Origin of the sequence: Streptomyces sp. LHD-70 (genome assembly GCF_031157275.1) — a bacterium.
GTDB lineage: Bacteria > Actinomycetota > Actinomycetes > Streptomycetales > Streptomycetaceae > Streptomyces.
In genome coordinates, this window is sequence record NZ_JAVIFW010000001.1 from 173,015 (window position 1) to 287,587 (window position 114,573).

Annotated in this window: 99 protein-coding genes, 3 tRNA genes and 1 pseudogene (1 of these 103 running past the window's edge); 55 read left to right on the plus strand and 48 right to left on the minus strand. The window is 71.6% G+C overall.

The genetic code is table 11. The annotated features are described in order from the left end of the window. Window positions 1-158 precede the first annotated feature (158 nt). Together RCO28_RS00725 and hemW are read left to right on the plus strand one after the other, a co-directional pair. On the plus strand, window positions 159-2,276 hold the full coding sequence (locus RCO28_RS00725) for a SpoIIE family protein phosphatase (RefSeq protein WP_308938915.1): 2,118 nt from the start codon (window positions 159-161) through the stop codon (window positions 2,274-2,276). Window positions 2,277-2,340: 64 nt separating this feature from the next. After that, window positions 2,341-3,573 carry a radical SAM family heme chaperone HemW gene (hemW, locus tag RCO28_RS00730; protein WP_308938916.1) on the plus strand — a complete coding sequence of 411 codons (1,233 nt, stop codon included), beginning with the start codon at window positions 2,341-2,343 and terminating at the stop codon, window positions 3,571-3,573. Window positions 3,574-3,763: 190 nt separating this feature from the next. Here hemW and RCO28_RS00735 read toward each other — a convergent pair whose 3' ends face one another. Both RCO28_RS00735 and RCO28_RS00740 read right to left on the minus strand, forming a co-directional pair. After that, window positions 3,764-4,633: a DUF3097 domain-containing protein gene (locus tag RCO28_RS00735; protein ID WP_308938917.1), complete on the minus strand. Its 870-nt coding sequence runs from the start codon at window positions 4,631-4,633 to the stop codon at window positions 3,764-3,766. A gap of 34 nt (window positions 4,634-4,667) precedes the next feature. After that, on the minus strand, window positions 4,668-5,408 hold the full coding sequence (locus RCO28_RS00740) for an MBL fold metallo-hydrolase (protein WP_308938918.1): 741 nt from the start codon (window positions 5,406-5,408) through the stop codon (window positions 4,668-4,670). A gap of 177 nt (window positions 5,409-5,585) precedes the next feature. Between RCO28_RS00740 and hrcA the strand changes: the two genes are divergently transcribed. The 4 genes from hrcA to RCO28_RS00760 all read left to right on the plus strand — a co-directional run bounded on the left by hrcA (window position 5,586) and on the right by RCO28_RS00760 (window position 9,705). Beyond that, window positions 5,586-6,602, plus strand: a complete 1,017-nt coding sequence (gene hrcA / locus RCO28_RS00745; protein ID WP_308938919.1) for a heat-inducible transcriptional repressor HrcA — start codon at window positions 5,586-5,588, stop codon at window positions 6,600-6,602. Continuing rightward, a complete protein-coding gene (gene dnaJ, locus RCO28_RS00750) occupies window positions 6,603-7,739 on the plus strand; it encodes a molecular chaperone DnaJ (RefSeq protein WP_308938920.1) in 1,137 nt (378 codons plus the stop codon). 158 nt (window positions 7,740-7,897) lie between these two features. Further along, window positions 7,898-8,971 carry a nitronate monooxygenase gene (locus tag RCO28_RS00755; protein ID WP_308938921.1) on the plus strand — a complete coding sequence of 358 codons (1,074 nt, stop codon included), beginning with the start codon at window positions 7,898-7,900 and terminating at the stop codon, window positions 8,969-8,971. Further along, window positions 8,968-9,705, plus strand: a complete 738-nt coding sequence (locus RCO28_RS00760) for a 16S rRNA (uracil(1498)-N(3))-methyltransferase (protein ID WP_308938922.1) — start codon at window positions 8,968-8,970, stop codon at window positions 9,703-9,705. Before RCO28_RS00755 ends, RCO28_RS00760 begins: the two co-directional genes overlap by 4 nt. Before the next feature lie 140 nt (window positions 9,706-9,845). Here the strand turns inward: RCO28_RS00760 and RCO28_RS00765 are convergent, their stop codons facing one another. Further along, window positions 9,846-10,199, minus strand: a complete 354-nt coding sequence (locus tag RCO28_RS00765; RefSeq protein WP_308938923.1) for a hypothetical protein — start codon at window positions 10,197-10,199, stop codon at window positions 9,846-9,848. A 119-nt stretch (window positions 10,200-10,318) separates the two neighbouring features. On the opposite strand from RCO28_RS00765, the gene RCO28_RS00770 reads away from it, so the two are divergent. The 4 genes from RCO28_RS00770 (at window position 10,319) to RCO28_RS00785 (ending at window position 16,020) form a co-directional block, all read left to right on the plus strand. Further along, window positions 10,319-13,534, plus strand: a complete 3,216-nt coding sequence (locus tag RCO28_RS00770) for a S41 family peptidase (protein ID WP_308938924.1) — start codon at window positions 10,319-10,321, stop codon at window positions 13,532-13,534. A 144-nt stretch (window positions 13,535-13,678) separates the two neighbouring features. Beyond that, entirely contained in the window at window positions 13,679-14,032 is a 354-nt protein-coding gene (locus tag RCO28_RS00775; RefSeq protein WP_308938925.1) for a histidine triad nucleotide-binding protein, read from the plus strand. 65 nt (window positions 14,033-14,097) lie between these two features. Continuing rightward, complete coding sequence (locus RCO28_RS00780; RefSeq protein WP_308938926.1) at window positions 14,098-15,006, plus strand: ribonuclease Z; 909 nt, start codon at window positions 14,098-14,100, stop codon at window positions 15,004-15,006. A 21-nt stretch (window positions 15,007-15,027) separates the two neighbouring features. After that, on the plus strand, window positions 15,028-16,020 hold the full coding sequence (locus RCO28_RS00785) for an adenosine deaminase (protein WP_308938927.1): 993 nt from the start codon (window positions 15,028-15,030) through the stop codon (window positions 16,018-16,020). Between the two features lie 89 nt (window positions 16,021-16,109). On the opposite strand, the gene RCO28_RS00790 is transcribed toward RCO28_RS00785, so the two are convergent. Continuing rightward, the gene (locus tag RCO28_RS00790) at window positions 16,110-17,408 is read right to left on the minus strand and encodes a 6-phospho-beta-glucosidase (RefSeq protein WP_308938928.1); all 1,299 of its coding nucleotides are present in this window, start codon (window positions 17,406-17,408) and stop codon (window positions 16,110-16,112) included. A 249-nt stretch (window positions 17,409-17,657) separates the two neighbouring features. Between RCO28_RS00790 and RCO28_RS00795 the strand changes: the two genes are divergently transcribed. The 7 genes from RCO28_RS00795 to era all read left to right on the plus strand — a co-directional run bounded on the left by RCO28_RS00795 (window position 17,658) and on the right by era (window position 24,014). Beyond that, window positions 17,658-18,749: a PfkB family carbohydrate kinase gene (locus RCO28_RS00795; protein WP_308939648.1), complete on the plus strand. Its 1,092-nt coding sequence runs from the start codon at window positions 17,658-17,660 to the stop codon at window positions 18,747-18,749. 201 nt (window positions 18,750-18,950) lie between these two features. Continuing rightward, window positions 18,951-20,009, plus strand: coding sequence for a PhoH family protein (locus RCO28_RS00800; RefSeq protein ID WP_308938929.1), 1,059 nt, complete (start codon window positions 18,951-18,953; stop codon window positions 20,007-20,009). 15 nt (window positions 20,010-20,024) lie between these two features. Then, entirely contained in the window at window positions 20,025-20,528 is a 504-nt protein-coding gene (ybeY, locus tag RCO28_RS00805) for an rRNA maturation RNase YbeY (protein ID WP_308938930.1), read from the plus strand. Beyond that, window positions 20,525-21,811: a hemolysin family protein gene (locus RCO28_RS00810; RefSeq protein WP_308938931.1), complete on the plus strand. Its 1,287-nt coding sequence runs from the start codon at window positions 20,525-20,527 to the stop codon at window positions 21,809-21,811. The genes ybeY and RCO28_RS00810 overlap by 4 nt, the downstream gene beginning before the upstream one ends. 49 nt (window positions 21,812-21,860) lie before the next feature. Next, a complete protein-coding gene (locus tag RCO28_RS00815) occupies window positions 21,861-22,211 on the plus strand; it encodes a cytidine deaminase (protein WP_308938932.1) in 351 nt (116 codons plus the stop codon). Between the two features lie 225 nt (window positions 22,212-22,436). Then, window positions 22,437-22,910 carry a hypothetical protein gene (locus RCO28_RS00820; RefSeq protein WP_308939649.1) on the plus strand — a complete coding sequence of 158 codons (474 nt, stop codon included), beginning with the start codon at window positions 22,437-22,439 and terminating at the stop codon, window positions 22,908-22,910. A 141-nt stretch (window positions 22,911-23,051) separates the two neighbouring features. Continuing rightward, window positions 23,052-24,014, plus strand: a complete 963-nt coding sequence (gene era / locus RCO28_RS00825) for a GTPase Era (RefSeq protein WP_374991068.1) — start codon at window positions 23,052-23,054, stop codon at window positions 24,012-24,014. 29 nt (window positions 24,015-24,043) lie between these two features. Here the strand turns inward: era and RCO28_RS00830 are convergent. The 4 genes and pseudogenes from RCO28_RS00830 to RCO28_RS00845 form a co-directional block, all read right to left on the minus strand. Continuing rightward, window positions 24,044-25,272, minus strand: a pseudogene (locus tag RCO28_RS00830) (MFS transporter). After that, complete coding sequence (locus tag RCO28_RS00835; protein WP_308938934.1) at window positions 25,269-26,645, minus strand: GH1 family beta-glucosidase; 1,377 nt, start codon at window positions 26,643-26,645, stop codon at window positions 25,269-25,271. The pseudogene RCO28_RS00830 and the gene RCO28_RS00835 overlap by 4 nt, the downstream one beginning before the upstream one ends. Before the next feature lie 131 nt (window positions 26,646-26,776). Beyond that, window positions 26,777-27,043, minus strand: coding sequence for a protealysin inhibitor emfourin (locus RCO28_RS00840; protein ID WP_308938935.1), 267 nt, complete (start codon window positions 27,041-27,043; stop codon window positions 26,777-26,779). 50 nt (window positions 27,044-27,093) lie between these two features. Beyond that, window positions 27,094-28,161, minus strand: coding sequence for a M4 family metallopeptidase (locus RCO28_RS00845; RefSeq protein ID WP_308938936.1), 1,068 nt, complete (start codon window positions 28,159-28,161; stop codon window positions 27,094-27,096). 295 nt (window positions 28,162-28,456) lie between these two features. On the opposite strand from RCO28_RS00845, the gene leuA reads away from it, so the two are divergent. The 4 genes from leuA (at window position 28,457) to RCO28_RS00865 (ending at window position 35,613) form a co-directional block, all read left to right on the plus strand. Continuing rightward, complete coding sequence (gene leuA / locus RCO28_RS00850; RefSeq protein ID WP_308938937.1) at window positions 28,457-30,178, plus strand: 2-isopropylmalate synthase; 1,722 nt, start codon at window positions 28,457-28,459, stop codon at window positions 30,176-30,178. Between the two features lie 198 nt (window positions 30,179-30,376). Further along, entirely contained in the window at window positions 30,377-31,078 is a 702-nt protein-coding gene (locus RCO28_RS00855) for a TerB family tellurite resistance protein (protein WP_308938938.1), read from the plus strand. Window positions 31,079-31,200: 122 nt separating this feature from the next. Next, entirely contained in the window at window positions 31,201-34,314 is a 3,114-nt protein-coding gene (locus RCO28_RS00860) for an NACHT domain-containing protein (RefSeq protein WP_308938939.1), read from the plus strand. A gap of 96 nt (window positions 34,315-34,410) precedes the next feature. Beyond that, a complete protein-coding gene (locus RCO28_RS00865; RefSeq protein WP_308938940.1) occupies window positions 34,411-35,613 on the plus strand; it encodes a sialidase family protein in 1,203 nt (400 codons plus the stop codon). 13 nt (window positions 35,614-35,626) lie between these two features. Here the strand turns inward: RCO28_RS00865 and RCO28_RS00870 are convergent, their stop codons facing one another. The 5 genes from RCO28_RS00870 to RCO28_RS00890 form a co-directional block, all read right to left on the minus strand. Continuing rightward, window positions 35,627-36,571, minus strand: coding sequence for a dihydrodipicolinate synthase family protein (locus RCO28_RS00870; RefSeq protein WP_308938941.1), 945 nt, complete (start codon window positions 36,569-36,571; stop codon window positions 35,627-35,629). Continuing rightward, complete coding sequence (locus tag RCO28_RS00875; protein ID WP_308938942.1) at window positions 36,568-37,602, minus strand: ABC transporter ATP-binding protein; 1,035 nt, start codon at window positions 37,600-37,602, stop codon at window positions 36,568-36,570. The genes RCO28_RS00870 and RCO28_RS00875 overlap by 4 nt, the downstream gene beginning before the upstream one ends. 213 nt (window positions 37,603-37,815) lie before the next feature. After that, window positions 37,816-39,807, minus strand: coding sequence for a dipeptide/oligopeptide/nickel ABC transporter permease/ATP-binding protein (locus RCO28_RS00880; protein WP_308938943.1), 1,992 nt, complete (start codon window positions 39,805-39,807; stop codon window positions 37,816-37,818). 79 nt (window positions 39,808-39,886) lie between these two features. Further along, window positions 39,887-40,846: an ABC transporter permease gene (locus RCO28_RS00885; protein ID WP_308938944.1), complete on the minus strand. Its 960-nt coding sequence runs from the start codon at window positions 40,844-40,846 to the stop codon at window positions 39,887-39,889. A gap of 58 nt (window positions 40,847-40,904) precedes the next feature. Next, window positions 40,905-42,539 (minus strand): ABC transporter substrate-binding protein, encoded by a 1,635-nt coding sequence (locus RCO28_RS00890; protein ID WP_308938945.1) that lies wholly within the window; start codon window positions 42,537-42,539, stop codon window positions 40,905-40,907. Between the two features lie 235 nt (window positions 42,540-42,774). Here RCO28_RS00890 and RCO28_RS00895 point away from each other — a divergent pair, with 235 nt between their 5' ends. Further along, on the plus strand, window positions 42,775-43,554 hold the full coding sequence (locus RCO28_RS00895; RefSeq protein WP_308938946.1) for a FadR/GntR family transcriptional regulator: 780 nt from the start codon (window positions 42,775-42,777) through the stop codon (window positions 43,552-43,554). Beyond that, a complete protein-coding gene (locus RCO28_RS00900; protein ID WP_374991069.1) occupies window positions 43,551-45,545 on the plus strand; it encodes a beta-galactosidase in 1,995 nt (664 codons plus the stop codon). Before RCO28_RS00895 ends, RCO28_RS00900 begins: the two co-directional genes overlap by 4 nt. 6 nt (window positions 45,546-45,551) lie before the next feature. Here RCO28_RS00900 and RCO28_RS00905 read toward each other — a convergent pair whose 3' ends face one another. Then, entirely contained in the window at window positions 45,552-45,866 is a 315-nt protein-coding gene (locus tag RCO28_RS00905) for a hypothetical protein (RefSeq protein ID WP_308938947.1), read from the minus strand. Window positions 45,867-45,927: 61 nt separating this feature from the next. Here RCO28_RS00905 and RCO28_RS00910 point away from each other — a divergent pair, with 61 nt between their 5' ends. After that, complete coding sequence (locus tag RCO28_RS00910) at window positions 45,928-46,470, plus strand: hypothetical protein (protein ID WP_308938948.1); 543 nt, start codon at window positions 45,928-45,930, stop codon at window positions 46,468-46,470. 130 nt (window positions 46,471-46,600) lie between these two features. Here RCO28_RS00910 and RCO28_RS00915 read toward each other — a convergent pair whose 3' ends face one another. Continuing rightward, window positions 46,601-47,545: a winged helix-turn-helix domain-containing protein gene (locus tag RCO28_RS00915; protein ID WP_308938949.1), complete on the minus strand. Its 945-nt coding sequence runs from the start codon at window positions 47,543-47,545 to the stop codon at window positions 46,601-46,603. 177 nt (window positions 47,546-47,722) lie between these two features. Between RCO28_RS00915 and RCO28_RS00920 the strand changes: the two genes are divergently transcribed. Next, window positions 47,723-49,489 (plus strand): helix-turn-helix domain-containing protein, encoded by a 1,767-nt coding sequence (locus RCO28_RS00920; RefSeq protein ID WP_308938950.1) that lies wholly within the window; start codon window positions 47,723-47,725, stop codon window positions 49,487-49,489. Here the strand turns inward: RCO28_RS00920 and RCO28_RS00925 are convergent. Continuing rightward, window positions 49,486-49,836: a hypothetical protein gene (locus tag RCO28_RS00925; protein ID WP_308938951.1), complete on the minus strand. Its 351-nt coding sequence runs from the start codon at window positions 49,834-49,836 to the stop codon at window positions 49,486-49,488. The two genes, RCO28_RS00920 and RCO28_RS00925, sit on opposite strands and share 4 nt — an antisense overlap. A gap of 46 nt (window positions 49,837-49,882) precedes the next feature. Here RCO28_RS00925 and RCO28_RS00930 point away from each other — a divergent pair, with 46 nt between their 5' ends. The 3 genes from RCO28_RS00930 (at window position 49,883) to RCO28_RS00940 (ending at window position 52,241) form a co-directional block, all read left to right on the plus strand. Next, window positions 49,883-50,536, plus strand: coding sequence for a hypothetical protein (locus RCO28_RS00930; protein ID WP_308938952.1), 654 nt, complete (start codon window positions 49,883-49,885; stop codon window positions 50,534-50,536). Window positions 50,537-50,609: 73 nt separating this feature from the next. After that, a complete protein-coding gene (gene recO, locus RCO28_RS00935; RefSeq protein WP_308938953.1) occupies window positions 50,610-51,359 on the plus strand; it encodes a DNA repair protein RecO in 750 nt (249 codons plus the stop codon). A gap of 39 nt (window positions 51,360-51,398) precedes the next feature. Then, a complete protein-coding gene (locus RCO28_RS00940) occupies window positions 51,399-52,241 on the plus strand; it encodes an isoprenyl transferase (RefSeq protein ID WP_308938954.1) in 843 nt (280 codons plus the stop codon). 66 nt (window positions 52,242-52,307) lie between these two features. On the opposite strand, the gene RCO28_RS00945 is transcribed toward RCO28_RS00940, so the two are convergent. The 4 genes from RCO28_RS00945 to RCO28_RS00960 form a co-directional block, all read right to left on the minus strand. Next, window positions 52,308-52,718, minus strand: coding sequence for a Fur family transcriptional regulator (locus RCO28_RS00945; RefSeq protein WP_282536957.1), 411 nt, complete (start codon window positions 52,716-52,718; stop codon window positions 52,308-52,310). Window positions 52,719-52,839: 121 nt separating this feature from the next. Further along, a complete protein-coding gene (locus RCO28_RS00950) occupies window positions 52,840-53,748 on the minus strand; it encodes a metal ABC transporter permease (RefSeq protein ID WP_308939651.1) in 909 nt (302 codons plus the stop codon). 2 nt (window positions 53,749-53,750) lie between these two features. Beyond that, the gene (locus tag RCO28_RS00955; protein ID WP_308939652.1) at window positions 53,751-54,539 is read right to left on the minus strand and encodes a metal ABC transporter ATP-binding protein; all 789 of its coding nucleotides are present in this window, start codon (window positions 54,537-54,539) and stop codon (window positions 53,751-53,753) included. Between the two features lie 104 nt (window positions 54,540-54,643). Beyond that, complete coding sequence (locus tag RCO28_RS00960; RefSeq protein WP_308938955.1) at window positions 54,644-55,606, minus strand: metal ABC transporter solute-binding protein, Zn/Mn family; 963 nt, start codon at window positions 55,604-55,606, stop codon at window positions 54,644-54,646. Window positions 55,607-55,758: 152 nt separating this feature from the next. On the opposite strand from RCO28_RS00960, the gene RCO28_RS00965 reads away from it, so the two are divergent. Together RCO28_RS00965 and RCO28_RS00970 are read left to right on the plus strand one after the other, a co-directional pair. After that, on the plus strand, window positions 55,759-57,138 hold the full coding sequence (locus tag RCO28_RS00965) for a glycine--tRNA ligase (RefSeq protein WP_308938956.1): 1,380 nt from the start codon (window positions 55,759-55,761) through the stop codon (window positions 57,136-57,138). 183 nt (window positions 57,139-57,321) lie between these two features. After that, on the plus strand, window positions 57,322-57,546 hold the full coding sequence (locus tag RCO28_RS00970; protein WP_308938957.1) for a hypothetical protein: 225 nt from the start codon (window positions 57,322-57,324) through the stop codon (window positions 57,544-57,546). Window positions 57,547-57,555: 9 nt separating this feature from the next. Here the strand turns inward: RCO28_RS00970 and RCO28_RS00975 are convergent, their stop codons facing one another. Then, the gene (locus RCO28_RS00975; RefSeq protein ID WP_308938958.1) at window positions 57,556-58,143 is read right to left on the minus strand and encodes a TetR family transcriptional regulator; all 588 of its coding nucleotides are present in this window, start codon (window positions 58,141-58,143) and stop codon (window positions 57,556-57,558) included. Window positions 58,144-58,299: 156 nt separating this feature from the next. Between RCO28_RS00975 and RCO28_RS00980 the strand changes: the two genes are divergently transcribed. Together RCO28_RS00980 and RCO28_RS00985 are read left to right on the plus strand one after the other, a co-directional pair. Further along, window positions 58,300-59,304 carry an aldo/keto reductase gene (locus tag RCO28_RS00980; RefSeq protein WP_308939653.1) on the plus strand — a complete coding sequence of 335 codons (1,005 nt, stop codon included), beginning with the start codon at window positions 58,300-58,302 and terminating at the stop codon, window positions 59,302-59,304. A 165-nt stretch (window positions 59,305-59,469) separates the two neighbouring features. Further along, window positions 59,470-59,742, plus strand: coding sequence for a DUF6243 family protein (locus RCO28_RS00985; RefSeq protein ID WP_308938959.1), 273 nt, complete (start codon window positions 59,470-59,472; stop codon window positions 59,740-59,742). A 199-nt stretch (window positions 59,743-59,941) separates the two neighbouring features. Here RCO28_RS00985 and RCO28_RS00990 read toward each other — a convergent pair whose 3' ends face one another. Next, on the minus strand, window positions 59,942-61,384 hold the full coding sequence (locus RCO28_RS00990) for an MFS transporter (RefSeq protein WP_308938960.1): 1,443 nt from the start codon (window positions 61,382-61,384) through the stop codon (window positions 59,942-59,944). A 90-nt stretch (window positions 61,385-61,474) separates the two neighbouring features. On the opposite strand from RCO28_RS00990, the gene dusB reads away from it, so the two are divergent. Then, on the plus strand, window positions 61,475-62,692 hold the full coding sequence (dusB, locus tag RCO28_RS00995; RefSeq protein WP_308938961.1) for a tRNA dihydrouridine synthase DusB: 1,218 nt from the start codon (window positions 61,475-61,477) through the stop codon (window positions 62,690-62,692). An 18-nt stretch (window positions 62,693-62,710) separates the two neighbouring features. Here the strand turns inward: dusB and RCO28_RS01000 are convergent, their stop codons facing one another. Further along, window positions 62,711-63,364 carry a TetR/AcrR family transcriptional regulator gene (locus RCO28_RS01000; protein ID WP_308938962.1) on the minus strand — a complete coding sequence of 218 codons (654 nt, stop codon included), beginning with the start codon at window positions 63,362-63,364 and terminating at the stop codon, window positions 62,711-62,713. A gap of 117 nt (window positions 63,365-63,481) precedes the next feature. Between RCO28_RS01000 and RCO28_RS01005 the strand changes: the two genes are divergently transcribed. Further along, a complete protein-coding gene (locus tag RCO28_RS01005) occupies window positions 63,482-63,829 on the plus strand; it encodes a DoxX family protein (RefSeq protein ID WP_308938963.1) in 348 nt (115 codons plus the stop codon). 137 nt (window positions 63,830-63,966) lie between these two features. Here the strand turns inward: RCO28_RS01005 and RCO28_RS01010 are convergent, their stop codons facing one another. Continuing rightward, entirely contained in the window at window positions 63,967-65,064 is a 1,098-nt protein-coding gene (locus RCO28_RS01010; protein ID WP_308938964.1) for a TetR/AcrR family transcriptional regulator C-terminal domain-containing protein, read from the minus strand. 166 nt (window positions 65,065-65,230) lie between these two features. On the opposite strand from RCO28_RS01010, the gene RCO28_RS01015 reads away from it, so the two are divergent. Further along, window positions 65,231-66,343, plus strand: coding sequence for an FAD-dependent monooxygenase (locus RCO28_RS01015; protein WP_308938965.1), 1,113 nt, complete (start codon window positions 65,231-65,233; stop codon window positions 66,341-66,343). Window positions 66,344-66,749: 406 nt separating this feature from the next. Next, window positions 66,750-69,521: a pyruvate, phosphate dikinase gene (ppdK, locus tag RCO28_RS01020; RefSeq protein WP_374991070.1), complete on the plus strand. Its 2,772-nt coding sequence runs from the start codon at window positions 66,750-66,752 to the stop codon at window positions 69,519-69,521. Between the two features lie 936 nt (window positions 69,522-70,457). Here the strand turns inward: ppdK and RCO28_RS01025 are convergent. Together RCO28_RS01025 and RCO28_RS01030 are read right to left on the minus strand one after the other, a co-directional pair. After that, window positions 70,458-71,615, minus strand: coding sequence for an alkaline phosphatase PhoX (locus RCO28_RS01025; RefSeq protein ID WP_308938967.1), 1,158 nt, complete (start codon window positions 71,613-71,615; stop codon window positions 70,458-70,460). Window positions 71,616-71,905: 290 nt separating this feature from the next. Continuing rightward, window positions 71,906-72,478: a hypothetical protein gene (locus RCO28_RS01030; RefSeq protein ID WP_308938968.1), complete on the minus strand. Its 573-nt coding sequence runs from the start codon at window positions 72,476-72,478 to the stop codon at window positions 71,906-71,908. An 87-nt stretch (window positions 72,479-72,565) separates the two neighbouring features. On the opposite strand from RCO28_RS01030, the gene RCO28_RS01035 reads away from it, so the two are divergent. Further along, window positions 72,566-73,018 carry a group III truncated hemoglobin gene (locus tag RCO28_RS01035; RefSeq protein WP_308938969.1) on the plus strand — a complete coding sequence of 151 codons (453 nt, stop codon included), beginning with the start codon at window positions 72,566-72,568 and terminating at the stop codon, window positions 73,016-73,018. Between the two features lie 24 nt (window positions 73,019-73,042). Here RCO28_RS01035 and RCO28_RS01040 read toward each other — a convergent pair whose 3' ends face one another. The 3 genes from RCO28_RS01040 to RCO28_RS01050 all read right to left on the minus strand — a co-directional run bounded on the left by RCO28_RS01040 (window position 73,043) and on the right by RCO28_RS01050 (window position 75,110). Continuing rightward, entirely contained in the window at window positions 73,043-73,327 is a 285-nt protein-coding gene (locus tag RCO28_RS01040) for a hypothetical protein (protein WP_308938970.1), read from the minus strand. A 78-nt stretch (window positions 73,328-73,405) separates the two neighbouring features. Next, complete coding sequence (locus tag RCO28_RS01045; RefSeq protein ID WP_308938971.1) at window positions 73,406-74,773, minus strand: hypothetical protein; 1,368 nt, start codon at window positions 74,771-74,773, stop codon at window positions 73,406-73,408. A 4-nt stretch (window positions 74,774-74,777) separates the two neighbouring features. Continuing rightward, complete coding sequence (locus tag RCO28_RS01050; RefSeq protein ID WP_308938972.1) at window positions 74,778-75,110, minus strand: hypothetical protein; 333 nt, start codon at window positions 75,108-75,110, stop codon at window positions 74,778-74,780. Between the two features lie 147 nt (window positions 75,111-75,257). On the opposite strand from RCO28_RS01050, the gene RCO28_RS01055 reads away from it, so the two are divergent. From RCO28_RS01055 to RCO28_RS01065, 3 genes are all read left to right on the plus strand, one after another. Then, window positions 75,258-75,845, plus strand: coding sequence for a helix-turn-helix domain-containing protein (locus RCO28_RS01055; protein ID WP_308938973.1), 588 nt, complete (start codon window positions 75,258-75,260; stop codon window positions 75,843-75,845). A gap of 125 nt (window positions 75,846-75,970) precedes the next feature. Then, window positions 75,971-76,732 carry an SDR family oxidoreductase gene (locus RCO28_RS01060; protein ID WP_308938974.1) on the plus strand — a complete coding sequence of 254 codons (762 nt, stop codon included), beginning with the start codon at window positions 75,971-75,973 and terminating at the stop codon, window positions 76,730-76,732. Window positions 76,733-76,783: 51 nt separating this feature from the next. Further along, complete coding sequence (locus RCO28_RS01065) at window positions 76,784-77,704, plus strand: oxidoreductase (RefSeq protein WP_308938975.1); 921 nt, start codon at window positions 76,784-76,786, stop codon at window positions 77,702-77,704. A gap of 25 nt (window positions 77,705-77,729) precedes the next feature. Here the strand turns inward: RCO28_RS01065 and nirD are convergent, their stop codons facing one another. Genes nirD through RCO28_RS01080 form a run of 3 tightly spaced genes read right to left on the minus strand, consistent with a single transcriptional unit; the run spans window position 77,730 to window position 81,894 of the window. Beyond that, window positions 77,730-78,089, minus strand: a complete 360-nt coding sequence (nirD, locus tag RCO28_RS01070; protein ID WP_308938976.1) for a nitrite reductase small subunit NirD — start codon at window positions 78,087-78,089, stop codon at window positions 77,730-77,732. Next, the gene (gene nirB, locus RCO28_RS01075) at window positions 78,086-80,677 is read right to left on the minus strand and encodes a nitrite reductase large subunit NirB (protein ID WP_308938977.1); all 2,592 of its coding nucleotides are present in this window, start codon (window positions 80,675-80,677) and stop codon (window positions 78,086-78,088) included. Before nirB ends, nirD begins: the two co-directional genes overlap by 4 nt. Continuing rightward, window positions 80,677-81,894, minus strand: a complete 1,218-nt coding sequence (locus RCO28_RS01080; protein ID WP_308938978.1) for an FAD-dependent oxidoreductase — start codon at window positions 81,892-81,894, stop codon at window positions 80,677-80,679. The genes nirB and RCO28_RS01080 overlap by 1 nt, the downstream gene beginning before the upstream one ends. 315 nt (window positions 81,895-82,209) lie before the next feature. Between RCO28_RS01080 and RCO28_RS01085 the strand changes: the two genes are divergently transcribed. From RCO28_RS01085 to RCO28_RS01095, 3 genes are read left to right on the plus strand one after another with little or no spacing between them, the layout of a single operon-like run. Next, a complete protein-coding gene (locus RCO28_RS01085; RefSeq protein WP_308938979.1) occupies window positions 82,210-83,535 on the plus strand; it encodes a ferredoxin reductase family protein in 1,326 nt (441 codons plus the stop codon). 43 nt (window positions 83,536-83,578) lie between these two features. After that, entirely contained in the window at window positions 83,579-83,767 is a 189-nt protein-coding gene (locus tag RCO28_RS01090; RefSeq protein ID WP_308938980.1) for a hypothetical protein, read from the plus strand. A gap of 48 nt (window positions 83,768-83,815) precedes the next feature. Further along, window positions 83,816-84,595 (plus strand): TSUP family transporter, encoded by a 780-nt coding sequence (locus tag RCO28_RS01095; protein ID WP_308938981.1) that lies wholly within the window; start codon window positions 83,816-83,818, stop codon window positions 84,593-84,595. Window positions 84,596-84,695: 100 nt separating this feature from the next. Here RCO28_RS01095 and RCO28_RS01100 read toward each other — a convergent pair whose 3' ends face one another. The 3 genes from RCO28_RS01100 to soxR all read right to left on the minus strand — a co-directional run bounded on the left by RCO28_RS01100 (window position 84,696) and on the right by soxR (window position 86,900). Then, window positions 84,696-85,364 carry a class F sortase gene (locus RCO28_RS01100; protein WP_308938982.1) on the minus strand — a complete coding sequence of 223 codons (669 nt, stop codon included), beginning with the start codon at window positions 85,362-85,364 and terminating at the stop codon, window positions 84,696-84,698. A gap of 114 nt (window positions 85,365-85,478) precedes the next feature. Next, entirely contained in the window at window positions 85,479-86,111 is a 633-nt protein-coding gene (locus RCO28_RS01105) for a hypothetical protein (RefSeq protein WP_308938983.1), read from the minus strand. A gap of 333 nt (window positions 86,112-86,444) precedes the next feature. Then, window positions 86,445-86,900 (minus strand): redox-sensitive transcriptional activator SoxR, encoded by a 456-nt coding sequence (gene soxR, locus RCO28_RS01110; protein ID WP_308938984.1) that lies wholly within the window; start codon window positions 86,898-86,900, stop codon window positions 86,445-86,447. Window positions 86,901-86,964: 64 nt separating this feature from the next. On the opposite strand from soxR, the gene RCO28_RS01115 reads away from it, so the two are divergent. After that, window positions 86,965-87,627, plus strand: coding sequence for an NAD(P)H-dependent oxidoreductase (locus RCO28_RS01115; RefSeq protein ID WP_308938985.1), 663 nt, complete (start codon window positions 86,965-86,967; stop codon window positions 87,625-87,627). Window positions 87,628-87,652: 25 nt separating this feature from the next. Here the strand turns inward: RCO28_RS01115 and RCO28_RS01120 are convergent, their stop codons facing one another. Both RCO28_RS01120 and RCO28_RS01125 read right to left on the minus strand, forming a co-directional pair. Continuing rightward, on the minus strand, window positions 87,653-88,783 hold the full coding sequence (locus RCO28_RS01120) for a HAMP domain-containing sensor histidine kinase (protein WP_308938986.1): 1,131 nt from the start codon (window positions 88,781-88,783) through the stop codon (window positions 87,653-87,655). Between the two features lie 338 nt (window positions 88,784-89,121). Then, window positions 89,122-89,856, minus strand: a complete 735-nt coding sequence (locus RCO28_RS01125; protein ID WP_308938987.1) for a hypothetical protein — start codon at window positions 89,854-89,856, stop codon at window positions 89,122-89,124. Window positions 89,857-90,010: 154 nt separating this feature from the next. Here RCO28_RS01125 and cutA point away from each other — a divergent pair, with 154 nt between their 5' ends. Both cutA and RCO28_RS01135 read left to right on the plus strand, forming a co-directional pair. After that, window positions 90,011-90,355: a divalent-cation tolerance protein CutA gene (cutA, locus tag RCO28_RS01130; RefSeq protein WP_308938988.1), complete on the plus strand. Its 345-nt coding sequence runs from the start codon at window positions 90,011-90,013 to the stop codon at window positions 90,353-90,355. Further along, the gene (locus RCO28_RS01135; RefSeq protein WP_308938989.1) at window positions 90,352-90,816 is read left to right on the plus strand and encodes a gamma-glutamylcyclotransferase family protein; all 465 of its coding nucleotides are present in this window, start codon (window positions 90,352-90,354) and stop codon (window positions 90,814-90,816) included. Before cutA ends, RCO28_RS01135 begins: the two co-directional genes overlap by 4 nt. 201 nt (window positions 90,817-91,017) lie before the next feature. Here the strand turns inward: RCO28_RS01135 and RCO28_RS01140 are convergent, their stop codons facing one another. Next, window positions 91,018-93,303 (minus strand): molybdopterin oxidoreductase family protein, encoded by a 2,286-nt coding sequence (locus RCO28_RS01140; protein ID WP_308938990.1) that lies wholly within the window; start codon window positions 93,301-93,303, stop codon window positions 91,018-91,020. A gap of 108 nt (window positions 93,304-93,411) precedes the next feature. Beyond that, window positions 93,412-94,110 carry an ElyC/SanA/YdcF family protein gene (locus RCO28_RS01145; RefSeq protein ID WP_308939654.1) on the minus strand — a complete coding sequence of 233 codons (699 nt, stop codon included), beginning with the start codon at window positions 94,108-94,110 and terminating at the stop codon, window positions 93,412-93,414. Window positions 94,111-94,739: 629 nt separating this feature from the next. On the opposite strand from RCO28_RS01145, the gene RCO28_RS01150 reads away from it, so the two are divergent. The 5 genes from RCO28_RS01150 (at window position 94,740) to RCO28_RS01170 (ending at window position 101,912) form a co-directional block, all read left to right on the plus strand. Beyond that, window positions 94,740-95,669 carry a sirohydrochlorin chelatase gene (locus RCO28_RS01150; RefSeq protein ID WP_374991091.1) on the plus strand — a complete coding sequence of 310 codons (930 nt, stop codon included), beginning with the start codon at window positions 94,740-94,742 and terminating at the stop codon, window positions 95,667-95,669. An 89-nt stretch (window positions 95,670-95,758) separates the two neighbouring features. Then, on the plus strand, window positions 95,759-97,039 hold the full coding sequence (locus RCO28_RS01155) for a deoxyguanosinetriphosphate triphosphohydrolase (protein ID WP_308938991.1): 1,281 nt from the start codon (window positions 95,759-95,761) through the stop codon (window positions 97,037-97,039). Between the two features lie 161 nt (window positions 97,040-97,200). After that, window positions 97,201-98,466, plus strand: coding sequence for an FAD-dependent oxidoreductase (locus RCO28_RS01160; RefSeq protein ID WP_308938992.1), 1,266 nt, complete (start codon window positions 97,201-97,203; stop codon window positions 98,464-98,466). A gap of 47 nt (window positions 98,467-98,513) precedes the next feature. Continuing rightward, window positions 98,514-100,424, plus strand: coding sequence for a DNA primase (gene dnaG, locus RCO28_RS01165; protein WP_308938993.1), 1,911 nt, complete (start codon window positions 98,514-98,516; stop codon window positions 100,422-100,424). 177 nt (window positions 100,425-100,601) lie between these two features. Further along, complete coding sequence (locus RCO28_RS01170; protein WP_308938994.1) at window positions 100,602-101,912, plus strand: RNA polymerase sigma factor; 1,311 nt, start codon at window positions 100,602-100,604, stop codon at window positions 101,910-101,912. A gap of 15 nt (window positions 101,913-101,927) precedes the next feature. Here RCO28_RS01170 and RCO28_RS01175 read toward each other — a convergent pair whose 3' ends face one another. From RCO28_RS01175 to RCO28_RS01190, 4 genes are all read right to left on the minus strand, one after another. Next, window positions 101,928-103,856, minus strand: coding sequence for an ABC transporter ATP-binding protein (locus RCO28_RS01175; protein ID WP_308938995.1), 1,929 nt, complete (start codon window positions 103,854-103,856; stop codon window positions 101,928-101,930). Next, the gene (locus RCO28_RS01180; protein WP_308938996.1) at window positions 103,856-105,589 is read right to left on the minus strand and encodes an ABC transporter ATP-binding protein; all 1,734 of its coding nucleotides are present in this window, start codon (window positions 105,587-105,589) and stop codon (window positions 103,856-103,858) included. The genes RCO28_RS01175 and RCO28_RS01180 overlap by 1 nt, the downstream gene beginning before the upstream one ends. A 124-nt stretch (window positions 105,590-105,713) precedes the next feature. Further along, on the minus strand, window positions 105,714-107,150 hold the full coding sequence (locus tag RCO28_RS01185; RefSeq protein ID WP_308938997.1) for an FGGY family carbohydrate kinase: 1,437 nt from the start codon (window positions 107,148-107,150) through the stop codon (window positions 105,714-105,716). A gap of 192 nt (window positions 107,151-107,342) precedes the next feature. Beyond that, window positions 107,343-107,642 (minus strand): YtxH domain-containing protein, encoded by a 300-nt coding sequence (locus RCO28_RS01190; protein ID WP_282538552.1) that lies wholly within the window; start codon window positions 107,640-107,642, stop codon window positions 107,343-107,345. 148 nt (window positions 107,643-107,790) lie between these two features. Here RCO28_RS01190 and RCO28_RS01195 point away from each other — a divergent pair. The 3 genes from RCO28_RS01195 to RCO28_RS01205 all read left to right on the plus strand — a co-directional run bounded on the left by RCO28_RS01195 (window position 107,791) and on the right by RCO28_RS01205 (window position 108,182). Next, window positions 107,791-107,863, plus strand: a tRNA-Asn gene (locus tag RCO28_RS01195). Window positions 107,864-107,868: 5 nt separating this feature from the next. After that, window positions 107,869-107,941 (plus strand) — tRNA-Asn (locus RCO28_RS01200). Window positions 107,942-108,108: 167 nt separating this feature from the next. Continuing rightward, window positions 108,109-108,182: transfer RNA gene (locus RCO28_RS01205), tRNA-Ile, on the plus strand. Window positions 108,183-108,623: 441 nt separating this feature from the next. Here RCO28_RS01205 and RCO28_RS01210 read toward each other — a convergent pair. From RCO28_RS01210 to RCO28_RS01225, 3 genes are all read right to left on the minus strand, one after another. Continuing rightward, window positions 108,624-109,586 carry an electron transfer flavoprotein subunit alpha/FixB family protein gene (locus RCO28_RS01210; RefSeq protein ID WP_308938998.1) on the minus strand — a complete coding sequence of 321 codons (963 nt, stop codon included), beginning with the start codon at window positions 109,584-109,586 and terminating at the stop codon, window positions 108,624-108,626. Between the two features lie 93 nt (window positions 109,587-109,679). After that, window positions 109,680-110,477 (minus strand): electron transfer flavoprotein subunit beta/FixA family protein, encoded by a 798-nt coding sequence (locus RCO28_RS01215; RefSeq protein WP_308938999.1) that lies wholly within the window; start codon window positions 110,475-110,477, stop codon window positions 109,680-109,682. A gap of 424 nt (window positions 110,478-110,901) precedes the next feature. Further along, window positions 110,902-112,155 (minus strand): MFS transporter, encoded by a 1,254-nt coding sequence (locus RCO28_RS01225; RefSeq protein ID WP_308939000.1) that lies wholly within the window; start codon window positions 112,153-112,155, stop codon window positions 110,902-110,904. Window positions 112,156-112,355: 200 nt separating this feature from the next. Here RCO28_RS01225 and RCO28_RS01230 point away from each other — a divergent pair, with 200 nt between their 5' ends. Continuing rightward, on the plus strand, window positions 112,356-112,988 hold the full coding sequence (locus RCO28_RS01230) for a response regulator transcription factor (protein WP_308939001.1): 633 nt from the start codon (window positions 112,356-112,358) through the stop codon (window positions 112,986-112,988). Window positions 112,989-112,992: 4 nt separating this feature from the next. Here RCO28_RS01230 and RCO28_RS01235 read toward each other — a convergent pair whose 3' ends face one another. Both RCO28_RS01235 and RCO28_RS01240 read right to left on the minus strand, forming a co-directional pair. After that, window positions 112,993-114,075, minus strand: coding sequence for a PAS domain-containing sensor histidine kinase (locus RCO28_RS01235; RefSeq protein WP_308939002.1), 1,083 nt, complete (start codon window positions 114,073-114,075; stop codon window positions 112,993-112,995). Between the two features lie 61 nt (window positions 114,076-114,136). Beyond that, window positions 114,137-114,573, minus strand: partial view of a LysR substrate-binding domain-containing protein gene (locus RCO28_RS01240; RefSeq protein WP_308939003.1) — the final stretch only. Its footprint extends 469 nt past the window's final position; the window shows 437 of its 906 coding nt (coding positions 470-906); its start codon lies beyond the right edge, outside the window; it ends in the stop codon at window positions 114,137-114,139.

Consider the following 114,573-nt stretch of genomic DNA (forward strand, 5'->3'; position numbering starts at 1 on the left):
ACTCCGTCCGGAATTGATCGTTTCGGAGCGCGGGCATAGCACGGTTTGCGCTCTTGGCGGCCTAGTTCGGTAACTCGGTGCTTATGAGCGGGCTCTGTCTGTCACTCTGGCGTGGCCGCCTGAGGCAGCACACCGTCCGACCCGCTCAGGAGCTGCACGTGGGGTTCATTCCAATGCAGCGGGAGACCGGCTCGTCTGCGCCGGAGTCCCGCCCGTCGCCTCCGCATGTCCCACGGGAGGCCCATCCCTGCGCGCGCACCACCCTGACCGGCAACTCCCTCGCCCCCGCCGCCGCCCGCCGCTTCGTCCGCTCCGCCCTCGCCGACTGGGCGGAGCCCGCCGTACGCGCCGACCCGGCGGAACACGCCCCTCCGCCCGCCGTCGACGGGATCACCGAGCGCCTCGTCGACGACGCCGTGGTCCTCGTCAGCGAACTCGTCACCAACGCCGTGGTGCACGCCGGGACCGACGTCGAGGTGCTCTGCCGCCTGGAGTACGCGGAGGAGAACGACGAGGGTGAGGGCGCCTCCCTGCTCGTCGAGGTCACCGACCACCACCCGGCCCGCCCCGTGCACGGCGCGAGCACCGACCGCACCGCGGACGGGTCCGAGTACGGCCGCGGCCTCCACCTCGTCGCCTCCCTCTCCGAGTCCTGGGGCATCACGTACCGCACCGGCAGCAAGACCGTGTGGGCGCGGCTGCCCGTGGACGGCGTCGACGTGGCGAGGGAGCTGGAGGTGTACGCGGGGGAGCAGGCAACCGAGCGCGGGCTCCGCGCCGCCGAACTCCTCGCCCACGACCGCGCCCGCGACCTGGACCACACCCACGACCACGACCGTGACCCGGATCACCCCCGCGACCCTGGCGACCCCGACTCCGACCGCGCCCGCGACCCCGGCGCCTGGGGCCACCGCGACGCCGTCACCTTCCTCGCCGAGGCCTCCGACCTGCTCGCCGGGCAGCTCGACGAGGACCTGGTCGCCGCCCTCGCCGGGCAGCTGCTCGTCCCGCACATCGCCGACTGGTGCGCGGTCTGGCTCGACGACGAGGGCGACCGGCGCACCGCGCCCCCGGCCTCCGCACCCCGCCTCGCCCGCGTCTGGCACCGCAGCGAGAACCGCATCGAGGAGCTGCACCGCGTCCTGGAGAAGGAGCCGCCGCACCTGCACGGACCGCCGCACTCCGGCCCCGTCACCGTGCCCTGGCCCGCCGAAGGGCTCGTCGAGAGCACCGGCACGGCCCTCGCCCACCGCCTGGTCGCAGGCGGCCGTGCCCTCGGCACACTGCTCGTCGGCCGGGCCGGACAGCAGCGCTTCCCCGACGAAGTGACCGGTCTGCTGCAGGACTTCAGCCGCCGCGTCGCCCTCGCTGTGGGCGCCGCCCGGCAGTACACCCGGCAGGCCACCATCAGCCGCGTCCTGCAGCGCGGCCTGCTGCCCAGCTCCGTCGCCGAGGTCCCGGGGCTCCAGACCGCGCTCGTCTACGAACCCCGCGACAAGGGCCTCGCGGGCGGGGATTTCTACGACGTGTTCCCCGCGGGCGACGGCCGCTGGTGCTTCGCCCTCGGCGACGTCTGCGGCAACGGCCCCGAGGCCGCCGTCGTCACCGGCCTCGCCCGCCCCTGGCTGCGGCTGCTCGCCCGCGAGGGGTACAGCGTCGGGGACGTCCTCACCCGCCTCAACCAGGCCCTGCTCGACGACGCCATGGAAGCCGCCGAGGCCGCCGCCCGCGCCGTCGCCGCCGCCGGACTGCCCGGCATGGGCGGCCTGCCGGGCACCCCGCCCGCCTCCGGCGCGATCCACGGCACGCACGGCTCGCCGCACACTGCCCTGCCGCACACCGGCCACCCCGACACCGCCTCGCCCAGCCGCTTCCTCTCCGTCCTGTACGGCGAGCTCGTCCCCACCGGCGACGGCGTGCGCTGCACCGTGGCCTGCGCCGGCCACCCGCTCCCGCTGGTCCTCGACCCCGAGGGCCGCGTCCGTGCCGTCGCCGAACCGCAGGTGATCCTCGGCGTCCTTGACGACGCGACGTACACCGGCGAGACCTTCCTGCTGCGCCGCGGCGAGACGCTGCTCCTCGTCACCGACGGCGTCACCGAACGCCGGGACGGGCCCAGCCAGTTCGACGACGGCGACGGGCTCGCGGACGCCCTCGCCACCTGCACCGGCCTCAGCGCCCTGCACGTCGCGGAACGGATCCGGCACCTCGTGCACGAGTTCTCCGCCGAGCCGCCGGACGACGACCTCGCGCTGCTCGTCCTCCAGGCGCAGTGAGCCCCGGTCGGGAGTTATCCACAGGCGGACCGGCTTCCGGCGGCGGTACGGGACAATGGACCCCATGCCCTCCGTACTCCCCGATGGTGAGCCCGTGCCCTTCGACGGGGCGCTGCCCGCGCACGCCCTGGCCGAGGCGGCAGCCCGCCCCCTCGGGTTCTATCTGCACGTCCCGTACTGCGCGACCCGCTGCGGGTACTGCGACTTCAACACCTACACCGCGAGCGAGCTGCGCGGTCCCGAGGGCGCCCTGGCCTCGCGGGACAACTACGCGGACCACCTGATCGAGGAGATCCGCCTCGCCCGCAAGGTCCTCGGCGACGACCCGCGCGCGGTCCGCACGGTCTTCGTCGGCGGCGGCACGCCCACGCTCCTGCCCGCGGCCGATCTCGTCCGGGTCCTCGGCGCACTGCGCGCGGAGTTCGGTCTCGCCCCCGACGCCGAGGTCACGACCGAGGCCAACCCGGAATCCGTCGACCCGGCGTACCTCACGGAGCTGCGCGAGGGCGGGTTCAACCGGGTCTCGTTCGGCATGCAGAGCGCCCGGCAGCACGTCCTGAAGGTCCTCGACCGCACGCACACCCCGGGCCGCCCCGAGGCCTGCGTCGCCGAGGCCCGCGCGGCCGGCTTCGAGCACGTCAACCTCGACCTGATCTACGGCACGCCCGGCGAGTCCGACGACGACTGGCGGGCCTCCCTCGAAGCCGCGATCGGCGCCGGCCCCGACCATGTCTCGGCGTACGCCCTGATCGTCGAGGAGGGCACCCAGCTGGCCCGCCGCATCCGCCGCGGCGAGGTCCCGATGACCGACGACGACGTGCACGCCGACCGCTACCTGATCGCCGACTCACTGCTCGCCGAGGCGGGATTCTCCTGGTACGAGGTGTCCAACTGGGCCACCACGGACGCCGCCCGCTGCCTGCACAACGAGCTGTACTGGCGCGGCGCGGACTGGTGGGGCGCGGGACCGGGCGCGCACTCGCACGTCGGGGGCGTGCGGTGGTGGAACGTCAAGCATCCGGGCGCGTATGCGCAGGCGCTGGTGGCCGGGGGTTCGCCGGGGGCCGGTCGGGAGCTGCTGTCCTCGGAGGACCGGCGGGTCGAGCGGGTGCTGCTCGAACTCCGGCTGCGGGAGGGGGCTCCGCTGTCCCTGCTCCGTCCGGACGGTCTCGCTGCCTCGCGGCGGGCGCTGGGGGACGGGCTCCTGGAGCAGGCTCCGTACGGGGCGGGGCAGGCCGTGCTCACCCTGCGGGGGCGGCTGCTGGCGGACGGGGTGGTGCGGGACCTGGTCGACTGACGGCTGGATTCTTTCCCCTACCCGCCCCTTCCCGTACTGGGGCTCCGCCCCAGACCCCGCTCCTCAAACGCCGGAGGGGCTGAATTATCAGCCCTCCGGCGTTTGAGGAGCGGGGTCTGGGGGCTGGCCCCCGTGGCTGTCCGCAGGACTTTCGGGGAGGGGCGGGTAGGGGAGAAGAATGACTCCGCCCCTACTCCACCGGCACCGTCACGAAATCGATCAACTCCTCCACCCGCCCCAGGAGTTCAGGCTCCAGATCCCGGTACGACGAGACCCGCCCCAGAATCGCCTGCCACACCGCCCCGGTGTTGGACGACGGCCAGCCCAGGGCCTCGCAGACGCCCGTCTTCCAGTCCTGGCCCCGGGGCACGCGGGGCCACCCCGCGATGCCGAGCGCGGAGGGCTTCACGGCCTCCCAGATGTCGATGTACGGGTGGCCCACCACCAGCGCGTGCTCGCTGCTCACCGACGCCGCGATGCGGGACTCCTTCGAGCCGGGGACCAGGTGGTCGACCAGGACCCCCAGGCGTGCGTCCGCGTCCGGGGCGAACTCGGCGACGATGGCGGGGAGGTCGTCGACACCCTCCAGGTACTCCACGACCACGCCCTCGATCCGCAGGTCGTCGCCCCACACCTTCTCGACCAGCTCCGCGTCGTGCCGCCCCTCGACGTAGATCCGGCCGGCCCGCGCGACCCGGGCCCGAGCACCGGGGACGGCGACCGAACCGGAGGCGGTACGGGTGGGACGTACCGGAGTCGACGCGGCAGGGCGGACCAGGGTCACCACCCGGCCCTCCAGGAGGAAGCCGCGCGGTTCGAGCGGGAAGACGCGGTGCTTGCCGAAGCGGTCCTCCAGCGTGACCGTGCCCGCCTCGCAGCCGATCACCGCACCGCAGAACCCGGTGGTGACCTCCTCGACGACCAGATCGCGTTCCGCCGCCACCTCCGGCACCGGCTTCGGCTTCTTCCACGGGGGCGTGAGATCGGGGCTGTACAAACGGCGCTGCGGGCCCGAAGGGCCCTCGTTGGAGGGGCGGTGGCGGGAGACGGGTGGGAGCATTCGGCAGACGATAAGAGAAGCCGGGGTGGGGCGACTACGACACGCCGAACAGCGCGGCCAGCGTGGCCCGTTGCTCACGGACAAACGCCGCGTTCACCACCGAACCGTGCCCCGGCACGTACACCGCGCCCTCCCCGCCCAGGTCCAGCAGCCGGTCCAGGGCGTGCGGCCACTGGGCGGGCATCGCGTCCGGGCCCGCCTGCGGGTCGCCGGACTCCTCGACCAGATCGCCGCAGAACACGATCTCCGGGGAGCCGCCCGAACCCGACACCAGGACCGCCAGATCGTGACCTGTGTGACCGGGGCCGACATTGGCGAGCAGCACCTGCACCCCGCCCAGGTCGAGCGTCCACTCGCCGCACACCGGATGGTGCGGGCGGACCAGGAGATCGGCGGCCTCGCCCGCCGCGCGCGCGTCCAGGCCGTGCCGTACCGCGTCCGCGGCCAGCTCGTCGCGGCCGCGCGTCAGGACGCCGTCGACGCCGACCGCGCCGAACACCTCGACTCCGGAGAACGCGGCCGCGCCCAGGACATGGTCGAAGTGGGGGTGCGTGAGCGCGAGATGCGTCACACGCCTCCCGCCGAGGAGCGCCTCGGCCTGCCGGCGCAGCTCCGCGCCCTCCCGCAGCGACGACCCCGCGTCGACCAGGAGCGCCGCGTGCTCACCCGCGACCAGGCCCGCCGTGCAGTCCCAGCGGGGGAGGCGGCGGCGCGCCGCATACGGGGACAACCGCTCCCACTCGGACGCGTACGGCTCTTCCCAAGTCAACCGCATACGGAGACGCTAACCCCGCCCGCGCGGGGCTGCGCGGGCGCACCGCACCCACCCTTGCCGCGGGAGTACCCCACGGCCGTACACTGGGCCGGTGAAATGCTGGCACTCTGCTGTGTTGAGTGCCAAGCGGTCGGCGAGACGGACGCTGCGGGGACGAGGGCAGGGAGGTGTGTGCGCATGCTGAGTGAACGCAGACTTGAGGTGCTGCGCGCCATCGTCCAGGACTACGTCGGCACCGAGGAGCCCGTCGGCTCCAAGGCGCTCACCGAGCGGCACAGCCTCGGCGTCTCCCCGGCCACCGTGCGCAACGACATGGCGGCCCTGGAGGAAGAGGGCTTCATCGCCCAGCCGCACACCAGCGCCGGGCGCATCCCCACCGACAAGGGGTACCGCCTCTTCGTCGACAAGCTCGCGGGCGTCAAGCCGCTCTCCGGTGCCGAGCGCCGCGCGATCCAGAACTTCCTCGACGGCGCCGTCGACCTCGACGACGTCGTGGGCCGTACGGTCCGGCTGCTCGCGCAGCTGACCCGGCAGGTCGCCGTGGTGCAGTACCCGTCCCTGACGCGGTCCACGGTGCGCCATGTCGAGCTGCTCGCGCTCGCGCCCGCGCGGCTGATGCTGGTGGTGATCACCGACACCGGCCGGGTCGAGCAGCGGCACGTGGACTGCCCGGCACCGTTCGGCGAGACCGCGCTCGCGGATCTGCGGGCCCGGCTCAACAGCCGGGTCGCGGGGCGCCGTTTCTCCGACGTACCGCAGCTGGTGCAGGACCTGCCCGAGTCCTTCGAGACGGACGACCGCGGCACCGTCTCGACCGTTCTCGCGACCCTCCTCGAAACCCTCGTCGAGGAGACCGAGGAGCGGCTGATGATCGGCGGCACCGCCAATCTCACCCGCTTCGGGCACGATTTCCCGCTCGTGATCCGGCCGGTGCTCGAAGCCCTTGAGGAGCAGGTCGTGCTCCTCAAGCTGCTCGGCGAGGCCGAGGATTCGGGCATGACCGTACGCATCGGGCACGAGAACGCCCACGAGGGCCTCAACTCCACGTCCGTCGTCTCGGTCGGCTACGGTTCGGGCGGCGAAGCAGTCGCCAAGCTCGGCGTGGTCGGACCGACCCGCATGGACTACCCCGGAACGATGGGAGCAGTACGCGCAGTGGCACGTTACGTCGGACAGATCCTGGCGGAGTCGTAAGTGGCCACGGACTACTACGCCACTCTTGGCGTGCGCCGCGACGCTTCCCAGGACGAGATCAAGAAGGCCTTCCGGAGGCTCGCCCGCGAGCTGCACCCGGACGTCAATCCCGATCCGAAGACGCAAGAGCGCTTCAAGGAGATCAACGCCGCCTACGAGGTGTTGTCGGACCCGCAGAAGAAGCAGGTCTACGACCTCGGCGGTGACCCCCTGTCGCAGAGCGGCGGCGGAGGCGCCGGCGGCTTCGGCCAGGGCGGGTTCGGGAACTTCTCGGACATCATGGACGCGTTCTTCGGTACGGCGTCCCAGCGCGGCCCGCGCTCGCGCACCCGGCGCGGCCAGGACGCGATGATCCGGCTCGAGATCGAGCTGGACGAGGCGGCCTTCGGCACGACGAAGGACATCCAGGTCGACACGGCCGTCGTCTGTACGACGTGCTCAGGCGAGGGCGCCGCTCCCGGCACCTCGGCGCAGACCTGTGACATGTGCCGCGGCCGCGGTGAGGTCTCGCAGGTCACCCGGTCCTTCCTGGGCCAGGTCATGACCTCGCGCCCCTGCCCGCAGTGCCAGGGCTTCGGCACCGTCGTCCCGACCCCGTGCCCCGAGTGCGCGGGCGACGGCCGGATCCGCTCCCGTCGCACCCTCACGGTCAAGATTCCGGCCGGTGTGGACAACGGCACGCGGATCCAGCTCGCAGGCGAGGGCGAGGTCGGCCCCGGCGGCGGCCCCGCCGGTGACCTCTACGTCGAGATCCACGAACTCCCGCACCCGGTCTTCCAGCGCCGCGGCGACGACCTGCACTGCACGGTCACCATCCCGATGACGGCGGCGGCCCTCGGCACGAAGGTGCCGCTGGAGACGCTCGACGGCATGGAGGAGATCGACATCCGGCCGGGCACGCAGTCCGGCCAGTCGGTCCCGCTGCACGGCCGCGGCATCACGCACCTGCGCGGCGGCGGCCGAGGCGACCTCATCGTGCACGTCGAGGTCACCACGCCGACCAAGCTGGACCCGGAGCAGGAGCGGATCCTGCGCGAGCTCGCCAAGGCCCGCGGCGAGGAACGGCCCACGGGCCAGTTCCAGCCGGGGCAGCAGGGGCTGTTCCATCGGTTGAAGGACGCGTTCAACGGGCGGTGACGGCTGGGCCGGGGGTCCGGGGGTTGTCCCCCGGGCAGGCACAGTCAGCCGGGGCAGCAGGGGCTGTTCCATCGGTTGAAGGATGCGTTCAACGGGCGGTGACGGCTGGGGCCGGGCCTGAATTCTGCGGGGTGCGGTGGACGTGAAAGCATGCGCTCATGTCCACCGCACTGACCGATCTCAGCCCGTACCCGATCGTGCAGGCCCCCATGGCCGGTGGCGCATCCTGCCCTCCTCTCGCCGCGGCCGTCTCCGAAGCCGGCGGCCTCGGATTCCTGGCCGCCGGGTACAAGACCGCCGACGGCATGTACCAGGAGATCCAGCAGCTGCGCGGGCTCACCGACCGGCCCTTCGGCGTCAACCTGTTCATGCCGCAGCCCGACTACGCCGACCCGAGCGCGATCGCCGTCTACGCCCACCAGCTCACCGGCGAGTCCGCCTGGTACGACGCCCCGCTCGGCGACCCGGACTCCGGGCGTGACGACGGCTACGAGGCCAAGCTGGCCATCCTCTTCGACGACCCCGTACCCCTCGTCTCCTTCACCTTCGGCTGCCCCACGCGGGACGTGCTCGAGGCCTTCGCGCGGGTCGGCACCACCACCGTCGTCACCGTCACCAGCGCCGAAGAGGCCCAGGCCGCGCAGTGGGCCGGCGCCGACGCGGTGTGCGTGCAGGGCGTCGAGGCCGGCGGCCACCAGGGCACGCACCGCGACGACCCCGAGCGCGACGGCAGCGGCGTCGGCCTGCTCGCGCTGATCGCCCAGGTGCGCGAGACCGTGCAGCTGCCGATCGTCGCGGCCGGCGGCCTGATGCGCGGCAGCCAGATCGCGGCCGTGCTCGCGGCCGGGGCGGAGGCGGCGCAGTTCGGCACCGCGTTCCTGGTCTGCCCCGAGTCGGGCGCGAACCCCCTGCACAAGCAGGCCATGACGAACCCCTTGTTCGTACGCACGGAACTCACCCGCGCGTTCTCCGGTCGCCCGGCGCGTGGCCTCGTCAACCGCTTCCTGCGCGAGCACGGGCCGTACGCGCCCGCCGCGTACCCGCAGATCCACTACCTCACCGGCGGCATCCGCAAGGCCGCGGCCAAGGCCGGGGACGCGCAGGCCATGAGCCTGTGGGCGGGCCAGGGCCACCGGCTGAGCCGGGAGCTGCCGGCCGGACAGCTGGTCGAGGTGCTCGCCGCCGAGCTGGACGCGGCGCGGGCGGCACTCACGCAGCGGGGCGCGCGATGACCGCGCCGGTCTTCGTGGTGGACGAAGTCCCCTCCGGCGGCGGCGAGTTCGTACTCGACGGGCCCGAGGGGCGGCACGCCGTGTCGGTACGGCGGCTGCGCGCGGGGGAGCGGGTGGTCCTCACGGACGGGCTCGGCCGCGGCGCCTCCGGTGTTGTGCTCGCCGCGGAGGGCAAGGACCGGCTCACGGTCGAGCTGACCGGGTCGCTGGTGGACCCCGAGCCCGCGCCCCGCATCACCGTCGTACAGGCTCTGCCCAAGGGTGACCGGGGTGAGTTGGCCGTGGAGACCATGACGGAGACCGGCGTCGACGCGATCGTGCCGTGGGCGGCGTCGCGGTGCATCACGCAGTGGCGCGGGGAGCGGGGGGTCAAGTCCCTTGCCAAGTGGCGGGCGACGGCCCGTGAGGCGGGCAAGCAGGCCCGCCGGATGCGGTTCCCCGAGGTCGCCGACCTCGCCTCGACGAAGGACGTCGCGGGGCTGCTCGCCGGGGCGGCGTTCGCGGCGGTTCTGCACGAGGAGGGCAGCACGCCGCTGGCCTCGGCGCCTCTGCCCGCGACGGGCGACGTGGTCCTGGTCGTCGGGCCCGAAGGCGGCGTCTCCCCCGAGGAGTTGGACGCCTTCGCCGCGTCCGGCGCGCAGCCGTACCGTCTGGGGCCGTCGGTCCTGCGGACTTCCACGGCGGGGACTGCTGCGGGGGCGTTGTTGTTGGGGCGGAGCGGGCGTTGGGGCTAGGGCTTGCCTTTTCCCCTACCCGCCCCTTCCCGGAAGTCCTGCGGACAGCTTCGGGGCTCCGCCCCGGACCCCGCTCCTCAAACGCCGGAGGGGCTGAAAATTCAGCCCCTCCGGCGTTTGAGGAGCGGGGAGGGGAAAACTCAGCCCGCGCCCCGGAACGCCGCGTCGAACAGAACCCAGCCGTCCCGCTCGCCCACCCCCGGAAGCCACCCGGCCGCCCGTGCCGCATTCACCAACTGCCGTACGGCTCCCGGCTCCCGCAGGTTCAGAGCCTTGCTGTCGCTCTTCGCGACGCAGCCCGTGGCCATCAGGGCCTCGGACACGTACCGGCCCTCGCCCTCGCGGAACACCAGGCGCAACGGGACCTTCGAGCCCTCCGCGTACAGGCTGAGGACCTCCTCGCACGGGCCCGTGCGGGCGTGGCGGTGGCGGACCGACCAGAGGTGGACCGCGTCCTCCGTGGCCAGGCGGCGCAGGCGGTGGTTGTTCGGCATCGGGTCACCGTAGGCCGACAAGCAGCCGTCCCGCAGGGGTTAATCGGTCACGACCGCGGCCTCCGGCCAAGTGATCCAAACTCCCCACGGCCGGTACGTGACCTGCATAGGCTGACCGAGTGACGCAGCCTGCCTACCTCCGGTTCCCGCATATTCAGGGCGACTTGGTCGCCTTCATCGCTGAGGACGACGTCTGGGTCGCGCCGCTCGACGGCGGTCGCGCTTGGCGTGTCAGCGCGGACAACATGCCGGTCGACCATCCGCGTATCTCGCCCGACGGCACCCGGGTCGCCTGGACCTCCACCCGGGACGGCGCCCCCGAGGTGCACGTCGCGCCGGTCGACGGCGGGCCCGCCAAGCGGCTTACGTACTGGGGGAGTTGGAAGACCTCCGTGCGTGGCTGGACCCCGGACGGACACGTCCTCGCCGTCACCGCCGAGGGCCAGGCCTCGCTGCGCCGCAGCTGGGCGCGGGCCGTGCCGCTCGACGGCGGGCCCGCGCGCACGCTGCCGCACGGGCCGGTCGGTGACCTCGCCTTCGGTCCCGGCGGCGAAGTGCTGCTGCAGAGCGTGACGATGGGCCGCGAGGCCGCGTACTGGAAGCGGTACCGGGGCGGCACGGCGGGGAAGTTGTGGATCGACCGGGCGGGAGAGGGCCAGTTCGTCCGCGTACTCGACGAGCTCGACGGGAACGTCGAGTATCCGCTGTGGGTCGGGGAGCGGATCGGGTTCCTGTCCGATCACGAAGGGGTCGGGGCCGTCTACTCCGCCCTGCCCGACGGCAGCGATCTGCGCCGGCACACTCCGCTGGACGGCTTCTACGCGCGGCACGCCGCCACCGACGGGCACCGCGTCGTCTACTCCGCGGCCGGTGAACTCTGGCTCCTCGACAGTCTCGACGACCGCACGGCCGCCGCACCCCGCCGCCTCGACATCAGCCTCGGCGGGCAGCGCACCGACCTGCAGCCGCACCCCGTCCGCCCCGAGCGCCACCTCGGCTCCGCCGCCCCCGACCACACCGGCCGCGGCAGCGCCGTCTCCGTGCGCGGCGCCGTGCACTGGGTGACCCACCGCGACGGCCCCGCCCGCACCCTCACCGCCGAACCGGGCGTACGCGCACGCCTGCCCCGCACCTTCCGGGTGGAGGGCGAGGAGCATGTGGTCTGGGTGACGGACGCCGAGGGAGACGACGCCCTTGAGTTCTCGCCCGCCACCGGCGTCGCACCCGGCGGGTCCGTACGGCGGGTCGCCGCAGGGCAGTTGGGCCGGGTGCTCTCGCTCGCCATGGCGCCCGACGGCAGCCGCGCCGCCGTCGCCTCGCACGACGGACGGATCCTGCTCGTGGAGCGCGCCTCCGGGGAGGTCAGGGAGGTCGACCGCAGCGAGCACGGCGAGGCGTCCGGGCTCGTCTTCTCGCCCGACTCCGGCTGGCTCGCCTGGTCCCACGCCGGGCCCTCCCCGCTGCGCCAGCTCAAGCTGGCCAACACCGCCGACCTCACCGTCTCCGACGCGACCCCGCTGCGCTTCTGCGACTACGCGCCCGCGTTCACCCTCGACGGACGGCATCTCGCGTTCCTCTCCGAGCGCTCCTTCGACCCGGTCTACGACGTGCACGTCTTCGACCTGGCCTTCGTCGGCGCCTGCCGCCCGCACCTCATCACCCTCTCCGCGACGACGCCCTCGCCGTTCGGTCCGCAGCGGCACGGCCGGCCCTTCGAGAGCGCCGAGAAGTCCGGCGAGGTGCAGGGCGGCGACGACGCGCCCACCACGCGTATCGACCTCGACGGGCTCGCCGACCGGATCGTGCCCTTCCCCGTGGAGGCCGCCCGCTATTCCACGCTGCGCGCCGCCAAGGACGGCCTGCTCTGGCTGCGCCACCCGGTCCGCGGCGCGCTCGGCGCCAACCGCGCCGGGCTCGACGACCTGGGCCCGCAGACCGCGCTCGAACGGTACGACCTGGCCCAGCGCCGGATCGAGGAACTCCACCCCGACGCCGACCACTTCAGCGTCAGCGGCGACGGCAAGCGCGTCCTGCTGCGCAGCGGCGACCAGCTGAAGGTCGTCCCCAGCGACCGCCGCGCCCCCGCCGACGACGACGGCGACAGCCACATCACCGTCGACCTGTCCCGGATCCGCCAGAGCGTCGACCCCGTCGCCGAGTGGCGGCAGATGTTCGACGAGACCGGCCGCCTCATGCGCGACCACTTCTGGCGCGCGGACATGGGCGGCGTCGACTGGGAGGCCGTCCGCGCGCGCTACCGCCCCGTCGTCGACCGCCTCGCCACCCACGACGACCTCGTCGACCTGCTCTACGAACTCCACGGCGAGCTCGGCACCTCGCACGCCTACGTCAGCGGACCCGGCGGGTACGGCGGCTCCGACACCCGGCAGGGACTGCTCGGGGCGGACATCTCCCGGCACGAGGACGGCAGTTGGCGCGTCGACCGCGTCCTCGCCTCCGAGACGTCCGACCCGCACGCCCGCTCTCCGCTCGCCGCACCCGGCGTCGCGGTGCGCCCGGGGGACGCGCTGCTCGCCGTCGACGGGCGGCCCGTCGACCCCGTCACCGGTCCGGGTCCGCTGCTCGTGGGCGCCGCGGGCCGGCCCGTCGAGCTGACCATCTCCCCGTCCGGCGGCGGCGATCCGCGGCACGCGGTGGTCGTGCCGATCGACGACGAGGAGCCGCTGCGGTATCACGCGTGGGTCGCGGACCGGCGGGCGTACGTGCACGAGCAGTCGCAGGGGCGGCTCGGCTATCTGCACGTACCCGACATGCAGGCGCCCGGCTGGGCCCAGATCCACCGCGACCTGCGGGTGGAGGTGGCCAAGGAGGGGCTGATCGTCGACGTACGCGAGAACCGCGGCGGGCACACCTCGCAGCTCGTCGTGGAGAAGCTGGCCCGCCGCATCGTCGGCTGGGACCTGCCGCGCGGGCAGGCGGCCTCCAGCTACCCCCTTGACGCGCCGCGCGGGCCCGTCGTCGCCGTCGCCAACGAGTTCTCCGGCTCCGACGGGGACATCGTCAACGCCGCGATCAAGGCCCTCGGCATCGGACCTGTGGTGGGTACGCGGACCTGGGGCGGCGTCGTCGGCATCGACAGCCGCTACCGCCTGGTCGACGGGACGCTTGTCACGCAGCCCAAGTACGCGATCTGGCTGGAGGGTTACGGGTGGTCGGTGGAGAACCACGGCGTCGACCCGGACGTCGAGGTCGTCACGGCACCCCAGGACTACGCGTCCGGGCGCGACCCTCAGCTGGACGAGGCGGTGCGGATGGCGCTGGCCGCGCTGTCGGAGAACCCGGCGAAGCGGCCCCCGGAACTGCCGCCCCTGTAACCCCCGGGGGCTCCGCCCCCGGACCCCCATCCCGGGGCGGAGCCCCGAAGCGCCGCAGGCCTCGGGAAGGGGCGGGGTGGGGAAAAGATCGCCGGATACGATGCGCACGTACATGACCGAACGCGCACCGAGGAGGCCGACCCCATGGCCGGTGAGGCAAACGCCGACTGCCTGTTCTGCAAGATCATCGCAGGCGAGGTGCCCGCAACCGTCGTACGCGAGACCGACACCACGTACGCCTTCCGCGACATCAACCCCCAGGCACCCACCCACGTCCTGGTCATCCCCAAGGTCCACTACCCGGACGCCGCCACCCTCGCAGCCGCCGAACCGCAGATCACCGCCGACCTGCTGCGCGAGGCCGGAGAGGTCGCCGCGGAGGAGAAGCTGGAGAGCTACCGGCTGGTGTTCAACACCGGCAGCGGCGCCGGCCAGACCGTGTTCCACGCGCACGCCCACCTCCTCGGCGGCCGCGGCATGCAGTGGCCCCCCGGATAGCCGGAAGCCGGACAGCCGGAAGCCGGGCAGCCGGAAAGACCAGACCCAAGAACCGGTAACTCACCTTGTCCGTAAGAGAATTCGTCGTCCTCGGCACCGCCAGCCAGGTGCCGACGCGGCACCGCAACCACAACGGCTACCTGCTGCGCTGGGACGGCCAGGGCATCCTCTTCGACCCCGGTGAGGGCACCCAGCGGCAGATGCTGCGCGCCGGAGTCGCCGCGCACGACATCGACCGGATCTGCGTCACGCACTTCCACGGCGACCACTCGCTCGGCCTCGCCGGGGTGATCCAGCGCATCAACCTCGACCGCGTGCCGCACGAGGTCACCGCCCACTACCCGCGCTCAGGGCAGCACTTCTTCGACCGGCTCCGGTACGCCACCGCCTACCGCGAGACCGTCAAGCTGACCGAGGCCCCGGTCGCCGCCGACGGAGTGCTCGCCACCACGCCCGCGTACACCCTCGAAGCGCACCGGCTCTCGCACCCGGTGGAGTCCTTCGGGTACCGGCTCGTCGAGCCCGACGGGCGGCGGATGGTGCCCGCGCTGCTCGCCGAGCACGGCATCAAGGGGCCGGACGTGGGGCGGCTGCAGCGCGAGGGGGAGCTGCGCGGGGTGCGGATCGAGGACGTCAGCGAGGTGCGGCGCGGGCAGCGGTTCGCGTTCGTCATGGACACCCGCCTCTGCGACGGCGTGCACGCGCTCGCCGAGGGCTGCGACCTGCTCGTCATCGAGTCGACGTTCCTCGACGAGGACGAGCAACTCGCCCGCGATCACGGCCACTTGACGTCCGGGCAGGCCGCGGCGGCGGCCCGCGACGCGGGCGTACGGCACCTCGTCCTGACGCACTTCTCCCAGCGGTACGCGGACCCGCAGGAGTTCGCCCGGCAGGCCCGCGCCGCCGGGTTCACGGGGGAACTGACCGTGGCGGCCGACCTGTCGACCGTCCCCGTGCCCAAGCGGCACACCTGACCCGCTCGCGAAAGTACGCACATGCACCTTCCCAAGGCCGAACTCCACCTCCACATCGAAGGCACCCTCGAACCCGAGCTGGCCTTCGCGCTCGCCGCCCGCAACGGCGTCGAACTGCCCTACGCCGACACCGAGGAGCTGCGCCGCGCGTACCTCTTCGAGGACCTGCAGTCCTTCCTCGACCTGTACTACGGACTGATGGCGGTGCTGCACACCGAGGCCGACTTCGAGGAGCTCGCCGACGCCTATCTGGCGCGCGCCGCCGAACAGGGCGTACGGCACGCGGAGATCTTCTTCGACCCCCAGGCGCACACCGCGCGCGGCGTCGCCATCGGCACGGTGATCGAGGGCCTCGCCCGCGCCCTCGACCGCAGCCGGGAGCGGCACGGCATCTCCACTCGCCTGATCATGTGCTTCCTGCGCGACGAGTCCGCCGAGTCGGCCCTCGCGACCCTTGAGGCCGCGAAGCCGTATCTGCACCGGATCACCGGCGTCGGCCTCGACTCGGCGGAGGTCGGCCACCCGCCCGCCAAGTTCCGCGCGGTGTACGAGGAGGCCGCCGCGCTCGGCCTGCGCCGGGTCGCGCACGCGGGGGAGGAGGGGCCGGCGGCGTACATCACGGAGGCCCTGGACGTCCTCGGCGTCGAGCGGATCGACCACGGTCTGCGCTGCATGGAGGACCCTGCGCTGGTCGAGCGGCTCGTCCGGGACCGCATCCCGCTGACCCTGTGCCCGCTGTCGAACGTACGGCTCCGCGCGGTGGACGTCCTTGAGGACCACCCGCTGCCGCGGATGATGGCCGCGGGGCTGCTGTGCACGGTCAACTCGGATGACCCCTCGTACTTCGGGGGGTACGTGGGGGACACGTTCCACGCGGTCCGCGAGGCGTTGGGGGTGCAGCCTGAGCAGCTGCGGGAGCTTGCGCGGAACTCGTTCCTCGCCTCCTTCCTGGAGGACGACGAGGCCCTGCGGGAGCGGTACTTGGCGGAGGTCGCGGCGTACGAGTTCGACTGACCCTGCTGCTCCTCAATCGCCGGAGGGGCTGAAAATTCAGCCCCTCCGGCGATTGAGGAGATTCGGGAAGGGGCGGGTAGGGGAAAAACTCAGGCCCCCGACGCCACCGCCCCCAAGATCCGGGACGCCACCGAAGGTGAATCCACCAGCGGGTGCAACGCAAGCGCCCGCAGCGCCGCGTCGCGGTCCTTGAAGACCGCCGCCTCCACCGTCGCCCGCTCCACCGCCTTCAGCTGCAGCATCAACCCCAACTCCGCCTCCCCGAGCGGAGCACACGGCAGCGGGCGGGCCCCCCGCGCATCCACCTCGCACACCGTCTCCACGATCGCGTCCGCGGGAAGCGCAGGAACCGTCGACCCGTTCCTGACGTTCAGGATCAACCGCGTACCCGCGCCGGAGGCGATCGCGCGCATCAGGGCGAGCGCGACCCGGTCGTAGCCGCCGCCGTCCAGGTCGCAGGAGTCCCGCTGCCAGCCGCCGGTCGCGGCGCGGCTGTCCGCCATGTACGTCTCCTCGCGCTCCAGGCGGGTCGATTCCCACAACGCGTGCGCGCGGTCCGGGTGTTCGGCCGCCCGTGCGAAGAACTCGCCCTGCTGGTGGTCGAGGAACTCGCCGCGGGTCTCGTCGGCGGCGCGCACCGCGGCGAGGGTCTCGCGGCGGAAGTAGTAGTAGTGCAGGTACTCGTTGGGCAGCGAGCCGAGCGCGCGCAGCCACTCCGCGCCGAACAGCTTGCCCTCCTCGAAGGAACCGAGGGCCGTGGAGTCCGCGAGCAGGCCGGGCAGCAGGTCGCGGCCGTCCGGCGCCGTCAACGACCGCAGCCAGCCGAGGTGGTTGAGGCCCACATAGTCGTACGAGACCGTGTCCGGGTCGGTGCCCGCCGCGCGCGCCGCCCGCCGCACCAGGCCGACCGGGGAGTCGCAGATGCCGATGACGCGGTCGCCGAGGACCGAGGCCATCGCCTCCGTGACGGTGCCCGCCGGGTTGGTGAAGTTGATGACCCACGCGTCCGGCGCCACCGCCGCCACCCGCTCCGCGATGTGCAGGGCGACGGGCACTGTGCGCAGCCCGTACAGGACACCGCCCGCGCCCACCGTCTCCTGCCCGAGCACGCCCTCCGCGAGCGGCAGCCGCTCGTCCTGGACGCGGCCCGCGGTGCCGCCGACCCGGATCGCGGAGAACACGAAGTCCGCGCCGCGCAGCGCGTCGTCGAGCTCCTCGGCCACCCTGACCCGCGGGCCCGGCGGCAAGCCGTCGAGGACCGAGCGGATCACGCCGAGCCGCATCGGGTCCGTGTCGTACAGGGTGAGTTCCGTGATCTCGCTGCCCACCAGGGCGCCGTACACGAGAGGGACCCGGAATCCGCCGCCACCGAGAATCGTCAGCCTCATGCCGCGGAAGCTACCCCATGCGGCTCGGGCCACCCCAGGCCGCTCGGGCCACCCGTGCCGCTCGGGCCACCCCACGCCGCTGAGCCACCCATGCGTACGGGAGACCTGGCGAAGCCTGTGCCCTTCCACCGGCATTCCGGCCGTGCCGGACGGCGTTGATGCACACTGGCCTGACCTGCACGCATCATGTACGGGGAGCGCACGGTGAGTTTCGACGAACAGACTGCGAACGGCGGCTGCCCGCCCGGCATCCGGCTCGACCACACGACCTGCCTCGATCCGCTGGCGGAAGTGCGCGCACCCGGCGACCCGGCGTGCGACGTGTTCCTCACCGGCACCGTCTTCCTGGACATCATCTTCACCGGCCTCGACTCGGCGCCCGTGCGCGGCACCGAGTCCTGGGCCCGGGGCATGGGATCGAGCCCCGGCGGCGTCGCCAACATGGCCACCGCCCTGTCCCGCCTCGGCCTGCACACCTCGCTCGCCGCGGCCTTCGGCGACGACCACTACGGCGAGTACTGCTGGGACGCCCTGGAGAAGGGCGAGGGCATCGACCTCGCGCCGTCGCGCACCGTGCGCGGCTGGCACTCCCCGGTCACCGTGTCCCTCGCGTACGAGGGCGAGCGGACGATGATCTCGCACGGGCACGAGGCCCCGCCGCCGCGGGAGCCCGGCCCTCGGACGCCACCACGCGCGCGTGCCGCCGTCGCCTCCCTGGCGCCCGGCGCGAGCGAGGAGTGGGTCGCCAAGGCCGCGGAGCGCGGCACCCGGGTCTTCGCCGACGTCGGCTGGGACGACAGCGGCCGCTGGGACCTGGCGGCCCTGCCCGACCTGCGGCACTGCGAGGCGTTCCTGCCGAACGCCGAGGAGGCCATGCGCTACACCGGCACGTCCTGCCCGCGCGCCGCCGCCCGCGCGCTCACCGAACACGTGCCGCTCGCCGTCGTCACCCTCGGTGCCGAGGGCGCGTACGCGGTGGACGGGCGCACCGGCGAGACCGCCGAGGTGCCCGCGATCGAGGTGGAGGCCCTTGACCCGACGGGCGCCGGCGACGTGTTCGTGGCGGGCTTCGTCACCGGCACCCTGGCGGGCTGGCCGCTCGCCGACCGGCTCGCCTTCGCGGGCCTGACGGCGGCCCTGTCGGTGCAGGAGTTCGGCGGTTCCCTGTCGGCGCCCGGCTGGGTCGAGGTGGCCGCGTGGTGGCGGCATGTGCAGTCGTACGACGACCAGGAGCCGGCGGCGCTGCGGCGGTACGCGTTCCTCGACGCGATGCTGCCCGACGTGGTCCGGCCGTGGCCGCTGCGGCGTGCGGTGCCGACCATCGGGTTCGGGGCGCGCTAGCGGGCTTTGGCCGGGCCCTAGCCGGGCTTTCGCCGGGCTTTCGCCGGGCTTTCGCCGGGCCTTCGCCCGGTTTTCGCCGGAGCGAGCGTTCGAAAAACTTATCGGTGTTGTCGGTGCCCCGACGTAGGCTGGTAGCACCAGAAGCAGTCGCGCGGCGTCAGCCCCGCATCGAGGAGGACGAGCAGGCCACAGAGCCGGCCCATGACTCAGACACCGACAGCTCAGACCCCTGCGCAGGGTCAGGCACGAGCCCACTTCTCCGTACCGGCGAAGCACCCGATGGTGACCGTTCTGGGCTCGGGAGACGCCCTGCTGCGCGTGATCGAGAAGGCCTTCCCGGCGGCCGACATCCATGTCCGGGGCAACGAGATCAGCGCCGTGGGCGACAAGGCCGAAGTCGCCCTCATCCAGCGCCTGTTCGACGAGATGATGCTGGTGCTCCGCACCGGACAGCCGATGACGGAGGACGCAGTGGAACGCTCGATCGCCATGCTCAGGGCGGGCGAGAACGGCGAGGGCCCCGAAGAGACCCCGGCCGAGGTGCTCACGCAGAACATCCTCTCGTCCCGTGGCCGCACGATCCGCCCCAAGACCCTCAACCAGAAGCGGTACGTCGACGCGATCGACCACCACACGATCGTGTTCGGCATCGGCCCCGCCGGTACCGGCAAGACGTATCTCGCCATGGCCAAGGCCGTGCAGGCGCTGCAGTCGAAGCAGGTCAACCGCATCATCCTGACCCGCCCCGCCGTCGAGGCCGGCGAGCGCCTGGGCTTCCTCCCCGGCACGCTCTACGAAAAGATCGACCCGTATCTGCGCCCGCTCTACGACGCGCTGCACGACATGCTCGACCCGGACTCGATCCCGCGTCTCATGGCGGCCGGGACGATCGAGGTCGCGCCGCTCGCGTACATGCGCGGTCGCACGCTGAACGACGCGTTCATCATTCTCGACGAGGCGCAGAACACCAGCCCCGAGCAGATGAAGATGTTCCTGACGCGCCTCGGCTTCGACTCGAAGATCGTCATCACCGGTGACGTCACCCAGGTCGACCTGCCCGGCGGCACCACGTCCGGTCTGCGTCAGGTCCGGGACATCCTGGACGGCGTCCCGGACGTCCACTTCTCCCTCCTCACGTCGCACGACGTGGTCCGGCACAAGTTGGTGGGCCGTATCGTCGACGCGTACGAGAAGTACGACAACGAGAACGGCACGGAGAACGGGACGAACAAGCCGCCCCGTCGCCGCCACGGGAAGTAGCGAGAAACCAAGCACATGTCGATCGACGTCAACAACGAGTCCGGCACCGAGGTCGACGAGCAGGCGATCCTCGACATCGCCCGCTACGCGCTCGCGCGGATGAGGATCCACCCGCTCTCCGAGCTCTCGGTGATCGTCGTGGACACCGAGGCGATGGAGCAGCTCCACATCCAGTGGATGGACCTGCCGGGCCCGACGGACGTCATGTCCTTCCCGATGGACGAACTGCGCCCGCCGGGCCGGGACGACGACCTGACGGAGCCCCCGCAGGGACTCCTCGGTGACATCGTGCTCTGCCCCGAGGTCGCCAAGAAGCAGGGCGAGGAGGCCGAGACGGGGCACTCCATGGACGAGGAACTCCAGCTCCTCACCGTCCACGGCGTGCTCCACCTCCTCGGGTACGACCACGAGGAGCCGGACGAGAAGGCCGAGATGTTCGGCCTTCAGGCCGCCATCGTCGACGGCTGGCGCGCGGAGAAGGGCCTCACCGGTCCCTCCCCGGCGCCCACCGTCTCGTGAGCGCCGCACTGGTTCTCGGCGCCGTCCTGCTGGTCGTCGTCGCGTGGCTCGCCTCCTGCGCGGAGGCGGGCCTCGCGCGTATGTCCAGCTTCCGTGCCGAGGAGGCCGTGCGCTCCGGGCGCCGCGGCAGCGCGAAGCTCGCCCAGGTCGCGGCGGACCCGACGCGGTATCTGAACGTCGCGCTGCTTGTCCGCGTCGGCTGCGAGATGGCCGCCGCGGCCCTCGTCACGTACGCGTGCCTGCAGGAGTTCCCCGAGACGTGGGAGGCGCTGGCCGTCGCGATCGGCGTGATGGTCCTCGTGTCGTACGTCGCGGTGGGCGTCTCGCCGCGCACGATCGGCCGCCAGCACCCGCTGAACACCTCGACGGCCGCGGCGTACGTCCTGCTCCCGCTCGCCCGGATCATGGGCCCGATCCCGCCGCTCCTGATCCTCCTCGGCAACGCGCTCACGCCCGGCAAGGGCTTCCGGCGCGGCCCGTTCGCCTCCGAGGCGGAGCTGCGCGCGATGGTCGACCTGGCGGAGAAGGAGTCCCTGATCGAGGACGAGGAGCGCCGCATGGTGCACTCCGTCTTCGAGCTCGGCGACACCCTCGTACGCGAAGTCATGGTCCCGCGCACCGACCTCATCGTGATCGAGCGGTACAAGACGATCCGTCAGGCCCTCACGCTCGCCCTGCGCTCCGGCTTCTCGCGCATCCCGGTCACCGGGGAGAGCGAGGACGACGTCGTCGGGATCGTGTACCTCAAGGACCTGGCGCGCAAGACGCACATCAGCCGGGACGCCGAGTCGGAGCTGGTGTCGACCGCGATGCGGCCCGCGTCGTTCGTGCCGGACACCAAGAACGCCGGTGACCTGCTGCGCGAGATGCAGCAGGAGCGCAACCACGTCGCGGTCGTCATCGACGAGTACGGCGGCACGGCCGGCATCGTCACGATCGAGGACATCCTGGAGGAGATCGTCGGCGAGATCACCGACGAGTACGACCGGGAGCTGCCGCCCGTGGAGCCCCTCGGCGACGACACGTACCGGGTCACGGCCCGGCTCGACATCGGCGACCTCGGCGAGCTGTACGGCATCGAGGAGTTCGACGACGAGGACGTGGAGACCGTCGGCGGACTGCTCGCCAAGGCCCTCGGCCGGGTGCCGATCGCGGGCGCGACGACGGTCGTGGAGCTGCCGGACGGGCGCGGGCTGCGGCTGACCGCGGAGGCCGCGGCGGGCCGGCGGAACCGGATCGCGACGGTGCTGGTCGAGCCGGCGGCGCCGGCCCCGCTGGACTAGGTCCCACACCGTCGACTCGGGCTTGGGCGCCCGCCGTATGCTCGGGTCCATGAGCGAAAACGCCCTCGGTCCCGAGGACCGCAAGATCGTCACCCTCGCCCGCTCCGCCCGGGCCCGCAACGGAGTGCCGGAGGGCGCGGCCGTGCGGGACGAGACGGGCCGTACGTACGTCGCCGGCAGCGTCGGCCTCGACTCGCTGAAGCTGAGCGCGCTGCGCACCGCCGTCGCGATGGCCGTGGCCAGCGGGGCCAAGTCCCTGGAGGCGGCGGCCGTCGTCAGCGAGGCCGGGGCGGTCTCCGACGAGGACCGCGCGGCCGTGCGCGACCTGGGCGGCGCGGAGACGCAGGTGCTCCTTGCCGGGCTCGACGGCGAGGTCGTCGCGACGGTCAGCGCGGGCTGAACAACTGCCGATACGGAGGGCGGCCGGTTTCCGGCCGCCCTCCGCCGTGTTCTCGCCAAAGCTGAACAGTCTTCCCAAGTCGCCTAAGAATCAAGGGACTTGGCCTTGTGATCCCAGGCCACCCGCGCCTCAATGTCCTATGCGCGCGCTCCGCACCTGACCAGCTCACCCCCACGAGCACTCCCCCACGAACGGGAAGGTGAACCGATGAAGCGCAGCACCACCATGAACAGGAGAAGGGTCGCCCTCGGCGCGGCACTCGCCACGGGCTCCCTCGCCCTCGCCGGTTTCGTCCTGGCTCCCGGCGCCGCCGCCGTCGCACCCGGCGAGGCCACCACCCAGGCGAACTGCGGCATCTACGGCAGCGGCGGGGTCACCCTGACCGCGACCCAGAGCGGCACGAGCGGCACCATCACCGTCACCTCGTCGGAGATCACCACGCCGGTGGCCGTCGAGGCGAACACCGTCCAGTCGACTCTCACCATGACGAAGGCCGACGGTTCCACCGCCACCTTCACCGGCAAGAGCAACCCGGCGATGGAGGCCGGCGGCGGTGTGAACTCGGGACCGCTGACCGGGACCGTCGCCTCCGGTGACTCCCTCGACCACCCGGGCTCCCTCAAGCTGGTGGTCTCGGGCATCACCGTGACCTGCAACTCCACCGAAGGACTCGCGCCCGGCCCGTTCGTCTTCGACTGACCGGCAGCCCGCGGGACCCCTCAGCCGACCGGGTTGCGAAGGCCCGCTCAGCAGCAATGACAGGTGGGCGTCGACCGGATCCGGCCTGATCCGCCGGACAGGACCTGGGCCCGGTCGGCGCCCGTCCCCGCATCGGGGACAATGGTCGCCATGAGCGCTCCTTCCCCGGCCGAGTCCGAGCCCCAGGCCACCGACCACCGCGCGGGCTTCGCCTGCTTCGTCGGACGGCCGAACGCGGGCAAGTCGACCCTGACCAACGCCCTCGTCGGTACGAAGGTCGCCATCACCTCCAACCGCCCGCAGACCACCCGGCACACGGTCCGCGGCATCGTGCACCGCCCGAACGCCCAGCTCGTCCTCGTCGACACCCCGGGTCTGCACAAGCCGCGCACCCTGCTCGGCGAGCGGCTCAACGACGTCGTCCGCACGACCTGGGCCGAGGTCGACGTGATCGGCTTCTGCCTGCCGGCCAACGAGAAGCTGGGCCCCGGCGACCGGTTCATCGCCAAGGAGCTCGCCGGGATCAAGAAGACCCCGAAGATCGCGATCGTCACCAAGACCGACCTGGTCGACAGCAAGCAGCTCGCCGAGCAGCTCATCGCGATCGACCAGCTCGGCAAGGAACTCGGCTTCGAGTGGCAGGAGATCGTGCCGGTCTCCGCCGTGGGTGAGAAGCAGGTCGGCCTCCTCGCCGACCTGATCGCGCCGCTGCTGCCGAAGAGCCCGCCGCTCTACCCGGAGGGCGACCTCACGGACGAGCCGGAGCAGGTCATGGTTGCCGAGCTGATCCGCGAGGCCGCGCTCGAAGGCGTACGGGACGAGCTGCCGCACTCCATCGCCGTGGTCGTCGAGGAGATGCTGCCCCGCGAGGACCGCCCGGCGGACAAGCCGCTGCTCGACATCCACGCGTTCGTCTACATCGAGCGGCCCAGCCAGAAGGGGATCATCATCGGCCCCAAGGGCAAGCGGCTGAAGGAGGTCGGCATGAAGTCCCGCAAGCACATCGAGGCGCTGCTCGGCACGCCGGTCTTCCTGGACCTGCATGTGAAGGTGGCGAAGGACTGGCAGCGCGACCCGAAGCAGTTGCGGAAGCTGGGGTTCTGAGCCCGGGCGGGCTCCAGGGTCTGCCGGACCTAGTCCACGCCCCTGATCCGTCCCACAAGCGCCGCCCCCACCACCCCGACCCCCGCTGCCACCAGATACAGCACCCGGTAACCGCCGAAGGCCACCACCGTCGCCGCCAGTGCCGGGGCCGCGACCTGGGGCAGGGAGTTGGCGATGTTGATCACGCCGAGGTCCTTGCCGCGGTCGGCGGCGCGTGGCAGGACGTCCGTCATCAGGGCGAAGTCGACCGACGTGAAGACGCCGAACGCCAGGCCCAGGACGATCGCCGCGACGATCGCGCCCGGCCACGTCTGCCAGAGCGCGAGCAGCACCGTCGCCACCGCCATCAGCAGCCCCGACCAGACCACGAACGGCTTGCGGCGGCCGATCCGGTCCGACCAGGCGCCGCCGACCACCACCGTGGCGAGCATCGTGACGCCGTTGACCGCCGTCAGGACAAGCACGCCCTGCTCCGGGTCCGGGTGGCGCAGCCCGTCGCGCAGGTAGAACAGGAGATAGAGCAGGACGAGCGTGTTGCCCAGGTTGATCAGGAACCGGGTGAGCCAGGCCCACGCCAGGTCCGGGTGGCGGCGCGGGCTGATCCAGAAGCCGCGCAGGAACGGCCCCCACGCGAACGGGGGCCGGTCCTCCGCCGGGAGTCGTGGCTCGCGGTGCAGCAGCACGTACGGCAGGACCCCGAGCGCCGTGAACAGCGCGCAGGCCGCGTAGCCCGCGCCGATGCCGCCCAGGGCCGTCGCGAGGGCCGTGCCCAGGACCACGCCGAGGAGCTGTGTGGCGCCCAACCAGCCGCCCACGGAGCCGCGTTGGAGCCGCGGCACCCGGTCGGGGACGGCGGCGGTGACCGCGGCGAAGGCGGCGTTCAGGGTGAGCTGAACCAGGCACCAGCCGAGCGTCAGGGACAGCACCGAGCCCGCCGCGGCGGTGAGCAGCAGGGCCGCCGCGCCGCCCGCCGCACCCGCGACGATCCACGGCGCGCGCCGCCCGAAGCGTCCCGTCGTACGGTCCGAGGCCGCGCCGAAGAGCGGGTTCGCGGCGAGCGAGACGACCGCCCCGGCCCCGGTGACCCAGGCGAGGACCGCCTCCTTGGACGTGCCGGGCGGGCGAGCTCGGCGGCCTGCAGGGCGAGCAGGATCTGCAGCGGCCCGTACCAGCCAACCCAGATCGCGCCGTTGGCGAGGCACAGCGTCGAGGTCCAGGCGGGGCGGACCCGTGCGACGGGTTCGGCCAGGGCCGTCATCTCTGCGCCCGAAGGGCCTCACGCAGCCACGCGTACGAGGCCTTCGGGGTGCGCTCCAGGGTGGCGTAGTCGACGTGCACCAGGCCGAAGCGCTGCCGGTAGCCCTCGGCCCACTCGAAGTTGTCGAGCAGCGACCAGACGAAATAGCCGCGTACGTCGACACCCGCCGCCAACGCCCGGTGCAGGGACCGCAGATGGCCGTCGAGGAAGGCGATGCGCTCCTGGTCGTCGAGCCCGTCGTACGAGCAGCCGTTCTCGGTGATCATCAGGGGCGGGAGCCGGTCGCCGTAGCGCCGGGGGAAGTCCAGGAGCAGTTCGGTGAACGCCTCGGGCACCACGGGCCAGCCGAAGCCGGTGCGCGGGTAGCCCTCGATCTCCCGTGGCGCGAAGGGGAGTTCGGGCGGGATGGCGACGCCGGAGAACTCCGCGGGGCCGGTGCCGGGCGCGCCCACCCGGGTCGGCTGGTAGTAGTTGATGCCGTACCAGTCGAGCGGCGCGGAGATCAGCTTCAGGTCGGCGTCGAGGCCGGGGGCGTCGAGGAGTTCGGCGATGCCGTCGGGGTAGCGGCCGAGCAGCAGCGGGTCGGCGAAGAGCCGGTTGAGGAGCAGGTCGTAGAAGTCGGCGGCCTCGCGGTCGGCGGGCTCGTCGGAGGCGGCCCAGGTCGGGCCGTGCGAGTTGGCGATGCCGATGTGGTCCGCGCCCGCCGCGCGCAGCGCCTGGACGGCGAGGCCGTGGCCGAGCAGCTGGTGGTGGGCGACGGGCAGCGCGTCGAAGAGCATCCGGTGCCCCGGCGCGTGCTCGCCGAGCGCGTGCCCGAGCAGGGTGTGCTCGGCGGGTTCGTTGAGGGTGATCCAGGTGGGCACCCGGTCCCCGATCCGCGCCGCCACCACGGCCGCGTACTGCGCGAACCGCTCCGCCGTGTCCCGCCGCCGCCAGCCGCCCGCCTCCTCCAGGACCAGCGGGGTGTCCCAGTGGAACAGCGTCGGTACGGGGCGTACGCCCGCGGCGCACAGCTCGTCCACCAGGCGGTCGTAGAAGTCCAGACCCCGTTCGCTGACCTGGCCCGCGCCGGTGGGCTGCACCCGGGGCCAGGAGACGGAGAAGCGGTACGCGCCGACGCCGAGGTCGCGGATCAGGGCGACGTCCTCGCGGTAGCGGTGGTAGTGGTCGCAGGCCACATCGGCCGTCGAGCCGTCCTTCACCCGGCCTGGAGTGGCCGTGAAGGCGTCCCACACGGAGCGGCCGCGCTGGTCGGCGGCGCCCTCGATCTGGTGGGCGGAGGTGGAGACACCCCAGAGGAAGTCGCCGGGGAAGCGGGGGAGGGCGGGGCTGCTCGTGCCGGTGCTGGTGCTCGTGCTCGCGCTGGCTGCCATGCGCGGGATCATGCGTACCCGCGAGTACGGTGTCAACGGGTAGAGGCGGGTGGGTTGTTGGACTTCCGCCCGTGACCCGCCCGCCTCTCGCCCGCCGCCGCGGAACCAGCCCTGCCCTCCGCGGAACCGCCCTACGAGCCTTCCTTCAGGACTCTGGAGATCAGCTTGCGCTGGCAGTCGGTGAGCCGGGGGTCCGAGCAGTACACGGTGTGCTCGCCGACCGTGATCTGGTAGGTGAACCCGTCCGGCACCCCGACGGGCGGGGTGTCCCTGGCCTCGGACACAGCCTGGTCGGCGAGGGCCTGCCACTCCTGGGCGTCGGACAGCTCCGTCGTGTCGACGGCGGCGTTCCGCTCGATGCCGCCGAAGCCGCCCGTGCGCTTGACGTGGATTCGCATGGTTCCTGTCTACTCCCCGCAGCCGGTCCCCGCAGCCTGTCCCGCACGGCCTACGCGGTGGGCACGCCCACCTCGGACCAGGCCTTCACGACCGCCTCGTGCTCGTCGCCCTGGCCGTACCGCTCGGCGGTCTTGTCGATCGTGGCCTTGGCGAAGTCGGCGAAGGTGCAGTCCACGGCCAGCTCGCCGCCGGTCAGGACGTCGTACCAGATCTGGCCCGCGCGCTCCCAGGCGTTGCCGCCGAGGCGGGTGGCGAGCAGGTGGAAGGCGCGGTTGGGGATGCCGGAGTTGATGTGCACGCCGCCGTTGTCCTGCTCGGTGTCGACGTAGTCGTCCATGTGCCCGGGCTGCGGGTCCTTGCCGAGGACGTCGTCGTCGTACGCCGTGCCCGGAGCCTTCATCGAGCGCAGCGCGACGCCCTGGACGTCGGGGGCGAGCAGGCCCTCACCGATCAGCCAGTCGGCCTGGTCGGCGGTCTGGCCGAGGGTGTACTGCTTGACCAGCGAGCCGAAGACGTCGGAGACGGACTCGTTGAGCGCGCCGGACTGGCCGGAGTAGGTGAGGTTCGCGGTGTACTGCGTGACGCCGTGGGTGAGCTCGTGCGCCATGACGTCGACCGGGATGGTGAAGTCGAGGAAGATCTCGCCGTCACCGTCGCCGAACACCATCTGCTTGCCGTCCCAGAAGGCGTTTCCGTACTTCTCGTCGTAGTGGACGGTCGCGATCAGCGGGAGGCCGTTGCCGTCGATGGAGTTGCGCTCGTAGCCCTTCAGGAAGAGCTCGAAGGTGGCGCCGAGCCCGGCGTAGGCGCGGTTGACGGTGGCGTCCTGGCCGGGCTCCTCGCCCTCCGAGCGGACCTTCGTGCCGGGCAGGGTCGTGCCGTTCTCGGCGTCGTGGATCGTGCGGTTCGGCTTCGCGTCGGCAGCGCTGGCGATGGTGGGGCGGACGGTGGCGGCGGCCGTGGTCAGACGCCGGGAGCGGTTCGCCTCGTCCTGGACGAGGGTGTGGCGGGCGGCCCCGGCGATCGCGGGGTTCTCGGCCTGGCTGAGGCGGTCGAGGAGGTGGGGCGGGACGATGGTGCAGTAGACGGGCTCGAAGCCCGATCGCGTGATGTCCATCCACCAACCGTGGCATTGCGTGATCGTCGTGTCACTACCCGCTAACGGGATTGACGAAATAGAGGGAATCGTCACGTTCGAGCCGTTACCTCAGGGTGGTCCCGCATACTGATACGGGTCGACGCACACCGGACGGTCTCGGCTACGCTCCCTCTCATCATGCGTTTCGGGCTGCTTCTTCTTAGCTGCCGCGGCGAGGGCCTGTAGTCGTAGGCCGACCCCCTCCCCGCGGAGTCGAGTGGTGCACGCACGACCGTCGGCCGTCCCCCGCGGACCCCACGAGGAGCCCTACGCAATGCCGAACTTCCAGCAGCCCTCCGCCATGCCGATCCACAAGTACAGCGGCTACGACGCGGTGGACATCGCGGACCGCACCTGGCCGGCCAACCGGATCACCAAGGCACCCCGCTGGCTCTCCACCGACCTGCGCGACGGCAACCAGGCCCTGATCGACCCGATGTCGCCCGAGCGCAAGCGCCGGATGTTCGACCAGCTGGTCAAGATGGGCTACAAGGAGATCGAGGTCGGCTTCCCCGCCTCCGGCCAGACCGACTTCGACTTCGTACGCTCGATCATCGAGGAGCCGGGCGCGATCCCGGACGACGTCACGATCTCCGTCCTGACCCAGGCCCGCGAGGACCTGATCGAGCGGACCGTGGAGTCCCTGAAGGGCGCCAAGCGCGCCACGGTGCACCTGTACAACGCGACCGCGCCGGTCTTCCGCCGCGTCGTCTTCCGCGGCTCCAAGGACGACATCAAGCAGATCGCCGTCGACGGCACCCGCCTGGTGATGGAGTACGCGGAGAAGATCCTGGGCCCGGAGACCGAGTTCGGCTACCAGTACAGCCCCGAGATCTTCACGGACACCGAGCTGGACTTCGCCCTGGAGGTCTGCGAGGCCGTCATGGACGTCTACCAGCCGGGTCCGGGCCGCGAGATCATCCTCAACCTGCCTGCCACGGTGGAGCGTTCGACCCCCTCCACGCACGCGGACCGCTTCGAGTGGATGGGCCGCAACCTGTCCCGCCGCGAGCACGTGATCCTGTCGGTCCACCCGCACAACGACCGGGGCACCGCCGTCGCCGCCGCCGAGCTGGCCGTGATGGCCGGCGCCGACCGCGTCGAGGGCTGCCTGTTCGGCCAGGGCGAGCGCACCGGCAACGTCGACCTGGTCACCCTGGGCATGAACCTGTTCTCGCAGGGCGTCGACCCGCAGATCGACTTCTCCGACATCGACGAGATCCGTCGCACGTGGGAGTACTGCAACCAGATGGAGGTCCACCCGCGCCACCCGTACGTGGGCGACCTGGTCTACACGTCCTTCTCGGGCTCCCACCAGGACGCCATCAAGAAGGGCTTCGACGCCATGGAGGCCGACGCGAAGGCCAAGGGCGTCACCGTCGACGACATCGAGTGGGCCGTCCCGTACCTGCCGATCGACCCGAAGGACGTCGGCCGCTCGTACGAAGCGGTCATCCGCGTCAACTCGCAGTCCGGCAAGGGCGGTATCGCGTACGTCCTGAAGAACGACCACAAGCTGGACCTGCCGCGCCGTATGCAGGTCGAGTTCTCCAAGGTCATCCAGACCAAGACCGACGCCGAGGGCGGCGAGGTCACGCCGGGCGCGATCTGGGAGTCCTTCCAGGACGAGTACCTGCCCACCGAGGCCAACCCCTGGGGACGCCTCCAGCTGCGTTCCGGCCAGACCACCACCGACAAGGACGGCGTGGACACCCTGACCGTCGACGCGGTCGTGGACGGCCAGGAGACCGCCCTGAAGGGCACCGGCAACGGCCCGATCTCGGCCTTCTTCCACGCGCTGCAGGGCATCGGCATCGACGTACGCCTGCTGGACTACCAGGAGCACACCATGAGCGAGGGCGCCTCCGCGCAGGCCGCCTCGTACATCGAGTGCGCCATCGACGACAAGGTCATGTGGGGCATCGGCATCGACGCCAACACCACGCGTGCCTCGCTGAAGGCGGTCGTCTCCGCCGTCAACCGCGCGGGCAGGTAAGGCTTTTACGGGCCCTGGACAGGGCCTGGCGCTCGGGCCCCGCTCATCTGTCCGATGAGCGGGGCCTTTTCCGTTCCGTGCCTGTTCGCCTCCGACTGGTCTTGGCCATCTGCTGTGCAAGGTGCTGACGGCACATCATCGGTGTGGCTAACATCACGTAAATACGGCGACGTTGCCGAAGTGTTACGGAGGTGCGGCGTGCTGCCAGGCCTGGGACGACGTGTCGGGGAACCACGTATCTGGGGGATCCGCACCGCGTGGACCACCGTCGGGGACGGGGAGTTCTTCTGCCCCGGCTGCGGCGGCGACCGCAACTACCAGCGCCGCACCGGCCGTCGACGCTTCCTCGTGCTCGGCTTCCCGCTGCTCTCGCGCGGCGTGGCCGGACCGGTCGTCGAGTGCGTGTCCTGCTCGCATCGCTTCGGCACGGACTGCCTGGACCACCCGACCACCGTGCGGTTCTCGGCCATGCTCAGGGACGCCGTGCACACCGTCGCCCTGGCCGTCCTCACCGCGGGCGGAACCGCCTCCCGCACGGCGCTCGACATCGCTGTCGGCGCGGTGCGCTCCGCCGGATATGCCGACTGCACCGGCGACCAGTTGAGCACCCTCGTCGACGCTCTCGCCGCGGACACCGGCCGCGTCACGACCGGCGACAGCCCCGTGGACGACGCGGGCGTCACCCTCGCCATAGAGCTCCACGAGTCCCTCGACCCGCTCGCCCCGCACCTCGCCCCCGCAGGCCGCGAGTCCATCCTCCTCCAGGCGGCCCGCATCGCCCTCGCGGACGGCCCGTACACGCCTGCGGAGCGGGAGGTGCTTGTGGCGGTGGGGGGTGCGTTGACGATCTGTCCGGACGAGGTGGCCCGGGTGTTGGAGTCTGCTCGGACGCCTTCGTAGTACGGCAGTCCGTCCGTCTTTGTGGTCCTCGCCGCGCGCCTTGGTACTACGGCCGTACCGACTCGGTGAAGGGCGCGAAAAACCCCTGCCGACGGGGTGGCGGTGCAGGCAACCTTGATCCGGTGAGCCGACTTCCGCAGCACATTCGACGGCGCCGGGCGAGATTTCTCCTCTTCGGCCTGCTGAGCCTCGCCTCCCTGGCCCTCGCCTGGTGGCTGCTGCGGCTCGACGGCGACGAGTCCGTCGACCAACTCGTGGGCATGGCAGGGCTGTTGACCGCACTGGTCGCCCTGGCCGTGTCGCTGGCCCAGCTGCTGCCGCCCCAACCGGAGCCGCGTGACCCCGAGAGCCTCGCCGACGACCTCGCCGCCACCGTACGCGCGCAGTGGCAGGAGGAGGTCAGGGCACGGCAGTTGCGCGATCCCCGGGTGATTCCGCTGAGTTGGGCCGCCACCGCCCGCGCCGTGGCCGAGGCTCCGGAGGCCCTTGCCGGTCCGCAGGTCGGCGGGCGGGTGCTGCGGCTCTCCCTCGACGGGCGGCTCGACGGGTCCTTCGACGACGCGGCGGCCCGACTGGCCGCCGGATACCGGGAGATCCCCAGTGGCCGCCTCGTCGTCCTCGGCGAACCCGGCGCGGGCAAGACCGTCCTCGCCGCGATGCTCACCCTCGGCCTGCTCGCCCGCCGTGAACAGCGGCAGCCCGTACCGGTCCTGCTGCCCGTCTCCACCTGGGACCCGGTCAGCGAGTCCTTCAACGACTGGACGGTGCGCACCCTGGCCACCGCCTACTACGGCGGGCAGCCGGAACTGCCCCGGCGGCTCCTCGACGAACGGATGCTCCTGCCCGTGCTCGACGGGCTCGACGAGATGCCCGAGCCCAGCCGCCGCAGCGCCGTACGAGCCCTCAACTCGGCCCTCGGGGACGGCCTGGGCGTGGTCCTGACCTGCCGGTCCGCCGAGTACCAGGACGTCATCGAGGGCGGCTCGCCCGTGTTGCGGCGCGCACCCGTGGTCGAGGTGGCGCCGGTGTCCGCGGAGGACGCCATCGCGTATCTGGACGAGGTGAGCTGGCCGGAGGGCGTCGACTGGCAGCCCGTGTACGACGCGCTGCGCGACCGCCCCGGCAGCCCGGCCGCCGTGGCCCTCTCGGCCCCGTTGGCCCTGTCCCTGGCCCGCACGGTCTACCTGCACCGGACGGCCGGGCCCGCCGAACTCCTCGACCTGGACAGCCCGCACGCGGTCGAGGATCACCTGGTCGATCACGTCGTCACTGCTGCGTATGCGGCGGGCGAGCGGGGGGAGTGGCGGGGGCGGGCCGAGGAGGCCGAGCGGTATCTGACGTTCCTGGCGACGTATCTGCATCAGCACGGGGAGCGGGACCTGTCGTGGTGGCAGATGAGCCGACGGCTGCTTTCCAGTTGGGCGGGGATCATTGTGGGGCTGGTGGTGGGGGTGCTCGGCATGATCGGCGTCTCGCTGACCTTGCCGCTCGTGGACAAGGACGACGGGAGCCCACTGGACTTGGCGGTGCTACTGGGCGTCGTTGCCGCGGTTCTGACGATGCTGACCTGGTACGCGGTACCGGACCGGGCACCGAGCGCGCTCTCCTTCGCCCTGCGCGGCTCCCTCGACCGGCTGCGCCAGGGAGTTCGTACGGGTGTCACGCTCACCGGCATCCTGACGATGACGGTCCTCGGCTCCTCCCTCGTGGTCACCACCCTCACTGACTCGTGGGACACCAATGCTGCCTACCAGTACGTCTGGACCCTCGCGAGCGCTGCGGGGATCGCCGCCGCGATCAGCCTGGCGTTCGCCGTGCACTTCTGGATCGCCGCCTCCACCGAGGTGTCCAGCGGCTCCGGACCCCTCGATCTGCTGCGGCGGGACCGTACGGCGTCCCTGGTCGGAGCCCTGATCTTCGGGGTCGTTCTCGGGGTGACGGCCGTTCCGCTGCTGATCCTCGGGCGGACCGGCGGGGAGGTGCTGTTCGCCGCGCTCACGGGCTGGGAGCACGAGCCTCCGCCGCTCGACCTGCTCGCCAGGGCCGCTGACGGCACCAACGTCTTCGAGGAAGCACCCCTGGCCTTGGCGACGACCCTGCTGCCCGCGCTGGTCTGCACCGTCCTCGTGCTCGTGACCCGGGCGTGGTTGCGGTTCCGGCTGGCCCATGCGGTGCTCGCCGTACGCGGCCAACTGCCGTGGCGGCTCAGCGGATTCCTCGTCGAGGCCCGGGACCGACAGCTGCTCCGCCAGTCCGCGGGCGCCTACCAGTTCCGCCATGTCCGGCTGCAGGAGCGGCTCGCCAACCGGAAGTTGGCCGAGGACCGGACTCCGCGGCCCCGAGCTGAGGTGACGCGGCGCCGCCGCACCCGTGCCGCTCTCGCCGCCGTGGTGCTGCTGGTCTGTTTTCTCGTCGTACGCGCGACGTTGCCGCCGGACACCTCGCACGCCGCGATGGCCACGGGCGATGTCGACGCCATGGTCTTCAGTCCGCCCGAGCACCACACGCTCCTGACCCTGAGGAACGGCACGTTGCGGAGCTGGGACACCCGTACGGGAGCGGAGACCTGGAGTGCCCGTCTCCCGGGCGTGGACTCGATGTCCTCCGATGTCCAGCTGGTGGCGCGGCGGGATGCCGCGCTGCTCGTCGGCATCGTGCGATCGGCGGGCGAGATGGGCCGCGAATCGTTCGTGCTGCCCTGGAAGGGGAAGCCGCGCCTGGACTCCTCCTTCCAGGAACCGGTCCGGAAGCTGGAGAGGGTCACCCGCTTCGGTCCTGGGGACGTGATCTTGGGCGCCGGCGGCAGGTACATGATCGCCGGCATGGTCGTGGTGGACGGGCGCACCGGGGACACGAGGGGGATCCCCGAAGACTGGTTGAGCACCTACGGGTGGTGGTGGGGCCTGAGCGACGACGGCACCCGGGTCGTCATGCTCGACGAGGAGGGCGGGCTGTCGGTGCTCGACGTGCGGAAAGAGCGGCTGGTGTGCACGGCGGAGGGAGTGAGGCCCTGGGCCATGAACGCCGACGGCACCCAGTTCGCCACCGCCAGGGGCGGCAACGTCAGAATCCTTGACGCGCGCTGCCGGGCGACCGGCGAGCAGGTCACCGTGCCCTTGGCCGTCGACACCCTCGCCCTCGACGAGCACGGCCGCCGTCTCGCCGTGACCGCCGACGGCATCACCCGCCTCTACGACCTCCCCGCCCCCGGCGTCGAGGCCGCCAACTTCCGCTAGCCGCAAGGGTATTGCCCCGGCCCGCGCAGCCCAGTACCGTCACCGGACGGTGAGGCATCCTACGTTCTACGTCCGTTACGCGCGCAGGGAGTGCTCATGGCCGGATTGCGTACCAGTCGACTGCTCGCTCTCGTCCTCACCTTCGCCGCCGCAAGCGCGCACGCTCCCGCTGTCGCCGGGCCCGTGCGTGGGTGCGAGGTGTCCGTGCCGTATCGGGCCGGGGAGGACGGGTACGACACGTTCCGGATTCCGGCCGCGCTGCGCACCGCGGGCGGGGCCCTGCTCGCGTTCGCCGAGGGGCGGGTCGGGGGCGCCGGAGACACCGGGAACATCGACGTCGTCGTGAAGCGGTCCACGGACGGGGGCTGTACGTGGGGGCCGCTCAGCGTGGTCGCCGCCGGGGACGGGGACACGCGGGGCAACCCGGCGCCCGTCGTCGACCCGCGCACCGGTCGTGTCGTGCTGCTCACCTCGTACAACAGCGGGCAGGTCACCGAGGCGCAGATCATGCGCGGGGAGGCCACGGCCGAGCAGAGCCGACGGGTGTTCGTGCAGACCAGCCGGGACGACGGGCGGTCCTTCTCGCGGCCCCGGGACATCACGGCCGACGTGAAGCCGGAGCACTGGCGCTGGTACGCCACCGGGCCCGGCCACGCGATCGCCCTGACGCGCGGGCCGCACGCCGGGCGGCTCGTCGTACCGTCCAACCACTCCTCCGCGCCGCCCGCCGGTTCCCCCGACACCGGCCAGGAGGCCAAGTACTACGGTGCGCACGCCCTCTACAGCGACGACGGCGGCCGCAACTGGGAGCTGGGGTTCGTGGAGGACGCGTACGAGGGTGTGGACAACGCGAACGAGTCGCTCGCGGCCCAACTCCCGGACGGGCGGCTGTACTTCAGCGCTCGTGACCAGCACGGGCCGAGCGCCGGGAATCGGCTCGATTCCTATTCAAGTGACGGCGGGGAGTCCCTGGACCGGCCGTATCAGGTGCAGCCGACGCTGAACGACGTGCCGATCGTGCAGGCGAGCGTGCTGCAACTCGCCGGGCGGCGGGGCGGGTTGCTGTTCTCCGGTCCGTCCGTGCCCACGGCTCGGCAGGCGATGGCCGTGTGGCGCAGCGACGATTCCGGGCGGACCTTCCGGAAGGTCCTCACCGTGTCCGAGCTTCGGGCCGCCTACTCGGACCTGGTGCAGGTGGACGGGCGTACGGTCGGGCTGCTGTACGAGACGGGGGACACGGGGACGTACGAACGGATCGAGTTCCGGCGGTCCGCGGTGAGGGAGCTGGGGGAGTCCTAGGGGGCGTCCTCCCCTAGAGCAGCCCCGCCGCCGCCAGGTACTTCCCGACCTCGCCCACCTCCTGGGGAGACAGCGGGACCTGCGGTACCGCCGTGGCCGGGCAGTCGATCACGCCGCGCAGGTGCAGCGCCGCCTTGAACGCGCCGAGGGCCGAGGACGAGCCGCCCATGCGGGACGGGTCGCCGGCCCCGGTCATGCCGAACAGCGCGCACAGACGCTCCTGTTCGGTCCTCGCCCGGTCCCAGTCCCCCGCGCGGCAGGCCGCGTACAGGCGCACGTACCCCTCCGGGTCCACGTTGCCGAGGCCGGGCACGACCCCGTCCGCCCCCATCGCGAGCGCCGAGTCGACGGTGAGTTCCGCGCCGGTCAGCACGCTGAAGCCCGACACGTCCGCACGCGCGCGGGCGCCCAGGAGGAGTTCGCGGAAGGCGCCCTCGTCGCCACTGGAGTCCTTGACACCGGCGAGGGCGCCCTCGTCCGCGAGGTCCAGGAGGAGGTCGCCAGGGAGTTTCGTGTGGACGGAGACCGGCAGGTCGTACGCGAAGACCGGGACCGGGGAGGCGGCGGCCAGGGTGCGGAAGTGGGTGGCGATCTCGGCCGGGTGCGTGCGCGTGTAGAAGGGCGCCGTGACGACCACCGCGTCCGCGCCCGCCACCGTCACGGCGTCCACGTGGTCCCGTACGCGCGGCGTCGTCATGTCGATCACCCCGGCGAGGACCGGGAGTTGACCGGCCACGTGGGCGGTGACCGTCTCGACGACCGTACGGCGATGACGGTCGGGCAGATACGCCGCCTCCGAGGACGAGCCGAGGACGAACAGGCCGTCCACCCCCGCGCCCACCAGATGGTCCACGAGCCGGACCAGGGAGCCGACGTCCACCTCGTGGTCCGGTGTCAGGGGCGTGCAGACAGGGGGGACGACACCGGTCAGCGAGGTCGGAGTGGCCGGAAGCGTCATGAACCCTCCTGGGGCACGGCCGTGGCGGCGGCCTGGGTGACGAGTTCGTGGGTCGACTGGCCGTCGTCCACGGGGTGGTGGCAGCGGAAGCGACTCCCCGCCGCCACGGAACCCGTGAAGTCCGGCATCCGCTCCGCGCACTCCGCATCCGCCTTCCAGCAGCGGGTGCGGAAGGGGCACCCGCTGGGCGGCCGCGTCGCGGACGGCACCGGGCCGACCAGCGGGATCGGATCGATCGGGTCGAGCAGTCCGGGCGTCGCCGAGAACAGGGCGCGGGTGTACGGGTGGCGGGAGCGGGTGAGGACCTCGCCGGCGGGGGACTCCTCGACGATCCGGCCCAGGTACATGGTGATGACGCGGTCGCTCATCCGCCGCACCGTCTGGATGTCGTGCGAGACGAAGACCAGGGCGAGGCCCAGGCGGTCCTTCAGGTCGAGGAGGAGGTTGAGGATCTGGGCGCGCACGGAGACGTCCAGGGCGCTGGTCGGCTCGTCGGCGACGACCAGGCGGGGGTTCAGGGCCAGGGCGCGGGCGATCGCCACCCGTTGGCGCTGGCCGCCGGAGAGCTGTCCGGGCAGCCCGTCGGCGAGCACCTCGGGCAGGCCGACCAGGGACATCAACTCCCTTACACGGTCCTCGCGTTCGGCCGGTGTGCCGCGTCGGTGGACGTCGAGGGGGTCGCGCAGGATGCGGCGTACGGTCAGGCGGCGGTTCAGGGCGGTCGACGGGTCCTGGAAGATCATGCCCGCGCCGGTGCCGACCGCTGCGCGGCGCTCGGCGGGGGGCATCGTCCAGAGGTCTCGGCCGCCGAACTCGACCGTTCCTGTGGTGGGTTGCTGTACGCCTACCAGGACCTTGGCGAGGGTGCTTTTGCCGCAGCCGGATTCGCCGACGATGCCTACTGTTTCGCCGGGGGTGATGGTGAGGTCGGCGTTCGTCAGGGCGTACACCCGGTCGCGGGAGAGGAGTCCTCCGGTGCGGGCTCGGTGTACGACGTGGGCGTTCTTCAACTCGACTAGCGCGTCGGTCACTTGTTGGCCTCGCCTTCGGTGGGTTGTCTTCGCCCGCCCCGCCGTCGTGGCTGGTCGCGCCCCGCGGCGGAGCCGCACATGTCACAGCCCCGCGCCCCTTTGAAGACAGCCCCTCCGGCGCTTGAGGAGCGGGGGTCCGGGGGCGGAGCCCCCGAAGCTCCGCAGGATTTCGGGAAGGGGCGGGGTGGGGATGGAGAACGTGCCGTCCGCCGCTCACCGCACCGGCTCGCTTCCCCGCTGAGACGGCACCGTCAACGCGACCGCAGGGTGGTGGCACGCCACCGAGTGGGCCCGGCCCGGACCGGCGAGGTCCGGGGCCGTCGTACCGCACACCCCACTCGCCGAAGGGCACCGATCCGCGAACCTGCACCCCGAAGGGAAATCTGCCGGAGACGGCACAACCCCCCTGATCTGCGTGAGCCGCTGCGCCGCCGACTCCAGGGACAGGACGGAGCCGAGCAGCCCGCGCGTGTAGTGGTGGGCGGGCGCGGCCACCAGGTCGGCCGTCACGCCCGTCTCCACGATCTGGCCGCCGTACATCACCACCACCCGGTCTGTGACGTCTGCGACCAGGGCCAGGTCGTGCGAGACCAGGATCAGGGCGAAGCCCAACTCCTCGCGCAGGCGAAGCAGCAGCTCGATCACCTGGGCCTGGACCGTCACGTCGAGCGCCGTCGTCGGCTCGTCGGCGACGATCAGCTTCGGGTTGCGGGACAGGGCCATGGCGATCAGGACGCGCTGGCGCTGGCCGCCGGAGAGTTCGTGCGGGTAGCTGCGCAGGGTGCGGTCCGGGTCGAGGCCGACGAGTTCGAGGAGTTCGACGGCCGTACGGGCCCCACCCCTGCGGATGACCTGCTTCAACTGGGCCCGGATCGTCATCGACGGGTTCAGGGACGACAGCGCGTCCTGGTACACCATCGCCATGTCGTGGCCGAGCAGACGGCGCCGCGCGCTCATCGGGAGGTCGGTCAACTCCCGTCCGTCGAACGTGACTTGGCCCCCTATCCGGGCTCCCTTCGGCTGCAGGCCCATCACGGTGAGCGCGGTCAGCGACTTGCCGCAGCCGGACTCGCCGACCAGGCCGAGGACTTCACCGGGGCGTACGTCGAAGCTGATGCCGTCGACGATGTCCGTACCGCCGTGCCGGGCGTCGAAGCCGATGGCCAGGTCGGTGACCTCCAGGACGGGCGGCCCGGAGGGCAGCGGGCGGGCGCGGGAGCGCAGGCGGGCGGCGGCCTCCGTGAGGCCCGGGAGTTCGAGGACCTTGCCGGTGCCCGGCTCGGCGGCCTCCCACTTGTCCTGCGTACGCGCCCGCCGGGACGGCACGTCACGGGCGGCCGGCGCGGCCCAGGCGTCCGAGACGCCCTCGGACAGGACGTTCAGGGCGAGCACGGTGACGAGCATCAGCAGGCCCGGGAAGACCGTGGCCCACCAGCCGCCGGTGAGCACCATGTTCTTGCCGTCGGCGATGACGCTGCCCCAGGACGGGTCGGGCGGCGCCACCCCCGCCCCGATGAACGACAGCGAGGCCTCGAAGACGATCGCCTCGGCGACCTGCACGGTGCAGAACACCAGGATCGGGGCCGCGCAGTTGACGGCCACGTGCTTGAGGACGATGTGCGGGGTGCGGGCGCCGATGACGCGTTCGGCCGTCACGTAGTCCTCGCCGTACTGGTCCATGACGTTGGCGCGGACGACACGGGCGATCGGCGGGGTGTAGAGGAACGCGATGGCGAGGATCAGGACCGGGATGCTGCCGCCGAACACCGCGATCAGGACGGCCGCGAGCGCGATGCCCGGGAACGCCATGACGATGTCGAGGCAGCGCATCATGAACTCGTCGACCGACTTGCGCGAGGTCGCCGCGATCGCCCCGAGCGCCGCGCCCGCGACCAGGCCGAGCACGGTCGCGCCGAGGCCGATGACGAGGGAGAGCCGTGCCCCGTACATCAGCCGGCTGAGGATGTCCCGGCCGAGGCTGTCCTGGCCCATCCAGTGCGCGGCGGACGGACTGCCGGTGCCGTCGGCCATCGCGGCCTGGTCGAGCGGGTCGTGCGGGGCGAGCAGCGGGGCGAGGACGGCCATCAGGACGACGACGCCGATCACCCCGACCGCGATCCGGGAGAGCAGGGGCAGACGCCGGAACCCGCGCAGCCGGACGCCGGGCCGGGACAGTGCCTCCGCCAGTTGCTTACGGGTCCTCACGCGGCGCTCCTCGGGCGGGGAGCGGCGCTCCTCGGACGGGGAGCGGCGCTCCTCGGACAGGGAAAGGCCAGCAGGTTCCTCACGCGGCGCTCCTCAACCGGGGGTTGACCAGGAGATACAGGATGTCGATCGCGAGGTTCACGACGACGAAGCCGGCGGCCGTGGTGATCACCACGCCCTGGACGACGGCCGGGTCGCCGTTCTTCACGGCCGTGATCATCAGGTTGCCCATGCCGGGCAGCGCGAAGATCGTCTCGGTGACGACCGCGCCGCCGAGCAGATAGCCGAACCGCAGGCCGAGCACCGTCAGCGGATTGATCAGGGCGTTGCGCAGCACGTTCCGCCCGACCACGACGACCGGCGGGAGCCCGCTGCCGATCGCCGTGCGGACGTAGTCCTTGTCCAGCTCCTCCACCACCGCGGTCCGCACGATCCGGGTGAGCTGGGCCGCGACCGGCAGGGACAGGGCGAACGCGGGCAGTGTCATGGTCTTCAGCCAGCCGGTGAACGAGTCCGCCGGGTTGACGTATCCGCTCGTCGGGAACCAGCCCGCGCCCACCGCCAGGTACTGGATCATCAACAGCGCCAGCCAGAACCCGGGCGCCGCGACACCGGTCAGGGAGAGCACCCGGATCAGCTGGTCCGGCAGGCGGTCGCGGTAGATGGCCGCGGTGACGCCGAGGACCAGGGAGAGCACCACCCCGATGCCGAGCCCCAGGAACGTGAGCTGCATGGTGAGCGGAAGAGCGGTGCTGACCTGGTCGAGCACCGGCGCCCGGGTGAGGACGCTGATGCCCATGTCGCCCTGGAGCAGCTCGCCGACGAACGCCACGTACCGGACCGGCAGCGGGTCGAGCAGGCCGTTCTCCAGCCGGAACTGGTGCAGTTGCTCCGGGGTGGGGTTGGCGCCCATGAAGAACGCGGCGGCCGGGTCGATGTCCGAGAACCGCATGACGAGGAACACGAACAGCACGATGCCCAGCATCAGCGGGACGAGCAGGGCGATACGGCGGAGAAGGATCCTGGCGATCTGGACCATGCGGATTCACGCCCCCGTGACGTCGGTCTGAACCATGTGAACTCCCGCTCTGCCAGGCCTAGTTGGCGGGTTTTGCCTGGAGCAGGTTGATGCCGGGGTACGGCTGCGCGCGGACGCCGCCGAGCTTGTCCGGGTCCCAGGCCGTCATGAGTTCGTTGTGGACGACCGGGTAGATCACGGCGTTCTCCGCGACGACGTCGATGTACTCCTGGACCATCTGCTTCTTCTTCTCGGCGTCGGCCTCGCGGGTGGCCTGCTCCATCAGCTTGAAGAGCTTCTTGGCCTCGGAGTTCTCGGCCCAACGGGCGTACTGCATCCAGAGGTTCGCGGGCCCGTAGTTGTAGTGCATGATCAGGTCGGCCTCGACACCGAACTGGTTCGGGTTGGAGGCGGCCGCGACGACCTGGAAGTCCTTCTTCTGGTCGAGCTTGGTGAACAGGGCGGCGGTCTCCTGCGGTGCGAGCGTGGTCTCGACGCCGATCTTCCGCCAGGACTCCTCGATGGTCGGCAGGCAGTCCACGATCCAACTGACGTTCACGGCCATCAGGTTGACCTTCAGATCGGTCACCCCGGCGTCCTTGAGCAGCTGCCGGGCCTTCTCCGGGGCATACGCGTAGACCGTCTTCGCCGCGCGGTACGAGGGGTTGGCCTCGTCGAGGAACGAGGTGGACGCCTTGCCGTGGCCCTTGAGCGCGGCCGAGATCATCTTGTCCCGGTCGATGGCGTAGTGCAGGGCCTGCCGGACGCGGACGTCGTCGAAGGGCTTGTGGGCCGTGTTGAACATCAGGAACAGGTGGTTCATCCCGGCGCCGCCCTCGACCTTCAGGCCGTCCTTCTCCAGCTGGGCGATATTGGCGTACGGGACGTTGTCCGCGATCTGCGCGCCCGCGCCCGAGCCGGAGATCTTGGCGACGCGAGGCGCGGCGTCCACGATCGTCAGCCAGTTCATCTTCTTGAACGTGGCCTTGCGCGGGCCGTTGTAGTCGGCGAACGCCTCGAACGTGGAGTTGGACTTGGCGTGGTGCGCGGTCAGCTTGTACGGGCCCGAGCCGACGGCGAGGCCCGCGATGGCCTTCTCCCACGCGCCCGGCTTGGAGAACACATGCTTCGGCATGATCTTGGCGAGGGTGAGCCGCGCGGCGCCGTCCGGGAACGGGAACTTGAGGACCAGCTCCACGCTCCGCTCGTCGACCTTCTTGACCTCCTTCAGCCAGGACAGGAAGAAGCCCTGGGCGAGGGTCACGGTGTCCGGGTCGAGGATCCGGTCGAAGGTGAAGACCACGTCGTCGGCGGTGACGGGCTTGCCGTCGTGCCACTTCGCGCCGGAGCGCAGCGTGAACTTCCATCTCGTGGCGGTCGTCAGGTCGGCCGGGATCTCGGTGGCGAGCGCCGCGTAGGGCTCGCGGCTGATCGGGTCGGTGTCGAGGAGGCCTTCGTAGATGTGGTGGTTGGCCGCCATCGAGAACGCGGACGCGGTCTGCGTCGGGTCCCAGCTGCCGTCGTTGCCGTAGCCGATGACGGCGGTCAGGGTGTCGAGGGAGCCCTTTGAGTCGCCCCCGCCGTCGGTCGTCGACTCCGGGCCGCCCGAGCAGGCGGAGAGGGTCGTGGTGATGGCGGCGGCCGCGCCGATGGCGCCCGTGTACTTGAGGAAGGACCGGCGGTGCAGCGCCCGTCCAGAGGTCGCGTCGCTCACGGTGTCTCCAAGTCCCGGGGGAGAGTGGGCGGTTGGGAGATCCCACGTCCTACGTCTATGAGGTAGCGCGACCATAAGAGCGCCTGCGGGGGCGGTCAAGAGATCGCGCAAGGATCGTTTCCGCAGGCCCTCACCGCACAACTACCCAGTACGATGCGCCGAGTTCGGGCCCCGGTCGTACGAGTTTGCTCCTGACGTGGGACGTGGGACGTCCTTCGGTCGTACGCTGTGCCGCATGTCCGAGGAGCCAAGGAACACGAGGCAGGCCTCTGCCCGGGAACGGCGCGTGGGCACCCAGATCCGGCGGGACGTCATGCAGCTGATCCTCGACCGCAGACTTCCCCCCGGCGCCCCGCTGCCCACCGAGGCGGAGCTGATGGAGAGCCTCGGGGTGAGCAGAAACTCCGTACGCGAGGCACTGAAGGCGCTGCAGGCCCTGGACATCGTGGAGATCAGACACGGCTACGGCACCTACGTCGGCCAGGCCTCGCTCACCCCGTTCGTGGACGGGCTCACCTTCCGCACCCTGGCCCGCGTCGCCGACGACCACGCGGCGCTCACCGAGATCCTCCAGGTCCGCGAGGTCCTGGAGGAGGGCCTGATCCGGCGGGTCGCGGGCGGCATCGACGACGCGGAACTCGCCCGCCTGGAGTCCATAGTCGGCCGGATGGAAGAGGCCGCCCACGCCGGCGAGTCCTTCCCCGACCTCGACCGCGAGTTCCACGAGACGCTCTACGAGACCCTCGGCAACGACCTCGTGCCGCAGCTCCTCGCCGCGTTCTGGCACGTCTTCCACCGGGTGGCGAAGGCCCGCGGCTGGACCCGCGACCCGGCGCCCGAGGTCACCGCCTGCCGCCACCGGGACATCCTCACGGCGCTGCGCGCGCGGGACGTGGCGGGCGCGGAGCAGGCGATGGCGGACCACTTCCGGGGTATCGAGGCCAGGCCCCGCGACCGCGGCATGATCCGCCGGGAAGGGCCTGGGTCAGGACCAGCGACATTGGGGGTCAAGTGAACGGCACGCACGCCGAGTCGAACGGCGGCCACGGGGAGCCGAATGGACGCGACCGGCTCGCATACAGGGAGCCGGACGGGCGCGACCGGCTCGCCCACTTCTACGACAGGCTCGACTCGATCGCGTACGGCGGCGACTACAACCCCGAGCAGTGGGGCCCCGAGACGCACGCCGAGGACGCCGAGCTGATGCGGGTGGCGGGCGTCAACCTCGCGACCGTCGGCATCTTCTCCTGGGCGAAATCCGAACCCGCCCCCGGCGCCTACGAGTTCGGCTGGCTGGACGGCCACCTGGACCGCCTCGCGGAGGCGGGAGTCGCCGTCTGCCTCGCCACGATGACCGCGTCACCGCCGGCCTGGCTGGCCCGGCTGCACCCCGAGACGCTCCCGGTGATGGCCGACGGCACCCGGCTCCACCCGGGCTCGCGCCAGCACTGGTGCCCGTCGAGCCCGGTCTTCCGCCAGTACGCGACGCGCCTCGTCGAACAGCTCGCCAAGCGGTACGCCGACCATCCGGCGCTCGCCCTCTGGCACATCGGCAACGAGTTCGGCTGCCACATCTCCCGGCACTGCCACTGCGAGGTGTCCACGGCCGCCTTCCGCCGCTGGCTGCGCGCCCGCTACGGCACGCTCGACGCCCTCAACTCGGCCTGGTCCACGGACTTCTGGTCCCAGCGGTACGGCGACTGGGAGGAGATCCACACCCCGCGCACGGCGCCCTCCTTCCGCAACCCCACCCAACAGCTGGACTACCTCCGCTTCTCCTCGGACGAGCTCCTCGACTGCTACCGCGCGGAGAAGGCCGTACTGGACGCCGTGACGCCCGGGGTCCCCGTCACGACCAACTTTGTCCCGGTCGCCAAGACCCTCGATCTGTTCACGTGGGCCCGCGAGATGGACGTCGTCTCGTACGACTCGTATCCGGACCCGCACGAACCGGACTCCGTCCACGAGGCGGCGTTCTCGTACGACGTGATGCGCGGACTGCGCGACGGGCAGCCGTGGCTGCTGATGGAGCAGGCGCCGAGCGCGGTCAACTGGCGTACGCGCAACGGCCGCAAGCAGCCGGGGCGGATGCGTCTGGACAGCTGGCAGGCGGTGGCGCACGGCGCGGACTCGGTGCTGTTCTTCCAGTGGCGGCAGTCCCGCGGCGGCGCGGAGAAGTTCCACTCGGCGATGGTGCCGCACGGCGGCCGCGAGACTCGCGTCTTCCGCGAGGTCACGGACCTCGGAGCCGAACTCGCCGCGCACCCCGAGCTGTTGGGCTCGATCCCGGAACGCTCCGAGGTCGCCCTCGTCCTCGACTGGCCGAACTGGTGGGCCCTGGAGCAGGACGCCCACCCCAGCGCCGACGCCCGCATGCTGGACGCGGCCCACGCCCACCACCGGCCGCTGTACGACGCGTCGGTGCCGTGCGACGTGGTGCCGGTGGACCGCGACTGGTCGGCGTACAAGCTGCTGCTCGTCCCCAACCTGTACTCGGTCTCGCAGGAGACGGCGGACCGCCTGCACGCGTATGTGTCGTCGGGCGGGACCCTGCTGATGTCCTACTTCTCCGGCATCACCGACGAGCACGACCGCGTCCACCTCGGCGGCTACCCGGCCCCCTTCCGCGAGCTGCTCGGCCTGCGCGTCGAGGAGTTCGACCCGCTGCCGGAGGGCGGCGCGCTGCGGTTCGGCGGCGGGGGCGAGGGCACGCTGTGGTCGGAGGAGCTGGTCCTGGAGGGCGCGGCCCCGATACTGACGTACGCCGACGGCCGCCCCGCCGCCACCCGCAACCCCTACGGCGCGGGCCACGCCTGGTACCTGGGCACCCGCCCGGACCCGGTGACGATGCGCGCGATCCTCGACCGTGCCCGCCTCGACGCGGGTGTCCGCGCCCCGGACCTCCCCGTCGGCACGCAGGTACGCACCCGGATCACGGCGGACGGGCGTCGGGTGGCGATCCGCCTGGACTACCGGGCGGGGGCGGTGACGTTGACGGTCAGCTGACTGCTGTCACGTGACGGTGGCGGTCGCGAGCACATCCCCGACGACCACCAGCACCACCCCGCCGACGATCAGCGCGAGGGCCCGCCGGGTCCGCCCCCTCCGGGCGAGCACGGCAGCCCCCGCGCACACGGCGGCGGCCAGCAGACAGGCCACGGCCCACGCCCCGAACGGCACCCCGCGCGCCACCCGCAACCAGATCACCCCGGGCCCGAGCAACGCGATCACACCCCCGGCAACAGCCACCCACCGCCGAGCGACCCGCGCCCGCTGCAACTGCCCCAACACCTCTGCCCCGTAAGGCTGTTCACCCCGTTCGGTCATGATGAACGAGGGTAGCGGGACGGCCCGGCGGCGGTGGGGCGGACGCTTAGACTCGACGGCCATGACCTCCGTCGAACTGCGCTCTCCGCGCCGAGGATCGCTGTATGTGGTCTGCACCCTGCTCTGCTTCTACTTGATCGCCCTCCTGGGGCCGCAGGTCGGGGGCGACGCAGGCGTCCGCATCGCCTTCGGCGGCCTCGGAGTGATGGTCCTCGGCGGGGTTACGCACCTGGTCTCGGACCACCGCAGCAGTACCCGCGCGACGGTCCTGCGCTTCGAGGGGACCGGCATACGGCTGCAGAACCGGTCCGGCTCGGCGTTCCTCCCGTGGCAGTCGCTCGCCGGTGTCGGTTTCCACTGGACGCGAGACTGGCGCGGCCTCCCCACATACACCCTGGAGCTGTGCCCCGCCGGGCCCGTGGCCCCCGACGACCCGGCACTCCGGCACCTGATCTGCGACGACGAACCACTCCACCCGGGCATGCCCCGCCTCCGCTACCGCATCCCCGCGAACGCGACGAAGCCCCGGATCCACCTGAAGCAGGCTTTCCAACAGCACGCCCCGCACTTGTACTTCGGCCTGGTGAAACGCCGGAGAGGCTGAAATCCACAGCCCAAGGTCAGCCCCTCCGGCGTTTGAGAAGCGGGGTCCGGGGCGGAGCCCCGAAGCTCCGCAGCCACGCGGCGCCAGCCGCATATCGACACAGTCGGGAAAGGGCGGGGAGGGGAAAAACTCAGCGCGACCGCAGCAGCGCCGACCCCAGCGGCGTGAGCGCATGGTGGACCGAGTTGCTCCGGCGGACGCTCGACACCAGACCCGCGCCGCGCAGCACCGCCGCGTGCTCGCTCGCCGTGGACAGTGGGACGCCCGCCCGCAAGGCCAGCTCCGTCGTCGTGCACGTGCCCGCCAGCGCGCGCAGGATCGCCGCCCGGGTGGGGCCCATCAGCGGGCCCAGACCGCATTCCGTGCGGGCGGGAGCGGCGTCCCGGCCCGCCGGGTACACCAGGACCGGCGGCAGCGACTCGTCCGCGAGGGCCACCGGCGTACGGCAGAAGTAGGACGGCACGAGCAGCAACCCGCGCCCCTCAAGCCGCAACTCCCGCTGAAACGGGTACGCCACCTCCAGTACGGGCGAGCGCCACCGCATGTCCGGCCCGTACGTCCGCAGCATCGCCTCCGCGCCGCCCTGCCACAGCGCGTGCAGCCGGAGCGAGCGGTCGGCGTCCGTGCAGCGGCCGACGCGGGTCCAGGCGGGCCCGAGCGCCCGGTGATGGTAGTCGCGCAGGCAGCGGGCCAGCCCGCGCAGCACGGACGGCTTGCCGTCGGCCAGGCCGAGCGTCCAGTCGGGCAGCGTGTTCCGCCGTGCCAGGCGGGCGAGTTCGGCCCGGAGCCGGCGGCGCGGCGTGGACATCAGCGCTTCGAGCCCGTGCTCCACCCCGGCCGCGGCGGCGGGCGGCGTGAGGAAGTCCGGGAAGTACCCACGGGCCGGTACGAGCGGCAGCAGCAGCCGCAGGGCGGTGGAGCGGAGGCCGGCGTTCTCGCGTACGGCGGCCAGTGCGGGTTCGGGTCGCCGGTCCTGTAGCCGGTGCAGGCTGAGGACGGTCTCCCAGAGCGGATCGGCCCCGTCGGAGACCCGGGTGCGGGACAGGTCGGCGGCGGTGAAGTGGATACGCAGCACAGGTGTTTCCCCCGATTGTTCTCGTGCGGTCGCCGATCCCCCGAACGGCGACATCCAGACGATCTCGGGCACCGCCCCCGCTGGCAAGGAGGCGGCGTCCCGCTGGGACGGTGGGACGCCCGAAACCGCCCGACCTGCTATCTTCTGCCGCTGTGGGACGGACGGGGGAGGCGCGCGTTGCCCGGAACTCACCAACTCGCCGATTTGCTGCAGGCGTTGAAGGAGCGGAGCGGCCGCAGCTACTCCGCACTCGCCCAGCGCACGGGCCTGAGCCGCTCGTCGGTGCACCGGTACTGCCAGGGCCTGACCGTGCCCGCGAGCTTCGGCGTCGTCGAACGCATCGCCCGCGTCTGCGGCGCCGAACGGGACGAGCTCGACCGGCTGTACGCGGCGTGGGTACGGGCGGCGGCCGAAGAGCCCGAGGTTCCTGAAGTTGAGGTTCCTGGCCCCGAGGTTCCCGAAGCCGCCGTTCCTGAACCCGAGGTGCCCGAAGCCGCGGTTTCGGAACCCGAGGTTCCCGAACCCGAGCCCCGGGTTCGCGAGCCCCAGCTCCCCGACCCCCAGGCCCCGGACCCCGAGGAGCCCCAACCTCCCAGCCTCGACGCCAAGCCGCCCAGAAGAACCAGCCCTCTTCTGGCCGCAGCCCTGGCCCTCACCCTCATCACGCTCGCCGCCCTCGCGTACGCCACCTTCGCCCCCACCCCGAAGAGCCCGCCGAAGCCGCAGGCCCAAGGCCCGGCCCAGCAACTCTCCGGCCCTGACTGGCACATGGCCCCGCAGAAGCTCGACCCGGCCTACTTCGGCATGACGATGAACACCGACACCGGCCAGACCCCCGACTTCCGCGTCGGCGGCCTGCGCCTGTGGGACGGCGAGACCCGCTGGGGCCAGGTCGAGCCGGAGCGCGGCGAGTTCGAGTGGTCGGTCCTGGAACGACTCGTCGAAGGCGCCGAACGGGCCGATCTCCCCGTCCTGTTCACCTTCGGCGGCACCCCCGGCTGGGCCGCCCCCGACAGCCCCCGCACGCTCTACACGGACGGCACCCGCACCGCACCCCCCGACGACCTGGCCGACTGGGACCGCTTCGTCACGGCCGTCGTCACCCGCTACCAGGGCCGCATCGCCGCGTACGAACTCTGGGACAACGTCGGCGCGAGCTCCCACTACTCCGGGGACATGCGCACCCTGGCCGAGATGGTCCGCCGCGCCGCCCGCATCATCGAGCGGATCGACCCGCGGGCGGCCGTGGCCTGCCCGTCCTTCGGCGGCCTGTGGGAGCGCGAAGGCCAGGAGCTGCTAAGGGAGTTCGCCAGGACCGGCGCGTACGACGTCTGCGACGCGGCCGCCATGAAACTCCACCCGCGCCGCGCCGACGGCCCGCCGGAGGAGATCGTCGACCTGGCCCGCACGGTGCAGGACGACATCCTGTACGGCGAGGGCGTCGGCATCACCCTGTGGAACACCGGCCCCGGCCGCGACATCGTCACCCGCCCCGCCCTCGACGCCCGCCGCGCCCAGGACTACGCGGTCCGCTTCTACCTCGCGGGCCTCCTCGCCCGCCGCGCCGAGCTGAGCCGGATGTACTTCTACAGCTGGGGCGGTACGAGGGTGCCGCTCGTCGTCCAGGCCGTCGGCGGCGCCCCCACGGAGGCGGGCAGGCGCATCGGCCGCCTCCAGGAGTGGATCTCCGGCACCCGCATCACGTCCTGCGGCCGAGGCGAACGCGTGGGCCTGCCGAAGGGCGTCCACGAGTGCCGTTTCGTACGCGGCAACGGGAAGGAGTGGCGGGCGGTCCGCTGGACCAGAAGCGGCACGGCGACCACCGAACTCGAGCCGGGCGTAAGCCGGTTGCACCACCTCGACGGCACGAGCGAGCCCGCCCGGCCGGGGGAGCGGATCGTGTACGGGGAGACGCCGGTGCTGGTGGAGTACGGGGCGCCTTAGGAGGTCAGGCCGGGGGTGTCTCCGAACGCGGCGAGCGCATAGCCGATGGCGAACGTCAGGAAGGCCCAGCGCGTACGCCCCAGCTTGGCCAGCGTCCAGGCCGGCACGGACAGGAGTGCGCCGAGTGCGTAGAAGGCGGTCCACAGCCCGGCAGGGGTGCCTTGGGCCAGGCGCATCACCAGCAGGCCTGCGCACATCAGGCCCAGGACGGCCGCGACGAACATCGACACCTGGCGCGTCGTCCGCGCGTTCCGCGACCGGTCCCGCGAGACCCCCGTCTGCCCCTGGCGCGCGAACGCGTTCCTCAGCTCGTCCCGTTCGCTCTGTCCCTGCCCCCGCATGTCCATGACGCCCATCGTAGAGGCAGGGGCCCGGCACCTAGACTGCATGCCCATGTCCAGTCCTTACGCGCATGGTCCCGCCCCTTCCGCCTCGGTCATACCGATGGGCGGTGAGGCGTTGGGTCAGCAGGCCAAGGGCGCCGCCGGGTGTTCCTTCTTCGCCCTGCTCCTCATCGGCGTCGGCTTGGTGGCGCTGCTCGACCCCAACGGGGCGCCGAACAAGGGGGGTTGGCTCTTCATCGCCCTCGCCCTGATCCCGTTGGCCTTCGTGTTCCTGTTCCTCAGGCACGGCTGGAAGGCCCGTAAGTCGTTCATCGCCGTCGACCACGTCGGCCTGTGGATCAGAAACCCCATCGGCGGCAAGGTCATCCCCTGGGACACCCTCGCCGGGGTCGGCCTGCACTGGAGCCGGTCCACCAGCAAGGCCGTGGGCACGCAGTTCTCGCTCGAACTGTGCCCGAGCGGCCCGATCGACCGCGACCACCCGGTCCTGTGGAACCTGGTCCGCGACGAGGAGCCCCTCCAGCCGAACCTGCCGCGCCTGCGCTACCGGGTCCCGGTCGGCAAGAAGAACAAGCCGCTCCTGGTGGGTGCCGTGCAGCAGCACGTCCCGCAGCTGTGGCTCGGCGAGGCCGAACGCGAGCCGAACCACATCGGCTTCCCCGACGTGAAGGGCCACAAGGAGCGCACGCGCGGCGCCCGGTAGGGCCGTCCGCGGGCCCCGGAGTGCGGCTGCCCCACCGGCCCCGGCGCCACATCCCGTACGCGACAATGAACGCATGAGCCTTTTCCGTGACGATGGGATCGTCCTGCGCACCCAGAAGCTGGGCGAGGCCGACCGCATCATCACGCTGCTCACCCGCGGCCACGGGCGCGTGCGGGCCGTGGCGCGAGGAGTGCGTCGTACGAAGTCCAAGTTCGGTGCGCGGCTCGAACCCTTCTCGCACGTGGACGTGCAGTTCTTCGCGCGCGGCAGTGAACTGATCGGCCGCGGGCTGCCGTTGTGTACGCAGAGTGAGACGATCGCTGCGTACGGTGGCGGGATCGTGACGGAGTACGCGCGCTACACCGCCGGTACGGCCATGCTGGAGACGGCCGAGCGGTTCACGGACCACGAGGGCGAGCCGGCGGTGCAGCAGTATCTGCTGCTCGTCGGCGGGCTGCGGACGCTGGCGCGCGGCGAGCACGCCCCGCATCTCGTCCTCGACGCGTTCCTGCTGCGCTCGCTCGCGGTGAACGGATACGCGCCGAGCTTCGTGAACTGCGCGAAATGCGGCATGCCCGGACCGAACCGGTTCTTCTCGGTCGCGGCGGGAGGAGTGGTCTGCGCCGAGTGCCGGGTGCCGGGAAGCGTCGTACCCTCTGCGGAGGCCATCGGCCTGCTCGGTGCCCTGCTGACCGGGGACTGGGCGACGGCGGACGCGTGCGAGGCGCGGCACGTCCGGGAGGGCAGCGGGCTCGTGTCGGCGTATCTGCACTGGCACTTGGAGCGCGGACTGCGCTCGCTGCGGTACGTCGAGAAGACCTAGCAGGACCTGGTAACCAGAGAGCGGGAGCGAGTAACCACCATGGCACGACGCGGGATTCTGGGCGGCCGGTCGCGGCGCGAGTACAAGGTGCCCGAGCCGCACCCGTCGGGGGCGAAGCCGCCGAAGCTCCCCGGAGAGCTGGTGCCTGGCCATGTCGCCGTCGTCATGGACGGCAACGGCCGCTGGGCCAAGGAGCGGGGGCTGCCGCGCACCGAGGGCCACAAGGTGGGTGCCGAGCGCGTCCTCGACGTACTGCAGGGCGCGATCGAGATGGGCGTCGGGGCGATCTCGCTGTACGCCTTCTCCACGGAGAACTGGAAGCGGTCGCCGGACGAGGTGCGCTTCCTGATGAACTTCAACCGGGACTTCATCCGCAAGACGCGTGACCAGCTCGACGAGCTGGGCGTGCGGGTGCGGTGGGTCGGCCGGATGCCGAAGCTGTGGAAGTCGGTCGCCAAGGAGCTGGAGATCTCCCAGGAGCAGACCAAGGACAACGACAAGCTGACGCTGTACTTCTGCATGAACTACGGCGGCCGCGCGGAGATCGCGGACGCGGCGCAGGCCCTCGCGGAGGACGTGAAGGCGGGGCGGCTCGACCCGTCGAAGGTCAGCGAGAAGACGTTCGCGAAGTACCTGTACTACCCGGACATGCCGGACGTCGACCTGTTCCTGCGCCCCAGCGGCGAACAGCGCACGTCCAACTACCTGCTCTGGCAGAGCGCTTACGCGGAGATGGTCTTCCAGGACGTCCTGTGGCCCGACTTCGACCGCCGCGACCTGTGGCGGGCGTGTATCGAGTACGCCCAGCGGGACCGCCGCTTCGGGGGCGCGGTCCCGAACGAGGAGCTGGAGCGGATGGAACGGGAGATGCAGGGGCGTTGATTTTCAGCCCCTCCGGCGTTTGAGACGGGGGAGGAGGGGTGCGGGGGCGGAGCCCCCGCGAAACCCTCAGCTCTTCCCGTCGGCCGCGCACTCCGCACACGTGCCAAAAATCTCCACCGTGTGCGCGACGTTCACATAGCCGTGCTCCGCCGCGATCGCGTCGGCCCACTTCTCCACCGCGGGTCCCTCGACCTCGACGGCCTTGCCGCAGACCCGGCACACCAGGTGGTGGTGGTGCTCGCCGGTGGAGCAGCGGCGGTAGACCGACTCTCCGTCGCCGGTGCGCAGCACGTCGACCTCGCCGGCGTCGGCGAGGGACTGCAGGGTGCGGTACACCGTGGTCAGGCCGACCGAATCGCCCTTGTGCTTGAGCATGTCGTGCAGCTCCTGGGCGCTGCGGAACTCGTCCACCTCGTCCAGGGCAGCCGCCACCGCGGCTCGCTGCCGGGTCGACCGGCCGCGTACGGGCGCTGTCACTGGGACCTCCTCACGTCGCTGCCGGGCCATTGTGCCAGGTCGGCCCGGAACGTAAGGCATGCCTTACGTGGACGGGGTCGCGGCCTTGCTCGCTCCGGCCCGGTAAGGGCCGGGGTACCGCTCAGACCTTGACATTGTCCTCCGTCCGCCGAGCAGGCGGAAGCGTGCACTCCAGGGCGTCCGAGACCTCCGCCGCCTCGGCGGCCGCCGTACTCCGCGCCCGCCTGCGGGCGAGCGGCGCCGCGAGCAGCGCCAGGACGAGGAAGACGGAGACGGCGAGCAGCACGATCGCGGCACCGGACGGCGCGTCCACGTAGTACGTGGCGGCCGTGCCGGTCAGGGACACGGTGACGCCGATGGTCATGGCGAGCGCGAGCGTCGTGACGAAGCCGCGCGTGACGCGCTGCGCTGCCGCGACCGGGATCGCCATCATCGCGCTGACGAGCAGCAGGCCCACGATCCGCATGGCGACCGTCACGGTCACCGCGGCCGTCACCGCGATCAGCAGGTTGAGCAGCCGCACCGGAAGCCCGGTGACCCGCGCGAACTCCTCGTCCTGGCAGACCGCGAACAGCTGCCGCCGCAGGCCGAGCGTGATCGCGACGACGAACGCCGCGAGGATGCAGATGGCCGTCACGTCCTCCGACGAGACCGTGGTGATCGAGCCGAAGAGGTACGTGTTGAAGCTGGCCGTCGAGTTGCCGGGCGACAGGTTGATGAGCATGACGCCACCGGCCATACCGCCGTAGAAGAGCATCGCGAGCGCCACGTCACCGCTGGTGCGGCCGCGGGAGCGGACCATCTCCATGCCGACGGCGCCGAGGATCGCCACGAAGGTGGCCATCCACACCGGGCTGGTGTTCATCAGGAAGCCCAGTGCCACACCGGTCATCGCGACGTGCCCGATGCCGTCACCCATGATCGCCTGGCGCCGCTGCACCAGATACGTGCCGATGGCGGGCGCGGTGATGCCGACGAGCGTGGCCGCGATCAGCGCCCGCTGCATGAAGTCGTAGTTCAGGATCTCCAGCATCAGCTCAGCAGCCCCGTCCGGATCGGCTCGACGGCGTGCGCCGCGTGCGGGTGTACGTGATCGTGGCCGGGCAGGGCATGCTGGCCGACGGCCTTCGGGGGCGGGCCGTCGTGCGTCACGCAGCCGTCGCGGAGCACCACGGCGCGGTCGATCAGCGGCTCGAGGGGCCCGAGTTCATGCAGGACGAGCAGTACGGTGACGCCGGCGGCGACCTGTTCGCGCAGGGCGCCCGCGAGCACCTCCTGGTTGGCGAGGTCGACCCCGGCCATCGGCTCGTCCATGATCAGGAGTTCGGGCTCGGCTGCCAGGGCGCGGGCGATCAGGACGCGCTGCTGCTGCCCGCCGGAGAGGGCGTTGACGGAGTCCTTGATCCGGTCCGCCATGCCGACGAGCTCCAGGGCGCGCAGCACGGCGGCCTTGTCCCCGCGGCCGGGCAGGCCCATCCTCGTACGGGCGAGACGGCCGGAGGAGACGACCTCGCGGACGGTCGCCGGGACACCGGAGGCGGCGGTGGTGCGCTGCGGCACGTATCCGATCCGGGACCACTGGCGGAAGCGCTTCAGGTCGGTACCGAAGAGCTCCAACGAGCCGTCGCTGAGCGGCACTTGGCCGACCACCGCGCGTACGGCGGTGGACTTGCCGGAGCCGTTGGCGCCGAGCAGGGCGACGACCTCGCCGCGGCGCACGGTGAGGTCGACGCCGCGAAGGACGGGGCGCGAGCCGAGGGTCGCCCTGGCTCCCGTGAGGGATATGACGGGTTCGCGCCCCTGGGGTTCTTCGGTGTTCATCTGCGCCTCCGGTGCCGCCGTGAGTTCCGCTGCGCGTTCCACTGCGCGTTCCACTGCGCGTTCCTCCGCGCGTTCCTCCGCGCGCTCCTCCGCCGTGAGCAAGGTCACTTCGCGCCGAGCGCGGTCTTCAGGGCGGTCAGGTTCGCGCGCATGACCTCGATGTAGTCATCGCCCTTCGACTGGTCCGTGATTCCCTCCAGCGGGTCCAGGACGTCGGTCTTGAGGCCGGTGTCCGCGGCGAGGGTCTTGGCCGTCTTGTCGCTGGCGAGGGTCTCGAAGAAGATCGTGGAGACCTTCTCCTCCTTGGCGACCTGCTGCAGTTCCTTCATACGGGCGGGGCTGGGCTCGGCCTTCGGGTCGATGCCGGTGACGCCCTCCTGGTCCAGGCCGTACCGCTCGGCGAGGTAGCCGAAGGCGGTGTGCGAGGTGATGAAGGTCTTGGTCCTGGTGTTCTTCAGGCCGTCTGTGAAGTCCTTGTCCAGGCCTTCGAGCTTCTTCACCAGGGCCGCGGTGTTCTTCGTGTAGTCCGCGGCGTGGTCCGGGTCGGCCTTCTCCAGGGCCTTGCCGACGCCCTTGGCGGCCTCGGCGTACTTCACCGGGTCGAGCCAGAAGTGCGGGTCGGAGGCCTCGCCGGACGCTTCCTCGTGACCGTGCTCCTCCTCATGGCCGTGACCGTGGTCGTGGCCGTCGCCCGCGGAGTGCAGGTCGAGGTCGGTGAGGGCGGCCGCGTCGACCTTGTTCGCGACGGAGGACTGCTCGACGGCCTCGTCCACGGCGGGCTGCATGCCGCCGAGGTAGAGGAGCATGTCGGACTCGCCGAGCTCGGCGATCTGCCGGGGCCCCAGCTCCAGGTCGTGCGGCTCGATGCCCGGCTTCGTCAGGGCGTCCACACTGACGTGCTCGCCGCCGATCTCCTCGGCGAGGAACTGCATCGGATAGAACGACGCCGCCACGTCGAGCTTCCCGCCGTCCTTGCCGTCGGCGGCGTTCGAGCTGCCGCAGGCGGAGAGGGCCAGCAGGCCGAGGGCGACGGCGGGGACGGCTATTCGGGAGCGTCGTACGTTCATGACACTCATTTTCATCAAAGATGAGAACGATTGTCAATAAAGGTCAGGCTGGTGCATAGCGCGTGCAGACAGGAACCGATTTGGTCCGGGGCAGGGCGGCGCCGGTAACCTGAATCAATTCGCTGCCGTCCATTCGTAATGAAGAGAGCACCGTGGCCGCCGACAAGATCGACACCATCGTCAGCCTGAGCAAGCGCCGTGGCTTCGTCTACCCCTGTAGTGAGATCTACGGTGGCCAGCGTGCCGCCTGGGACTACGGACCGCTGGGCGTCGAGCTCAAGGAGAACCTCAAGCGCCAGTGGTGGCGCTACATGGTCACGTCCCGCGAGGATGTCGTCGGTATCGACTCGTCGGTGATCCTGGCGTCCGAGGTCTGGCAGGCCTCCGGTCACGTCGCCACCTTCACCGACCCGCTCACCGAGTGCACCTCCTGCCACAAGCGGTTCCGCGCGGACCACCTGGAGGAGGCCTTCGAGGCGAAGCACAACCGCCTGCCGGAGTCCCTCTCCGAGGTCAACTGCCCGAACTGCGGCAACAAGGGCCAGTTCACCGAGCCCAAGCAGTTCTCCGGCCTGCTCTCCACGCACCTCGGCCCGACCCAGGACTCCGGCTCGGTCGCGTACCTGCGCCCCGAGACCGCCCAGGGCATCTTCACCAACTTCGCCCAGGTGCAGCAGACTTCGCGCCGCAAGCCGCCGTTCGGCATCGCGCAGATGGGCAAGTCCTTCCGGAACGAGATCACTCCGGGCAACTTCATCTTCCGCACCCGTGAGTTCGAGCAGATGGAGATGGAGTTCTTCGTCAAGCCGGGTGAGGACGAGAAGTGGCAGGAGTACTGGATGGAGCAGCGCTGGAACTGGTACACGGGCCTGGGTCTCCGCGAGGAGAACATGCGCTGGTACGAGCACCCGGCGGAGAAGCTCTCCCACTACTCCAAGCGCACCGCTGACATCGAGTACCGCTTCTCCTTCGGCGGCTCCGAGTGGGGTGAGCTGGAGGGCGTCGCCAACCGCACGGACTTCGACCTCTCCGCGCACGCCGAGGCCTCCGGCAAGGACCTCTCGTACTTCGACCAGGAAGCCGGCGAGCGCTGGACTCCCTACGTCATCGAGCCCGCGGCCGGTGTCGGCCGCGCCATGCTGGCCTTCATGCTCGACGCGTACGCCGAGGACGAGGCGCCCAACGCCAAGGGCAAGATGGAGAAGCGCGTCGTGATGCGCCTCGACCCGCGCCTGTCGCCGGTCAAGGTCGCCGTCCTGCCGCTGTCCCGCAACCCGGAGCTGTCGCCGAAGGCCAAGGGCCTGGCGTCCGCGCTGCGGCAGAACTGGAACATCGACTTCGACGACGCCGGCGCCATCGGCAAGCGCTACCGCCGCCAGGACGAGATCGGTACGCCGTTCTGCGTCACCGTCGACTTCGACACCCTCGACGACAACGCGGTGACCGTGCGCGAGCGCGACACCATGAAGCAGGAGCGCGTCTCCCTCGACCAGATCGAGGGCTACCTCGCGGCCCGCCTGATCGGCTGCTGAGCTCCCGCGACGTCTCGCTGAAGGCGCCGGGTCCGTATAGGTACGGGCTCGGCGCCTTTCGCGTACGCGGGGCCGCTTCCCGCACAACGACCCTGCAACGTAAGCCTGTTGATGTTGCTCCTGTTGCAGACTGGGCGGCGCACGCAGATCGGCCGCCCCGTACGCGAGTGCCAGGAGGCACGGATGCCGTCCACGCAGCCCGAGAGAGCCATGCAGTCCAGCAAGGTCAGCCGCTGGGACCAGCACGGCCGCCAACACATCGTCCGCGTCAGCAGGTCGGGCGTGCAGCGCACACTCGCCTGTGAGACCTGCGACTGGCGGAGGCGGGCGCAGTTCCTGCCTTGGCTGAAGGCGGAGGAGCACTTGGCCGAGGCGCACCAGGCGACAGTCAGCCCGACTGGTGATTGAGGCTGGGGCCTACCCCTGCCGAAGCCCCCGCAGCAGCAACGCGCACACCTCGCCGAACTGCTCCTCGATGCCCTCCCTGGCCCACATGCCCGCGTGCCGTGGATCGTGGAACAGGGCCGTCGCGACGAACACCGCGCGTGCCGTCACCGCCGGGTCGCCCGTCGCGAACTCGCCCGTGCGCGCGCCCTCTTCGACGATCACGGTGAGCTGTCCGACCAGCTCGTCGACGTGCTGGTCGACCAGATCGCTCAGCTCGCCGGTCAGCACGGAGTACGTGGCGAACAGCTGCGGGTCGTCGCCCGCCTTGCGGCGCTTGGCCGCGAACAGCTCCGACAGCCAGCGGCGCAGCTTCGCCGAGGCGTCCCCCGGCCCGTCGACCACCTGGGCGAGGCGCTCCGTAGTGCGGTCCAGCCAGCGCTTCGTCACGGCCTCCCGCAGCGCCGCTTTCGTCCGGAAGTGCCGGTAGACGCTGCCGTGGCTGACACCCAGCTCCCTGGCGACGTCGACCACCGTGGCCTTCGCGGGGCCGTGCCGGCGCAGCACTTCCTCGGTGACTTCGAGGATGCGTTCGGCGGTCAGGGGTGCGGAGGGTGCCATGGGGTCGACGGTACCCGCAGGCGGGGCCGGGGAACGAGCCACCTGCGACGGCCGGGCTGACAGATGACAAAATTTGAAATCTGTCAGTCACCGTGTCATCGTGGAGGCCAGTCCACTCCTCATGGAGCACCCCTCATGGAGTTCGAAGGAGCCACCATGCGCACCCGCACCCTCGGCACCACCGGCCCCCAGGTCTCCGCCCTCGGCCTCGGCTGCATGGGCATGTCCGCCCTGTACGGCGAGGCCGACCGGACCGAGTCCGTCGCCACCATCCACGCCGCCCTCGACGCGGGCGTCACCCTGCTCGACACCGGCGACTTCTACGGCATGGGTCACAACGAACTGCTCATCAACGAAGCCCTGCGCAGCGCCGCACCCGAGGCCCGCGAACGCGCCCTCACCAGCGTCAAGTTCGGCGCCCTGCGCACCGTCGAGGGCGGCTTCACCGGGTACGACGGCCGCCCGAACGCGGTCAAGAACTTCGCCGCGTACTCGCTGCAGCGCCTCGGCACCGACCACATCGACATCTACCGGATCGCCCGCGTCGACCCCGACGTACCGATCGAGGAGACCGTCGGCGCCATCCAGGAGCTGGTCGACGCCGGGCATGTGCGGCACATCGGCCTGTCCGAGGTCGGCGCGCAGACCCTGCGCCGGGCCGCCGCCGTGGCGCCGATCTCCGACCTGCAGATCGAGTACTCGCTGATCTCCCGCGGCATCGAGGCCGAGATCCTGCCCACCGCCCGCGAGCTGGGCATCGGCGTCACCGCGTACGGCGTGCTCTCGCGCGGCCTGATCAGCGGCCACTTCAGCGCCGACCGGCAGCTGGCGCCCGGCGACTTCCGCGGCATGAGCCCGCGCTTCCAGGGCGACAACCTGCGGCACAACCTCGACCTCGTGGACGCGCTGCGGAAGGTCGCGGAGGCGAAGGGCGTCTCGGTCGCGCAGACCGCCATCGCCTGGGTGCTCGCCCGCGGCGAGGACATCGTGCCGCTCGTCGGCGCCCGTACCCGGACCCGGCTCGACGAGGCCGTCGGCGCCCTGGACGTCACGCTCGACGCGTCCGACCTCGCGGCGATCGAGCGGGCCGTTCCGGCGGACGCGGCGGCGGGCGAGCGGTACCCGGCGGCGCAGATGGGCCACCTGGACAGCGAGCGCTGACGGCCGCCCGTAAAACCGGGTGCGCTGCCGCGCCGGCCTCCGCTACCTTCGCGCCATGTACTTCCAGCTTCCGCTCTACGAGTGAGAGCGCGCGGGCCGAGATCCCGCCCCTCGCGTCGCGTCGACGAGTCGACACCCACCTTTCACCCGTGAACGGGAGCACGCATGGCCAAGAGCCGTAACAACCTGCTCGGCGTCGGCGGACAGCGCAAGAAGCTGTCCCGCGCCGACGGACAGGGCGCCGCAGCGGACAGCGCGGCCGACCGCAGGACCGCCGCCGAGCAGAAGCAGGATCTCCTCCGCAAGATGCGCGAACGCGCTCTGGGCGGGACCGAGCCGGAGGCCAGGGACACGGAGGCCGAGGCCCCCGCCCCGGCCGCCGACGCGAGCCCGGCGGACGAGAGCTCGACGGGCGCGAGCCCGGCGACGGACAAGTAGCCCGCGCGGCACACATCAGCGGCACGCACCGCGCGGCACGCATCACGCGGCACGCACCGCGCGGCACGCACCGAGTAGGCCGAGACCCGCAATTCCTCCGGGAGTTGCGGGCCTCGGCGTACCACGCTTGTGACCGCCCGGGTCAGTTGGCCGTGCGCTGCGCGGCAGGCGCGGACGGTCGCCTCCGGCTGAGCCGCGTTCAGCGGGAGGCGGGCTCCGGCGCTTCGGCGGGTTCGAGGCGGCGCGCGGTGCGTACGGCCGTGGAGCGGGCCCAGGTGCCGCTGGTGAGCGCGCCCACGGCGAGGACGCAGAGGCCGCACCCGGTGATGATCCACCAGGCGGGCCGGCTCGCCGCCACGAAGCCGGCCTCGCCCGGCCCGGCGAGGCCGGAGGCAAGGACCGCGCCGATCACCGCGACGCCGAGGGTGCCGCCGATCTGCCGGCTGGTGGAGGCGACCGCGGCGGCCACCCCGGCCTGGGCGCGCGGCATCCCGGCGACGGCGGTGTTGGTGATGGGCGCGTTGACGAAGCCGAAGCCGAGCCCGAACAGGACGTAGCCGAGGACGAGCGTGACGTCGGAGGTCTCCGCGTCGAAGGCCGCGAAAAGCACCCCGCTCGCGCTCATCGCCACCCCCGCCACGAGCAGCGAGAATCTCGGCCCGCGGCTGCCGACGAGCCGCCCGGACAGTGGCGCGGACAGGAACGTCAGGGCCGCCATCGGCAGCATCCACAGGCCCGCGTCCAGCGCGTCGAGTCCCCGTACGTCCTGCAGATACAGCGTCGACAGGAACAGGAACCCGGCGAGCGCGGCGAAGGCGCAGACCGCGATCACGGTGGCGCCGCTGAACGGTGCGCTGCGGAAGAACCGCAGGTCGATGAGGGGTTCGGCACGCCTGGGCTCGTAGATCAGGAGCCCGGCGAGGGCGAGCGCGGCGACCGAGGCGAGCAGCAGCGTCTCGGGCGAGGTCCAGCCGGCGGCGGGCGCCTCGATGATCGCGTACGTCAGGGAGCCGAGCAGCGCCATGACGAGGAGCTGGCCGACGGGGTCGGGGCGGCGGGGCTTAGGGGCGCGGGACTCGGGGACGTACCGGATGGTCAGGAGGAGGGCCGCGAGGCCGACCGGCAGGTTGATCCAGAAGATCGAGCGCCAGCCGACCGTGTCCACGAGCAGCCCGCCCACCAGCGGTCCCGCCGCCATGGATATGCCGACGACGCCGCCCCAGACGCCGATCGCGCGGGCGCGCTCGCGGGGCTCGGTGAAGGTGTTGGTGATGATCGACATCGCCACCGGGTTGAGCATCGAACCGCCCACGGCCTGCACCGCGCGGAACGCGACAAGCGACTCCAGGTTCGGCGCGAGCGAGCAGAGCACCGAGCCCAGCGTGAACAGGACGAGCCCGGCCTTGAAGACCTTGCGGCGCCCGATCCGGTCGGCCGTCGACCCGGCGAGCATCAGGAGCGAGGCCAGGACCAGGGTGTACGCGTCGATCGTCCACTGCATGCCCGCCACATCGGCGTGCAGGTCCTCGCGCATCGAGGGCAGCGCGACGTTCAGGACGGTGTTGTCGAGGCTGACGATCAGCAGACTCATGCAGCAGATCGCGAGGATCAGCAGCCGTCGGCGGTGGGTCGGCTCGCGCATGGGTTCCATGCTACGTCTCACTAGTACGGCTAACTAACGAGTATCCACAGGTGGACCGGGGCCGGGCGCCGGTACGCGACAATGGGGGGCATGACCACGCTCGCCCAGGGCGCCCAGGAGCAGCCCGCCACCGTCCTCGCCGTCGGACCGCACACCGTGCAGCCACCGGTGGTGCTCGCCCCCATGGCGGGCATCACGAACGCGCCGTTCCGTACCTTGTGCCGCGAATTCAGCGGCGGCAAGGGGCTGTTCGTCAGCGAGATGATCACGACGAGAGCGCTGGTCGAGCGCAACGAGAAGACGATGCAGCTGATCCACTTCGACGAGACGGAGAAGCCCCGCTCGATCCAGCTGTACGGCGTCGATCCCGTCACCGTCGGCAAGGCCGTGCGCATGATCGCGGAGGAGGGCCTGGCCGACCACATCGACCTCAACTTCGGCTGCCCCGTGCCCAAGGTGACGAGGAAGGGCGGCGGCTCAGCCCTTCCGTACAAGCGGCCGCTGCTGCGCGCGATCCTGCGCGAGGCCGTGACGGGCGCCGGGGACCTGCCGGTCACGATGAAGATGCGCAAGGGCATCGACGACGACCACATCACGTTCCTGGACGCGGGCCGGATCGCCGTCGATGAGGGCGTCACGGCCATCGCCCTGCACGGCAGAACGGCCGCCCAGCACTACGGCGGCACGGCCGACTGGGACGCCATCGCCCGCCTCAAGGAGCACGTCCCGGAGATCCCCGTCCTCGGCAACGGCGACATCTGGTCTGCGGACGACGCGCTGCGCATGGTCCGCGAGACGGGGTGTGACGGCGTGGTCGTGGGCCGCGGCTGCCTGGGCCGGCCGTGGCTCTTCGCCGACCTGGTCGCCGCGTTCGAGGGCCGGCCCGACCGTCTGCGGCCCACGCTCCGGGTGGTCGCGGACGCGATGGTGCGGCACGCGAGCCTGCTCGGGGAGTGGTATGGAAATGAAGGGGCGGCCCGCAGGGCCACCGTTGAGGGCGGTGGTGGGAGACGGGAGGGCGAGTCGCGGGGCGTCATCGACTTCCGCAAGCACGTCGCCTGGTACCTGAAGGGCTTCGCGGTCGGCTCCGAGATGCGCAAGCGCCTGGCGATCACCTCGTCCTTGGCCGAACTGCGCGCGGGGCTCGACGAGTTGGACCTCGACCAGGACTGGCCGGACGGCGCGGACGGCCCCCGCGGCCGCACGTCGGGCAACAACCGGGTGGTCCTGCCGGACGGCTGGCTGAAGGATCCGTACGACTGCGCGGGCATCAGCGAGGACGCGGAGCTGGACACTTCCGGGGGGTGAGCGCCGGGCAGGGCATCTTCACAGCGCCTCACGCGGCAGGTGCCCGTACAGGAACGCGCGGACCCCGGCGGCGACCGCCTCCGCGGTCTCCTTCTCCGTGGCCGCCGGGCCTGCCGGGCGCGAAGGGGTGCTTGCGGACATCAGCACGGAGAAGTGCAGAGCCGCCTGCTCGGGTTCCGTGATGGTCAGCAGTCCGTGCTCGGCCAGCTCCGCCAGCCGTGCGGCCAGAGCGCGCCGGACCCGTAGCGGACCGGCCTGCTGCCAGGCGTCGACGGCCGACTGCGGGAGGTGTCCGCCCTCGGCGTTGATCTGGCGGACGAGCGCCGCGTGCTGCGTGTGCAGGTCGGCCGGGTGCAGCCATGCTCGGCCGAACGCGATCAGGTCGGCCTCCAGATCGGTGACCTTGCCCAAGTGCCGGTCGATGAGGTCGATCTGAGCTTCGGCGACCTGGGTCGAACTCTCCTGGATGACCGTCCGGAACAGCTCCGCCTTGTCCTGGAAGTGGTTGTAGATCGTGCGGGTGGAGACGCCTGCTTCTGTCGAGATCGCATCGATGCTCGCGCGCGTGTAGCCGTCGCGAGCGAACACGGCCAGCGCCCCGGCCAGGATGGCCCGGCGCTTCTCCAATTGGCCTCCTCGGGGGCGCCCCTTGGGGGCGGTCTGCTTGGTCATGGCGTTCCTCTCCATATTAAGTACAACGGTCATTGTATTTATTGCCATGCACGTTGTACTTTACCTGGCATGGCCGCACCGGCCAGCCAACACCCCTGACAGGCCTGGGAGTTCGCCATGTTCATCGCCTACATCGCCGTCGCTGCCCTGCTCGCCCTCGCCCTCGCGGGCTCCGCCGCCGCCACCTTCGCCAAGAACGGTCAGGTGGCCGCCGACCTGAGCCGGATGGGCGTGCCCGCACCGTGGCTGCCGTGGCTGGCCGCCGTCAAACTGGCGGGTGCGGCCGGCCTGCTCGCCGGTCTGGCCGTGCCCCAGATCGGAGTGGCTGCCGCCGTCGGCGTCGTCCTCTTCTTCGCGGGCGCGGTCGTCACCCATCTGCGGGCCCGCGACTACAAGTTCGCCCCGGCGGTCGTGCTCGGCGCGCTCGCCGCGGTCGCTCTGGCCCTGCGGGTGGTGTCCGTGTGAGTCGCCGCGGAGTCACGAGTTGGACCTCGACCAGGACTGGCCGGACGGCGCGGACGGCCCCCGCGGCCGCACGTCGGGCAACAACCGGGTGGTCCGGGGCTCGGTCTCCCGGGGCTGCCGCCCCGGACCCCGCGCCCTCACTCGGCGTGGGGGTACCCCCTGCTCGAGCGAAGCCGAGAGCTTGGGGGAGGCCTGGTCCTCAACCGTCGGACAGGCTCATGGGTGCCCCCGCCCTCGATCGTCGGCGTCAGCCCGTCAAGCAGTGCCTTGAGGCCGAACTCGAAGAGCAGGTCGAGCCGTAGGTCGTAGCCGTCATCGAAGGCGCCGACCACCTTCGTGAAGTGCGGGAAGCGGCCCGACTCGGTGAGCTCCCCGAGGACGGGGGCGCGGCTGTCCATCCACTGGTCCTCGGACTGGCCGGTGGCCGCCTCGGCGTGCGCCTCCATCTCCAGGTGCACCGCCAGGCCGTGGACATGGCTGTAGAGCAGGACGTGGATGTCGAACAGCCTGGTCGGATCGAGGCCGTGGCCGTCGAGGGCGCTCAGCATCCACTCGCCGTGGACCAGCAGGTTCGGTACGAGGAGCGGCCGCGTGAGGGAGCCGATCTGGGCCAGCCACGGGTGCTTCTGGTACAGCCGCCACAGGGTCCGGGCGCCCAGCTCGATCCGGGTGCGCCAGTCCTCGGGGGCGGCCGCGTCCGCCGGGTAGGTCTCCTCGCCGAACGCGGCGTCGGCCATGTGCAGGACGAGCTCGTCCTTGCCCGGCACGTGCCGGTAGATCGACATCGGCGCGACACCGAGCCGGGCCGCGACGGCACGCATGGAGCACGCGGCCAGCCCTTCGGCGTCGGCGATGCCGATGGCGGCACGGACGATCCGGCCGAGGCTCAACTCCGGGTCGGGGGCGGGGCGGTTACGGGCCGACGCGGCGGTCGGCGCGGCGGGAGTGGATGTGGATGCGGATGCGGATGTGGACGGGGGCGTGGGTGCGGCCGGGGCGGCCGTTTCGGCGACGACCGTGCCGACCCGGGGGCGGGCCTCCACGAGCCCTTCCAGGCGCAGAGTCGTCAGGACCTTCGTGGCGGTCGCGAGCGCGACGCCCCAGTCCGCGGAGATCTGCCGGGTCGACGGCACCCGGTCCCCGGGGGCGAGCTCACCGTCCGCGATACGCCGCCGGATCTCGGCGGCGATCCGCAGATAGGGGGGAGCGCCAGCCGCCCCTGTGGCCTTCGTCACACCTGACCGCCTTTCGCTCCTGTACTAGTGCAGAGGCTAGCAGCGGTCATCCGGAGACGGCTGTTCTCTGCCCTAGTACAGCTCCGCAAAAGGCCAGTTGAGAGCCGTACTCAGGGGTCCTACCTTGGCTGGGCGTACACCGTACACACCAAGGGGAGGAGCCCTCATGCGAACCGTTCTCATCTCGGGCGGCGGCATCGCCGGACCCGTTCTCGCGCACTGGCTGCGTCACCACGGCTTCGTGCCCACCGTCGTCGAACGCGCCCCGAGCCCGCGCTCCGGCGGCCAGGCCGTGGACATCCGCGGCGTCGCTCTGCGCGTCGTCGAGCGCATGGGCCTGCCGGAACAGCTCGACCGCGTGCGGACCCGGATGCGCGGCATGTCGCTCCTGGGCCCCGACGGCAAGGAGATCCACCGCTCCACCGAGGTGGCCTACAGCAGCGGCCGGTTGGACAGCGCCGACATCGAGGTGCTGCGCGAGGACCTGGTGCGGATCGTGTACGAGCGGACGCGCGCGGACGTGGAGTACCTCTTCGGCGACAGCGTCACCGCGCTCGACGAGGACGAGTCGGGCGTACGGGTCGGCTTCGCGCACGGCCCGTCCCGCACCTTCGACCTCGTCGTGGGCGCCGACGGTCTGCACTCCACCGTGCGCCGCCTGGCGTTCGGCCCGGAGGAGCAGTTCGTCCGCCACCTCGGCTCGTACGTCTCCGTGTTCGGCGCGGAGAACCTCCTCGGCCTGGACGACTGGCAGGTGTGGCTGCGGGACGGCGACATCGGCTTCGGCGTCATGCCCGTACGCGACAACGCGGAGCTCAGGATCGCCTTCGGCTTCGAGTCCGAGCCCCTGGGCGCCGATCTGCGGACGGAGGAGGCGCTGCGGCGGCGCGTCGCGGACCGGCTCGCGGCGCTGCCCTGGGCGGAGGGCGCCCGTCTGGCCGAGGCCGCCCGCACAGCGCCGGACTTCTACTGCGACGCCATGGCCCAGATCCACCTGGACCGCTGGTCGCGGGGCCGGGTCGTCCTCCTCGGCGACGCCGCGTACTGCCCGTCCCCGCTCTCGGGGCAGGGCACGAGCCTGGCGCTCGTCGGCGCCCATGAGCTGGCCGCCTGCCTGGCGAAGGCGGGCGGCGATCACGGGGAGGCGTATGCCGCGTACGAGCGTCGTATGCGTCCCTTCGTGGCGCTCAACCAGGCGCTGGCCACCGAGAACGGAGGCGGGCCCGCCGCGGAGGAGTCCGTCGAGCAGGCCAAGAACGCCTTCGCCCTGGACGGATGAGCCGTGGCCCGGGAGTCCCGCAGCCCGTCGGAATCCCGTCCGCAGCCCGTCGGGAGCCCGTCCGGAGAGCATCCGTGGGGCGTCCGGAAGGCGTCCGGATCGTGGAAAACGAGCCTCGCGCGGGGCGTGATTCTCGCCACCCTTGATAGACCTCGCGCTCAGATGAGCGGATCTTGACCGTCTGCACCTCTCCAACGCTGGCACTCAGTGCCATCCGTTTTCCGTTCAAGAGTTGAACGCAAGTGAGGGTGAACCCTGCTCATCTGAGCGCCAAAACGGGATCTACGGGGGTAGTCCACTTCGCGCCCTGAACACCGCCCCGCGCGCGACATGACCTGGGCATTACTTTTGATCTGCTGGCGGACGGGTGGTTGCGGCCCTATGACGGCTGAGTGGACGTACCCAGATGCCTTCGATCTGGGTATGTTCCTCGCCGTCAGGGCAGCCGCACCGAGGAGACAGGCCCGTGTCGGAACACGTAGACCGCCAGAAGTTCGTTTACGACTTCACCGAGGGCAACAGGGACCTCAAGGACCTGCTCGGTGGCAAGGGTGCCAACCTGGCCGAGATGACCAACCTCGGTCTTCCCGTGCCTCCCGGCTTCACGATCACCACCGAGGCCTGCAAGGAGTACCTCGCCAACGGTGCGGAGCCGGCCGCGCTCCGGGACGAGGTCACCGCCCACCTCGACGCGCTCGAGAAGCAGATGGGCAAGAAGCTCGGTCAGGGCAACGACCCGCTGCTCGTCTCCGTGCGTTCGGGCGCCAAGTTCTCGATGCCCGGAATGATGGACACCGTCCTCAACATCGGGCTCTCCGACAAATCCGTGCAGGGCCTCGCCAAGCAGGCAGGCGACGACCGCTTCGCGTGGGACTCGTACCGCCGTCTGATCCAGATGTTCGGCAAGACCGTGCTCGGGGTCGACGGCGAACTCTTCGAGGACGCGCTCGAGGCAGCCAAGACGGCCAAGAAGGTCACCGTCGACACGGACCTGGAGGCGGGCGACCTCAAGAAGCTCGTCACCAAGTTCAAGAAGATCGTCAAGACCGAGGCCGGCCGGGACTTCCCGCAGGACCCGCGCGAGCAGATGGACCTCGCGATCCACGCGGTCTTCGACTCGTGGAACACCGACCGCGCGAAGCTGTACCGCCGCCAGGAGCGCATCCCCGGCGACCTCGGCACCGCCGTCAACGTCTGCTCGATGGTCTTCGGCAACCTCGGCCCCGACTCGGGTACGGGCGTCGCGTTCACCCGTGACCCCGCCTCCGGCCACGCGGGCGTGTACGGCGACTACCTGCAGAACGCGCAGGGCGAGGACGTCGTCGCGGGTATCCGCAACACCGTGCCGCTCGCCGAGCTGGAGCAGATCGACAAGAAGTCGTACGACCAGCTCATGGAGATCATGACGACGCTGGAGACCCACTACAAGGATCTCTGCGACATCGAGTTCACCATCGAGCGCGGCCAGCTGTGGATGCTGCAGACCCGCGTCGGCAAGCGCACCGCCGGTGCCGCCTTCCGCATCGCGACGCAGCTCGTCGACCAGGGCCTGATCGACGAGGCCGAGGCGCTGCAGCGCGTCAACGGCGCCCAGCTCGCGCAGCTGATGTTCCCGCGCTTCGACGACGACGCCAAGGTCGAGAAGATCGGCCGCGGCATCGCCGCGTCGCCGGGTGCCGCGGTCGGCAAGGCCGTCTTCGACTCGTACACGGCCGTCAAGTGGTCGCGCTCCGGCGAGAAGGTCATTCTCATCCGCCGGGAGACCAACCCCGACGACCTCGACGGCATGATCGCGGCCGAGGGCATTCTGACCTCGCGCGGCGGCAAGACCTCGCACGCGGCCGTCGTCGCCCGCGGCATGGGCAAGACCTGTGTCTGCGGCGCCGAGGACCTGGAGGTCGACACCAAGCGCCGCCGGATGACGGTCGGCGAGACCGTCGTCGAGGAGGGCGACGTCGTGTCCATCGACGGCTCCACCGGCAAGGTGTACCTCGGTGAGGTGCCCGTCGTGCCGTCGCCGGTCGTCGAGTACTTCGAGGGCCGCATGCACGCCGGCGCCGACGAGGCCGACGAGCTGGTCGCCGCCGTGCACCGCATCATGTCGTTCGCCGACGGCAAGCGCCGTCTGCGGGTGCGCGCCAACGCCGACAACGCCGAGGACGCGCTGCGCGCCCGCCGCTTCGGCGCGCAGGGCATCGGCCTGTGCCGCACCGAGCACATGTTCCTCGGCGAGCGCCGCGAGATGGTCGAGAAGCTGATCCTCGCGGACACCGAGCACGAGCGGGAGGCCGCGCTCAAGGACCTCCTGCCGCTGCAGAAGAAGGACTTCGTCGAGCTGTTCGAGGCGATGGACGGACTGCCCGTCACCGTCCGCCTGCTCGACCCGCCGCTGCACGAGTTCCTGCCCGACATCACCGAGCTGTCGGTGCGCGTCGCGCTCGCCGAGTCCCGCAAGGACTCCAACGAGAACGACCTGCGCCTCCTCCAGGCCGTGCACCGCCTGCACGAGCAGAACCCGATGCTGGGTCTGCGCGGTGTGCGTCTCGGTCTCGTCATCCCCGGCCTGTTCACCATGCAGGTACGGGCGATCGCCGAGGCCGCCGCGGAGCGCAAGAACGCCAAGGGCGACCCGCGCGCCGAGATCATGATTCCGCTCGTCGGCACCGTCCAGGAGCTGGAGATCGTCCGCGAGGACGCTGAGAAGGTCATCGCGGAGGTCCAGGAGCAGACCGGCGTCGAGCTGAAGCTGGCGCTCGGCACGATGATCGAGCTGCCGCGTGCGGCGCTCACCGCCGGGCAGATCGCCGAGGCCGCCGAGTTCTTCTCCTTCGGTACCAATGACCTCACGCAGACCGTGTGGGGCTTCTCCCGGGACGACGTGGAGGCCTCGTTCTTCACGGCCTACCTGGAGAAGGGCATCTTCGGTGTCTCGCCGTTCGAGACCATCGACAAGGACGGTGTCGGGTCGCTGGTCCGCAGCGCGGTGCAGGCGGGGCGTGAGACGCGTCCTGACCTGAAGCTGGGTGTGTGCGGTGAGCACGGTGGTGACCCGGAGTCGGTGCACTTCTTCCACGAGGTGGGGCTCGACTACGTCTCCTGCTCGCCGTTCCGGATTCCGGTGGCGCGGCTTGAGGCGGGCCGGGCGGCGGCGGAGTCGAAGGGGAGCGACAGCCGCTGAGTGCTGTGTGGCTGTGGCTTACGGGGGCGGCGTCTGTGCCGTCGCGTCGGGCACCGCAGGTCGCCCTGCGGGCTCGTCCTCGATCGCCGGACGGGCTCTGATCCGGCATCCGTGAGCCGCCGCCCCTCGGGCACTTCGGGCCTTCGGGCCTTCGGGCCCGGCAGACCCCGGGACCGGTGCTGTGTCACCCGACCCTCACCGATCCGGCACCGGTCCCGGTTCACGAAGGAAGGGGGCGCCCTTGTGCGGGGGCGCCCCCTTTCGTTTTCTCCCCTCCCCGCCCCTTCCCGAAGTCCTCAGCGGACGGCTCCGGGGCTCCGCCCCTGGACCCCGATCGCCCTTCGGGCTCGTCCTCAAACGCCGGACGGGCTGGATTGGGGTCGCTGCCCTGGGCCTCTTGCGCCCTTCGGGCCTGCTTGTCCTCGAACGCCGGACGGGCTGGGTTTGGGGTCGCTGCCCGGTGCACCGGCGAGCTGGAGCTGTAGGCCTGGAGCTGAAGCGGCAACCGGCGCCTGTCGCTGACCGCGGGCGGCAGCGCGCGTCCGTGGCTCACCGCAGGCCACGCGGCGCGCGGCAGCGGGCGTCTGTGGCTCATGCCGGGCCACGCGGCAGCGGGCGTCTGTGGCTCACGCCGGGCAACGCGGCGTGAGGCGGCCAGTCCCCGTCGCTGATCGCAGGCCACGCGGCGTGAGGCGGCCGGTCCCCGTCGCTGACCGCGGGCCACGAAGCGTGCGGCAGCCGGTGCCCGTGGCTGATCGCGACGCAGGCCGCGCGGCGCCAGCCCGTACAGCGGACACATCCCCGGGACGGGCGGCGAGGCGAGCCACGACGCCCGTCCCGGGGGCCTCCCCGCGATAGCCCGCCGGGTGGGGCGGCCCCGGCGCGGGGAGTCGGGGTGCGCCCCGCGAGAGGTACGGGAGGTACAGGGGCCCGGGGCTAGCCTCGGAACGGGCCCGTCACCTCGTACGTGATGCCCCCCGAGGACGACCCCGAAGTGCCGCGCTGCGACGAGAAGTAGAGCCTCGTGCCGTCGGGGGAGAAGGCCGGGCCCGTGATCTCCGAGCCGGACTGGCCGGCGATGCGCAGGAACGGGGCGACCACGTCGTCCGGGGTGATCAGGCAGATCTCCATGCTGCCGCCGTCCTCCGCGATGAAGAGGTCACCGGAGGCCGAACCCGTCACGTTGTCGACGCCGGTGAGCGGGGCGTCGCCGTCCACCAACGAGTCGTCGTAGGCCAGCTCGATGGTCTGCGCGGCGGCGTTGTACTGCCAGACGCGGTTGTCGCCCTTGGTGGTGAACCAGCACGTGTCGTCCGCGTAGTAGCACCCCTCGCCCCCGGTGAAGCGCTTCGCGCCCGGGACCTGGTTGCGGGTGGCGGTGGACGCGCCGCTCGGGTCGGGGACCTCGGCCCAGGTCACCGGGCCACTCGTGCCCGAGCCCGCCACCAGGACCTCCAGCCTGCCCGCCGACAGATCGCCCCAAGTCGTGGGCGTGAAGCGGTAGAAGCAGCCGTCGGTGACGTCCTCGGTGAGGTAGATCGCCTTACGGACCGGGTCGGCCGCCGCGGCCTCGTGCTTGAAGCGGCCCATCGCGTCCCGGCGGACGGACGCCTGCACGCCCCACGGGTCGGTCTCGAAGACATAGCCGCGGTCCACCTCCTCGCAGGACAGCCAGGTGTTCCACGGCGTCTTGCCGCCCGCGCAGTTCTGCCGGGTGCCGGAGAGGATGCGGTACGCGCCCGTGATCGCACCGGCCGAGGAGAACGTCACCGCGCTCGCGCCGCCTCCCGGGTTGATCTCCGAGTTGGAGACGTAGATCCAGCCCGTGCCGTCCTCGTAACAGGCGCCGCCGTCCGGGGCGTTGTGCCAGGTGTGGTCGGTGCCGGTGACCTTCTGGCCGGAGCGGGCGATGACCCGGCTGCTGAAGCCGCTGGGCAGGTGGATGCCGTTGCCGTCGGCGGGGCCGAGCGCGCCGTACGGTCCGGCGCCGGGCTGGGCGGGGGCCGCGTGGGCGGCACCGGCCCACAGGGAACCACCGAAGGCGGCCACCGAGCCGCCGATGACCGCGCCGCGCAGGAAGGTTCGACGTTCCACTGTCACTCCAGGAGGGGTGTGGAGTCCGGCCCGCCGCCGGATGCGGCGGCGGGGTCGCGCGCAGTGGAAGGTAGGGCTCGTGGATGGACGGGGCGTGGCCAGAGGCTGGACGGGTGGTGAGGAGGTGGGCGGGCAGGCCTGCCCACTCAACTCGCCCTGGGTGATTGGGGGTTGGGGGTTGGGTGCCGACCGGGGCCTCGCCGAGGGCCTTGGCTGCGGTGTGCTCACCGTGCAAGGGGCATACGACCAGGGTGTTGCGCGCCTGTGCACGGGCTCGGGGCGGGTTCCGGTCAGGCTTCGAGCAGCGACTTCAGCTCGGTGAGCCGCTCACGCCAGAACTCCTTGTACGCGGCGACCGCGTCGGCGTCGTCCAGCTTGTGATGGCCGAGGCCGACGGTCGTCTTCTCCGGTCCCTTGGCCGTCAGGTAGAGGGAGATACGGCTCGACCCGTCGTCCCAGTCCGCGGTGAGGGACTTGCCCGGCCGGTGCGTGCGGATCGTGACGTCGGCGTCGGGGAGCCAGCGGCGGCGTACGGACTCGTCCACGAACGCCTCGGTGATCCGCTCGGCCGGGACGTCGACCGTCTTGCTCGCGCTCGCCTCCCAGGTCCCGGCGCAGGACTGGCCGACCTCGCGCATCCCGCGCTCCTGCTCGTACCCGACGGTGATCGACTGTGCGTGCCAGCCGTTCACGCCGTGCTCCTCGCGCAGGTGCCGGGCGATCTCCGTGTGGCTGCGCTGCGGCGGGCCGACGGCGCCCCACCGGTCGAGCACGGCGAACCAGCCCAGCCAGTCCTTCCCGGTGGACTCGGCGAGGGCGGCGGCGGAGAGCTTTTCGGTGATCTTCTTGCCCGTACTGCTCATGGCACCGACGCTACCCGCCGTCCCGTGCGGCCGCCCAGGACGTTCGCCCCTGTTCCGTGCGGGGCGCGGCCGTGCAGGCTTGCGGGTATGACCTCCACGAAGCCTGACATCGCCGGACGGGACGACCTCGACGAACTCCTGCGCCGCTTCTACACCGCCGCCTTCGCGGACCCGGACATCGGGCCGTTCTTCACCCGGATCGCGGGTACGGACCTGGAGGTCCACCTTCCGCGCATCACCGACTTCTGGGAGCGGGCCCTGTTCCGCACGGCCGACTACCAGCGCAACGCCTTCGCCCCGCACGCCGCCCTGCACGCGGTGGAACCGCTGACCGCCGCCCACTTCGGCCGCTGGGTCCAGCTCTGGCACGCCACCGTGGACGGCCTCCACACCGGCCCGAACGCGGACCGCGCGAAGGCGCAGGGGGAACGGATCGCGCTGGCCCTGCTGCGCCGCCTCGCCGGTCGCGACGCGGACACATCCGGCGCCGGGCCGGGGTTCGTACCACTGGCGGCGGTGGAGCTGCGGGCGGCGGCGTAGGAGTGTCTCGACAGCGGCCGGGGCTCACCAGGGGTCGTACGCGGTGACGAGATACGCGTACCGCACCCCGCCGAGCGCAAGCAGCAGCACCGGAGGCACGAACCAGCGGGGCCCCAGCCAGCGCAGCGCCACCGGCAGCGCGGTCAGCGCGAGCGCCGGAACCGCGATCCCGATGGCGAACAGCGCCCCCACTCCGGCCCCGTCAAGGGCTTCCCGGTCGTGCGGGCCGTCGGGGGTCATGCCGTACGCGAGTGCGAGGCAGGCCGCCGCGGCGAGGTGGAACAGGCCGAGGACCAGCATGCTCAGCACGGACGCAACGGTGCGCGACGACCGGGCCGGACCCTGCTGCCGGGCCGGCCCCTGTCGCATGGGGCTCTGTCGCACAAGTCACCTCAACGCCTCGTTCGCCGCCGCACGGTTGCCCTCGAACCGCGTGCCGTAATTCTGGGCGTCACTGCCCTGCCAGTACGGGCCGCCGTTGTACCGGGCGGCCAGCTCACGGTACTGCTCGGGCGTCATCTGGTCGGCGGGCACGTCGGCGAAGGAGCTCTGGGCCTTGAGGTCGGCCATGTACTTCGCGGAGATCAGCATGTTCTGGCTGGGGTCCTGCAAGGCGGTCTTCAGCTCGTCGCGCTGTCCGTCAGTGAGGTTCTCCGGGTCGTAGCCGAGCACCTCCGCCGCGCGACGGACCTGCACGGCCATCGGGCCGTAGGACGTGTTGTCCTTGTCGCCGGCAAGCGGCCCGGGGAGGTAATCGGGCGTGACGGGGCTCCAGCTCGACTCGGCGGCTTCCCGCGCCCAGCCCGTCATGTTGTCGGCGGCGTACGGCTTGCCGCCGACCTCGATCCACGCGATGCCCGCGACCATGTCCGGCGGCAGCCCGTACGCACGGGCGGCCTCCTTGATGGCCTCCTTGTTCTCGGCGATCCACTCCTTCTTGTCGCCGGTCGCGTCGGTCAGCCACATGCTGCTGACGTCGGGCATGCTCTTGCGGTTGTTCCGCAGGTCCTGGAGCAGCGGCGACACCCGTTCGCCGTCGACCGTCGGCAGGCTTCCCTTGTCCTCGGTGCTGCCGGGCAGCCGGGTCAGCGGGTTGTCCGCGGACTCCACCTTCTCGTGGGACAGGGCCTTGACCTTGTCGAGGAGCGCGGCCGCGTCCTTGTTGTCGGTACGGAAGTCGGGGATTAGGCCCTTGGCGCGCTTGAGCGCGGCCACGCAGGCGGCACGCGGGCCCTGCTCGGCCCGGAGCGCGGCGCTGAAGGCCGCGTCTGCCTGCTCGTAGTAGCGGTTGGCCTCGTCCCTGATGGCGTCGGCGTCCACCCCCAACTCCGCGAACCAGTCGAAGAATCCGGTCGTGGAGCGGACATCCTCCCAGCGGCGCATCGGCTCGGCCTCCTGCGCGGTGCGCGTGATCGGGACGGCCTCGCGGGAGACCACCTCGGACAGCAGGTCCTGCGCGTCGCCGCCCTGGCGGAGCTTCGCCTTGGCCTCCTCGACGGCGTCGGCGTAGTCGAGCAGCGCCTTCCACGCCGCTTCATAGCCGTCCATCAGGCCCTGGACCAGGCCCTTCACGTCCTTCAGCCGGTCCTCGTACTGGGCGCGGGATTCGCTCGTCCACTCGACGTCCTGCGCCCTTCGCACCGACGGCTCGGTGGAGTCGAGGAGGTCGCGCATGCGCTTGTACTCGGCGGCGTTGCGCTCGATGAGCTTCGGGTCGCAGTCCTCGAGGAACTTGACGTCTTCGTAGTAGGTCATGGCGTCAGCCGCCCTTCGGGGCGACGTATGTGGACCCGTCGACGAAGTCCTTGAGAGCGGCCGCCGTGCTCTGCTCCACGGTCGTGTAGTTGTTGCCGGTCGACCTGAGCAGCGTGGACAGCGCCGTGAGGAGCGCGGCCAGATCCTGTCCTTGATCGTCGGCGAAGCGAGCGAAGTCGAGCACCGCCGCGGAGACGTCGTCGTGCGAACGCGGTACGCGCGCCATGGTGCCGATGTCGCCGTCGAGCGAGCCTTGTTCGAGCAGTCCGGCGATCTCCAGCAACAGATGCGCACTGCCGTCGATCGACTTCGGGTCGGCGCTGTAGCCTCCGCCCATGCGTCAACTCCCCCGTAGACATGAGCATTTAACCGTCCATCATAGGCCCGGGTGACGGAACTGAACGAGGACGGGTGCTGCTCGCTGTCCCCAGGGACGACTCCAGTTTTTATTGACCGGTCGGTCCAGAAAAGCTAGGGTCGCCGCATGGCACGCACCAAGGAGTTCGACCCGGACGTCGCGCTTGACGGCGCCCTGGAGTTGTTCTGGCGGCGGGGGTACGAGGCGACCTCGATGGCCGACCTCGTCGAGCATCTCGGCATCGGGCGGGCCAGTCTCTACGCGACCTTCGGCAGCAAGCACGCGCTGTATCTGAAGGCGATGGACCGGTACGTGCAGTCCCGGGACCCGCGGCTGCTCGCCGAGTTGTCGCAGCCGGGGCCGGTGCTGCCCGCCGTGCGTGCGGTGGTGCGTCGCTTCGCCGCCGAGGCCGCCGACGATCAACTCCGCCTGACCGGCTGCCTGGTCACCAACACCGCCACCGAGCTGGCCCCGCACGACCCGGCCGCCGCCCGGCGCGTCGAGATCAGCTGGGACCGGGTCGAGACCCCGCTGCACGCCGCACTCGTCCGCGCCCGGGCTCAGGGTGAGCTGCCCGAGGAGCGCGACCCGTTGGCCCTCGCGCGGATGCTGCTCGTGCTGCTGCAGGGGCTGCGGGTCGTCGGCAAGGCGTCGCAGGATCCGGCGCGGGTGCGGGATGCGGCGGAGCAGGCGCTGCTGCTGCTTGAGGAGTGAGGGAGCCGGCCCTCCGGGCGCTCGGTGGGCGACGCTCGGCCGGAACCCCCTTTTTTTGCGCTCATACTGAAACGATCGGTCAAGAAAGAACCTTCAGAACCCTCAGTACCTTCCAAGGAGTTCGCATGACCCGCTTCACCGGCAAGTCCGTCCTCGTCACCGGCGGCGGCAGCGGTCTCGGCCGCGCCATCGCGCTCGCCTTCGCCGCCGAAGGCGCGTACGTCACCGTGGCCGGGCGGGGTGACGTCGCGCTGAAGGAGACCGTCCGCCTCATCGAGGAGCAGGGCGGCACCGCGTTCGCCGTGACCGCCGACGTCAGCAGCGCCGGGGAGACCGAGGCCGCCGTGCGCGCGGTGGCCGACCGCTTCGGCTCGCTCCACGTGGCCGTCAACAACGCCGGTGTGCTGCGCGCCGGTACGCCCCTCGCCGAACTCTCCGAGGAGGACTGGCGCACCCAGCTCGACATCAACGTCACCGGCATGTTCCTCGCCCTGCGCGCCGAGATCAGGCAGATGCGCGGCCAGGGCTCGGGCGGCGAGATCGTCAACGTCGCCTCCAACCTCGGCCCGCACCTGCGCATCCCCGGAACCGCCGCCTACGCCGCCACCAAGACCGCCGTCTGGGCGCTCACGCACGGCGCCGCCCTCGACCACATCGGCGACGGCGTCCGCATCAACGCCGTCAGCCCCGGTGCGTCCGACACCTCCATGTCGCTGCGCCCCGGTGAGAGCGAGGCCGAGCGTGCCGAGCGGATGAGGAGCGAGAGCCCGCTCGGCCGGGTCGCCGGGCGGGACGAGGTGGCCGCCGCCGTGCTGTACCTGGCCTCCGACGCCGCCGGTTCGGTCGTCGGCACCGACCTCGTGGTGGACGGCGGCGCCGCTGCCTGAGGTGGGCGGGCCGTACGCTGGAACGTCCCGACCTCACCGGAAGGACATCCCATGCCGGGCTGGAACGCGAGCGACATCCCCGACCAGAGCGGCCGTACCGCCGTCGTCACCGGGGCCAACAGTGGCATCGGCCATGTCACGGCACGTGAGCTGGCGCGGCGCGGGGCGCGGGTCGTCCTTGCCTGCCGGAGTGAGGCGCGGGGTACGGAGGCCGTGTCCCGGATCGCCGCGGAACTCCCGGGGGCCGAGGTCGAGTTCGCGCCGCTCGACCTCGGTGACCTGAAGTCCGTACGGGAGTTCGCGGACTCGCACGCGCCCGCGCGGATCGATCTGCTGATCAACAACGCGGGCGTCATGGCCCTGCCGTACGCGCAGACCGCCGACGGCTTCGAGACCCAGTTCGGCGTGAACCACCTCGGCCACTTCGCCCTCACCGGGCTGCTGCTGCCCCGCATCGAGAACGTCGACGGCGCCCGGATCGTGACCGTCTCCAGCGGGCTGCACGCCCTCGCCAACATCGACATCGGCGACCTCAACAGCGAGCGCCGCTACCGCCGTTGGGTGGCGTACGGCCGCTCCAAGACCGCCAACCTGCTGTTCACGCACGAGTTGGCGAGGCGTCTGGCCGCCGGGGGTTCGGGGGTCGTCGCCGCCGCCGCCCACCCCGGCTACGCCAGTACCAATCTCCAGACCGCCGGGCCCCAGTTGGAGGGCCGCCGGGGCATCGAGCGGGCGGTCGGGCTCGCCAACCGGATCGTCGCCCAGTCGGCCCAGGCCGGGGCCCTGCCCACGCTGTACGCGGCCACGGCGCCCGGCGTCCGCCCCGACTCCTTCACGGGCCCCCGCCTCCAGGGCTGGCGCGGCGCCCCCGCGAAGTCATGGCGGGCCCCGTGGACCCTCAACGACATTGCGGGGGAGCGGCTCTGGGTGGCGTCCGAGCAGCTCACGGGCGTGGCGTACGGACTCAGCTGACGCGGGCGGCCGCGCCCGCGTCAGCTCAGGCGGCGACGCGCACCGCGTACGCCCGTACGGAGACCTCCTCGTCGTCCAGGCACCGCCCCGTCGTCAGGTCGAAGCGCTGCTTCAGGAGCGGGGAGGCGACGAAGGCCGAGCCGTCGGAGGACCCCATCAGGCCCCGGGAGAGGACCGCCGCGCCCGTGAACGGGTCGTTGTTGTCGATCGCGTACCAGCGGCCCGTGCGGTCCTGGAAGACCGCCGCCTGGCTGCCGTCGGGGAGCAGGACCGCCACGCCGCGGCCGGGGGTGATGCGGGTCGGGTCGTCGCAGACGGGCAGCCAGTCGCCGTCCACGTACAGCTGGACGTATGCAGTGGTCGTCTCAACAGCGAGGATCGTCATCGGGTCGCGGTTCCTTCCAGGGGGCGGGTGGTCAGGTTCAGGAGGGGGAGTTCCGGCTTGATCTGGTTGCGTTCCGGTACGAACCGGACGGTGGGGTCCGGGACTTCGGGGGCGTTGACGAACGAGACGAAGCGGGCCAGGCGCTCCGGGTCGTCGAGGGTGGACGCCCACTCGTCGCGGTAGCCGGCGACGTGGGCCGTCATCAGGGCCTCCAGGTCGGCGCAGATGCCGAGGGAGTCCTCGACCACCACGTCCCGTACGTGGTCCAGGCCGCCCTCGATCCGCTCCAGCCACGTCGACGTGCGTTCCAGCCGGTCGGCCGTGCGGATGTAGAACATCAGGAACCGGTCGATCAGGCGGATCAGCCCGTCGTCGTCGAGGTCCTGGGCGAGCAGGTCCGCGTGGCGCGGGGTCGCGCCGCCGTTGCCGCCGACGTACAGGTTCCAGCCGTTGGACGTGGCGATCACGCCGAAGTCCTTGGACTGGGCCTCCGCGCACTCGCGGGCGCAGCCGGAGACCGCCGACTTCAGCTTGTGCGGGGAACGCAGGCCCCGGTAGCGCAGCTCCAGGTCGATCGCCATGCGGACGCTGTCCTGCACGCCGTAGCGGCACCAGGTCGAGCCGACGCAGGACTTCACGGTCCGCAGAGACTTCCCGTACGCGTGCCCGGACTCGAAGCCCGCGTCCACCAACTTGGCCCAGATGAGCGGGAGTTGCTCGACCCGCGCGCCGAACATGTCGATGCGCTGGCCGCCGGTGATCTTCGTGTAGAGGCCGAAGTCGCGGGCGACCTCGCCGATCACGATCAGCTTCTCCGGGGTGATCTCGCCGCCGGGGATGCGCGGCACGATCGAGTACGAGCCGTTCTTCTGCAGGTTGGCGAGGAAGTGGTCGTTGGTGTCCTGGAGCGCGGCCTGCTCGCCGTCCAGGACGTAGCCGTCGGCGCCGACCGTCGGCGCGAGGGACGCGATGATCGAGCCGATCGTCGGCTTGCAGACCTCGCAGCCGTCGCCGCCGCGCGCCTCCGCGCGGCCGTGCGCGTCCAGGAGCTCCTGGTACGAGGTGAGGCGCAGGGCGAGCACGATCTCGTACAGCTCCTGCCGGGTCTGGGCGAAGCAGCCGCACAGGCCCTTGTCGACCTCGACGCCGCCCGCCTCCAGCTCGGCGGTGACGAGCTGGCCGAGGACCTTCACGCAACTGCCGCAGCCCGTACCGGCCTTGGTGCACTTCTTGACCTCCGGCACGCTCGTGCAGGAGTGCTCGGTGACCGCGCCGCGGATGCTGCCCTTGGTGACGTTGTGGCAGGAGCAGATGACGGCTTCGTCCGGGAGCGCCGTCGGGCCGAGGGCGACGGGCGCGCCCGCGCCGGCGGGCAGGACCAGCTGCTCGGGGGAGATCGGCGGCACGGAGCCGGTCAGCGGGCGCAGCATGCCGTACGACTCGGCGTCGCCGACGAGGACACCGCCGAGCAGCTCGCCGCCCGCGCCGATCACCAGCTTCTTGTACGTGCCGGAGCGGGAGTCCGCGTACACGACGTCCAGGGAGCCCTCGGCGGTGCCGTGCGCGTCGCCGAAGGACGCCACGTCCACGCCGAGCAGCTTCAGCTTGGTCGACATGTCGGCCCCGGTGAAGCCGTTCCCGTTCTCCTGGTCGGCGATCGCGGCCGCGGCGACCTGCGCCATCTCGTAGCCGGGCGCGACCAGGCCGTAGACCCGGCCGTCCGCCGCGAGCGCGCACTCGCCGATCGCGAAGACCTTCGGGTCGGCGGTGCGGCACTGCTCGTCCACGGTGATGCCGCCGCGCTCGCCGACCGCCAGGCCGCAGTCCCGGGCCAGCTGGTCGCGGGGCCGGACGCCCGCGCTGAACACGACCATGTCCGTGGCCAGTTCGGAGCCGTCCGAAAGGCGCATGGCGGTGACGGAGCCGTCCTCGCCGGTGACGACCTCCTGCGTGCCGGTGCCGGTGTGCACGGTCAGGCCCATGCCGGTGATCGTGCGGTGCAGCGCGGCGCCGCCGCCCTCGTCGACCTGCACCGGCATGAGGCGCGGCGCGAACTCGACGATGTGGGTGGTCAGGCCGAGGCCCTTCAGGGCGCCCGCCGCCTCCAGGCCGAGCAGACCGCCACCCACGACGGCGCCGGTCGTGGCGTTCTTCGCGTACTCCTCGATCGCGAGCAGGTCCTCGATCGTGCGGTAGACGAAGCAGCCCGCGGCGTCCTTGCCCGGCACCGGCGGCACGAACGGGTACGAGCCGGTGGCGAGCACCAGCGTGTCGTACGCGACCGTCAGACCCGAGCGGGCCGTGACGATGCCGCGCTCCCGGTCGATGGTCTCGGCCGGGTCGCCCAGGTGCAGCTCGATGCCGTACTTGTCGAGGAACTCGGCGTCCGACAGGGAGAGTTCCTCGGGCGTGCGACCGGCGAAGTACGAGGTGAGCTGCACCCGGTCGTAGGCGGGGCGGGGCTCCTCGCACAGGACGACCACCCGGTCGCGTCCGGCGACGCCGTGCTCGGCCAGGGCCTCCAGGAACCGCTGGCCGACCATGCCGTGGCCGACGAGCACGATCGTGCGGGGGGTTGCTGTGGACATCAGGAGCCTCCGTCAGGGGTGAGCAGGTGGAGCAGGGGCGCCTCGGGGAGCGGCTCTGCGGCCTCCCAGGCACGGGCGAGCGCGCCGACGGTGCCGAGCTCGCCGAGGAGTACGCCGCCGACCAGGCGGTCGTCGCGGACGACGACCTGGCGGTAGGTGCCGCGGGTGGCGTCGGCGAGGCGGACCACGTCGTCGCCGGGCAGCGGGTCGGACTCGCCGAAGGTGGCGAGGTCCAGGGGCCCGGTCCCGTTCAGGGTGAGGCGGGTCAGGGCGCGGGTGCCGGTGTAGCGGGGCCCGTCGGTTTGGGCGAGCAACTCGGCCAGGGCGTCGGCCTGTTCGACCGCCGGGGCGGCCAGACCGTAGACCGTGCCGTCGTGCTCGGCGCAGTCGCCGATGGCGTGGATGTGCGGGTCGCTGGTGCGCAGCTCGTCGTCGACGACGATGCCGCGCCGCACGTCGAGACCGGCCGCCTGGGCGAGCCCGACGCGGGGCCGCACCCCGCAGGCGAGGACGACGAGGTCGGCGCCGAGCGCGTAGCCGTCGGCCAGCGTGACGCCGGTGACCGCTCCGTCCTCGGTGATCAGGCCGCGCACCCGGCACTCGGTGTGCACCTCCACGCCCAGGCCGCTCAGGTGCCGCTGCACCAAGTCGCTCGCCGTGGCGTCGAGTTGGCGCTCCATGAGCCGTTCGCCCTGCTGGGCCACGACGACCTGTGCGCCGCGCTCGGCGAGCGCACGCGCCGCGGACACCCCGAGCAGCCCGCCGCCGATGACGACGGCCCGGCTGCCCGGCCGCACAGCCCGCGAGAGCGCCAGGCAGTCGTCCATGGTGCGGAACGCGTGCACGCCGTCGGGCAGTCCGGCACCGGGTGCGAGCCCGCGCAGCGGCGGAAGCACCGGGTTCGAGCCGGTCGCGAGGACCAGCTTGTCGTAGGCGACCCGGCCGCCGTCCGCGCAGTGCACGAACCGCCCTTCCCGGTCGATCCGCTCGACCCGGCCCCGGCGCACCGGCGCGGGCGAGGGCAGCGCGATCACCTCCGGCCCGTACCGCCCGGCAAGCACTTCGGCGAGCAGCACACGGTTGTACGGGGCGTGCTGCTCGTCGCCGAGCAGGGTGACGGCAGGTGCCGCCCCGCCCGCGGCCGGGGCCAGGGCGAGCTGCTGCGCGAGCCGCACGCCCGCCGTGCCCGCGCCGATCACCACGATCTGTGAACCCATGCAAGGAGCGTGCTTCGCCGGTGTTACCCGTCCGCATCCCTTCTGTTTCCCGCACGGAACGCTGCCCTCAGCGGGGTGGGGGAGGGCGTGTGAGGTCCCTGCGGGCTTGGCTTAATCGGCCGTGAGGGGGCTCTCAAGGGAACCTTAAGGATCTCGGGTGGGGGGCTGACCTGGTGTTTTTGCGCGTCGGCAGGCTCTAGGTTCACGGCCGTGAGAGTTTCAGCTACCGCTCCTGCTGTGGGCAGGTGTTCCGCAAAAACGGCACGTCCGGCGCCGGACCAGCCTCAGGTCAAGCCGATCCGCATCGACCCCCGGGTGCTGAGGACGGCCCTCACCGCCGGTGGAGCCGCAGTCACCGCCCTGTGGGCCGTACAAGCGGAAGCCTCCGCGCGGCTCGACGCCCTCTTCGCCACCGCCGCGCACCTCACCGGCCTCCTCGCCGCCTACGGCGTGCTGGTCATGCTCTTCCTGATGGCCCGCGTCCCCGCGGTCGAGCACGGCGTGGGCGCCGACCGGCTCGCCCGGCGGCACGCGCTCGGCGGACGCTGGGTGCTCAGCCTGTGCGCCGCCCACACCCTGTTCGCCCTCTGCGGGTACGCGGCCCACACCGGCGACGATCTGCTGAGCGCCGGTATCCGCCTGCTCGGCTACCCCGGCCTCGCGGCCGCCGCCCTCGGCACGGCCCTGTTCGGCGCCGTCGGCGTCACCTCGGCCCGTGCGGTGCGCCGCCGCGTCCCGCACGAGACGTGGCGCGCCGTCCACCTGCTCACGTACGTCGGCGCCGGGCTCGCCTTCGCCCACCAGCTCGCCGGGCCCGACATCGCGGGCAGCGTCCTCGCCGTCTGGTTCTGGTCACTGCTGCACACCAGCGTCGCCGTGCTGCTCGTCTGGTACCGGCTCGTCGTCCCCGTACGCCAGGCGCTGCGGCACAGCCTGCGGGTGCGGGAGGTGACCGTGGAGGGGCCCGACGTGGTCTCCGTCGTCATGCAGGGCATCGGCCTGGACGAACTGCGCGCCGAACCCGGGCAGTTCCTCCGCTGGCGGTTCCTGCGGCGCGGGCTCTGGCACACCGCCCTGCCGTTCTCGCTCTCCGCGCCGGTCCGCGACGACCGGGTACGGATCACCGTCAAGGCCATCGGCACCCACACACGCCGGGTGCGCCGCCTCAGACCCGGCACCCGGGTCCTCGCCACCGGCCCGTTCGGCGCCCTGACCGCGCACCGCCGCAGCCGCCGCAAGGTGCTGCTGCTCGCCGGGGGCGTCGGCATCACCCCCCTGCGGGCCCTCTTCGAGACCCTGCCCTGCGCGCCCGGCGACCTGACGCTCCTCTACCGCGCGTCCAGCGCCGAACAGCTCGTCCTGCGCGCCGAGCTGGAGGCCATCGCCGCCTCCCGCGAGGCCCACCTGCACTTCCTGCTCGGCCCCTCCGACGCCTCCTTCGACCCTTCCCCAAGCTCTCAACTTCGTTCGAGCAGGGGAGACCCCATTGCCCCGCAGGCCCTGCGCAACCTCGTGCCCGAACTCGCCGAGCACGACGTGTACTTGTGCGGCCCGCCCGGCATGGCGCACGCGGCGACCGTGGCCCTCGTACGGGCGGGGGTGCCCGAGGACCGTATACACGCCGAGAACTTCACGTACTGAGAACCGTCTTCGCGTACCAGACCCCCTGGAGAGTCGCCCGCCCATGGCCCGCCACCGCAAGCCCGTCCCCGTGCGGGGTGTCACCCGTAAGGCCCGCCGCAGACTCGCCGTCGGGCTCGCTTCCGCCAGCGCGTTCGCCGCGACGCTCCTCGCGGTCACCGTCGACCCGGCCGCCCCGCCCGCGCCCGACCGCCTCCCGGCCGGGGGCGCGGAACCCCGGGCAGCACCCTGATCCGGCCTGCCGAGGGCCTGCCGAGGGCCTGCGGATACTGTCGTGATCATGCCCGACATATCGCTGACCACGGTCGTGGTCCTCTGCCTCGCCGCGGCCGTCGCGGGCTGGATCGACGCCGTGGTCGGCGGCGGCGGACTGCTGCTGCTCCCCGCGCTCCTCATCGGCGTCCCGCAGGTGCACCCCAGCTATGTGTACGGGACCAACAAGGCCGTCGCGATCGTCGGCACCTCCGCCGCGGCCGTCACGTACGCCCGTAAGGCACCGGTCGAGGTCGGCACCGCCGTGAAGATCGGGCTCGCGGCGCTCGCCGGGTCGATGGGCGGGGCGTTCTTCGCGGCCGGGATCAGCTCCGACGTCCTGCGGCCCATGATCATGGTGGTGCTGCTCGGCGTGCTCGCGTTCGTGATGCTCCGCCCGGCCTTCGGCACCGGCGCCGTCGCGGGCCCGCCGACCAAGCAGCGGGTGCTCGCGGCGATCGCCGTCGCGGGCCTCGGCATCGGCTTCTACGACGGCCTCTTCGGGCCCGGCACCGGCACGTTCCTGGTGATCGCGCTGACCGCCGTCCTGCACATGGACCTCGTGCACGCCTCCGCCACCGCGAAGATCGTCAACGTCTGCACCAACCTGGGCGCCCTCGCGATGTTCAGCTACAAGGGCACCGTGATGTGGCAACTGGCCGCCGGAATGGCCGTGTTCAACCTCGTCGGCGGCACGGTCGGCGCGCGCATGGCACTGAAGAAGGGCAGCGGATTCGTCCGCGGCGTCCTCGTGGTCGTCGTCGTCACGCTGGTGGGGAAGCTGGCGTACGACCAGTGGCTGGGGTGAGCCGGTCCCTTCATGTACGGGTGCCTGTCAGGTGCGCGAATCACGTACGGGTGCCTGCCAAGTGCGCGGATCACGTACGGGTGCCTGCCAGGTGCGCGGATCACGTACGGGTGCCCGTCAGGTGCGCGAAGACGACGACGTTGCCGAGGTAGCCGGTGTTCTTCGAGTAGCCGCCACCGCAGGTGATCACCCGCAGCTCGGGGCGCGGGGCGGCGCCGTACACCTTGTCGTCGGGGAAGTCCCGGCTGTCGTAGACCTCCACCGCGTCGACCGTGAACACCGCGGTCCTGCCGTCGTCCCGGTCCACCTCGACGGTCTGGCCCTTGCGCAGGGCGCCGAGCGCGTAGAACACGGCGGGGCCCTCGGCGTTGTCGACATGCCCGGCGACGACGGAGGTGCCGCGCTCGCCGGGAGTGGTGCCCGCCTCGTACCAGCCGGCCAGATTGCGCTGCTCCGCGGGCGGTACGTCGAGGCTGCCGTCGCGCGTCAGGTTCAGGCCCATCAGCGGGGCGTCGACGCGCAGCGAGGGGATGCGTATGCGGGTGGGCGGCGCGGCGGGCAGCGCGGGGGCCGCGTCGGTGGCGCGCGGCGCCGGACCCGCGGGCGTGGCGGCGGATTCGGTGGCGGACGGCTGCGGCGGCGCGTGCATGGCGCCGTTCTGCAGCAGCCACACGCCGGAGCACAGGGCGAGGACGGAGACCGCGGCTATCGCGGTACGGAGCGGCTTGCGGGACCCTTTTCTGCGGGTCCCGGACTCACGGTTCGGCACGGTGGGCCCCCTCGGGTGGTCGTACGTGCCCCGCGTCCCCCTCCGAGCCGCGTGCGGAGGCGGACTCGAAGGGGGCGGGGGCGGCGGTACCGGTGGACAGCGGAGGTTGTCCGGTCAGATCCCGTCGCCTCTCGCCCGGCGATGCAGGAGCCAGGTACCGCCCGCGGCGGCGACGGCCAGGGCCGCCACACCCGCCGCGGTCTGCACGGGGTCGGGCCCGAGCGCGCCGCCGACCCCCGTCTTCACATGTCCCTTCGGGTTCACCGGCTCCGACGGCGCCGTCAGGCTCACCATGAGATCGCCCGCGACCTCCCTGCCGTCGGCGCAGCGCGCGCGGATCGAGTACGTGCCGGGCGAGGCGGACGACGGCACCTTGAAGCGGCCGACGACGACCTCGTCGTGCGTACCGACCGCGAGCTTGAACACGCCCGCCCCGACCGCGCTGGCGTCGCCGCTGGCGCGGGAGCGGACGCCGCAGGCGAGGGTGTGCACCGTGACCTTGTCGCCGGGCGTGACGGTGGCGGGGTAGAGGTCGAGGCTGGTGTCGGGGGGATCGCCCTCGGCCACCGCCGCTGCCACCGGACCCGCCTCCGGGGTGATCGCGTGCGCCTGGCCCGTGCCCGCGGTGATCGCGTGCGGCGCCGGGCCCGTGCCCGCGGTGATCGCGTGTGCCGGACCCGCGGCGAGGCATGCGGAGGCGGCGACGGCGAGCGCTGCGGTCAGCGGTCGGCGGGTGGCGGTGCGCATTCTCAGTCCTCCGAGAGAGCGCGGCCCGCTGCACCCCCATGTGCCGCTGAGTCGGTCGCGCCCTTGGTACGAGGCTCGACGCACTCGGCCCGGCACGCCTGCCGGTGACCGCCCTCCGGCCGCGCCCCGAGGGCCGCCACGACCCTTCGGCGGTGGTGTTCCAGCAGGTCATGGGGGTGCGGCGGGGGAGTACCCGGGAGTACCCGAAGTCCGGGGCGCAGGGCTGTGAACGGGTGACCGGGGTCCCGGCGCCGACTCGGCCTCAGTCCTCCGGAAGCCTCAGTCCTCCGGAAGCCTCGGTCCTCCGGAGGAAGTCTCGGTCCTCCGGAAGCCTCAGTCCTCCAGGAGGCGGCGCGGGCCCGGCCCGTGGTTCGCGAGCGCGTCGCCCGGGTTGGACAGGCGGCACCGGTCCAGGGACAGGCACCCGCAGCCGATGCAGTCCGTGAGGTGGTCGCGCAGCCGCCGCAGCGTACGGATGCGTTCGTCGAGGTCGGAGCGCCAGCACTCGGAGATCCGCGCCCAGTCCTCCGGCGTCGGCGTACGGTCCTCCGGCAGCAGCCCGAGGACCTCGCGGATCGTGGCGAGCGGGATGCCGAGCCGCTGCGAGGTCCGGATGAACGCGACCCGGCGCAGGGTGTCGCGGCTGTACCGGCGCTGGTTGCCCGAGGTGCGGCGGCTGTGGATCAGGCCCTCGCGCTCGTAGAACCGGAGCGCGGAGGGTGCGACCCCGCTGCGCTCGGCCAGCTCTCCGACGGTGGCTTCCTTGGCGTTCCAGGCGAGTTGAGGCATGCGTCAAGGATGCGCTCTTGAGGCGCTTGACCTCAACCAAGGTTTAACTATCAGGCTTGTCGGCATGACTTCAGCAACGAATGCTCCGACCGTTTCCGCTCCGACCGCTTCCGCTTCGAACGTTTCCGCTCCGCCCGCTTCCGCTCCGACCGTTCCCCTGCGCGTGGCCGTGATCATCGGCTCCGACCGGCACGGCCGCTTCGGGCCCGTGATCGCCGACTGGCTGCTCTCCCGCGTACGCACCCGAGAGGACCTGACGGTCGACGTGGTCGACGTCGCCGAGGCCGAGCTGCCCACCGTCTTCTCGCCGCACCCCGAGCCCGCCGTACGGGACCGGCTCGTACGGGTCGCGGCGCAGCTCGACGCCGCCGACGCCTTCATCGTCGTGACGCCCGAGTACAACCACTCCTTCCCGGCGGCCCTGAAGAACCTGATCGACCGGCACCGCGCCGAGTGGCAGGCCAAGCCGGTGGCCTTCGTCTCGTACGGCGGGATCTCCGGCGGGCTGCGGGCGGTCGAGCAACTGCGCCAGGTCTTCGCCGAGTTGCATGCCGTCACGGTCCGGGACACCGTCTCCTTCCACGGCGCCCAGGCCCACTTCGACGACGCGGGCAACCACCTGGACCCCGCGGGCCCCGACGCCGCCGCCAAGGTCCTGCTCGACCAGCTGACCTGGTGGGCCCTCGCCCTGCGGGACGCGAAGGCGGTACGCCCGTACGGGAGTTGAGGGTGGGTTGAGGGTGGGTTGAGGGTCACCCGGGCCCCGGCTCGGCGGGCAGGTGCACGGTCGCCCGGGCGCCGCCGTCCGCCGCGTTGATCAGCTCGACCCGGGCGCCGATCACCTCGGCCTGGCCGAGCGCGATGGTCAGGCCGAGTCCGGTGCCCTGGCCGCGCTCCCGCGCCCCGGTCAGGAAGCGCCGCGGGCCGTCCACCAGCAGCCGGTCGGGAAAGCCCGGGCCGTGGTCGCGTACGGTCACGGCCGTCCCGTCGACCAGGACCTCGACCGGCCCCGCGCCGTGCCGACGGGCGTTGGCGAGCAGGTTGTCGAGGATCCGCTCCAGGCGCCGCGGGTCGGTGCGGACGACGGTGCCGGCGGCGCCCCGTACGGGGTGCGAGTGGCCCGTGCGCTGCAGGATCCCCTCGACGAGGGTGCCGAGCGGATGCGCGTCCAGGTCCGGCCGCTCGACCCGCGCGTCCAGGCGGGCCACCTCCAGGAGGTCCTCGGTGAGCGTGCGCATCGCGGCGACCCGGTCCCGTACCAGGTCCGTCGGCCGTCCCGGAGGCAGCAGTTCCGCCGCCGTGTGCAGACCGGTGAGCGGGGTGCGCAGCTCGTGCGCCACGTCCGCCGTGAACCGCTGCTCGGCCTGCAGGCGGCGCTGCAGGCTGGCGGCCATCGTGTCGACGGCGCAGGCCAGTTCGGCCACCTCGTCGCGCGAGCTCGGCGGTCTCGGGTGCCCGATCCTGGCGTCCAGGTCACCCGCGCTGATCCGGCGCGCCGTCGCCGCCGCCGTCCGCAGATCCCGGCTCACCCGGCCGGCCAGGGCCGCGCCCGCGAGCGCGGCGAGCGCTACGACGACGGTGCCCCAGGCCAGCAACTGCCGGTCCAGCTCCTCCAGTTCGTCCCGGTCCGCGGCCAGCGAGCGGCGTACGGACAGCACCTGGTCGCCGATCGGCCGCGCAGCCCACACCGACGGCCGCGCGCCCGACAGGTCGAGGTAGGTCGTCCGCCGCCCCGCGAGCGCCGCGCCGCGCAGCCCGTCCGGCACGTCGGGGCTGTCGAGAGCCGCGTCGGTGCCGTCCTGGTCGACCTGGCCCGTCACCTCGTACAGCTGCCGTACCCGCACCAGATCCGCGACGGCCGACGCACGGGCCGCGCTCGCCACCTGCTCGTAGCGCGCGTGGTGGATGAGCAGCCCGATCGCCAGCGCGACCAGCGCGCAGCCGGTGGCAAGCAGCGCGGAGATCTGCCGGCACAGACCGGGCGCGGTGAGGGTGGAGCGGAGGGTTCGGAGGGCTCGGAGGGTTCGGACGGCTCGGGGGGCGGGGAGGGCTCGGAGGGCTCGGGGGGCGGGGAGGGCTCGGAGGGCTCGGGGGGTTCGGCGGGTCCGGGTGGTTCGGGAGGTGCTGCTTGATGGGGTGGTAGGGGCGGTACGGGTGGCATGGGTGGCATGGGTGGTACGGGTAGTGCGCGTGGCACGGGTGGTGGCGTGCGGGGCGGGCTTCATCGGGCGGTGTCCGAGGGGCGGGGCGTCGGGCTCGGCGAGGCGGGGGTGGTCGGCGAGGGGCTCGGGGGCGGGAGGATCTTCGCGTGCGACCTCGGCGGTGTCTTCGCGTACGTTTTCGTGTCGCTGGCGGTCGACATCCGCTCGCCGTCCCACCGGTACCGGATCGCCTGCTCCCCGCCGTCCGCGCACGGCTGGCGCAGCACCAGGTCCGTGCCGAGCCGTTCGACGGCGACGCGCTTGCCGCGCGCGAGCAGGATCGGGGCGACCTCGCCGCGCAGGTCGCGGTAGGCCGTGACGACCGTCGAGCCGCTCTCCGTGTCGATGGCGACGAGGAGTTCGGGGCGGCCGTCGCCGGTCAGGTCGGAGAGGCTCGGCGGGCGGACACCCGCGCGGCCGGGGCCGTGGATGAGCTCCCGGTCCGCGTACTGCTTCACGCGCGGGTCGGCCGCGAGGATGTCCCGTACGGACATCTGGCCGAGGCCGCCCGCCGGCACCCGCACGCCGTCCAGTGGCCGGGGCGGCGGCTCATGCTCGGTCGTGTCGGCCGCCGGTGACTTCGGCGACCGGCCCGCCCAGGACGGCCAGACCGCCTCCGGACTCGGCTGCACGGCGACGGACGGCGCGGCCTCACCCCGCGCGAGCCCGCCCGGCGCACCGCACCCGGTGAGCCCGAGCACGGCTGCGGCGACGGCGACGGCGGCGCCGGGCAGCAGTCGGGAACGGGAGATCATGGCGTCGACGGTAGGCAGCGCCCATCACGGAGAACCGGACGTTGTGTAACAGACGGCAGTAGAGCGGGCGGAGTCTGCACGTCGGGACTTTGGTCCCGGGACCTGCGGTAACGTCCCCCGGCCGACCTGGACCCACTGACGCATGGAGGCAGACATGGAGCAACTCCCCGACATCCCCGTCGACATCGTGCTCACGGTGCTGACGACGACCGACTCCGCCGACAAGGCCCGCTCCCTCGCCGAGGGCGCCGTCGCCGCGCGGCACGCCGCCTGCGCCCAGGTGTCCGGGCCGGTCACGTCCGTCTACCGCTGGGAGGGCGCCGTCACCACCGACCAGGAGTGGCAGGTCCTGCTCAAGACGACCGCCGACAGCTACCCCGCCCTGGAACGCTGGATCACCGACACCCACGACTACGACACCCCGGAGATCATCGCCACCCCCGTGGTCCGCGGCAGCCACGACTACCTGCGCTGGGTCCGGGCGGAGACCGCGAAGTGACCGACCCGGCCGGGCAGACCTCCCCGCAGCCCTCCGCCCCGCTGCCGTTCTTCGTCTACGGGACGCTGCGCCCCGGCGAGTACCACCACGACGCCCACCTGGGCGGCCGCGTCGAGGCGCAGACCCCCGCGCTGCTCCCGGACGCCGCCCTGCACGAGGGCCCCGGCTACCCGTACGTGGTGGAGGAGCCGGGCGCCGGGCCCGTACACGGTGAACTCCTCACCGCCAGGCCCGAGTCGTACGCCGACCTCCTCGGTGAGCTCGACCGCCTGGAGGACTACCGCCCCGGCGACCCGGACAACGACTACGAACGCGTCGCCCGCGCCGTCCGCCTCCCGGACGGCTCGGCCCGCCGCGCCTGGGTGTACGTCGCCGCCCCCGCCGTACGCACCCGCCTGCGCGCCCGCGCCCGGATCATCGCGAGCGGGGACTGGCGGACGGTGCGGGAGGGGCGGAGTTGAGCGCTGGCTGGTTTGCCGCTGGCCGTTGGCCGCTTGCTGCTGGCTGCTGACCGCTGGCCGATGACCGCTGACCGCTGGTTGCTGACCGTCGGCCGGTGCCGGTGCCGGTGCCGGTGCCGGTGTCGGTGCCGGTGCCGGTGTCGGTGCCGGTGGCCGGTGGCCGGTGGCCGGTGACTGTGACTGTGGCGGTGGCCGTGGCGGTTACGCCGCCTCCGCTGAAGCCGTCCGCTCCAGGCGCACCGCGCACACCTTGAACTCCGGCATCCGCGACACCGGGTCGAGCGCCGGGTGCGTGAGCGTGTTGGCCCGGCCCTCGCCCGCCCAGTGGAACGGCATGAACACCGTGTCCGGCCTGATCGTCCGCGTCACCTTGGCCGGCGCGACCGCCGTACCGCGCCGCGACACCACCGTCACGTCCTCCCCGTCCGCCACACCGATCCGCGCGGCGAGCTGCGGGTGCAGCTCCACGAACGGGCCGGGCGCGGCGGCGTTCAGCTCGGCCACGCGCCGGGTCTGCGCCCCCGACTGGTACTGCGCCACCACCCGTCCCGTGGTCAGCAGCACCGGGAACTCCGCGTCCGGCTCCTCAGCGGCCGCCCGGTGCGTCACCGGCACGAACCTGGCCCGCCCGTCCTCCGTAGCGAACCGCTCAAGGAACAGCCGCGGCGTCCCCGGATGCACCCCGGACGACACGAACTCGCCCTCTTCACCCGGCAGTTCGCCCGCCGGAACGTCCGCCGGATCGCCCGCCGGATCGTCCGCCGGAACGTCCGCCGGATCGCCCGCCGGATCGTCCGCCGGGTCGTTCGGCGCCGCGTCGAGCACCGAGTCCTCCCCGTCCCCGGAGGCGCCGTCGGCCCCGGCCTGAGCCGGGCAGGGCCAGAACACCCCGTCCTCCTCCGCGAGCCGGCGGTACGTGATCCCCGAGTAGTCGGCCGGCCCGCCCGCCGAGGCCCGCCGCAGCTCCTCGAACACCTCCTCCGGGTCCGTCGGGAACCCCTTCTCCACCCCGAGCCGCGCCGCGAGCTCATGCAGCATGAACAGGTCCGTACGGACCCCGTCCGGCGGCGTGATCGCCTTCCGGCGCAGCAGCACCCGCCCCTCCAGGTTCGTCGTCGTACCGGTCTCCTCCGCCCACTGCGTCACCGGAAGCACCACGTCCGCCAGCTCCGCCGTCTCCGAGAGGACCACGTCCGCCACCGCCAGGAAGTCGAGCGAGCGCAGCCGCCCCTCGATGTGGGCCGCACGCGGCGCCGACACCACCGGGTTCGAGCCCATGAGCAGCAGCGACCGCACGTCCCCGCCGAGCGCGTCGAGCAGCTCGTACGCGCTGCGCCCCGGCCCCGGCAGGGACTCCGGGTCCACGCCCCAGACCTCCGCCACATGCGCCCGTGCCGCCGGGTCGGTCAGCTTGCGGTAACCCGGCAACTGGTCCGCCTTCTGGCCGTGTTCGCGTCCCCCCTGTCCGTTTCCCTGTCCCGTGAGGCAGCCGTACCCGGAGAGCGGCCGCCCCGCCCGGCCCGTCGCCAGGACCAGGTTGATCCACGCGCCCACCGTGTCCGTGCCCTTGGACTGCTGCTCGGGCCCGCGCGCGGTCAGCACCATGGCGTTCTCCGGCGCGCAGAACAGCCGTACCGCCTCCCGCAGTTCGGGCACCGACACCCCGGTGATCCGCTCCACCAGCTCCGGCCAGTGCGCCATCGCCCCGGCCCGCGCCTCCGCCCAGCCGCTCGTACGCTCCCGGATGTACGCCTCGTCCGTACGCCCCTCAGCCACCACCAGGTGCAGCAGGCCGAGGGCGAGCGCCAGGTCGGTGCCGGGGCGCGGCGCGAGGTGCAGGTCGGCCTGCTCCGCCGTGCGGGTGCGGCGCGGGTCGATGACGATCAACGTGCCCCCGTTCTCCCGCAGTTCGGTCAGGTAGCGCAGCGCGGGCGGCATCGTCTCGGCGAGGTTCGAACCGACCAGGATCACGCAGCCGGTCCGCGGAATGTCCTCGAGCGGGAACGGCAGGCCCCGGTCGAGGCCGAACGCCCGCTGGTGCGCCGCCGCCGCCGACGACATGCAGAACCGGCCGTTGTAGTCGATCTGCGACGTGCCGAGCACGACCCGCGCGAACTTCCCCAGTCCGTACGCCTTCTCGTTGGTCAGCCCGCCGCCGCCGAACACCCCGACCGCGTCCGGACCGTGCTCCGCGCGCGTGCGGGACAGCCCTTCGGCGATCCGGTCGAGCGCCTCCTCCCAGGTGGCCGGTTCGAGCCTGCCGGTGGCGTGGGTCCGGATCAGCGGCTCGGTCAGGCGCACCCGGGAGGACAGCACCTCGGTCGCCGTACGGCCCTTGCCGCACAGCGCGCCCCGGTTGACCGGGAACGCCCGCTCCACCACGGCCAGGCCCCCGTCCCTACCGGGGTCCTGAGCCAGCCCCATCCCGCATTGCAGCGCGCAGTACGGGCAGTGCGTGGGGGTGGGCGATGCCGTGGTGATGTGCATGCGCTCCAGCGTGCGTCCGGCTTGTTACGGAGCACGGTGTGCCGGGTTACATGCCAGGTACGCGTACCTCAGCGCCCGCGCCGGCCGGCGGTGAGGACCCGGAATCACTCAGCGCCCGGAAGCCAGCGCCCGCGTGATCCCGTCCTCGCGCGGGCCCAGGAAGCGCGGGTCCGGCTCGAACAGCGCGTCGGCCGCGGCCTTGCCGGAGGCGAGCAGCTCTCTGACGCCGCCGTAGTACCAGGTCGCGTCGTGCGGCTCGTCCACCCCCACGCCGTACGACTCCACGCCCGCGTCCCGGCAGAGGGCGACCGCTCTGCGTATGTGGAAGCCCTGGCTGATCAGCACCGCGCGGTCCACGCCGAAGATCTTTCTCGCGCGCACGCACGAGTCCCAGGTGTCGAAGCCCGCGTAGTCACTGACGATGCGGCGGTCCGGGACGCCGCGCGCGGTCAGGTATCTGCGCATCGCGTCCGGCTCGTCGTACTCCTCCCGGCTGTTGTCGCCCGTGACCAGGACCACCCGGACGCGGCCCGCGCGGTACAGCTCCGCCGCCGCGTCAAGGCGGTGCGCCAGGTACGGCGAGGGTTCGCCGCCCCACAGACCGGCCCCGAACACCACCGCGACCTGCGTGCGCGGCACGTCACCGGGGTCGCGCACCCGGTCCGCCGCCGCGGCGTGCATCCACGTCGCCGGCAGCAGCGCCAGGACGCAGGCGAGCATCACCGCCTGCACCGTGAGCCGCCCCTCGCGCCGCCCCCGCGGCCACCGCAGCCGCCGCAGCCACCCCGGACTCTCCCCGCCCCGCATGCTTCCCACGATTCCCCCGTTCCCCGTTCCCGGCTTCCCCCGCGGCCCCCCGGCCCGATCCGCCGTCGACCGACCTACGAGGACAAGTGTGCGACGAGGGTCTGACAATCGCCGCCCCGCCCTCGTGAGCCAGGGGACATCGACCGTCATCACCGCGCAATCACCAGGCAACGTCGGCACGCCAGCCTTGTTCCATGACGCCGACCCACACACCCGGCGAACACCCGGGGACCCCAACGGAAACCCTGGCCACCTCGCCCCGCGAGCCCCTGCGGAGGGCGGAGACGGTGATGCGGGGGGCGGCAGCGACTCCGGGGGCCGCTGCGACTCCGAGGGCCGTTGTGACTCCGGGGGCTCCAGAGGGCTGGGAGGCTGCAGCGATCCCGGAGGTTCGGGAGGCCCGGGAGGCTCCAGAGGCTAGGGAGGCGGTGGGCGGCCACCTCGGTCACCCCTGCGCCCCCGGCGCCCCCGGCCACCCCGGCGATTCCGGCCGCCCTGCCCACCCCGGCGACTTTGGTCACCTCGGCGACCTCGGTGCCCCCGGCGACCTCGGCGCCCCCGGCCACCACTCCGGCGCATTCAGCCACCCCGGTAACCCCGACCCCGCTCACCCCGGCCACCCCGACTTCCTGGCCTCCCAGGCCCCCCAGCCCCCCCAGGGCCCCCAGAGCCCCCAGGGCCCCCAGCCCCCCCTAGACCCCCTAGCCACCACGGCATCGCAGCTCCTCGACCAGATCACCAGCCACGCCGGCAGCCGCCTCAGCCGACTCAGCCGCCTCAGCCGTGTCCGCCGCAGCGGTCACCGCGGTCCCGTCGCGCCGCCGCCACTGGTTGTCGTGGCGCACGGAAGCCGTGACCCGCGTACGCTCGCCACCGTGCGCTCCCTGCTCGACACGGTGCGCGCGCTGCGGCCGGGGCCGGCCGTCCACCTCGGCCATATCGAGCTGAACGAGCCGCTGCTCCCCGACACCCTGGCCCGGCTCGCCCCCGGCAGGGCCGTCCTCGTACCGCTGCTGCTCGGTCGCGGCTACCACGTCAAGCACGACCTGCCCGCTGCCGCAGCCGCGGCCCCGCACCTCGACGCCCGGGTCGCCGCGCCGCTCGGCCCCCACCCGCTGCTCGTCGACGCGCTCCACGACCGGCTGGTCGAGGCGGGCTTCCCGGCGGGCGCGCCGCGCCGCAGCAGCGGCGTCGTCCTTGCCGCCGCCGGTTCCCGCGACCCCGAAGGCCTCGCCGACACCCGCGCCACGGCCTCCGCCCTCGCCGAGCGCCTCGGCGTCCCCGTCGTCCCCGCGTACGCCTCCGCCGCGTCCCCGACGGTCCCCGCCGCGGTCCATGCCCTCGCCGCCCGCGGCCGTCACCGCGTCGCCGTCGCCTCGTACTTCACCGCTCCCGGCCGTTTCGCCGCGCAGTCCGCGGCGGCGTCCCCGGGCATCGCGTCGGCCCCCCTGGGTACGCACCCGGCGCTGGCCGAACTGCTCCTGCACCGCTACGACGAGGCGGCCCGCACGTTCACATCGTCCCCGTCCGACCACGCCCCGCTCGCCGCGTCGGCCTGAGGCGTCGGGCCGTACCGAGGTGCGGAGCCCCATGAGCTGTCCGCTGAGGGACAAGCCGACGGGCGCCCCGTGCGGGCTACTGTCGACGCATGTCCTGGACGTATGACGAACTCGCCACGGAGCGCTGGGCGCCCGAGCCCGACAAGCGGCCCGGCCGGACGGCCTTCCAGCGTGACCGCGCGCGCGTGCTGCACTCCTCCGCGCTGCGCAGACTCGCCGGCAAGACGCAGGTCGTCACGCCCGGCACGCGCAGTCAGGCCTGGGACGCCAGCCCCCGCACCCGCCTCACGCACTCCCTGGAGTGCGCCCAGGTCGGACGCGAGCTGGGCGCCGCGCTCGGCTGTGACCCGGACCTGGTCGAGACGGCCTGCCTGTCGCACGACCTGGGGCACCCGCCCTTCGGACACAACGGCGAGCAGGCGCTCAACGAATACGCCGCGGACGTGGGCGGATTCGAGGGCAACGCCCACTCGCTGCGCCTGCTCACCCGCCTCGAACCCAAGCGCTTCGGGCGCGCCGAGGACACCGGTGAACCCGTCAGCGTCGGCCTCAACCTCACACGCGCGGCGCTGGACGCCGCCACCAAGTACCCGTGGCCGCGCGGCGCGCACCCCGCCGACCCGGACTCCGTGAAGTTCGGGGTGTACGACGACGACCGCCCCGTCTTCGAGTGGATCCGCAAGGGCGCCCCCGGCCACAGCACCTGCTTCGAGGCCCAGGTCATGGACTGGTCGGACGACGTCGCGTACTCGGTGCACGACGTCGAGGACGGTCTGCACGCGGGCCACATCGACCCCAACTGCCTGCACGCCGAGCCCGAGCGCGAGGAGATCTTCGCCGTGGCGCTTGGGCGGTACGTTCCCGAGGACACCGATCCGGCCGAGCTGTCCGCCGCGCTCGACCGCCTCCTCGACCAGGAGTGGTGGCCGCACGGCTACGACGGCACGGCGGTCGCCCAGGCCCGCCTGAAGGACGCCACCAGCCAGCTGATCGGCCGCTTCTGCCTCGCCGCGGAAGGCGCCACGCGCGCGAGGTACGGCAACGGCCCCCTCACCCGCTACGCCGCGGAGCTCGTCGTACCGAATGAAACCCGCCATGAATGCGCCGTCCTCAAGGCCGTCGCCGACCGGTACGTGATGCAGCGCGACGAACAGGAGCGGCTCCGGGCGGACCAGCGCGTCGTCATCGCGGAGCTCGCCGCGGCCCTCACCGCGCGTGCGCCCGAAGGCCTCGACCCGCAGTTCCGGGCCCTGTTCGACGCGGCGCCGGACGACACCGCGCGGAAGCGGGTCGTGATCGACCAGATCGCGGCGCTCACCGACGCCTCCGCGCGGACCCTGCACGCGCGCCTGGTGGGCGGCCGGAGCTGACCCCGGCCCGTCGCCCGCACCTGATGTGATCGAGCCACACAGGGGTGACACTGAGGGGACGGCCCCTTCCCCCACTACGCTCCGTGCGGGACGCTCGAGATGGCGGCCACGCTGCGTGCGGGACGCCCGCAAGTGGCGGCAAGGTTGTGAGGAGGCATCAAGTGGTCGACGCGGATCAGACGTTCGTCATCGTCGGAGGCGGACTGGCCGGGGCCAAGGCGGCCGAAACCCTTCGTGCGGAGGGCTTCACCGGCCGGGTGATTCTCATCGGTGACGAGCGCGAGCACCCGTACGAACGCCCTCCGCTGTCCAAGGGCTTCCTGCTCGGCAAGGAGGAGCGGGACAGCGTCTTCGTGCACGAGCCCGCGTGGTACGCACAGCACGACATCGAGCTGCACCTGGGCCTGCCCGCCGTCGCCGTCGACCGCGCCGAGAAGGCGGTCCGCCTCGGCGACGGCACCAGCGTGCGCTACGACAAGCTGCTCCTCGCCACCGGCTCCGAGCCGCGCCGCCTCGACATCCCGGGCACCGACCTCGCGGGCGTGCACCACCTGCGCCGGATCGCGCACGCCGAGCGCCTCAAGGGCGTCCTCGCCGCGCTCGGCCGGGACAACGGCCACCTGGTGATCGCGGGCGCCGGCTGGATCGGCCTGGAGGTAGCGGCCGCCGCGCGGGAGTACGGCGCGGAGGTCACCGTCGTCGAACCCGAGGCGACGCCGCTGCACTCCGTCCTCGGCCCCGAGATCGGCCGGCTCTTCGCCGATCTGCACCAGGAGCACGGCGTCCGCTTCCACTTCGGCGCCCGGCTCACCGAGATCACCGGCCAGGACGGCATGGTCCTCGCCGCCCGCACCGACGACGGCGACGAGCACCCCGCGCACGACGTCCTCGCCGCCATCGGCGCCGCCCCGCGCACCGCCCTCGCCGAGGCGGCCGGGCTGACCATGGCCGACCGGGCGCACGGCGGCGGCATCGCTGTCGACGCGAGCCTGCGCACCTCCGACCCGGACATCTTCGCGGTGGGCGACGCGGCCGCCGCCGACCACCCGCTCTTCGAGACCCGGCTGCGCGTCGAGCACTGGGCCAACGCCCTCAACGGCGGCCCGGCCGCCGCCCGCGCGATGCTCGGCAGGCCCGTGACGTACGACCGGGTGCCGTACTTCTTCTCCGACCAGTACGACGTCGGCCTGGAGTTCTCCGGCTGGGCGCCGCCCGGCAGCTACGACCAGGTGGTGATCCGCGGGGACGCCACGAAGCGGGAGTTCATCGCGTTCTGGCTGTCGGACGGGCGGGTCCTCGCGGGCATGAACGTGAACGTCTGGGACGTCACGGAGCCGATCCAGACCCTGATCAAGGCCGGAGTCCGCCCCGACCCGGAGCGTCTCGCGGACCCGACCGTTCCGCTGGAATCACTCCTGGAGGGCTGACGGGCCACCGGCCGTGACTGTCAGAGCGTCGCCGTAGACTTGCCCGCGTGGCAGGACGGATCAATGACGAGGACGTGAAGGCGGTACGGGACGCGGTCCCGATCGACGCCGTCGTGTCCGAGTACCTCCAGCTGCGCAACGCCGGCGGCGGCAATCTGAAGGGCCTGTGCCCCTTCCACGACGAGAAGTCACCGTCCTTCCAGGTCAGCCCGAGCAAGGGGCTCTTCCACTGCTTCGGCTGCCAGGAAGGCGGCGACACGATCGCCTTCGTGATGAAGCTCGACCACCTCACCTTCTCGGAGACGGTCGAGCGCCTCGCCGCCCAGGCGGGCATCACGCTGCGGTACGAAGAGGGCGGGTACAACCCGTCGAACCAGCGCGGCGAGCGCATCCGCCTGGTCGAGGCACACAAGATCGCCGCCCAGTTCTACGTCGAGCAGCTGGACAGCGCCGAGGCCGAGATCGGCCGCAAGTTCCTCGCCGAGCGCGGCTTCGACCAGGCCGCGGCGGCGCACTTCGGCGTCGGCTACAGCCCGGCGGGCTGGGACCACCTCACGCGCTTCCTGCGCGGCAAGGGCTTCACCGACAAGGAGCTGACCCTCTCCGGCCTCTCCCAGGAGGGCCGCCGCGGCCCCATCGACCGCTTCCGCGGCCGCCTGATGTGGCCCATCCGGGACATCTCCGGCGAGGTCGTAGGCTTCGGCGCCCGCAAGCTCCGCGAGGACGACAACGGCCCGAAGTATCTGAACACCCCCGAAACCCCGATCTACAAGAAGGGCCAGGTCCTCTACGGCGTCGACCTGGCCAAGAAGGAGATCGCCAAGTCCTCCCGCGCGGTCGTGGTCGAGGGGTACACGGACGTGATGGCCTGCCATCTCGCCGGTGTCACCACCGCGATCGCCACCTGTGGCACGGCCTTCGGCGGCGACCACATCAAGATCCTCCGCAGACTCCTCATGGACAACGGCTCGGCCCGCGTGATCTTCACCTTCGACGGCGACGCCGCAGGCCAGAAGGCCGCCCTCCGCGCCTTCGAGGACGACCAGAAGTTCGCCGCCGAGACGTACATCGCGATCGCCCCCGACGGCATGGACCCCTGCGACCTCCGCCTCGCGAAGGGCGACGAGGCGGTCGCCGACCTGGTCGAACCCCGCACGCCCCTCTTCGAGTTCGCCCTCCGCCAGATCGTGAACCGGTACGACCTGGAGACCCCCGCGGGCCGTGCCGCCGCCCTGGACGAGGCCGCGCCCATCGTGGCCCGCATCAAGAACAGCGGCGCGCAGCACGAAGTGGCCGTCGAGCTCGCCGGCATGCTCGGCATCCTCGACACCCAGTTCGTCGTCAAGCGCGTGGCGCAACTGGCCCGCTGGGCCCGTGACCGCGGCGGCCGCGGCCCCGCCCCGCAACAGCACAAGGAGCACGCCCCGCAGTACGCCCAGGGGGCGCCGCAGAACCGGACCCCCGGCGGCCCCGCCCTCAACCTCCGCAGCCCCGCCCACCGCACCGAGCGCGAGCTGCTCAAACTCGCCCTGCAGTACCCGCAGCTGGTCTCCCCGGCCTTCGACGCGTACGGCGCGGACGAGTTCACCGCCCCGCCCTACGCCGCGGTGCGCGAGGCCATCGTGTACGCGGGCGGCGCCGAGCAGGGTGTCCAGGACCCCTCGGGCTACCTCGCGCGCGTGCGGGACGCGGCGCCGGACGACACGGTGCGTGCCATGGTCACCGAGCTGGCCGTGGAAGCGATCATGCGGCGCACGGTTGACGAGGTGTACGCCGGCGAGCAGCTCGTCCAGGTCCGCCTGCGCGCCGTCGACCGCCGCGTCCGTGACCTGCAGGGCAGCTTCGCCCGCCTCGGCCCGCACGCCGACCCGGCCCAACTCGCCGCCGCCCAGAACGAGTTGTGGGTCCTCCAGCAGTACGGCCGGGCCCTGCGCGAGCGCGGCGCCGAGGCGCTGTGACGACAGCCTGAGCGCCTCCCCGTACGCACGCGCGGTGTGCTGTGACGACGGCCCGCGCCCATGCTCGTACGCCCGCGCGAAGTTGACTCCTGAGTAACCGGCCGGTCACGGACCGGACTCAGAAAGTGGCCGCACGCCCCTCCTCGCGGAGATGTGTCGTACCCCACACTGGGGGCGGTGCCTGAGTCTTCGGAGCGCGGCCGGCCCACCGGGCGTGGGCCCGACAACCCCGCGGATCCGTTCATCGATGACGGGACGGACGGCGGCGCGGCCGCCGGTACCGCCCCGGACGTACCGCTGCCGCACACCCTCGATGCGGCGGCGATCACCCTGGAGGTCGCCCCCGTGCAGACCCAGACCCAGACGTTGACGCAACCGACCCCCGGCGCCGCCGACGTCATCGAAGTCGTACCGCCGCAGAGCCGGGCCGTCCACCACCCGGAGACGGAGACGGAGGCCGAGACGGAGACGGAGACCGCGCGCGCCGAGCAGGCGGAACCGCAGCCGCGCGACCCCACCGAGCTCGCGGAACCGGCCGAACCGCCCGAGCCCCGCCGCGTACGCACCGAGAGCGCCAGCCCGTCGGCGGATCTGTTCCGGCAGTACCTGCGCGAGATCGGCCGTATCCCGCTGCTCACCGCCGCCGAGGAGGTCGAGCTCGCCCGCCGCGTCGAAGCCGGGCTCTTCGCCGAGGAGAAGCTGACCCGCAGCCCCGACCTGGACAGCCAACTCGCCCTGGATCTCGACAAGTTGGTCGTCATGGGGCGGATGGCCAAGCGGCGCCTGATCGAGGCCAACCTGCGCCTCGTCGTCTCCGTAGCCAAGCGCTATGTCGGCCGCGGCCTGACCATGCTCGACCTCGTTCAGGAGGGCAACCTCGGCCTGATCAGGGCGGTCGAGAAGTTCGACTACGCGCGCGGCTTCAAGTTCTCGACGTACGCCACCTGGTGGATCCGCCAGGCCATGTCCCGGGCCCTCGCCGACCAGGCCCGGACCATCCGCGTGCCCGTGCATGTCGTCGAGCTGATCAACCGCGTCGTCCGCGTCCAGCGCCGCATGCTGCAGGAACGTGGCTACGAGCCCACCCCCGAAGAGGTCGCCGCACACCTGGAACTGCCGCCCGAGCGGGTCGGCGAAGTGCTGCGGCTCGCCCAGGAGCCCGTCTCCCTGCACGCCCCCGTGGGCGAGGAGGACGACGTGTCCCTGGGCGACCTCATCGAGGACGGCGACGCCGCGAGCCCCGTGGAGTCCGCGGCGTTCCTGCTGCTCCGCCAGCATCTGGAGGCCGTTCTCTCCACCCTCGGCGAGCGCGAACGCAAGGTGGTGCAGCTGCGGTACGGCCTCGCGGACGGGCGGCCCCGCACGCTGGAGGAGATAGGCCGCATCTTCGGCGTGACCCGCGAGCGGATCCGCCAGATCGAGTCCAAGACCCTCAACAAACTCCGCGACCACGCGTTCGCGGATCAGTTGAGGGGGTACTTGGACTGACCCTCCGTACGCGGTTCAGTCCACCTCGGCCACAGCCTCCGCGAACTGCGCCTTGTACAGCCGCGCATACGCACCGTCCGACGCCAACAGCCCCGCATGCGAGCCCTGTTCGACGATCGCCCCGTCCTCCATCACGAGAATCGTGTCCGCATCGCGAATGGTCGAAAGACGGTGCGCGATCACGAACGATGTACGCCCGTGCGCGAGCCGCGCCATCGCCTGCTGGATGAGCACCTCCGTACGGGTGTCCACGGAGCTGGTCGCCTCGTCGAGGACCAGGATCACCGGGTCGGAGAGGAACGCCCGCGCGATCGTGATCAGTTGCTTCTCGCCGGCGCTGACGCCCGAACCCTCGTCATCGAGGACCGTGTCGTAGCCGTCGGGCAGCGTGCGGATGAACCGGTCGGCGTGCGCGGCCCGCGCGGCCTCCTCGATCTGCGCGCGCGTGACCTCCTTCGAGGCCCCGTACGCGATGTTCTCCGCGATCGTCCCGCCGAACAGCCACGTGTCCTGGAGCACCATGCCGATCCCGGACCGGAGTTCGTCCCGCGACATCTTCGCTACGTCGACCCCGTCGAGGGTGATCCGCCCGCCCGTGACCTCGTAGAACCGCATGAGCAGGTTGACGAGCGTGGTCTTGCCCGCGCCCGTCGGGCCGACGATCGCGACCGTGTGGCCCGGCTCGACCGTCAGCGACAGGTCCTCGATCAGCGGCTTGTCCTCCTCGTACCGGAACGACACCTGCTCAAGGGCGACCGCGCCCCGCAACCGCTCAGGACGCAGCCCCGGCACCGGGTCGGCCTCCTGCTCGTCCGCGTCGAGGAGCTCGAAGATCCGCTCGGCGGAAGCGACGCCGGACTGCACCAGGTTGGCCATCGACGCGACCTGCGTCAGCGGCATCGAGAACTGCCGCGAGTACTGGATGAACGCCTGCACGTCCCCGATCGACAGCGTGCCCGACGCCACCCGCAGACCGCCCACCACGGCCACGAGCACATAGTTGAGGTTGGAGATGAAGAACATCAGCGGCTGCATGATCCCGCTGTTGAACTGGGCCTTGAAACTCGCCTCGTACAGCGAGTCGTTGTGCTCGGCGAAGAGCTTCGCCGACTCCTCGTGCCGCCCGAAGACCTTCACCAGGGCGTGCCCGGTGTACATCTCCTCGACGTGCGCGTTGACCTTGCCCGTGGACTTCCACTGCTCCACGAAGTGCGGCTGCGACCGCTTGCCGACCTTCGTCGCGACGACGAACGACAGCGGCACCGTGATCAGCGCGACCAGGGCGAGCAGCGGCGAGATCCACAACATCATCACCAGGACACCGACGATCGTGAGGAGGGAGTTCACCAGCTGCCCGAGGGTCTGCTGGAGCGTCTGCCCGATGTTGTCGATGTCGTTGGTGGCACGGCTCAGCACCTCACCGCGCTGCCGCTTGTCGAAGTACGACAGCGGAAGCCGCGACAGCTTCGCCTGGATGTCCTCGCGCATCCGGTACACGGTCAGGTTGACCGCCCGGTTCACCAGCCGCGTCGCGACCGCCATCAGCAGCCCGGCGGCCAGGAAGACACCGAGGGCAAGGAGCAGCACCTCGCCCACGGCCGTGAAGTCGATCCCTTCACCCGGCGTGAAGTCCGTACCCGAGAGCATGTCGGCGACACCGTTGTCACCGCTCGCGCGCATCCCGTCGAGCACCTGCTCCTTGGTGGCGCCCTCGGGCATGTCACGGCCGACGATCCCCGCGAAGATCAGGTCGGTGGCCTTGCCGAGGATCTTCGGCCCGACCACGGAGAGCGCGACGCTGAAGAAGACCGCCACGAGCATCGCGTACATCGTCACGCGCTGCGGCGCGAACTGGGCGAGCAGGCGTTTGCCCGAGCCCTTGAAATCCAGAGAACGCTGATCGGGGCCGCCCCCGGCCATCATCCGCCCGCCAGGCCCGGCCATCAGGCTGCCTCCGCTTCCGTGAGCTGGGAGAGCACGATCTCCCGGTAGGTCTCGTTGTCGGCCATCAGCTCGTGATGGCGCCCGCTGCCGACGACCCGGCCCTCGTCGAGGACCACGATCCGGTCGGCCTCCCGGATGGTCGACACCCGCTGGGCGACGATCACCACGGTCGCCTCGGCGGTCTCGTCGCCGAGCGCGGAACGCAGCGCCGCGTCGGTCGCGTAGTCGAGCGCCGAGAACGAGTCGTCGAAGAGATAGATCTCCGGCCGCTGTACGAGCGTCCGCGCGATCGCGAGCCGCTGCCGCTGCCCACCGGAGACGTTCGTTCCGCCCTGCGAGATGGGGGAGTCGAGCCCGTTCTCCAGCTTCTGCACGAACTCCTTCGCCTGCGCCACCTCCAGCGCGTGCCACAACTCCTCGTCGCTGGCGTCCGGATTCCCGTACCGCAGATTCGTCGCCACGGTCCCGGAGAACAGATACGGCTTCTGCGGTACGAGCCCCACGGTCCGCGCGAGCAGGGCCGGTTCGAGGCTGCGCACATCCACCCCGTCCACGAGGACCTCGCCCTCGGTGGCGTCGAACAGCCGCGGTACGAGGCCGAGCAGCGTCGACTTGCCGCTGCCCGTCGACCCGATCACGGCCGTGGTCTCCCCGGGCCGCGCCACCAGGTCGATCGCCTTGAGCACCGGCTCCTCGGCGGCCGGGTAGGCGAACCCGGCCGCGCGCACCTCCAGATGACCGTGCCGCTTCAGTTCGAGCACCGGGTCCGTGGGCGGCACGACGCTCGACGAGGTGTCGAGGACCTCCTCGATGCGCTCGGCGCAGACCTCCGCGCGCGGCACCATCATGAACATGAAGGTGGCCATCATCACGGACATGACGATCTGCATCAGATAGGCGAGGAACGCGGTCAGCGCACCGATCTCCATGCCGCCACTGTCGATCCGCTGCGCCCCGAACCAGACCACCGCGATCGACGACACGTTCACCACGGTCATCACGATCGGGAACATCAGGGCGAGCAGCCGCCCCGTCCCGAGCGACACCTCGGTCAGCTCGGTGTTGGCGCCCTTGAACCGCTCCTCCTCGTACGCGTCCCGCACGAACGCCCGGATCACACGGTTGCCGGTGATCTGCTCGCGCAGCACCCGGTTCACCGTGTCGAGCCGCTCCTGCATGGTGCGGAACAGCGGCCGCAGCTTCTTCACGATCAGGCTGACCGCGATGCCGAGCACCGGCACGACGGCGATGAGCACCGACGACAGCGGCACGTCCAGGCTGAGCGCCATCACGATGCCGCCGACGCACATGATCGGCGCCGACACCATCAGCGTGAACGCCATCAGGACCAGCATCTGCACCTGCTGGACGTCGTTGGTGGTCCGGGTGATCAGGGACGGCGCCCCGAACTGCCCGACCTCACGCGCCGAGAACGACTGCACCCGGTCGAAGATCGCGCCGCGCACGTCCCGGCCGAGCGCCGCCGCCGTACGCGCGCCGTAGTACACGGCACCGATATTGCACAGCACCTGCACCACGGTGACCCCGATCATCAGGGCACCGAAGGTGAGGATGTAGCCCGTGTCCCCCTGCACGACACCGCGGTCGATGATGTCGGCGTTGAGGGTGGGCAGATAGAGACTGGCGCAGGTCTGCAGAAACTGCAGCAGCACCAGCAAGGCTATGGAGTTCTTGTACGGAGCGAGATGGCTCCGCAGGAGTCGTATGAGCACGCGATACCCATCGCAGTAGCCGGAGGCAACGTTTCACCCCATCCTCCGCCACTCCACAGGCCGGAGCTCAACCGATTTAATTCGAGCCCCGGCCCGCGCGCTGGAGTGCTGGAGGGAGACACCCCTAGCTCTCGAACGCCCCGGGATGCGTCTGCTCCCGCACCGCCACGTACTGCTGCCGCACGGCCTTCCCGACCGGAAGCTCCTCGCCCGGCTCGAAGACCTGCGCGGACGGGCCCTGCCACATCGGCGGCTGCTGCGGGCCGAGCGCGCCCTGCGACACCCCGAGCGCCCAGGCCGCCTGCCGCGCCGCACCGAGGGCCGCGTAGTCCGCCGCCTGCGGGACGACGACCTGCGCCCCGAGCAGCATCGGTGCCGCCGCCTGCACCGCGGGCAGCTCGGCGGCCGGCCCGAGCAGGAACACCCGCCGCACCTCCACCCCGCGCCCCCGCAGCACGTCGAGCGCGTCGGCCAGCGAGCACAGCATGCCCTCGAACGCCGCCCGCGCCAGGTGCTCCGGCTTCATCGACTCGCGCCGCAGACCGCTCAACGTGCCTGCGGTGTGCGGGAGTTGAGGCGTGCGCTCACCCTCCAGATAGGGCAGCAGTACCAGCCCGTGCGCACCCGGAGTCGACTTCATCGCCAGCTGCGACAGCCCCTCCAGATCCGTACCGAGCAGCTCCGCCGTCCCGCGCAGCGCCCGTACGGCATTGGACGTGTGCACCACCGGCAGATGCATCCCGGTCGCGTCGGCGAGCGAGGTGATCATCCCGTGCGGGTCGGCGAGCGCCTCGTGGTGCACGGCCATCACGGACCCGGACGCCCCGAGCGACACCACGGCGTCCCCGACGCCGATGCCGAGCCCGAACGCGGCAGCCATCGTCTCGCCCGTACCCGCCGAGATCAGCAGCCCCTCCGGCGTCGTCCCCGCGGCCTCGGACGGACCGAGCACCTCCGGCAGCATCGTCTGCTGCCCGAGCGCCAGCTCCACCAGATCAGGACGGTACGAGGCGTCCGCCGCGGACCAGTAGCCCGTACCGGAAGCGCCGCCGCGGTCCGCGGTGCGCCGGGCCGGCCGGCCGAGCAACTGCCACACCAGCCAGTCGTGCGCCTGCAGCACCGAGGCGGTGCGCTGCGCCGCCTCCGGCTCGGTCCGCGCCAGCCAGCGCAGCTTCGTCACGGGCTGCGGTGCCTGCGGGACCACGCCCACGGCCTCGGCCCAGGCCTGCCGCCCGCCGAGCGCGTCGATCAGATCGACCGCGGCGACCTGCGCCCGCTTGTCCCCGCCGACCATCGCGGGCCGTACGGTGCCGCCCTGCGCGTCCAGCGGGACGACCGCGTTCTGCTGCGCCGATACGCCGATGGCCTGCACGCCTTCGAGAAGCCCGCCCGCGGCGGCCTCACCCAGCGACAGCAGCCAGGCCTGCGGATCGACGTCCGACGGCCTGCCCTCCAGCGGATGAGGGGCGTACCCCTGCCTGATCACGGCACCGGTGTCGGTGTCGCAGACGACGATGCGTGTGGACTCGGAAGAGCTGTCCAGTCCGGCGACTATCCCCATGCCAGAAGATTTTGCCCTACGACACACGCGCCCCGGCCCCGCCGGAGGGTTCGGGCCCTCCCGGCGGGGCCGGGACGCGTTGTTCTTTACGCCGCTTCGTGTTCTTTACGCCACTTCGGGGGTTCGGCCCTTCAGGCGGGGCTCGGCTCCCCCCTCAGGCGGAACTCGACCCCTCAGGCGGAGCTCGGCCCCTCAGGTGTTGCTGGTGCCCCAGTCGTCCTCGTCGCCCTGGCTCTTCTCGCGCAGCGACCGCACCCGGCAGGCCACCGAGTCCGGGACCCGGTCACCGACCTTGTCGCTCACCGTGGCGAAGGCCTTGCCCGCGAACTCACGGCCGCTCTGGGCGGCGGACTCCACCGTGTTGCGCACGGCGGGGTTCTGTGCGACCTGGCGGGCCGATTTCTTCAACTGTTCGTAACGCTCGCGTCCGGCCCGCGTGCCGATCACGTAGCCCAGGGCCAGTCCGGCGACGAACGTGAGCTTGTACCGCATGGCTGCCACCCTTCCCTTGCGTCCGGTGCAGGGCGCCTGCCCGATACCGATTGGCGGAGCACCCCCCTGCTTGCGCTAATGTATGTGTCGCAGCGAACGCGCGCCGCCCGGGAATCCCCAGGCAGGTGACGTCGTTGCAGCGGGACGATCCCCTGTAGCTCAATTGGCAGAGCAGCCGGCTGTTAACCGGCAGGTTACTGGTTCGAGTCCAGTCGGGGGAGCTCGGTCTCCTGTAGCTCAATTGGCAGAGCAGCCGGCTGTTAACCGGCAGGTTACTGGTTCGAGTCCAGTCGGGAGAGCAACGAAAAGGACCCCCTCGGGGGTCCTTTTTTATGCCCGGTGGAACCATGCGCCCACCAGCGCAGTCCTCATGGTCGTGCAGAGCCGACCATCGGACGCAGGAGATCGTATGAGCGGCTATGCTGCGGCAGACGGCGCGTACATGTGTACGCGACACGCCGTTTGAGGGGCGGTAGCTCAGCCGGTTAGAGCAGCGGACTCATAATCCGTCGGCCGTGGGTTCGAGTCCCACCCGCCCCACCCTGAATTCTCTGTGCAGAATCCCTCTGACCAGGCGAAACGTAACAGCAAGGCCGCCACGTAAACCGTCGCGGCCCTTGCTTCACCCCCATACCAAGATCCAGTGGACACGACAGTGGACACGGGCGACCGACCCATATGTTCTGTTCGTCCCTTGATGTGGTCGCGAATGGATTGCTGACAGGTGGTTGACGAGCGCCAGGCGGCGTCCGGTGGACGGTGCGCCAGCCGGGATCGAGGGGTGGCTCTCTCCGCCACAGGCTGGCCCCGCCGGGCCCGCCAACTCCTTGGGGGGCTTGTTCCGCGGTGCCTTGTGGCCCGTGATGATCACGGGGTGTGCGGGTAGTCGCCGACGAAGCCGGGTCGGCCATGGTGTCCGATGTCTGTGGCTGCCGATGGTGCACCTGGAACCCAGAGACGTAGCTGGTCAGCTGAAGGAGATCAGCCCTTGCGGGTGTTGACCTCTTCGGTGAGCTGCGGGACGACCTCGAAGAGGTCGCCGACCACGCCGTAGTCGACCAGGTCGAAGATCGGGGCCTCGGCGTCCTTGTTGATCGCCACGATCGTCTTCGAGGTCTGCATGCCGGCACGGTGCTGGATCGCACCCGAGATGCCGGACGCGATGTACAGCTGCGGCGAGACCGACTTACCGGTCTGGCCCACCTGGTTCGAGTGCGGGTACCAGCCCGCGTCCACCGCGGCACGCGAGGCGCCGACGGCCGCACCGAGCGAGTTGGCGAGGGCCTCGATGATCGCGAAGTTCTCCGCGCCGTTGACGCCACGGCCACCGGAGACCACGATCGCGGCCTCGGTCAGCTCCGGACGCCCCGTCGACTCACGCGGCGTGCGCGCGGTGACCTTCGTACCGGTGGCGGCGTCCGAGAAGGACACGGCCAGCGCCTCGACCGCACCGGCGGCCGGAGCGGCCTCCACGGCGGCCGAGTTCGGCTTGACCGTGATGACCGGAGTGCCCTGCGTGATGCGGGACTTGGTGGTGAAGGACGCGGCGAACGCGGACTGCGTCGCGACCGGGCCCTCGTCACCCGCCTCCAGGTCGACGGCGTCGGTGATGATGCCGGACTTGATACGGACCGCCAGACGCGCGGCGATCTCCTTGCCCTCGGCGGACGAGGGCACCAGGACGGCGGCGGGCTGGACGGCCTCATACGCCGCCTGCAGCGCATCCACCTTCGGCACGACGAGGTAGTCGGCGAACTCGGCGGCGTCATTGGTGAGGACCTTGACCGCGCCGTGCTCGGCGAGCGCGGCGGCGGTGTCGGCGGCGCCGTTGCCGAGGGCGACGGCGACGGGCTCGCCCAGGCGGCGGGCCAGCGTCAGCAGTTCAAGGGTGGGCTTGCGGACGGCACCGTCCACGTGGTCGACGTAGACCAGAACTTCAGCCATGGGACTTCTTCTCTCCTGCGTTGCGAAGAAAACGGTGAGGGGCTTGACCGGGCTCTGCGGGGCTCAGATGAACTTCTGGCCCGCGAGGCTGCGTCACACGAATTTGCGCTCCGCGAGAAAGGCGGCCAGCTGCTTGCCGCCCTCGCCCTCGTCCTTGACGATCGTGCCCGCGGTACGGGCCGGACGCTCAGCCGCCTCGTCGACCTTGGACCAGGCACCCTCCAGACCGACTTCCTCGGCCTCGATGTCCAGGTCGTCCAGGTCCAGGGACTCCACCGGCTTCTTCTTGGCGGCCATGATGCCCTTGAACGACGGGTAGCGGGCCTCGCCCGACTGGTCCGTCACCGACACGACGGCCGGAAGCGACGCCTCCAGCTGCTCGGACGCGGTGTCACCGTCACGACGGCCCTTGACGGTGCCGTCCTCGACCGAGACCTCGGACAGCAGCGTGACCTGCGGGACACCGAGGCGCTCCGCGAGGATCGCCGGCAGCACACCCATGGTGCCGTCGGTGGACGCCATACCGGCGATGACCAGGTCGTACCCGGTCTTCTCGATCGCCTTGGCGAGCACCAGGGACGTACCCATGACATCGGTGCCGTGCAGGTCGTCGTCCTCGACGTGCACAGCCTTGTCGGCACCCATCGACAGCGCCTTGCGCAGCGCGTCCTTGGCGTCCTCCGGGCCCACCGTCAGAACGGTGATCTCCGCGTCGGCACCGGCCCGCTGACGCTCCTCGGTAATCTGCAGGGCCTGCTCGACCGCGTACTCGTCGAGCTCCGACAGCAGGCCGTCGACATCGTCGCGGTCGACGGTCAGGTCATCGGTGAAGTGCCGGTCGCCGGTGGCGTCGGGCACGTACTTCACACAGACAACGATCTTCACGCTCATCCTCTCCTGGGTGTTTGACGGGGTACGTGTCCGTGAAAGTGGGTAGCGGTGACGTCTTCCACGACGAATCCGGAGGCAGCCACGAACCTGCTGTCGGTGCGCCCATAAACGGTCATCGCCCGGCCGGCGTGTGGCGTCGCAGTTCACTGCGGGCGAGGGCGTTCTTGTGGACCTCGCCCGGCCCGTCGGTGAGCCGCAGTGCGCGGACACCTGCGAAGCCGGCGGCCAGGGGAAGTCCTGGGTCAGGCCTCCGGCACCGTGCACCTGGATCGCCACAGTGGCCCATGGAGATCGGACTTTCCGGTGCTGTCATGGCGCCCAGTCTCGAAGAGCCACGCGGCCGGGGATGTCGGAAGGGAGCGGCCTTCGGTGTCAGGGCTTTCTGACACGGGACCGGGCACGAGTATGCGACCACTCGACGAGGTCAGGCGTTGGTTTCCTTGTCCACGGCGGTCAGGGGCCAGCACCCCAGAGTCCCGGCGCCGGCGAGCGTCGTTGCACCAGCGACGAAGAGGGTGAGCTCGAGGCCCGCACAGTCGGCGCCGGATCCCCAGATCAGGGACCCCAGCCCCTGCCCACCGAGGAACACCACCTGGTAGGCGGCCAGGCCACGAGCGCGAACCCAGCGGGGGAGGGTGATCTGGAGGATGGCACCCAGGTGGGCGAGGACGAGCAGCCACGCAGCGCCGGCCGTGACGAGTGCCACCGCCCCGGCCCACGCCTCATTGGTCAGACCGAGGGTGACTATGCACGAGGACAACACGACGCTTGCGAGTGCGATCAGGCTGCTGCCCGACATCCTGCCGTCGAGGCGGGGGAGCAGCCAGGCGCCGAGCACCGCACCCAGCCCCGCCGCCGCGAGCAGGAGGCCGTAGCCCGTGGAGCTGAGTAGCAGGCGCTGGGCGGCCACGACAGGTAGCAGGGCCCAGAGGATGGATCCGGGCACGACGAAGAGAGTCGCACGCAGCAGGATGCGGCGGGTGAGGCGCGAGCCTCGGATGAAGCGCACCCCTGCTCGGACCGAAGAGAGCAGGCCTTCGCGGTCGCCCACCGGATTGAGCGCGGAGACTCCGCGGGTGGCCACCAGCCAGGCCATGACGGCGTACGCTGCGGCGCTGAGCGCGAAGACCACCGGCACTCCGGCGAGCGAGATCAGGGTCCCCGCTACGGCAGGCCCGACGGCCCGAGCGAGGTTCATGCTGATCCCGGTCAGTGCCGCCGCGGAGCGCAGCTCTGACTGCGGGACAAGGTCCGGCGTCATTGCCGACCAGGTCGGCATGCTCAGCGCGGAGCCGCAACCGAGGAGCAATGTCAGCAGGAGCAGGACCTCGGGCCGGACTCCGGGGCCGGCCGTGAGCAAGGCGAGGACCACGCCCACGGTCGCCATGGTGGCCTGCGCTCCGGCCAGCAGCCATCGTCGATCTTGGTTGTCGGCGATGGCTCCGGCCGGGATCGCGAGAAAGAGGACGGGCAGCATACTCGCGGCCTGTACCAGCGCGACGAGGGACGCCGCGTTCGGCCGGCCGACGAGCAGCCACTGTGCGCCGACAACCTGCATCCACGACCCGACGACGGTGCCGAACTGGGCGAACCAGAGAGTGCGGTAGGCGGCATGACGCAGCGGGCTCATGGGAGAAACGCGCGCGCGTACGCCCGACTCAGCGGCGGTAGTCGTCATACCGGTGTGGCTCCTCACCTCGTCTGTGGAGTCAGTCTCGACCCGCCGTACATCGAAGGTCCGTCGGAAGAACGGCGCCCTGCTCGTCAGCGTTTGCTGACACAGAACGGTTGATCCCACCCGAGTGACATGCTGGGAACTGTCTCCGACACGTGTTCGCTCGGCGTACGTGTCCCACGACCACGAAAGGCGCCCAGGCGTTGATCAACCTGTTGATCGTCGACGATCACACGATCTTTCGAGCGGGCCTCGTCCGACTGCTGGAGGAGGAGCGCAGCATCGGCTCCGTCACCGAGGCCACCGACGCCCACAGCGCGCTCGAGCTGGTGCGCGAGGAGTCCTTCGACGTCGTCCTCCTCGATATCAACCTGCCGGTCAAGAGCGGGCTTGAGCTCCTCCCCGCGCTGAAGGACGTGGCGCCGCGGCTGCCCGTGATCATGCTGAGCATGTACTCCGCCGAGCAGTACGCCCTGCGCGCCTACGAAGCGGGCGCGAGCGCCTACGTGTCCAAGGACATGGATGCCGAGGTGCTCATGGCAGCGATCCGCAAGGTGGCCTCCGGAGGCCGCTACATCACTCCTGACATCGCGGAACAGATGCTGAGGAAGATCGATGCCGTGCCCGGAGAGAGCCCGCACCTGCAACTGTCCGCGCGCGAATTCGAGGTCATGACCAGGATCGCGAGCGGCGTCAGCCTGACAAGCATCGCGCACGAGCTGCACCTCAGCGTGAAGACGGTGAGCACCTATCGCACCCGGCTCCTGACGAAGCTGGGCCTTGACGGCAACGCCGAGCTTGTCCGGTACGCCCTGCAGCACCGTCTGATCGACTGAGCGGTCAGCGCACTGCGGCGGTCACCTGGATGACGACTCCACCGGTGGGGCCATTGCCGATGCTGACCGTGCCGCCGACCCGTCGGGCTCGCTCCCGGATGCCTACCAGGCCCAACCCGGTCGTCGCCGTTCCTGCCTCGGGGAGTCCGCGTCCGTCGTCGGCCACCTCCAGGCGCACCGTGCCCTGGTCCTGGCTGAGCGTTACCCGGACGTGCGATGCCTCAGCGTGCCGGGCCACGTTGGTCAACGCCTCCTGGACGATCCGAAGCATCTCGAGCTCGGCCTCCGGGCCGAGCTCGGACCGCTCGTCGGGCAGGTCGACCGTGGTGTCGACCCTGAAGCGCGCAGTGAACCGGGCCGCGAGGTCCTGGATCGACGCGTGGAACCCGAGGTGGTCGAGCATGCTGGGTCGCAGCTCGTCGGACAGTCGGCGGACCGCCTCGATCGTCTCCTGCGCCAGGTCGGTGATCTCCCCCGTCAGCCGGAGCAGGCAGGTCGCCTCGTCGCCGGCCATCTCCCGGTCCCTGGTGTTCTCGATCCGCATCCTGAGCCGGGCGAGATCGAATTTCAACGCCGTCAGCATCCCGCCGATCACGTCGTGCAGCTCGAGAGCGATCCGGCCACGCTCCTTGTCCTGGATCGCCTCCACCACCGACATGAGCTGACGCAGTTGAGCACGTGACTCGACGAGTTCGGCGTGCGCTTCCTCCCGTGCCGTGACGTCGATGCCAATGCCCACCACGGCAGGCCGCTGGCGGTAGTCGACCCGCGTGCCGTGCAGCTCGATGGTCCTCCGCCCCAGACTCCGAAGGTTCGTACGGACGACGAAGTGGTCGTCGGGCCCCTCCGCCGCGATCCGCTTCTCGTACTGCGCCACGAGCGTCTCGCGCTGTTGTGGTGGCGCTACGTCTGCGAGGCCCCGCCCCATCAGCCGGTCCGGTGTGGTTCCGAAGAACGTCGCGAAGCTCCGGTTGACGTACTGCATGACGCCATCCTGGATCAGATAGATGCCCGCTCCGGACTGATCGACGATCCCGCTGAACAACTGGACGATGTCGGCTGCATCGCCGTCCTCGAGCAGTTCCATGCTGCTCCCCCTCCTTGTCAGTCCCCTTCCGTGCCAATCTCGTGCGGGCGGTGCCGCCGGCTCAGGCGAATCCCGGTGACGGAAGCACCTCCTTGGAGACACGCAGCACTGTAGCCAGCGCCGGGTTGTCGGCCTCGCGCCGCCACACGAGCCGTGAGTACGTCGGGGCGGTCCCTTCCCTCAGCGGGACCACAGCCAGTCCCTGCCGCGGCACCTGGATGGCAGCGGTGTCGACGGTCAGTGTGATGCCGACTCCTGCGGCCACCAGTGCCATCACCGTCCAGGAGTCGTTCGCGGTCTGTCGGACGCGTGGCACGAAGCCTGCGTCCTGGGCCGTGCGCACCAGCGCCTCCCGCAGGCTGGAACCCGGATCGGCCAGGGCCACGAACGGCTCGTCCCGGCACTCGGCGAGGCTCACGAGGTCGCGGCCGGCGAACGGGTGGTTCTCGGCAACGACCAGCACGTAGTGCTCCTCGGCGACGATGCGGTGCGCGATCC

Coding starts and splice junctions, on each gene's coding strand:
- RCO28_RS00955 (WP_308939652.1), bottom strand. CDS start 54,539: ATGAACACCGAAGAACCCCAGGGGCGCGAACCCGTCATATCCCTCACG.
- RCO28_RS00820 (WP_308939649.1), top strand. CDS start 22,437: ATGAACAGGAGAAGGGTCGCCCTCGGCGCGGCACTCGCCACGGGCTCC.
- RCO28_RS01050 (WP_308938972.1), bottom strand. CDS start 75,110: ATGGGCGGAGGCTACAGCGCCGACCCGAAGTCGATCGACGGCAGTGCG.
- nirD (WP_308938976.1), bottom strand. CDS start 78,089: ATGACGATCCTCGCTGTTGAGACGACCACTGCATACGTCCAGCTGTAC.
- RCO28_RS00885 (WP_308938944.1), bottom strand. CDS start 40,846: ATGGTCCAGATCGCCAGGATCCTTCTCCGCCGTATCGCCCTGCTCGTC.
- RCO28_RS01225 (WP_308939000.1), bottom strand. CDS start 112,155: ATGACGACTACCGCCGCTGAGTCGGGCGTACGCGCGCGCGTTTCTCCC.
- hemW (WP_308938916.1), top strand. CDS start 2,341: ATGCCCTCCGTACTCCCCGATGGTGAGCCCGTGCCCTTCGACGGGGCG.
- RCO28_RS00790 (WP_308938928.1), bottom strand. CDS start 17,408: ATGAGGCTGACGATTCTCGGTGGCGGCGGATTCCGGGTCCCTCTCGTG.
- ybeY (WP_308938930.1), top strand. CDS start 20,025: ATGTCGATCGACGTCAACAACGAGTCCGGCACCGAGGTCGACGAGCAG.
- RCO28_RS00765 (WP_308938923.1), bottom strand. CDS start 10,199: ATGCCGAACAACCACCGCCTGCGCCGCCTGGCCACGGAGGACGCGGTC.
- RCO28_RS00775 (WP_308938925.1), top strand. CDS start 13,679: ATGGCCGGTGAGGCAAACGCCGACTGCCTGTTCTGCAAGATCATCGCA.
- RCO28_RS00735 (WP_308938917.1), bottom strand. CDS start 4,633: ATGCTCCCACCCGTCTCCCGCCACCGCCCCTCCAACGAGGGCCCTTCG.
- cutA (WP_308938988.1), top strand. CDS start 90,011: ATGGAGCAACTCCCCGACATCCCCGTCGACATCGTGCTCACGGTGCTG.
- RCO28_RS00865 (WP_308938940.1), top strand. CDS start 34,411: ATGGCCGGATTGCGTACCAGTCGACTGCTCGCTCTCGTCCTCACCTTC.
- hrcA (WP_308938919.1), top strand. CDS start 5,586: ATGCTGAGTGAACGCAGACTTGAGGTGCTGCGCGCCATCGTCCAGGAC.
- RCO28_RS00925 (WP_308938951.1), bottom strand. CDS start 49,836: ATGGACATGCGGGGGCAGGGACAGAGCGAACGGGACGAGCTGAGGAAC.
- RCO28_RS00740 (WP_308938918.1), bottom strand. CDS start 5,408: ATGCGGTTGACTTGGGAAGAGCCGTACGCGTCCGAGTGGGAGCGGTTG.
- RCO28_RS00760 (WP_308938922.1), top strand. CDS start 8,968: ATGACCGCGCCGGTCTTCGTGGTGGACGAAGTCCCCTCCGGCGGCGGC.
- RCO28_RS00960 (WP_308938955.1), bottom strand. CDS start 55,606: ATGAACGTACGACGCTCCCGAATAGCCGTCCCCGCCGTCGCCCTCGGC.
- RCO28_RS00940 (WP_308938954.1), top strand. CDS start 51,399: ATGGCACGACGCGGGATTCTGGGCGGCCGGTCGCGGCGCGAGTACAAG.
- RCO28_RS00930 (WP_308938952.1), top strand. CDS start 49,883: ATGTCCAGTCCTTACGCGCATGGTCCCGCCCCTTCCGCCTCGGTCATA.
- RCO28_RS01185 (WP_308938997.1), bottom strand. CDS start 107,150: ATGGGGATAGTCGCCGGACTGGACAGCTCTTCCGAGTCCACACGCATC.
- RCO28_RS01105 (WP_308938983.1), bottom strand. CDS start 86,111: ATGCGCACCGCCACCCGCCGACCGCTGACCGCAGCGCTCGCCGTCGCC.
- nirB (WP_308938977.1), bottom strand. CDS start 80,677: ATGTCCACAGCAACCCCCCGCACGATCGTGCTCGTCGGCCACGGCATG.
- RCO28_RS01080 (WP_308938978.1), bottom strand. CDS start 81,894: ATGGGTTCACAGATCGTGGTGATCGGCGCGGGCACGGCGGGCGTGCGG.
- soxR (WP_308938984.1), bottom strand. CDS start 86,900: ATGCCTCAACTCGCCTGGAACGCCAAGGAAGCCACCGTCGGAGAGCTG.
- RCO28_RS01140 (WP_308938990.1), bottom strand. CDS start 93,303: ATGCACATCACCACGGCATCGCCCACCCCCACGCACTGCCCGTACTGC.
- RCO28_RS00895 (WP_308938946.1), top strand. CDS start 42,775: ATGTCCGAGGAGCCAAGGAACACGAGGCAGGCCTCTGCCCGGGAACGG.
- RCO28_RS00905 (WP_308938947.1), bottom strand. CDS start 45,866: ATGACCGAACGGGGTGAACAGCCTTACGGGGCAGAGGTGTTGGGGCAG.
- RCO28_RS00985 (WP_308938959.1), top strand. CDS start 59,470: ATGGCCAAGAGCCGTAACAACCTGCTCGGCGTCGGCGGACAGCGCAAG.
- recO (WP_308938953.1), top strand. CDS start 50,610: ATGAGCCTTTTCCGTGACGATGGGATCGTCCTGCGCACCCAGAAGCTG.
- RCO28_RS00755 (WP_308938921.1), top strand. CDS start 7,898: ATGTCCACCGCACTGACCGATCTCAGCCCGTACCCGATCGTGCAGGCC.
- RCO28_RS00815 (WP_308938932.1), top strand. CDS start 21,861: ATGAGCGAAAACGCCCTCGGTCCCGAGGACCGCAAGATCGTCACCCTC.
- RCO28_RS01145 (WP_308939654.1), bottom strand. CDS start 94,110: ATGCGGGGCGGGGAGAGTCCGGGGTGGCTGCGGCGGCTGCGGTGGCCG.
- RCO28_RS00980 (WP_308939653.1), top strand. CDS start 58,300: ATGCGCACCCGCACCCTCGGCACCACCGGCCCCCAGGTCTCCGCCCTC.
- RCO28_RS01125 (WP_308938987.1), bottom strand. CDS start 89,856: ATGATCTCCCGTTCCCGACTGCTGCCCGGCGCCGCCGTCGCCGTCGCC.
- era (WP_374991068.1), top strand. CDS start 23,052: ATGGTCGCCATGAGCGCTCCTTCCCCGGCCGAGTCCGAGCCCCAGGCC.
- RCO28_RS00970 (WP_308938957.1), top strand. CDS start 57,322: ATGCCGTCCACGCAGCCCGAGAGAGCCATGCAGTCCAGCAAGGTCAGC.
- RCO28_RS01005 (WP_308938963.1), top strand. CDS start 63,482: ATGTTCATCGCCTACATCGCCGTCGCTGCCCTGCTCGCCCTCGCCCTC.
- RCO28_RS01055 (WP_308938973.1), top strand. CDS start 75,258: ATGGCACGCACCAAGGAGTTCGACCCGGACGTCGCGCTTGACGGCGCC.
- RCO28_RS01095 (WP_308938981.1), top strand. CDS start 83,816: ATGCCCGACATATCGCTGACCACGGTCGTGGTCCTCTGCCTCGCCGCG.
- RCO28_RS01030 (WP_308938968.1), bottom strand. CDS start 72,478: ATGAGCAGTACGGGCAAGAAGATCACCGAAAAGCTCTCCGCCGCCGCC.
- RCO28_RS00975 (WP_308938958.1), bottom strand. CDS start 58,143: ATGGCACCCTCCGCACCCCTGACCGCCGAACGCATCCTCGAAGTCACC.
- RCO28_RS01060 (WP_308938974.1), top strand. CDS start 75,971: ATGACCCGCTTCACCGGCAAGTCCGTCCTCGTCACCGGCGGCGGCAGC.
- RCO28_RS01190 (WP_282538552.1), bottom strand. CDS start 107,642: ATGCGGTACAAGCTCACGTTCGTCGCCGGACTGGCCCTGGGCTACGTG.
- RCO28_RS00870 (WP_308938941.1), bottom strand. CDS start 36,571: ATGACGCTTCCGGCCACTCCGACCTCGCTGACCGGTGTCGTCCCCCCT.
- ppdK (WP_374991070.1), top strand. CDS start 66,750: ATGCCTTCGATCTGGGTATGTTCCTCGCCGTCAGGGCAGCCGCACCGA.
- RCO28_RS01175 (WP_308938995.1), bottom strand. CDS start 103,856: ATGGCCGGGCCTGGCGGGCGGATGATGGCCGGGGGCGGCCCCGATCAG.
- leuA (WP_308938937.1), top strand. CDS start 28,457: ATGCCGAACTTCCAGCAGCCCTCCGCCATGCCGATCCACAAGTACAGC.
- RCO28_RS01115 (WP_308938985.1), top strand. CDS start 86,965: ATGACTTCAGCAACGAATGCTCCGACCGTTTCCGCTCCGACCGCTTCC.
- RCO28_RS01000 (WP_308938962.1), bottom strand. CDS start 63,364: ATGACCAAGCAGACCGCCCCCAAGGGGCGCCCCCGAGGAGGCCAATTG.
- RCO28_RS00785 (WP_308938927.1), top strand. CDS start 15,028: ATGCACCTTCCCAAGGCCGAACTCCACCTCCACATCGAAGGCACCCTC.
- RCO28_RS01235 (WP_308939002.1), bottom strand. CDS start 114,075: ATGGAACTGCTCGAGGACGGCGATGCAGCCGACATCGTCCAGTTGTTC.
- RCO28_RS00835 (WP_308938934.1), bottom strand. CDS start 26,645: ATGGCAGCCAGCGCGAGCACGAGCACCAGCACCGGCACGAGCAGCCCC.
- RCO28_RS01210 (WP_308938998.1), bottom strand. CDS start 109,586: ATGGCTGAAGTTCTGGTCTACGTCGACCACGTGGACGGTGCCGTCCGC.
- RCO28_RS01090 (WP_308938980.1), top strand. CDS start 83,579: ATGGCCCGCCACCGCAAGCCCGTCCCCGTGCGGGGTGTCACCCGTAAG.
- RCO28_RS00840 (WP_308938935.1), bottom strand. CDS start 27,043: ATGCGAATCCACGTCAAGCGCACGGGCGGCTTCGGCGGCATCGAGCGG.
- RCO28_RS00845 (WP_308938936.1), bottom strand. CDS start 28,161: ATGGACATCACGCGATCGGGCTTCGAGCCCGTCTACTGCACCATCGTC.
- RCO28_RS01215 (WP_308938999.1), bottom strand. CDS start 110,477: ATGAGCGTGAAGATCGTTGTCTGTGTGAAGTACGTGCCCGACGCCACC.
- RCO28_RS01065 (WP_308938975.1), top strand. CDS start 76,784: ATGCCGGGCTGGAACGCGAGCGACATCCCCGACCAGAGCGGCCGTACC.
- RCO28_RS01035 (WP_308938969.1), top strand. CDS start 72,566: ATGACCTCCACGAAGCCTGACATCGCCGGACGGGACGACCTCGACGAA.
- dusB (WP_308938961.1), top strand. CDS start 61,475: ATGACCACGCTCGCCCAGGGCGCCCAGGAGCAGCCCGCCACCGTCCTC.
- RCO28_RS01015 (WP_308938965.1), top strand. CDS start 65,231: ATGCGAACCGTTCTCATCTCGGGCGGCGGCATCGCCGGACCCGTTCTC.
- RCO28_RS00990 (WP_308938960.1), bottom strand. CDS start 61,384: ATGCGCGAGCCGACCCACCGCCGACGGCTGCTGATCCTCGCGATCTGC.
- RCO28_RS00800 (WP_308938929.1), top strand. CDS start 18,951: ATGACTCAGACACCGACAGCTCAGACCCCTGCGCAGGGTCAGGCACGA.
- RCO28_RS01155 (WP_308938991.1), top strand. CDS start 95,759: ATGTCCTGGACGTATGACGAACTCGCCACGGAGCGCTGGGCGCCCGAG.
- RCO28_RS01045 (WP_308938971.1), bottom strand. CDS start 74,773: ATGACCTACTACGAAGACGTCAAGTTCCTCGAGGACTGCGACCCGAAG.
- RCO28_RS00910 (WP_308938948.1), top strand. CDS start 45,928: ATGACCTCCGTCGAACTGCGCTCTCCGCGCCGAGGATCGCTGTATGTG.